The 113668-nt window shown below is 69.6% G+C and carries 105 protein-coding genes and 1 pseudogene (1 of these 106 cut by a window edge); 50 read left to right on the forward strand and 56 right to left on the reverse strand.

What is annotated here, in order from left to right:
• Nucleotides 1-6: 6 nt before the first annotated feature.
• On the forward strand, nt 7-819 hold the full coding sequence (locus OHA03_RS08155) for an enoyl-CoA hydratase/isomerase family protein (protein ID WP_267002192.1): 813 nt from the start codon (nt 7-9) through the stop codon (nt 817-819).
• A 7-nt stretch (nt 820-826) separates the two neighbouring features.
• On the opposite strand, the gene OHA03_RS08160 is transcribed toward OHA03_RS08155, so the two are convergent.
• Nucleotides 827-1417: a DNA-3-methyladenine glycosylase I gene (locus tag OHA03_RS08160; protein ID WP_267002194.1), complete on the reverse strand. Its 591-nt coding sequence runs from the start codon at nt 1415-1417 to the stop codon at nt 827-829.
• Entirely contained in the window at nt 1414-1911 is a 498-nt protein-coding gene (locus tag OHA03_RS08165) for a hypothetical protein (RefSeq protein ID WP_267002196.1), read from the reverse strand. Before OHA03_RS08165 ends, OHA03_RS08160 begins: the two co-directional genes overlap by 4 nt.
• Nucleotides 1912-2021: 110 nt before the next feature.
• Between OHA03_RS08165 and folP the strand changes: the two genes are divergently transcribed.
• Nucleotides 2022-2894, forward strand: a complete 873-nt coding sequence (folP, locus tag OHA03_RS08170) for a dihydropteroate synthase (RefSeq protein ID WP_267002198.1) — start codon at nt 2022-2024, stop codon at nt 2892-2894.
• Nucleotides 2895-3030: 136 nt separating this feature from the next.
• On the opposite strand, the gene OHA03_RS08175 is transcribed toward folP, so the two are convergent.
• Together OHA03_RS08175 and dapE are read right to left on the reverse strand one after the other, a co-directional pair.
• A complete protein-coding gene (locus tag OHA03_RS08175) occupies nt 3031-3780 on the reverse strand; it encodes a TIGR00730 family Rossman fold protein (protein ID WP_267002200.1) in 750 nt (249 codons plus the stop codon).
• 85 nt (nt 3781-3865) lie between these two features.
• On the reverse strand, nt 3866-4945 hold the full coding sequence (gene dapE, locus OHA03_RS08180) for a succinyl-diaminopimelate desuccinylase (protein ID WP_267002202.1): 1080 nt from the start codon (nt 4943-4945) through the stop codon (nt 3866-3868).
• 61 nt (nt 4946-5006) lie between these two features.
• On the opposite strand from dapE, the gene OHA03_RS08185 reads away from it, so the two are divergent.
• Nucleotides 5007-5963 carry a hypothetical protein gene (locus OHA03_RS08185; protein WP_267002204.1) on the forward strand — a complete coding sequence of 319 codons (957 nt, stop codon included), beginning with the start codon at nt 5007-5009 and terminating at the stop codon, nt 5961-5963.
• Nucleotides 5964-6248: 285 nt separating this feature from the next.
• The gene (locus OHA03_RS08190) at nt 6249-6752 is read left to right on the forward strand and encodes an ATP-binding protein (protein ID WP_267002206.1); all 504 of its coding nucleotides are present in this window, start codon (nt 6249-6251) and stop codon (nt 6750-6752) included.
• Between the two features lie 114 nt (nt 6753-6866).
• On the opposite strand, the gene dapC is transcribed toward OHA03_RS08190, so the two are convergent.
• Nucleotides 6867-7964, reverse strand: coding sequence for a succinyldiaminopimelate transaminase (gene dapC, locus OHA03_RS08195; protein WP_267002208.1), 1098 nt, complete (start codon nt 7962-7964; stop codon nt 6867-6869).
• A 141-nt stretch (nt 7965-8105) separates the two neighbouring features.
• Complete coding sequence (gene fdxA / locus OHA03_RS08200) at nt 8106-8426, reverse strand: ferredoxin (protein WP_018956287.1); 321 nt, start codon at nt 8424-8426, stop codon at nt 8106-8108.
• A 117-nt stretch (nt 8427-8543) separates the two neighbouring features.
• Between fdxA and OHA03_RS08205 the strand changes: the two genes are divergently transcribed.
• Both OHA03_RS08205 and OHA03_RS08210 read left to right on the forward strand, forming a co-directional pair.
• Complete coding sequence (locus OHA03_RS08205; RefSeq protein ID WP_267002210.1) at nt 8544-9545, forward strand: GNAT family N-acetyltransferase; 1002 nt, start codon at nt 8544-8546, stop codon at nt 9543-9545.
• Nucleotides 9546-9571: 26 nt separating this feature from the next.
• A complete protein-coding gene (locus OHA03_RS08210; RefSeq protein WP_267002212.1) occupies nt 9572-10456 on the forward strand; it encodes a transglutaminase-like domain-containing protein in 885 nt (294 codons plus the stop codon).
• 265 nt (nt 10457-10721) lie between these two features.
• Here the strand turns inward: OHA03_RS08210 and OHA03_RS08215 are convergent, their stop codons facing one another.
• Nucleotides 10722-10847 (reverse strand): hypothetical protein, encoded by a 126-nt coding sequence (locus tag OHA03_RS08215; RefSeq protein WP_267002214.1) that lies wholly within the window; start codon nt 10845-10847, stop codon nt 10722-10724.
• Nucleotides 10848-10951: 104 nt separating this feature from the next.
• Here OHA03_RS08215 and OHA03_RS08220 point away from each other — a divergent pair, with 104 nt between their 5' ends.
• The 10 genes from OHA03_RS08220 (at nt 10952) to OHA03_RS08265 (ending at nt 21132) form a co-directional block, all read left to right on the forward strand.
• On the forward strand, nt 10952-11221 hold the full coding sequence (locus OHA03_RS08220) for a hypothetical protein (protein WP_267002216.1): 270 nt from the start codon (nt 10952-10954) through the stop codon (nt 11219-11221).
• 161 nt (nt 11222-11382) lie between these two features.
• On the forward strand, nt 11383-12147 hold the full coding sequence (locus OHA03_RS08225; RefSeq protein ID WP_267002218.1) for a CoA transferase subunit A: 765 nt from the start codon (nt 11383-11385) through the stop codon (nt 12145-12147).
• Nucleotides 12147-12803: a CoA transferase subunit B gene (locus OHA03_RS08230; protein ID WP_267002220.1), complete on the forward strand. Its 657-nt coding sequence runs from the start codon at nt 12147-12149 to the stop codon at nt 12801-12803. The genes OHA03_RS08225 and OHA03_RS08230 overlap by 1 nt, the downstream gene beginning before the upstream one ends.
• On the forward strand, nt 12800-13990 hold the full coding sequence (locus OHA03_RS08235) for a thiolase family protein (RefSeq protein ID WP_267002222.1): 1191 nt from the start codon (nt 12800-12802) through the stop codon (nt 13988-13990). The genes OHA03_RS08230 and OHA03_RS08235 overlap by 4 nt, the downstream gene beginning before the upstream one ends.
• A gap of 10 nt (nt 13991-14000) precedes the next feature.
• The gene (gene pcaH, locus OHA03_RS08240; RefSeq protein WP_267002224.1) at nt 14001-14771 is read left to right on the forward strand and encodes a protocatechuate 3,4-dioxygenase subunit beta; all 771 of its coding nucleotides are present in this window, start codon (nt 14001-14003) and stop codon (nt 14769-14771) included.
• Nucleotides 14771-15337 carry a protocatechuate 3,4-dioxygenase subunit alpha gene (gene pcaG / locus OHA03_RS08245; protein ID WP_267002226.1) on the forward strand — a complete coding sequence of 189 codons (567 nt, stop codon included), beginning with the start codon at nt 14771-14773 and terminating at the stop codon, nt 15335-15337. The genes pcaH and pcaG overlap by 1 nt, the downstream gene beginning before the upstream one ends.
• Nucleotides 15324-16742 carry a 3-carboxy-cis,cis-muconate cycloisomerase gene (gene pcaB, locus OHA03_RS08250; RefSeq protein ID WP_267002228.1) on the forward strand — a complete coding sequence of 473 codons (1419 nt, stop codon included), beginning with the start codon at nt 15324-15326 and terminating at the stop codon, nt 16740-16742. The genes pcaG and pcaB overlap by 14 nt, the downstream gene beginning before the upstream one ends.
• 151 nt (nt 16743-16893) lie before the next feature.
• Entirely contained in the window at nt 16894-18066 is a 1173-nt protein-coding gene (pcaD, locus tag OHA03_RS08255) for a 3-oxoadipate enol-lactonase (protein WP_267002230.1), read from the forward strand.
• Between the two features lie 5 nt (nt 18067-18071).
• Nucleotides 18072-19250, forward strand: coding sequence for a 4-hydroxybenzoate 3-monooxygenase (locus tag OHA03_RS08260; protein WP_267002232.1), 1179 nt, complete (start codon nt 18072-18074; stop codon nt 19248-19250).
• A 187-nt stretch (nt 19251-19437) separates the two neighbouring features.
• Nucleotides 19438-21132 carry an IclR family transcriptional regulator C-terminal domain-containing protein gene (locus OHA03_RS08265; protein ID WP_267002234.1) on the forward strand — a complete coding sequence of 565 codons (1695 nt, stop codon included), beginning with the start codon at nt 19438-19440 and terminating at the stop codon, nt 21130-21132.
• Between the two features lie 19 nt (nt 21133-21151).
• On the opposite strand, the gene OHA03_RS08270 is transcribed toward OHA03_RS08265, so the two are convergent.
• The gene (locus OHA03_RS08270; RefSeq protein ID WP_267002236.1) at nt 21152-23530 is read right to left on the reverse strand and encodes an ATP-binding domain-containing protein; all 2379 of its coding nucleotides are present in this window, start codon (nt 23528-23530) and stop codon (nt 21152-21154) included.
• A 125-nt stretch (nt 23531-23655) separates the two neighbouring features.
• The gene (locus OHA03_RS08275) at nt 23656-25707 is read right to left on the reverse strand and encodes a translation factor GTPase family protein (protein ID WP_267002239.1); all 2052 of its coding nucleotides are present in this window, start codon (nt 25705-25707) and stop codon (nt 23656-23658) included.
• A 580-nt stretch (nt 25708-26287) separates the two neighbouring features.
• Between OHA03_RS08275 and OHA03_RS08280 the strand changes: the two genes are divergently transcribed.
• Both OHA03_RS08280 and OHA03_RS08285 read left to right on the forward strand, forming a co-directional pair.
• A complete protein-coding gene (locus OHA03_RS08280; protein WP_267002241.1) occupies nt 26288-27397 on the forward strand; it encodes a hypothetical protein in 1110 nt (369 codons plus the stop codon).
• A 161-nt stretch (nt 27398-27558) separates the two neighbouring features.
• A complete protein-coding gene (locus tag OHA03_RS08285; protein WP_267002243.1) occupies nt 27559-28269 on the forward strand; it encodes a class F sortase in 711 nt (236 codons plus the stop codon).
• On the opposite strand, the gene OHA03_RS08290 is transcribed toward OHA03_RS08285, so the two are convergent.
• Both OHA03_RS08290 and bla read right to left on the reverse strand, forming a co-directional pair.
• Nucleotides 28256-28717, reverse strand: coding sequence for a GNAT family N-acetyltransferase (locus tag OHA03_RS08290; RefSeq protein WP_267002245.1), 462 nt, complete (start codon nt 28715-28717; stop codon nt 28256-28258). The two genes, OHA03_RS08285 and OHA03_RS08290, sit on opposite strands and share 14 nt — an antisense overlap.
• 53 nt (nt 28718-28770) lie before the next feature.
• Nucleotides 28771-29757, reverse strand: a complete 987-nt coding sequence (gene bla, locus OHA03_RS08295; protein WP_267002248.1) for a class A beta-lactamase — start codon at nt 29755-29757, stop codon at nt 28771-28773.
• 249 nt (nt 29758-30006) lie between these two features.
• Between bla and OHA03_RS08300 the strand changes: the two genes are divergently transcribed.
• Nucleotides 30007-30657, forward strand: a complete 651-nt coding sequence (locus tag OHA03_RS08300) for an MOSC domain-containing protein (protein ID WP_267002250.1) — start codon at nt 30007-30009, stop codon at nt 30655-30657.
• Between the two features lie 144 nt (nt 30658-30801).
• Here OHA03_RS08300 and OHA03_RS08305 read toward each other — a convergent pair whose 3' ends face one another.
• A complete protein-coding gene (locus tag OHA03_RS08305; protein WP_267002252.1) occupies nt 30802-31185 on the reverse strand; it encodes a hypothetical protein in 384 nt (127 codons plus the stop codon).
• 188 nt (nt 31186-31373) lie between these two features.
• Between OHA03_RS08305 and OHA03_RS08310 the strand changes: the two genes are divergently transcribed.
• Both OHA03_RS08310 and OHA03_RS08315 read left to right on the forward strand, forming a co-directional pair.
• Nucleotides 31374-32645, forward strand: coding sequence for an XRE family transcriptional regulator (locus OHA03_RS08310; protein WP_267002255.1), 1272 nt, complete (start codon nt 31374-31376; stop codon nt 32643-32645).
• On the forward strand, nt 32642-33190 hold the full coding sequence (locus OHA03_RS08315) for an N-acetyltransferase (RefSeq protein ID WP_267002257.1): 549 nt from the start codon (nt 32642-32644) through the stop codon (nt 33188-33190). Before OHA03_RS08310 ends, OHA03_RS08315 begins: the two co-directional genes overlap by 4 nt.
• Here OHA03_RS08315 and OHA03_RS08320 read toward each other — a convergent pair.
• The 10 genes from OHA03_RS08320 to OHA03_RS08365 form a co-directional block, all read right to left on the reverse strand.
• The gene (locus OHA03_RS08320; protein WP_267002260.1) at nt 33187-33699 is read right to left on the reverse strand and encodes a DUF664 domain-containing protein; all 513 of its coding nucleotides are present in this window, start codon (nt 33697-33699) and stop codon (nt 33187-33189) included. The two genes, OHA03_RS08315 and OHA03_RS08320, sit on opposite strands and share 4 nt — an antisense overlap.
• A complete protein-coding gene (locus tag OHA03_RS08325; protein ID WP_267002262.1) occupies nt 33696-34097 on the reverse strand; it encodes a VOC family protein in 402 nt (133 codons plus the stop codon). Before OHA03_RS08325 ends, OHA03_RS08320 begins: the two co-directional genes overlap by 4 nt.
• 94 nt (nt 34098-34191) lie before the next feature.
• The gene (locus OHA03_RS08330) at nt 34192-34803 is read right to left on the reverse strand and encodes a response regulator transcription factor (RefSeq protein ID WP_030915281.1); all 612 of its coding nucleotides are present in this window, start codon (nt 34801-34803) and stop codon (nt 34192-34194) included.
• Entirely contained in the window at nt 34800-35978 is a 1179-nt protein-coding gene (locus OHA03_RS08335; RefSeq protein WP_267002265.1) for a sensor histidine kinase, read from the reverse strand. Before OHA03_RS08335 ends, OHA03_RS08330 begins: the two co-directional genes overlap by 4 nt.
• Nucleotides 35975-36727 (reverse strand): ABC transporter permease, encoded by a 753-nt coding sequence (locus OHA03_RS08340; RefSeq protein ID WP_267007974.1) that lies wholly within the window; start codon nt 36725-36727, stop codon nt 35975-35977. The genes OHA03_RS08335 and OHA03_RS08340 overlap by 4 nt, the downstream gene beginning before the upstream one ends.
• Nucleotides 36727-37662, reverse strand: coding sequence for an ABC transporter ATP-binding protein (locus OHA03_RS08345; RefSeq protein WP_267002267.1), 936 nt, complete (start codon nt 37660-37662; stop codon nt 36727-36729). The genes OHA03_RS08340 and OHA03_RS08345 overlap by 1 nt, the downstream gene beginning before the upstream one ends.
• Before the next feature lie 185 nt (nt 37663-37847).
• Nucleotides 37848-39704: a hypothetical protein gene (locus tag OHA03_RS08350; protein WP_267002269.1), complete on the reverse strand. Its 1857-nt coding sequence runs from the start codon at nt 39702-39704 to the stop codon at nt 37848-37850.
• A gap of 430 nt (nt 39705-40134) precedes the next feature.
• Entirely contained in the window at nt 40135-40581 is a 447-nt protein-coding gene (locus tag OHA03_RS08355) for a DUF6113 family protein (RefSeq protein ID WP_267002271.1), read from the reverse strand.
• A complete protein-coding gene (mshB, locus tag OHA03_RS08360; protein ID WP_267002273.1) occupies nt 40578-41531 on the reverse strand; it encodes an N-acetyl-1-D-myo-inositol-2-amino-2-deoxy-alpha-D-glucopyranoside deacetylase in 954 nt (317 codons plus the stop codon). Before mshB ends, OHA03_RS08355 begins: the two co-directional genes overlap by 4 nt.
• Before the next feature lie 63 nt (nt 41532-41594).
• Nucleotides 41595-41789, reverse strand: a complete 195-nt coding sequence (locus OHA03_RS08365; protein WP_030915260.1) for a hypothetical protein — start codon at nt 41787-41789, stop codon at nt 41595-41597.
• Between the two features lie 203 nt (nt 41790-41992).
• Here OHA03_RS08365 and OHA03_RS08370 point away from each other — a divergent pair, with 203 nt between their 5' ends.
• The gene (locus tag OHA03_RS08370) at nt 41993-44125 is read left to right on the forward strand and encodes a prolyl oligopeptidase family serine peptidase (RefSeq protein WP_267002276.1); all 2133 of its coding nucleotides are present in this window, start codon (nt 41993-41995) and stop codon (nt 44123-44125) included.
• Between the two features lie 160 nt (nt 44126-44285).
• On the opposite strand, the gene OHA03_RS08375 is transcribed toward OHA03_RS08370, so the two are convergent.
• The 5 genes from OHA03_RS08375 to OHA03_RS08395 all read right to left on the reverse strand — a co-directional run bounded on the left by OHA03_RS08375 (nt 44286) and on the right by OHA03_RS08395 (nt 50029).
• Entirely contained in the window at nt 44286-45422 is a 1137-nt protein-coding gene (locus tag OHA03_RS08375) for an ABC transporter ATP-binding protein (protein WP_267002278.1), read from the reverse strand.
• The gene (locus OHA03_RS08380) at nt 45412-46389 is read right to left on the reverse strand and encodes an ABC transporter ATP-binding protein (protein WP_267002281.1); all 978 of its coding nucleotides are present in this window, start codon (nt 46387-46389) and stop codon (nt 45412-45414) included. Before OHA03_RS08380 ends, OHA03_RS08375 begins: the two co-directional genes overlap by 11 nt.
• 13 nt (nt 46390-46402) lie before the next feature.
• Complete coding sequence (locus OHA03_RS08385; RefSeq protein ID WP_267002283.1) at nt 46403-47377, reverse strand: ABC transporter permease; 975 nt, start codon at nt 47375-47377, stop codon at nt 46403-46405.
• The gene (locus OHA03_RS08390; protein WP_267002285.1) at nt 47370-48293 is read right to left on the reverse strand and encodes an ABC transporter permease; all 924 of its coding nucleotides are present in this window, start codon (nt 48291-48293) and stop codon (nt 47370-47372) included. The genes OHA03_RS08385 and OHA03_RS08390 overlap by 8 nt, the downstream gene beginning before the upstream one ends.
• Nucleotides 48294-48388: 95 nt before the next feature.
• Nucleotides 48389-50029, reverse strand: coding sequence for an ABC transporter substrate-binding protein (locus OHA03_RS08395; RefSeq protein WP_267002287.1), 1641 nt, complete (start codon nt 50027-50029; stop codon nt 48389-48391).
• Between the two features lie 440 nt (nt 50030-50469).
• On the opposite strand from OHA03_RS08395, the gene OHA03_RS08400 reads away from it, so the two are divergent.
• The 5 genes from OHA03_RS08400 (at nt 50470) to OHA03_RS08420 (ending at nt 56577) form a co-directional block, all read left to right on the forward strand.
• The gene (locus OHA03_RS08400) at nt 50470-51498 is read left to right on the forward strand and encodes an ABC transporter permease (protein ID WP_267002289.1); all 1029 of its coding nucleotides are present in this window, start codon (nt 50470-50472) and stop codon (nt 51496-51498) included.
• A 74-nt stretch (nt 51499-51572) separates the two neighbouring features.
• Complete coding sequence (locus tag OHA03_RS08405) at nt 51573-53357, forward strand: ABC transporter substrate-binding protein (RefSeq protein ID WP_267002291.1); 1785 nt, start codon at nt 51573-51575, stop codon at nt 53355-53357.
• A gap of 87 nt (nt 53358-53444) precedes the next feature.
• Nucleotides 53445-54425 (forward strand): ABC transporter permease, encoded by a 981-nt coding sequence (locus tag OHA03_RS08410; protein WP_267002293.1) that lies wholly within the window; start codon nt 53445-53447, stop codon nt 54423-54425.
• Between the two features lie 11 nt (nt 54426-54436).
• Nucleotides 54437-55462: an ABC transporter ATP-binding protein gene (locus OHA03_RS08415; RefSeq protein WP_267002295.1), complete on the forward strand. Its 1026-nt coding sequence runs from the start codon at nt 54437-54439 to the stop codon at nt 55460-55462.
• Nucleotides 55463-55488: 26 nt separating this feature from the next.
• Complete coding sequence (locus tag OHA03_RS08420) at nt 55489-56577, forward strand: ABC transporter ATP-binding protein (protein ID WP_267002298.1); 1089 nt, start codon at nt 55489-55491, stop codon at nt 56575-56577.
• Nucleotides 56578-56776: 199 nt separating this feature from the next.
• Here OHA03_RS08420 and OHA03_RS08425 read toward each other — a convergent pair whose 3' ends face one another.
• From OHA03_RS08425 to OHA03_RS08460, 8 genes are all read right to left on the reverse strand, one after another.
• Complete coding sequence (locus tag OHA03_RS08425; RefSeq protein ID WP_267002300.1) at nt 56777-57919, reverse strand: ABC transporter ATP-binding protein; 1143 nt, start codon at nt 57917-57919, stop codon at nt 56777-56779.
• The gene (locus tag OHA03_RS08430) at nt 57912-58970 is read right to left on the reverse strand and encodes an ABC transporter ATP-binding protein (RefSeq protein ID WP_267002302.1); all 1059 of its coding nucleotides are present in this window, start codon (nt 58968-58970) and stop codon (nt 57912-57914) included. The genes OHA03_RS08425 and OHA03_RS08430 overlap by 8 nt, the downstream gene beginning before the upstream one ends.
• A gap of 11 nt (nt 58971-58981) precedes the next feature.
• Nucleotides 58982-59926 (reverse strand): ABC transporter permease, encoded by a 945-nt coding sequence (locus tag OHA03_RS08435; protein WP_267002304.1) that lies wholly within the window; start codon nt 59924-59926, stop codon nt 58982-58984.
• Nucleotides 59919-60851 (reverse strand): ABC transporter permease, encoded by a 933-nt coding sequence (locus OHA03_RS08440; RefSeq protein ID WP_267002306.1) that lies wholly within the window; start codon nt 60849-60851, stop codon nt 59919-59921. The genes OHA03_RS08435 and OHA03_RS08440 overlap by 8 nt, the downstream gene beginning before the upstream one ends.
• 167 nt (nt 60852-61018) lie before the next feature.
• On the reverse strand, nt 61019-62662 hold the full coding sequence (locus tag OHA03_RS08445; RefSeq protein ID WP_267002308.1) for an ABC transporter substrate-binding protein: 1644 nt from the start codon (nt 62660-62662) through the stop codon (nt 61019-61021).
• Nucleotides 62663-63068: 406 nt separating this feature from the next.
• Nucleotides 63069-64940 carry a translational GTPase TypA gene (typA, locus tag OHA03_RS08450; RefSeq protein WP_267002310.1) on the reverse strand — a complete coding sequence of 624 codons (1872 nt, stop codon included), beginning with the start codon at nt 64938-64940 and terminating at the stop codon, nt 63069-63071.
• A 138-nt stretch (nt 64941-65078) separates the two neighbouring features.
• Nucleotides 65079-65549 carry a hypothetical protein gene (locus OHA03_RS08455; protein ID WP_267002312.1) on the reverse strand — a complete coding sequence of 157 codons (471 nt, stop codon included), beginning with the start codon at nt 65547-65549 and terminating at the stop codon, nt 65079-65081.
• Nucleotides 65550-66054: 505 nt separating this feature from the next.
• The gene (locus OHA03_RS08460) at nt 66055-68394 is read right to left on the reverse strand and encodes an ABC transporter family substrate-binding protein (protein WP_267002314.1); all 2340 of its coding nucleotides are present in this window, start codon (nt 68392-68394) and stop codon (nt 66055-66057) included.
• A gap of 283 nt (nt 68395-68677) precedes the next feature.
• On the opposite strand from OHA03_RS08460, the gene OHA03_RS08465 reads away from it, so the two are divergent.
• From OHA03_RS08465 to OHA03_RS08480, 4 genes are read left to right on the forward strand one after another with little or no spacing between them, the layout of a single operon-like run.
• Nucleotides 68678-68944: a hypothetical protein gene (locus OHA03_RS08465; RefSeq protein ID WP_267002316.1), complete on the forward strand. Its 267-nt coding sequence runs from the start codon at nt 68678-68680 to the stop codon at nt 68942-68944.
• 9 nt (nt 68945-68953) lie between these two features.
• The gene (locus tag OHA03_RS08470; RefSeq protein WP_267002318.1) at nt 68954-69832 is read left to right on the forward strand and encodes a hypothetical protein; all 879 of its coding nucleotides are present in this window, start codon (nt 68954-68956) and stop codon (nt 69830-69832) included.
• On the forward strand, nt 69833-71746 hold the full coding sequence (locus OHA03_RS08475) for a fumarate reductase/succinate dehydrogenase flavoprotein subunit (protein WP_267002320.1): 1914 nt from the start codon (nt 69833-69835) through the stop codon (nt 71744-71746).
• Nucleotides 71743-72519 (forward strand): succinate dehydrogenase/fumarate reductase iron-sulfur subunit, encoded by a 777-nt coding sequence (locus OHA03_RS08480; RefSeq protein ID WP_267002322.1) that lies wholly within the window; start codon nt 71743-71745, stop codon nt 72517-72519. Before OHA03_RS08475 ends, OHA03_RS08480 begins: the two co-directional genes overlap by 4 nt.
• A 36-nt stretch (nt 72520-72555) precedes the next feature.
• Here OHA03_RS08480 and OHA03_RS08485 read toward each other — a convergent pair whose 3' ends face one another.
• From OHA03_RS08485 to OHA03_RS08495, 3 genes are read right to left on the reverse strand one after another with little or no spacing between them, the layout of a single operon-like run.
• Entirely contained in the window at nt 72556-73107 is a 552-nt protein-coding gene (locus tag OHA03_RS08485; protein ID WP_267002324.1) for an isochorismatase family protein, read from the reverse strand.
• Nucleotides 73108-73148: 41 nt separating this feature from the next.
• On the reverse strand, nt 73149-74609 hold the full coding sequence (locus OHA03_RS08490) for an MFS transporter (RefSeq protein WP_267002326.1): 1461 nt from the start codon (nt 74607-74609) through the stop codon (nt 73149-73151).
• A 56-nt stretch (nt 74610-74665) separates the two neighbouring features.
• On the reverse strand, nt 74666-75136 hold the full coding sequence (locus OHA03_RS08495) for a MarR family winged helix-turn-helix transcriptional regulator (RefSeq protein ID WP_267002328.1): 471 nt from the start codon (nt 75134-75136) through the stop codon (nt 74666-74668).
• Between the two features lie 148 nt (nt 75137-75284).
• Here OHA03_RS08495 and OHA03_RS08500 point away from each other — a divergent pair, with 148 nt between their 5' ends.
• Nucleotides 75285-76355, forward strand: a complete 1071-nt coding sequence (locus tag OHA03_RS08500; RefSeq protein WP_267002330.1) for a LacI family DNA-binding transcriptional regulator — start codon at nt 75285-75287, stop codon at nt 76353-76355.
• Between the two features lie 149 nt (nt 76356-76504).
• Here the strand turns inward: OHA03_RS08500 and OHA03_RS08505 are convergent, their stop codons facing one another.
• Complete coding sequence (locus tag OHA03_RS08505; RefSeq protein ID WP_267002332.1) at nt 76505-77497, reverse strand: acetylxylan esterase; 993 nt, start codon at nt 77495-77497, stop codon at nt 76505-76507.
• A gap of 234 nt (nt 77498-77731) precedes the next feature.
• Here OHA03_RS08505 and OHA03_RS08510 point away from each other — a divergent pair, with 234 nt between their 5' ends.
• The 5 genes from OHA03_RS08510 (at nt 77732) to OHA03_RS08530 (ending at nt 83940) form a co-directional block, all read left to right on the forward strand.
• Nucleotides 77732-78973 (forward strand): sugar ABC transporter substrate-binding protein, encoded by a 1242-nt coding sequence (locus OHA03_RS08510; RefSeq protein ID WP_267002334.1) that lies wholly within the window; start codon nt 77732-77734, stop codon nt 78971-78973.
• A gap of 5 nt (nt 78974-78978) precedes the next feature.
• Entirely contained in the window at nt 78979-79971 is a 993-nt protein-coding gene (locus tag OHA03_RS08515) for a carbohydrate ABC transporter permease (RefSeq protein WP_267002336.1), read from the forward strand.
• Nucleotides 79968-80870, forward strand: coding sequence for a carbohydrate ABC transporter permease (locus OHA03_RS08520; RefSeq protein WP_267002338.1), 903 nt, complete (start codon nt 79968-79970; stop codon nt 80868-80870). Before OHA03_RS08515 ends, OHA03_RS08520 begins: the two co-directional genes overlap by 4 nt.
• A 79-nt stretch (nt 80871-80949) precedes the next feature.
• On the forward strand, nt 80950-82152 hold the full coding sequence (locus OHA03_RS08525; RefSeq protein WP_267002340.1) for a glycoside hydrolase family 1 protein: 1203 nt from the start codon (nt 80950-80952) through the stop codon (nt 82150-82152).
• A gap of 249 nt (nt 82153-82401) precedes the next feature.
• Complete coding sequence (locus OHA03_RS08530; RefSeq protein ID WP_267002342.1) at nt 82402-83940, forward strand: glucoamylase family protein; 1539 nt, start codon at nt 82402-82404, stop codon at nt 83938-83940.
• A gap of 34 nt (nt 83941-83974) precedes the next feature.
• On the opposite strand, the gene OHA03_RS08535 is transcribed toward OHA03_RS08530, so the two are convergent.
• On the reverse strand, nt 83975-85024 hold the full coding sequence (locus tag OHA03_RS08535; RefSeq protein ID WP_267007975.1) for a glycoside hydrolase family 18 protein: 1050 nt from the start codon (nt 85022-85024) through the stop codon (nt 83975-83977).
• 333 nt (nt 85025-85357) lie between these two features.
• Between OHA03_RS08535 and OHA03_RS08540 the strand changes: the two genes are divergently transcribed.
• The 3 genes from OHA03_RS08540 to OHA03_RS08550 all read left to right on the forward strand — a co-directional run bounded on the left by OHA03_RS08540 (nt 85358) and on the right by OHA03_RS08550 (nt 88592).
• A complete protein-coding gene (locus OHA03_RS08540; protein WP_267002344.1) occupies nt 85358-85591 on the forward strand; it encodes a hypothetical protein in 234 nt (77 codons plus the stop codon).
• 88 nt (nt 85592-85679) lie between these two features.
• Complete coding sequence (locus tag OHA03_RS08545; RefSeq protein WP_267007976.1) at nt 85680-87800, forward strand: TPM domain-containing protein; 2121 nt, start codon at nt 85680-85682, stop codon at nt 87798-87800.
• A 78-nt stretch (nt 87801-87878) separates the two neighbouring features.
• Nucleotides 87879-88592 (forward strand): PspA/IM30 family protein, encoded by a 714-nt coding sequence (locus tag OHA03_RS08550; RefSeq protein WP_267002346.1) that lies wholly within the window; start codon nt 87879-87881, stop codon nt 88590-88592.
• Between the two features lie 45 nt (nt 88593-88637).
• Here OHA03_RS08550 and OHA03_RS08555 read toward each other — a convergent pair whose 3' ends face one another.
• The 6 genes from OHA03_RS08555 to OHA03_RS08580 form a co-directional block, all read right to left on the reverse strand.
• On the reverse strand, nt 88638-91187 hold the full coding sequence (locus tag OHA03_RS08555) for a SpoIIE family protein phosphatase (protein WP_267007977.1): 2550 nt from the start codon (nt 91185-91187) through the stop codon (nt 88638-88640).
• 202 nt (nt 91188-91389) lie between these two features.
• Nucleotides 91390-91818, reverse strand: coding sequence for an ATP-binding protein (locus OHA03_RS08560; RefSeq protein ID WP_267002348.1), 429 nt, complete (start codon nt 91816-91818; stop codon nt 91390-91392).
• A 233-nt stretch (nt 91819-92051) separates the two neighbouring features.
• Nucleotides 92052-92471 (reverse strand): (deoxy)nucleoside triphosphate pyrophosphohydrolase, encoded by a 420-nt coding sequence (locus tag OHA03_RS08565; protein WP_267002350.1) that lies wholly within the window; start codon nt 92469-92471, stop codon nt 92052-92054.
• A gap of 119 nt (nt 92472-92590) precedes the next feature.
• Complete coding sequence (locus OHA03_RS08570) at nt 92591-92773, reverse strand: SPOR domain-containing protein (protein ID WP_267002352.1); 183 nt, start codon at nt 92771-92773, stop codon at nt 92591-92593.
• A gap of 211 nt (nt 92774-92984) precedes the next feature.
• Complete coding sequence (locus tag OHA03_RS08575; protein WP_267002354.1) at nt 92985-94805, reverse strand: cytosine permease; 1821 nt, start codon at nt 94803-94805, stop codon at nt 92985-92987.
• A gap of 213 nt (nt 94806-95018) precedes the next feature.
• Nucleotides 95019-95771, reverse strand: coding sequence for a GntR family transcriptional regulator (locus OHA03_RS08580; protein WP_267002356.1), 753 nt, complete (start codon nt 95769-95771; stop codon nt 95019-95021).
• 282 nt (nt 95772-96053) lie between these two features.
• Here OHA03_RS08580 and OHA03_RS08585 point away from each other — a divergent pair, with 282 nt between their 5' ends.
• The gene (locus OHA03_RS08585) at nt 96054-97427 is read left to right on the forward strand and encodes a glycoside hydrolase family 18 protein (protein WP_267002358.1); all 1374 of its coding nucleotides are present in this window, start codon (nt 96054-96056) and stop codon (nt 97425-97427) included.
• A gap of 113 nt (nt 97428-97540) precedes the next feature.
• Here OHA03_RS08585 and OHA03_RS08590 read toward each other — a convergent pair.
• Nucleotides 97541-97987, reverse strand: a pseudogene (locus OHA03_RS08590) (proprotein convertase P-domain-containing protein); the annotation flags it as partial.
• 80 nt (nt 97988-98067) lie between these two features.
• Between OHA03_RS08590 and OHA03_RS08595 the strand changes: the two are divergent.
• The gene (locus tag OHA03_RS08595) at nt 98068-99165 is read left to right on the forward strand and encodes a threonine synthase (RefSeq protein WP_267002360.1); all 1098 of its coding nucleotides are present in this window, start codon (nt 98068-98070) and stop codon (nt 99163-99165) included.
• A gap of 57 nt (nt 99166-99222) precedes the next feature.
• On the opposite strand, the gene OHA03_RS08600 is transcribed toward OHA03_RS08595, so the two are convergent.
• Nucleotides 99223-99705: a cupin domain-containing protein gene (locus tag OHA03_RS08600; RefSeq protein ID WP_267002362.1), complete on the reverse strand. Its 483-nt coding sequence runs from the start codon at nt 99703-99705 to the stop codon at nt 99223-99225.
• A 150-nt stretch (nt 99706-99855) separates the two neighbouring features.
• Complete coding sequence (locus tag OHA03_RS08605) at nt 99856-100356, reverse strand: levansucrase (RefSeq protein ID WP_267002364.1); 501 nt, start codon at nt 100354-100356, stop codon at nt 99856-99858.
• A gap of 420 nt (nt 100357-100776) precedes the next feature.
• On the opposite strand from OHA03_RS08605, the gene OHA03_RS08610 reads away from it, so the two are divergent.
• Entirely contained in the window at nt 100777-101529 is a 753-nt protein-coding gene (locus OHA03_RS08610) for a carbonic anhydrase (RefSeq protein ID WP_267002366.1), read from the forward strand.
• Between the two features lie 134 nt (nt 101530-101663).
• Here the strand turns inward: OHA03_RS08610 and OHA03_RS08615 are convergent, their stop codons facing one another.
• Both OHA03_RS08615 and ychF read right to left on the reverse strand, forming a co-directional pair.
• The gene (locus OHA03_RS08615; RefSeq protein ID WP_267002368.1) at nt 101664-102068 is read right to left on the reverse strand and encodes a hypothetical protein; all 405 of its coding nucleotides are present in this window, start codon (nt 102066-102068) and stop codon (nt 101664-101666) included.
• Between the two features lie 261 nt (nt 102069-102329).
• Nucleotides 102330-103418, reverse strand: coding sequence for a redox-regulated ATPase YchF (gene ychF / locus OHA03_RS08620; RefSeq protein ID WP_267002370.1), 1089 nt, complete (start codon nt 103416-103418; stop codon nt 102330-102332).
• 300 nt (nt 103419-103718) lie between these two features.
• On the opposite strand from ychF, the gene OHA03_RS08625 reads away from it, so the two are divergent.
• Complete coding sequence (locus OHA03_RS08625; protein WP_267007978.1) at nt 103719-104210, forward strand: DUF6542 domain-containing protein; 492 nt, start codon at nt 103719-103721, stop codon at nt 104208-104210.
• Nucleotides 104211-104264: 54 nt separating this feature from the next.
• Here OHA03_RS08625 and ppgK read toward each other — a convergent pair whose 3' ends face one another.
• Both ppgK and OHA03_RS08635 read right to left on the reverse strand, forming a co-directional pair.
• A complete protein-coding gene (gene ppgK / locus OHA03_RS08630; protein ID WP_267002373.1) occupies nt 104265-105002 on the reverse strand; it encodes a polyphosphate--glucose phosphotransferase in 738 nt (245 codons plus the stop codon).
• Between the two features lie 82 nt (nt 105003-105084).
• The gene (locus OHA03_RS08635) at nt 105085-106116 is read right to left on the reverse strand and encodes a 4-hydroxy-3-methylbut-2-enyl diphosphate reductase (protein ID WP_267002375.1); all 1032 of its coding nucleotides are present in this window, start codon (nt 106114-106116) and stop codon (nt 105085-105087) included.
• Between the two features lie 145 nt (nt 106117-106261).
• Between OHA03_RS08635 and OHA03_RS08640 the strand changes: the two genes are divergently transcribed.
• From OHA03_RS08640 to OHA03_RS08655, 4 genes are all read left to right on the forward strand, one after another.
• Entirely contained in the window at nt 106262-107611 is a 1350-nt protein-coding gene (locus OHA03_RS08640) for an APC family permease (RefSeq protein ID WP_267002377.1), read from the forward strand.
• A gap of 40 nt (nt 107612-107651) precedes the next feature.
• On the forward strand, nt 107652-108863 hold the full coding sequence (gene xseA / locus OHA03_RS08645) for an exodeoxyribonuclease VII large subunit (protein WP_267002379.1): 1212 nt from the start codon (nt 107652-107654) through the stop codon (nt 108861-108863).
• Nucleotides 108864-108959: 96 nt separating this feature from the next.
• The gene (locus tag OHA03_RS08650; RefSeq protein ID WP_267002381.1) at nt 108960-109208 is read left to right on the forward strand and encodes an exodeoxyribonuclease VII small subunit; all 249 of its coding nucleotides are present in this window, start codon (nt 108960-108962) and stop codon (nt 109206-109208) included.
• A 229-nt stretch (nt 109209-109437) separates the two neighbouring features.
• Nucleotides 109438-110028 carry a malonic semialdehyde reductase gene (locus tag OHA03_RS08655; RefSeq protein WP_267002383.1) on the forward strand — a complete coding sequence of 197 codons (591 nt, stop codon included), beginning with the start codon at nt 109438-109440 and terminating at the stop codon, nt 110026-110028.
• Between the two features lie 74 nt (nt 110029-110102).
• Here OHA03_RS08655 and OHA03_RS08660 read toward each other — a convergent pair whose 3' ends face one another.
• Nucleotides 110103-110621 carry a DUF4245 domain-containing protein gene (locus OHA03_RS08660; protein WP_267002385.1) on the reverse strand — a complete coding sequence of 173 codons (519 nt, stop codon included), beginning with the start codon at nt 110619-110621 and terminating at the stop codon, nt 110103-110105.
• Between the two features lie 167 nt (nt 110622-110788).
• Here OHA03_RS08660 and glpX point away from each other — a divergent pair, with 167 nt between their 5' ends.
• Nucleotides 110789-111820, forward strand: coding sequence for a class II fructose-bisphosphatase (glpX, locus tag OHA03_RS08665; RefSeq protein ID WP_030915070.1), 1032 nt, complete (start codon nt 110789-110791; stop codon nt 111818-111820).
• Between the two features lie 199 nt (nt 111821-112019).
• On the opposite strand, the gene OHA03_RS08670 is transcribed toward glpX, so the two are convergent.
• Together OHA03_RS08670 and OHA03_RS08675 are read right to left on the reverse strand one after the other, a co-directional pair.
• Nucleotides 112020-112391, reverse strand: coding sequence for a WhiB family transcriptional regulator (locus tag OHA03_RS08670; protein WP_030915067.1), 372 nt, complete (start codon nt 112389-112391; stop codon nt 112020-112022).
• Nucleotides 112392-112560: 169 nt separating this feature from the next.
• Entirely contained in the window at nt 112561-113235 is a 675-nt protein-coding gene (locus OHA03_RS08675; protein ID WP_267002391.1) for a DUF1707 domain-containing protein, read from the reverse strand.
• A 203-nt stretch (nt 113236-113438) separates the two neighbouring features.
• On the opposite strand from OHA03_RS08675, the gene OHA03_RS08680 reads away from it, so the two are divergent.
• A protein-coding gene (locus OHA03_RS08680; protein WP_267002393.1) for a fumarate hydratase crosses the window boundary here: on the forward strand, nt 113439-113668 show its 5' end (the start). The gene runs 1438 nt beyond the window's last position; 230 of the gene's 1668 nt are visible here — the first part of the coding sequence; the start codon lies at nt 113439-113441; its stop codon lies off the right edge, out of view.

Genomic DNA, 113668 nt, shown 5'->3' on the forward strand with positions numbered 1-113668 from the left:
CAGCAAATGGCGGACAACGTGGCCGACACGGTGCTCTACGAAGTGACTGACGGTCTCGCGACGATCACGATCAACCGGCCCGGCGCGATGAACGCCATGAACACGGCGGCCAAAGTCGCGCTCCGTGACGCACTGCAGTCGGCTGCCGCCGACACCGCCGTACGGGCCGTTCTGCTCACCGCGACCGGGCGCGCCTTCTGCGTCGGCCAGGACCTCAAGGAACACGTCGCCACACTCACCGCCACCCGCGAGTCCGGCACGGGCAATGCGCTGAGCACCGTGCAGGAGCACTACAACCCCGTCGTACGCGCCATCACCGGGATGGAGAAGCCGGTCGTCGCCGGGGTCAACGGTGTCGCGGCCGGTGCCGGCTTCGGGTTCGCGCTCGCGTGCGACTACCGGGTGGTGGCCGACAGCGCGTCCTTCAACACCTCGTTCGCCGGGGTCGCCCTGACCGCCGACTCGGGCGTCTCGTGGACGCTGCCCCGGCTGATCGGGCAGAGCCGCGCGGCCGATCTGCTGCTCTTCCCGCGTTCGATCTCCGCACAGGACGCCTACGAGCTGGGCATCGCGAACAAGGTGGTGCCCGCCGACGACCTCGCCGCGGAGGCCCTGGCGGTGGCCCGCAGGCTGGCGGACGGTCCGACGGTGGCGTACGCCGCGCTCAAGGCATCCCTGGCGTACGGCGCCGGCCACACGCTGAGCGAGACGCTGGAGAAGGAGGACGAGCTCCAGACGAAGGCGGGCGCGTCGGAGGACCACACGATCGCGGTGCAGGCCTTCCTGGACAAGGCGAAGCCGAAGTACCTGGGGAAGTAGCTCTCCGCTACGCCGCGGTACCCCGGGCCACGCAGTCCGCCAAGTGGTCGTCGACCAGGCCGCACGCCTGCATCAGGGCGTAGGCCGTCGTGGGGCCGATGAAGCGCAGGCCGCGCTTCTTGAGGTCCTTGGCGAGGGCCGTGGACTCCGGGGTGACCGCCGGGACGTCGCCGAGGGTGCGCGGGGCGGGGCGGGTGGCCGGGTCGGGGGCGTACGACCAGATCAGTGCCTCCAGCTCGCCGTCCGGCCAGTCGGCCAGCACCTTGGCGTTGGCAAGGGTCGCCTCGATCTTCGCGCGGTTGCGGATGATCCCGGCGTCGGCGAGGAGACGTTCCTTGTCGGCGTCGGTGAACTCGGCGACCGCGGGGATCTTGAACCCGGCGAAGGCGCTGCGGAACCCTTCCCGGCGGCGCAGGATCGTCAGCCAGGACAGTCCGGACTGGAACGCCTCCAGGCAGAGCCGTTCGAACAGGGCGTCGTCGCCGTGGACGGGGCGGCCCCATTCGGTGTCGTGGTAGACGAGGTAGTCGTCGGTGGACAGTGCCCAGGAGCAGCGCAGCCTGCCGTCGGTCGCGGCTTCGACGCCGGCGCCGCTCATCGCTGCGGCTCCTCGCCGGGCCGGGACCCGGACTGCGGCCCGGAAGGTCCGGGCGGGGGGCCGGACGGCGACGGCGGGTGCGGCGGCTCCCACGGGGACCGCTCGGGGCGCGGCGGGTGCGGCGGTTCCCACGGGGACCGCTCGAGGCGCGGCGGGCGCGGCGGTTCCTTGAAGAGCCCCTTGCCGCCCGCTGCGGTCGCCTGCGCGCCGGCGAGCGCCGACTCCAGCTCGGCGATCCGCGCGTCCCGTTCGGCGAGCTCGGCGCCGAGCCGGCCGAGGGCGTCGTCAACGTCCGTCATCCGGTAGCCGCGGGCCACCACGGGCAGTCGCATCGCTTCTATGTCCGCGCGGCCGACCGGCCGGTTCACGGGCAGCGGGTCGGTCAGCTGCTCGGGCGCCACGTCCTGCAGGACGGCACTCTTCCCTCCGCCGACCACCGCGAGGGTGACCGCGGCCACGACCACCACCATCGACAGCAGCAAGAACCAGAACACGCGCATCTCCCCGGGAGCGAAAACCTGTCCGGCTCCGATCGTGCCATGCGGTGCCGACAGTTAGGGTCGCAGGCGACCCACGGGGCGATCTACCAGAGGAGAAACACGGGATGCGAAGCGGTGCGCTCAGGCTGGGGCGGCGCGAATTCGGGGCGCACGAGCCGGTGATCATGGCGATCGTGAACCGTACTCCGGACTCCTTCTACGACCAGGGCGCGACCTTCCGCGACGAGCCCGCGCTCGCCAGGGTCGAGCAGGCCGTCGCGGACGGCGCCGCAATCATCGACATCGGCGGGGTGAAGGCCGGTCCCGGCGAGGAGGTGACGGCCCACGAGGAGGCCCGACGCACGGTCGGGTTCGTCGCCGAGGTGCGGCGCCGCCACCCGGATGTCGTCATCAGCGTCGACACCTGGCGCCACGATGTCGGCGAGGCGGTCTGCGAGGCCGGTGCGGATGTACTGAACGACGCGTGGGGCGGTGTCGACCCGAAGCTCGCGGAGGTCGCCGCGCGGTACGGGGCGGGGCTGGTGTGCACGCACGCGGGCGGCGCCGAACCGCGGACCCGGCCGCACCGGGTCGTGTACGACGACGTGATGGCGGACATCCTGCGGGTGACGGAGGGGCTGGCCGAGCGGGCCGTGGAGCTCGGGGTCAGGCCGGACGGCATCATGATCGACCCCGGCCATGACTTCGGGAAGAACACCCGGCACTCGCTGGAGGCGACGCGTCGGCTCGGTGAGATGACGGAGACCGGCTGGCCCGTCCTCGTATCGCTGTCCAACAAGGACTTCGTCGGGGAGACGCTCGACCGGCCCGTGAAGGAACGCCTGGTCGGGACGTTGGCGACGACCGCGGTGTCGGCCTGGCTGGGGGCGCGGGTGTATCGGGTGCACGAGGTGGCGGAGACGCGGCAGGTGCTGGACATGGTGGCGTCGATCGCCGGGCATCGGGCGCCGGCGGTGGCGCGGAGGGGGCTGGCGTAGCCGGGGCATGAGGTGGCGGGGGGCCTGCGGCAGGCCCCCCGCCCGTCCCTTCCCGAAACCGGGGCTCCGGCCCCGGACCCCGCACCTCGATCGCCGGAGGGGCTCGAACAAGCCCGTCCGGCGCCGGCGTGCCGTCCTACCGGCCGACTTCCTTCGTCACCAGGCTTACCGCCTCTTCCACGCTGTCCGTGACGTGGAAGAGCAGCAGATCCCGCTCGGACGCCTTCCCCTGCGCCACCACCGTGTCCCGCAGCCAGTCGACGAGCCCGGACCAGTACGCGGTGCCGAAGAGCACGATCGGGAAGCGTGTCACCTTGCCCGTCTGGACGAGGGTGAGCGCCTCGAAGAGTTCGTCCAGGGTGCCGAGGCCGCCGGGCAGGACGACGAAGCCCTGCGCGTACTTCACGAACATCGTCTTGCGGACGAAGAAGTAGCGGAAGTTGACGCCGATGTCGACGTGCGGGTTGAGGCCGGACTCGAAGGGCAGCTCGATGCCGAGGCCGACCGAGACACCCTTCGCCTCCCGTGCCCCCTTGTTCGCCGCTTCCATCGCTCCGGGCCCGCCCCCGGTGATCACCGCGAAGCCCGCCTCGACCAGCGCCTTGCCGATCTGTACGCCTGCCTCGTAGTCCGGTCCGCCGGCCGGACTGCGGGCCGAGCCGAAGACGCTGATGGCGCTGGGCAACTCGGCGAGGGCGCCGAATCCTTCGACGAACTCCGACTGGATGCGCATCACCCGCCATGGGTCGGTGTGCACCCACTCGGAGTCGCCCTCGGTGTCCAGCAGCCGCTGATCGGTGGTGCCGGGCTGTACCTGTTCCCTGCGGCGCAGTACCGGTCCGAGCCGCTGCTCCTCGGGGACGTGCGCTTCCTCGGGGTTGCCCATGACCTGCTCCCTCCGACGACATGCCGACGTTGTGTGTCAGGTCAGGGTAGATCTACGGAGGTTACGCACAGGGGAATGCTGCGGGTCAGCCGGTGAGCCAGGAGCGGAGCCGCTCCTCGCAGTGGGTGATCCGGTCGACGGCCACGTGCTCGTTGCGCTTGTGCGCGAGGAGTGCGTCGCCGGGTCCGTAGTTCACCGCGGGGACGCCGAGCGCGCCGAAGCGGGAGACGTCCGTCCAGCCGAACTTGGGCTGGGCGGTGCCGCCGACCGCCGCCATGAACGCCTTGGCCGCCGGGTGGGAGAGGCCGGGCATTGCTGCTCCGGAGTGGTCGTCGACGGTGAACTCGACGACGCCGCAGTCCGCGAAGACCTCGTGGACGTGGGCCAGGGCCTCTTCGGCGCTGCGGTCGGGGGCGTACCGGTAGTTGACGACGACGGTGCAGGCGTCCGGGATGACGTTGTTGGCGACGCCCGCCTCGATCCGTACGGCGTTGAGGCCCTCGCGGTACTCCAGCCCGTCGATGACCGGCCGGCGCGGTTCGTACGCGGCGAGGCGGCCGAGGATCGGGGCCGCGGCGTGGATGGCGTTGGACCCCATCCAGCTGCGTGCGGAGTGCGCTCGCTCCCCTTCGGTACGGAGAAAAACCCGCAGGGTGCCCTGACAACCGCCCTCGACCTGGCCGTCGGACGGTTCGAGGAGGACGGCGAAGTCGCCCTCCAGCCAGTCCGGGTGGGCGTCGGCGACATGGCCGAGCCCGTTGAGGTGTGCGGCGACTTCTTCGTTGTCGTAGAAGACGAAGGTCAGGTCGCGGTTGGGCTCGGGCACGGTGGCGGCGATCCGCAGCTGGACGGCGACGCCGGACTTCATGTCGGAGGTGCCGCATCCCCAGAGCACGCCGTTCTCGTCGAGCCGGGACGGAACGTTGTCGGCGATCGGGACGGTGTCGATGTGTCCGGCGAGCACCACGCGTTCGGCGCGGCCCAGCTGCGTCCTGGCCACGACGTTGTTGCCGTACCGGTCGACGGCCAGGTGCGGGAGGGCGCGCAGAGCCGTCTCGATCGCGTCGGCCAGCTCCTTCTCGTCCCCGCTGACCGACGGGAAGTCGACGAGCCGAGCGGTGAGCGCGGGGCCGTCCAGGGTGAGGTCAAGCGTGCTTTCGGGCATGGAACCGACCCTAAGGGACTTCGGTCTCGGGCCCGCTCGGCCCCTCCAGTACGGTGGGGCCGTGCCCCGGACCGCCTCCTCCACCCGCCGACACACCCGCCGCAGCCGCCCCTTCCGTATCGGGGCAGCCCTTGTCGTGCTGCTCGCCGTGGCCGGCTACCTGACCGTGCAGTACGTCACCGGCAACAAGGGTGGCGAGCGGTGCACGGTGCAGTCCGCCGACGGTTCGGCGGCCCGGGGGCGTACGTACCGGATGAGCCCGGAGCAGGCCGCGAACGCCGCGACGATCTCCGCGGTCGGCACCTCCCGCGGGATGCCGGAGCGTGCGGTGACGATCGCGTTGGCGACGGCGTTGCAGGAATCCGGGCTGCGCAATATCCAGCACGGTGACCGTGACTCGCTCGGGCTGTTCCAGCAGCGTCCCTCGCAGGGCTGGGGCACCGAGAAGCAGATCCTGGACCCGGTCTACTCGGCCGGGGAGTTCTATCAGCATCTGGCCGAGGTCCCCGGCTATTCGCGGCTGCCGCTGACCGTCGCGGCGCAGCGCGTGCAGCGCAGTGGCTACCCGCAGGCGTACGCGAAGCACGAGCCGGATGCCGCGCTGCTGGCCGCCGCGCTGACCGGCCGTACGCCCACGGCGCTGAACTGCACGCCGACGCGGACGACGGTCGCAGTAGCCGACGCGACGAAGGTGCGCGCGGAACTGGTGCGGACCTTCGGCAAGGGCGTGCTGCCCGCCGCGGGCGCGGCGAAGGATGTGGCGTCGGCGGGCGGGACGTCCGGCGGGGCGTCGGCGGCGGGCACGGTCTCGGTGCCGGTGAAGTCCACCCGGACCACCGGGGACGGCGGCACGGTACAGCGCGGCTGGGAGCTGGCGCACTGGGCGGTGGCGCAGGCCGAGGCGCTGGACATCGACGAGGTCGCGTATGCGGGCCGGGTGTGGAAGGCCGGGTCGGGCTGGCGGACGGAGCGTGCGGAATCGGGCACCGCAGAGGTCCGTATACGGCTCGTTCGCTAGTACGGAAGGTCCCTCGTACGGGCCATCCGGCCTTTCCGGAACCGGTGGTCACCACACCCTTTCGACACCTCTCCCTTCGTTGCCCAAATCCCTTGGGAACAAAGAGAAGTGACGGTTCATCGAACACTCGGCGAATGCAATGTTTGCCCGGGTTCCTCCGTTGCCGATTATGTGACGCATTACCGACTCTTTACCTCGGCACACCGCAACCTCTCCCTCCCCCACGGCGGTTGTCACTGCGTCCGGTCAACGGATAGACAGAATCCACACCGTCGAAGGAGCATCATGTCCCTCCCCCTGACCCGTCGGATCGCCCGTGCCGCGCTGCTGATCGCGGCGGGTGCAGCCCCCGTGGTCGGTGCGGCCGGCGCCGCAGGTGCCGCGGAGCTCCCGCAGACCCCCGAGCTCGGCGGTCTGACCACGGTCGACGGCGCAGGCCTCGGCAAGGCCCTCGACGGCGCGTCGCAGCAGGGCACCAAGGCCGCGGGCTCCACCGGTGGCAAGATCGCCGGGACGTCCCTTCCGGCCGCGGGCAAGACCGTCACCAAGACGAGCCGCACGGTCGCCCCCGCCGCACAGAAGGCCGCCGGTGAGGCCACGGGCAGCGCCGGTGAACTGGTCGGTGGGGCCACCGGTACCGCGACCAAGGGCGGTCTGCCCACGGACAGCCTCGTCGGCGGCGGCCTGCCGACGCAGGGCCTTCCCACCCACGGGCTTCCGACGCAGGGCCTGCCCACCCACGGGCTTCCGACGCAGGGCCTGCCCACCCAGGGCCTGCCGATCGGCTGATCCAGCCGCCACGGCACATGCGAGAGGGCCTCGGGGTGCGCACTCCCGAGGCCCTCTCGCGTGTCGTTCGGATCATGCGGTGCAGATCACGCGGTGCCGGCCCTGTCGTCCGGTTCAGGACAGGCGCTTGACCGCTGCCTCGACGCGCTCGTCCGTCGCCGTGAACGCCACGCGTACGAAGCGGTCGCCCGCCGGTCCGTAGAAGTCGCCCGGGGCCACCAGGATGCCGAGCTCCGCGAGGTACGCCACGGTCTCCCAGCACGGTTCGTCGCGCGTCGCCCACAGGTAGAGGCTTGCCTCGCTGTGCTCGATCCGGAAGCCGTGGGCCTCCAGCGCCGCCCGCAGTGCCGCGCGCCGGTCCGCGTACCGGGTCCGCTGCTCGGCGACGTGCGTGTCGTCTCCGAGTGCCGCGACGGTGGCCGCCTGGACCGGGGCGGGCGTCATCATTCCGCCGTGCTTGCGGATCAGCAGCAGCTCGCCGAGGACGGCCGCGTCGCCCGCGATGAAGGCCGCGCGGTATCCGGCGAGGTTGGAGCGCTTGGAGAGCGAGTGGACGGCGACGATGCCCTCGTACCTACCGCCGCAGACGTCGGGGTGGAGCACGGAGACCGGTTCGGCCTCCCAGCCCAGCTCCAGGTAGCACTCGTCGCTGAAGACCAGCACGTCGTGCTCGCGCGCCCAGGCGACGATCCGGGTCAGCTCGTCCTTGGACAGGACGCGGCCGGTCGGGTTGGACGGCGAATTGAGCCAGAGCAGCCTGAGGCCGGCCGGGTCGAGCTCGGTCGGGTCGTCGTAGACGACGGGCTCGGCGCCGCAGAGCCGGGCGCCCACCTCGTACGTCGGGTAGGCGAGCCGCGGGTACGCCACCTTGTCGCCCGCGCCGAGGCCCAGCTGGGTCGGCAGCCAGGCCACGAGCTCCTTGGAGCCGACGACCGGCAGCACGTTCTCGTGCGCCACGGAGATCGCGCCGAGGCGCCGTTCCACCCAGCCGGTGAGTGCGTCGCGGAGTTCTGCCGTTCCCCACACCGTCGGATAGCCCGGGCTGTCCGCAGCGGCGACGAGCGCCTGCTGGATCAGATCGGGCACGGGGTCGACGGGGGTGCCGACGGACAGGTCGACGATGCCGTCCGGGTGGGCCGCAGCGGTCGACTTGTAGGGCGCGAGCTTGTCCCAGGGGAAGACCGGGAGGCGGGAGGAGACTGCTGCGGACACGGATCTCTGCTTTCTCGTACGAGGGTTACGAGGGTGATGCGGGTGTTTCGGGGACTACCGGTGGCCCGGGCCGGAAAACACCTCGGCCCCGCACGGTGACGAGCCGTACGGGACCGGGGCGGCGCACGTGCCGGTCGCCGCTTACTGGTTCTGCGGCGGCAGTGCTGCGATGAACGCGTGGTCGCGCTCGATCAGGCCCAGCTTGGAGGCACCACCGGGCGACCCGAGGTCGTCGAAGAACTCGACGTTCGCCTTGTAGTAGTCCTTCCACTCCTCCGGGGTGTCGTCCTCGTAGAAGATCGCCTCGACCGGGCATACCGGCTCACAGGCTCCACAGTCGACGCATTCGTCCGGGTGGATGTACAAGGACCGCTGGCCCTCGTAGATGCAGTCGACGGGGCACTCTTCGATGCAGGCCTTGTCCTTTACGTCGACACAAGGCTGCGCGATGACGTAGGTCACGCTGTCGTTCCTCCTCGGTAGGGCGTTGGCTCTCGCGCGGGAGCGCGGCGTCGTCGATGCCCACCCCTAGTATCTCCGTTCCTGGGCACGAACCGAACAGGAGGGGCGGACAGAGCTGTGGAATTCACCATGGGCGGACGGCTTGAGGTCCGAATCACACCAGCTGACGTGGGCAAACGGGTATCAGTCCGACGCCACTCCGAGGGCGACGCGACAGGGTCGAAGTTCACCGACACGGTAGGTGTTCTCACATCGTGGGACGCCGGTGTGCTGTCGATCACACCGAAGAGCGGTGAGTCCGTCCATATCGCGGAGTCGTCGCTGGTGGCGGGCAAGGTCGTGCCGTCCGCACCGGCCCGGCGCCGGGGTCCGGCGGCAACATTCGCGGAGCTCACCCCCGTCTGCGCCCGCGCCTGGCAGCCCGTGGAGAGCGAACCGCTCGGTGGCTGGCAGCTGCGCTCCGCGGCCGGCTTCACCCGGCGCGCCAATTCCGTACTGCCGCTCGGCGCCCCGGGGATCCCGCTCGACGAGGCGCTCGCACAGGTGAAGCAGTGGTACGCCGACCGGGGGCTGCCCGCGTACATCCAGACCGCGACCGGCGCCGAGGGCACACAGGAGGAGCTGTGCGCCGAGCTGGAGCGCCACGGGTGGCGGCGCGAGGTGACGGCGCAGGTACGGATCGCGGCGCTGGCCCCGATCGGCGATCTGGACGCGGACATCGCGCCGGTGCGGCTGAGCCGGGAGATCGACGAGGCGTGGCTCTCGCGCTACCAGCGGTTCGACACCCCCGGCCCTCATGTGCTGAAGGTGCTGAGCAGCGGACCCTCGGTGTGGTTCGCGACCGTGCCGGGTGACTCGGAGGGCGAGGCGCCCGCGGCGATCGGGCGGTGTGTGGTGGACGGGCGCTGGGCGGGCTTCATGGCCGTCGAGGTCGGTGCCGCGTACCGCCGCCGGGGTCTCGCCACCGCCGTGATGACCGCCCTGGCCCGCCAGGCGCTGGACGAGGGCGCGTCGGCGGCCTGGCTGCAGGTGGAGGAGGACAACGAGGGGGCGCGAGCGCTCTACGACCGGATGGGGTTCGAGACGCATCACCTCTATCACCACTTCCGGTCGGCGTAACCGGGGAAGGTACATACGTGTCCCCCATGAACCCGCCGAACCCGCCGAACCCCCCGGATCCGCCGGACCCCGAGAACCCGTCGGACTCCGGGCGGGACGAGATCCGACGGCAGTTCGCCGAGGAGGCGCGCGCCGAACGGCCGGACCTGGCGCTGCTCTGCCTGCTGCTGGCCGCGGAGGCCGACCCGGCACTGGACGCGGACGGGATCGACGCGGCGCAGATCGAGCTGGACCGGCTGGCGGGCCTGCTTCCGTACGGGGTACGGGGCGGGCATGCCTGGGCCTCGGCGCTGGCCGAACTGCTCGGCGAACGGTGCGGGTTCGCGGGCTCCTCGGCGGACTACCAGCGACTGGAGTCGTCACTGCTGCACCATGTGCTGCGGCGCCGGCGTGGACTGCCGATCCTGCTGTCGGTGGTGTGGATCGAGGTGGCGCGGCGGGCGGGCGCCCCGGTGTACGGGGTGGCGCTGCCGGGTCATTTCGTCGTCGGGTTCGGCGATCCGGCCGAACGGGTGCTGGCCGATCCGTTCGCCGGCGGCCGGCCGATGACCGGGCAGGACGCGGAGCTGCTGGTGACGGGGGCGACCGGAGCGCCGCTGGAACCGTCGATGCTGGTGCCGGCCCGCCCGCTGGAGATCGTGCTGCGGATCCTGAACAACATCAGGGCGTGGGCGGCGGTCCGCCCGGAGAGCACGCGGGTGGCGCTCTGGGCGGTGGAACTGTCGCTGCTGCTGCCGTCCCATCCGGCGAGGCTGCGGTACGAGCGGGCTCAACTGCTCGTACAGAGCGGGGAGTTCCTTCGCGGGGCGGCCGAGATGGAGGAGTACGCGGAGTTGGTCGGGGTGGTGGAGCCGACAGCTGCGGAGGCGATCAGAGGACGGGCGCGCGCGGCGAGGGCGTTGCTGAACTAGGCGCAGAGGGCGGCGGCGGCACCGGGCCGTCCCGACTGCGGCGAGCAGGGCCCGGACGACGGCCCGCACGCAGGCCGCCGCATCCACCGCCGGCTTCCGGCAGGCCGAGGCCACCCCGGCGCGACGCCAGGTTGAGCGCCGCCGGACAGCGTGCGAGCGCGGCGGCCTTCACACCCCCGGTCCCGGAGGATCCCCTACGGGCTCCTCGCGCGCCCTCATCCGGCGCGGCACATTCGGTGTCCGAACCACTGATGCGGGCCTCCGGCTACTCCCTCTCCTCCTCCGTCACCTTCCTGATGATCATCAACGCGGGCGGCATCGTCGGCATGCTCCTGGCCGGCCGCGCCGCCGACCGCTTCGGCGCCGTGCGCGTCTCCGCGATCTGGTTCATCCTGACCGCCTGCGGCACCTTTCCTGCTCGGGGCCCACCTGCCGCTCGGCGTCGCCTGCACGGTCGTCCTCATCACCGGCATCTGGCTCTTCAGCGCCCAGGCCATGGTGTATTCGGCCACCTCCACCGTGTACGCGCCCGCCCAGCGGGCCACCGGCCTGGGCTGGGTCACCGGCATCGGCCGCACCGGTGCGGTCGTCGGCCCCTGGCTCGGCGGCGCCGTCATCGAGGACGGCAACGCCGGCCTCGGATTCACCACCTTCGCCGCCGCCGTGCTGGGCGCGGCCGCGATCTGCCGGGTGCCGCCGGCCCGCCGCGCCCGGCGTGGTCCGGCTGCGCAGCAGACCTCGGCGCCGGCCGGTGCGACCGACTGACGCCCCGCCCTGCCCCGCCCCGCGAGCGTCCGTTCGATGCGGCGAGTGCAACCGGAAAGCCTGCCGCCCCGAGTCGTTGACGAACCGGGCGTCTTGGGATCAGAATCAGGGAGCAATATGAACTTAAGTTCATCTGGCGAACACGATGGATAGGCGGGCGCATGGACAAGGTGGTCGCCTCGGCCGCGCAGGCCGTGGCAGATGTCCACGAAGGTGCGTCGTTCGCAGTCGGTGGCTTCGGCCTCAGTGGCGTACCGAACACGCTGATCCAGGCGGTGTACGACACCGGAGTCGGCGGACTGGGCGTGGTCTCCAACAACTGCGGCGCGATGGACTCCGGTCTCGCGGTCCTTCTCTCGGCGGGCCGGATCGCCCGGGTCACGGGCAGCTACATCGGCGCGAACAAGGAGTTCGCCCGGCAGTACCTCGCCGGTGAGCTGGAGGTCGAGCTCATCCCCCAGGGCACCCTGGCCGAGCGGCTGCGCGCCGGCGGTTGCGGCATCCCCGCCTTCTTCACACCGGCCGGCGTCGGCACGCAGGTCGCCGACGGCGGACTGCCTTGGCGCTATGACGGCGCGGGCGGGGTCTCGGTGGCATCGCCGCGCAAGGAGACCCGCGAGTTCGACGGTGTCGAGTACGTGCTGGAGCGGGGTATCACCACCGACTTCGCACTGGTCCGGGCCGCCAGGGGGGACCGGCACGGCAACCTCGTCTTCAACAAGTCGGCCCGCAACTTCAATCCGCTGGCAGCCATGGCGGGCCGGATAACGATCGCCGAGGTCGAGGAGCTGGTCGAACCGGGCGAGATCGACCCGGACCAGGTCCATCTGCCGGGCATCTTCGTCCAGCGGGTGGTGGCGCTCGCTCCCGAGCAGGCCGTGGACAAGAAGATCGAGAAGCGCACGACCAGGGAGGTGTCGGCCTGATGGCCTGGACGCGAGACGAGATGGCCGCCCGCGCGGCCCGCGAGCTGGGCGACGGTGAGTACGTGAACCTCGGCATCGGGCTGCCCACACTGATCCCCAACCACCTCCCCGACGGCGTCCAGGTCGTCCTGGAGTCGGAGAACGGCATCCTCGGCACCGGCCCGTTCCCCCGCGAGGACGAGGTCGACCCGGACCTGATCAACGCCGGCAAGGAGACCGTCACCGTCCTGCCCGGCGCCTCCTTCTTCGACTCGGCGCTCTCCTTCGGGATGATCCGCGGCGGCCACATCGACACCGCCGTGCTGGGCGCCATGCAGGTCTCCGCCCGTGGCGACCTCGCCAACTGGGCCGTTCCCGGCAAGCTGGTCACCGGCATCGGCGGGGCCATGGACCTGGTGCACGGGGCCCGGCGGGTCATCGTGACGATGACTCACACCGCCAAGGACGGCAGCCCGAAGATCGTCGAGGAGTGCACACTGCCGCTCACCGGCCGGACCTGTGTCGACCGCATCATCACCGACCTCGGCGTCCTGGATGTCACCGCCGACGGCCTCGTCCTGGTGGAGAGTGCCCCGGGCGTCACCGCCGAGGAGGTCCAGCGCCTGACCGCCGCCCCGGTCCGGATCGCCGCGGCCGTCGAAGGAAGCGCGCGATGACACGTCAGCTGCGCGACGTCTACATCGTCGACGCCGTCCGCACCCCGGTCGGCAAGTACGGGGGCGCCCTGTCCGGGGTGCGCCCCGACGACCTCGCCGCCGGAGTGCTGCGGTCCCTGCTGACCCGTACACCGGACCTCGACCCGGCTCGGATCGACGACGTCCTCTTCGGCAACGCCAACGGCGCCGGCGAGGAGAACCGCAACGTCGCCCGGATGGCCGTGCTGCTCGCCGGACTGCCCGTCACCGTCCCCGGCAGCACCGTCAACCGGTTGTGCGCCTCCGGCCTCGAAGCCGTCGTCCAGGCCGCCCGCGCCATCGCGGTCGGCGACGCCTCCGTCGCCGTCGCGGGCGGCGTGGAGTCGATGAGCCGCGCCCCCTGGGTGCTGCCCAAACCCTCGCGTGCCTTCCCGGCCGGCAACCAGGAGCTTTTCTCCACCACGATCGGCTGGCGCATGGTCAACAAGCGCCTGGAGCCGCAGTGGACCGTCCCGCTCGGCGAGGGCGCCGAACTGATCGCCGACCGGTACGGCGTCACCCGCGAGCAGCAGGACGCCTTCGCCGTGGCAAGCCATGAGAAGGCCGCCCGCGCCTGGAAGAACGGCCTGTACGACGGCGAGGTCGTGCCCGTCGAGGGCGTCGGCCTCACCCGCGACGAAACCATTCGGGACAACACCTCGCCACAGTCGCTGGCCGGGCTGAAGCCCGTCTTCCGCCCGGACGGCACGGTCACCGCCGGCAACGCCTCTCCGCTCAACGACGGTGCCGCCGCGCTGCTGCTCGTGGACGAGGAGGGCCTGAAGGCCACCGGTCGTGAGCCGCTGGCACGCGTCCGCGCCTCGGCCGTCACCGCCGTCGAGCCGCAGTACTTCGGCCTCGGCCCCGTCGAGGCCGTCAGGAAGGCTCTGACCAGGGCCGGCCGCGGCTTCGGCGACCTGACCACGTTCGAACTCAACGAGGCCTTCGCCGCCCAGTCCCTGGGCTGCCTGGCCGAATGGCCCGGCCTCGACCCCGCGGTCGTCAACCCGCGCGGCGGAGCCATCGCCATCGGCCACCCGCTCGGCGCCTCCGGTGCCCGTATCGCCGGAGCCGTCGCCCACCAGCTCGCCGCAGCGGGCTCCGGAACCGGCCTCGCCGCCCTGTGCATCGGCGTCGGACAGGGCCTCGCCCTGGTCCTGGAAAGGTAGGAAACACCGTATGACCACCCCTCTGACCCAAGCTCGGATCTCCGAGGAGATAGCCGAGCAGCGCGAGGCCTACGCCAAGGCCGTGGCCGCCGGCGCTCCCGGGAGGAGCCATCCCGACCGCGGTTACGCCCCCTACCGCAGCAGCGTCCTGCGCCACCCCGGCAAGCCGCTGGTCGCCCTGCACGACCCCGAGGCCGTGGAGCTCTCCGGCCCGGTCTTCGGCGTCACCGATGTCACCGCCCTCGACCACGACCTGACCCGCCGGCACCGGGGCGAGCCGCTCGGCGAGCGGATCAGGGTCACCGGCCGGGTGCTGGACCGCGACGGCCGCCCGGTGCGCGGCCAGCTGGTCGAGGTCTGGCAGGCCAACGCCTCGGGCCGCTACGCCCACCAGCGCGACGAACACCCCGCCCCGCTCGACCCCAACTTCACCGGCGTGGGCCGCTGCCTGACCGACGATCAGGGCGCGTACGAGTTCGTCACCGTCAAGCCGGGCGCCTACCCCTGGCGCAACCACGTCAACGCCTGGCGTCCAGCCCATATCCACTTCTCGCTCTTCGGCAACGCCTTCACCCAGCGTCTGATCACCCAGATGTACTTTCCGGGGGACCCGCTCTTCGCCTACGACCCCATCCTCCAGTCCGTCACCGACGACTCCGCGCGCCGGCGGCTCGTCGCGACGTACGACCACGACCTGTCCACCCCCGAATGGTCGCTCGGCTACCGCTGGGACATCGTCCTCGACGGTCCGGCCGCCACCTGGATCGAGGAGGGCCGCTGATGTCCACCACCCCGTCGCAGACCGTGGGCCCGTTCTACGGCTACGCGCTGCCGTTCGCCAAGGGAGGCGAGATCGCCCCCGCCGGACACCCCGACGCCCTCACCGTCCACGGCCATGTCTACGACGGCGCCGGGGCTCCCGTCCCCGACGCCCTCATCGAGATCTGGCAGCCCGCACCCGACGGCTCACGCCGCGGCGCGCCCGGCTCGCTGCGCCGCGACCCCGTCACCGGAGAGGTCATCGGCCGGAGCGACGTCGGCTTCACCGGCTTCGGCCGCGTCGGGACCGACGCCGACGGCCACTACGAGCTGCGTACGCTGCCGCCCGGCGGCGTCCCCTACCTCTCGGTGATCGTCTTCGCCCGTGGCCTGCTGCACCATCTGCACACCCGGATCTACCTGCCCGGCCTTACCGACACCGCGGCCGACCCGCTGCTGGCCGGCCTGGAGCCCGAGCGCCGCGCCACGCTCCTCGCCGTCACGCACGGAGAACGGCTGCACCGCTTCGACATCCGGCTGCAGGGTGACGGTGAGCACGAGGAGACGGTCTTCCTTGCCTTCGACTGACCGCGCCGAGGACCTCGGCCTGCTCTCCCCGGGGCAGGCCGGGTCACCGGTCGAGGCCGCCACCGGCGACGCCGCGTACGTCCGCGCGATGCTGGATGCCGAAGCCGCGCTGACCCGCGCGCAGGCCGCGCTGGGCCTCGCCCCCGTCGCGGCGGCGCGGGCCGTCACGGCGGCGGCCGCCGACACCGCCCGCTACGACGTCCGGGATCTCGCGTTGCGTGCCCGCTCCGGCGGCAACCCCGTCATCCCGCTCGTCGCCGACCTGACCGCGGCCGTCGCCGAGCACGACCGGCAGGCCGCCGCCCATGTGCACCGCGGCGCCACCAGCCAGGACATCCTGGACACGGCCGCCATGCTGGTCGCCGCCCGCGCTCTGGAACCCGTCCTCGCCGACCTCGGACGCGCGGCCGACGCCCTGGCGCGGCTCGCCGCCGAGCACCGCGACACACCGATCGCCGGACGCACGCTCACCCAGCACGCCGTGCCCACCACCTTCGGCCTCAAGGCCGCCGGCTGGCGCTCGCTGGTGCTCGACGCCCACGAACGCCTCGCGGCCGTCCGGGCTGCGCTGCCCGCACAACTCGGCGGAGCGGCGGGCACCCTGGCGGCCTTTCACGCCTTCGCCGAGGCCCACGACCCGGCCGCCGACCCTGATCTCCGCCCGGACCTGGGCCTGCGGCTGCTCGCCGGCTACGCCGCCGAGACCGGACTGGCCGAGCCCGCGCTGCCCTGGCACACCCTGCGCACCCCCGTCGCCGACCTGGCCGGCGCCCTCGCCTTCACCGCCGGAGCACTGGGCAAACTCGCGGCGGACGTCCTGCTGCTGTCCCGTACGGAGATCGGCGAACTCGGCGAGGGCAGCGGCGGCGGCTCCTCCACCATGCCGCACAAGGCCAACCCGGTCCGCGCCACGCTGATCGCCGCCGCGGCCCGACAGGTCCCCGCCCTCGCGTCCGTGCTCTACGCCGGGCTCGCCGCCGAGGACGAGCGTCCGGCCGGCGCCTGGCACGCCGAGTGGCAGCCCCTGCGCCAGGCCCTGCGCCTGGTCGGCGGAGCCGCCCGCGACGCCGCCGAACTGGCCGAGGGCCTGCGCGTCCACCCGCACCGGATGCGGGACAACCTCGACGCCACCGGCGGCCTGATCATCAGCGAGCGGCTCGCCGCGGTGCTGGCAGCCCTGATCGGCCGCGGCGAGGCCAGGCAGGCGCTGTCCCGGGCCTCCCGCCGCGCCGTCGAGCAGGGCATGGAACTCGACGAGGCCCTCCGGGAGGAGCCCGGCATCGCCGGCGTCCTCCCGCAGGACCGGCTGCGCGAACTGACCGACCCGACGCGGTACGCGGGCTCCGCGGGCGCCCTCGTGGACCGCGCCCTGCGCCGCACCGGCGCCGCCCGGAACCCGACCTGACGCCGCACCGGCGTTGCCCAGGACCCGATCTGACGCGGTGTCGGGCATCGACGGCGCCGGGCAGCCACCCGATGCGCCGACCGGCGGCCGCGAGCCGTCCGCGACCCACCGCCCGCCGGGCGGCCCCGCACCACCAGCACGAGGAGACCGCATGAGCACTTCTGCCCCCGCGCAGCATCTGCTGCACCACCGCGTGGACGGCCGGGACTCCGCCCCGCCGCTGATCCTGGGCCCTTCGCTCGGCACCTCGCTAGCCGTGTGGGACCCCCAGATCCCGTCGCTGGCCCGGACCCACCGAGTGGTGCGCTGGGACCTGCCCGGCCACGGCGGCTCCCCGGCCGGCCTGCTGCCCGACGGCGGCACCGTCGCCGACCTCGGACAGCTGGTCCTCGGCCTCGCCGAAGCGCTCGGCATCGAGGAGTTCGGCTACGCCGGCATCTCGCTCGGCGGCGCTGTCGGCACCTGGCTCGCGGTGCACCACCCCGAGCGGGTCACCTCACTCGCGATCCTCTGCTCCTCGGCGCGCTTCGGCCCGCCGGAGGGCTGGTCCGACCGCGCGGCGCTGGTGCGCGCCGAGGGCACCGGCCCGGTCGCGGAGACCGCCCCCGCCCGCTGGTTCACCCCGTCCTTCTCCGCCACCCCGGCCGCCCGGGCGATGGTCGACGACTTGTCCGCGGCCGATCCCGGGGCCTACGCCGGGCTCTGCGACGCACTCGCCGGCCTCGACCTGCGGGCCGAGCTGCCTCGAATCACCGCGCCGACCCTGGTCGTTGCGGGCCGCGAGGACCCGGCGACGCCCGTCGCGCACGCCCGCGAGCTGGCCGACGGCATCCCCGGCGCGGCCCTGACCGAGGTGGCGCACGCCGCGCACCTCGCCAACATCGAGCGTCCGGTGCCCGTACTGGCCGCACTGCTGGGACACTTCGCGGCCGATGCCGCACCGCCTGCCGACGACGCCTCCCGGCACGACGCCGGTATGGCCGTGCGCCGTGCCGTGCTCGGCGACGAGCACGTCGACCGGGCGATCACCCGCACCACCGACTTCACCGCCGGTTTCCAGGACTTCATCACCCGCTACGCATGGGGCGAGATCTGGACCCGGCCCGGACTGAGCCGCAGGACCCGCAGCTGCATCACCCTCACCGCCCTGGTGGCCCGCGGCCACCATGAGGAACTGGCGATGCATGTGCGGGCCGCGCGGCGCAACGGTCTCACCGCGGAGGAGATCCAGGAAGTCCTGCTCCAGTCGGCCGTCTACTGCGGCGTGCCCGCGGCGAACGCCGCTTTCGCCATCGCGAACCGCATTCTCGAAGAGGAGAACTGACCGCCATGGACCACACCACCGTCGGCATCATCGGCGGCGGCCCCGCGGGGCTGCTGCTCGCCCGGCTCCTGCACAACTCCGGCATCGACTGCGTCGTTCTGGAGAGCCGGGACCGCACCTACGTCGAGCAGCGCCAGCGCGCAGGCATCCTCGAGCAGAGCACGGTCGACGTGCTGCGGGAGTCCGGTGCGGGCCAGCGACTGGACCGCGAGGGTCTGGTCCACGACGGCATCGAGCTGCGCTGGAACCGCCGGGCACAGCGCATCGACTTCCCGTCGCTCACCGGCGGCCGCAAGGTGTGGGTGTACGCCCAGACCGAGGTCGTCAAGGACCTGATCGCCCTTCAGGTGGCGGACGGCGCCCCGCTGCTGTTCGAGGCCCAGGTGAATGAGGTCGTCGGAGCCGACACGGACCGGCCCGTCATCCACTACACCCACCGGGGCCGGGACCGGACTCTCGGGTGCGACTACGTCGTGGGCTGCGACGGGTTCCACGGCGTGACCCGCAGGGCGGTCCCGGACAGCGTCATGAGCACCTTCGAGCGGGTCTACCCCTACTCGTGGTTCGGCATCCTGGCCGACGTCCCGCCGTCCTGCGACGAGCTGATCTACGCCCACTCGCCGCGCGGCTTCGCCCTGCACAGCATGCGCTCCACCACCGTCAGCCGGCTCTACCTGCAGGTCCCGAACGGCACCGACCCGGCCGACTGGCCTGACGACCGGATATGGGACGAGCTCGACGCCCGTTTCGCGACCGACGGCGACTGGCGGCTCGAACGCGGCCCGATCACCTCCAAGGCCGTGCTGCCGATGCGCAGCTTCGTCACCGAGCCCATGCGCTGGGGCCGGGTCTTCCTGGCCGGCGACGCCGCGCACATCGTGCCGCCCACCGGTGCCAAGGGGCTCAACCTCGCGGTCTCCGACGTCGTCGTGCTCGCCCGGGCCTTTGCCCACCTGAAGGACAGCGGCTCCGCCGAGCTGCTCGACGAGTACTCGGACACCTGTCTGCGCCGGGTGTGGCGCGCGGAGCACTTCTCGTACTTCATGACGACGACCCTGCACACCGACCCGGGCCAGAGCGAATTCGAGACCCGGCTCCAGGTCTCCCAGCTGGACCGCGTGTCGTCGTCCCGGCACGCGGCCGCGGAGCTCGCCGAGAACTACGCGGGCCTGCACATCGGCTGAGCTCCTGCTGACGCAGCGGCAGTGCGGGGCCGAAGAGGGCCGCGCACCGCAGGCGTTGCCGGGGCGGGCGCCGATCACCCCGTCGGCGCAGGTGGAGCGGGTGCGCAGGGCCCGGCCGCCCCGCGCGGCCGCAGGGTCCGACGGGTACGGTTTCCGCACACCCCGGAGGCTCGACGAGGAGGACCGCATGCCGCATGCCGCGACCGCATCCGAGGTGGACGCCGCAGCACCCGGCGGCGAGCCGGTCGGACCGCTGGAGCGCGGTCTGGCCGTGCTGCGCGCCCTGGCCGCGCACCCCGGACCGCGGATGCGTCCCGCCGATCTCGTCCGCGCCACCGGCCTGGCACGCTCCACCGTCGATCGCATCGTCACCACCCTCACCCACCTGGGATATCTGCGCATCGAGGACGACCGCGACGTGTTGCTCGCGCCGCGCCTGATGGAGCTGGGCAATGCCTACCTCACCTGCTGCGGTCTCCCCGACGCCCTGGAACCGCTCGCCGTCGCGTTGGCCGACGAGCTGGACGAGTCGGTCTCCCTCGCGGTGCCGGACGGCGCCGGGGTGCGGTTCATCAGCCAGTCCACCCGACGGCGCACCATGGCTCTGGCCTTCCAGATCGGCGACCTGCTGCCCGCGGAGCGGTGCGCCCCGGGCGCCCTCTTCGCCTCCGACTGGAGCCCCGAGCAGCAAGCTGCCTGGCGCACCCGGCTGCGCGACGACCCCCGTGACGCCGGCTTCCCCGCCGTTCCGCCCCGCCCGGCACCACCGGCCCCCGCCGAGGTGGAGTCGGTCTTCCGGCAGCGGGTTGCCGACGCCCGTAGCGCCGGCTGGGCCGCCGACGACCAGCTGATCGAGCCCGGTCTGGTCGCCGTCGCGGTCCCCGTGCACGCCCCCGACGGCCGCACGGTGTGCGCGCTCAGCGTGGCCAGTCACACCAGCAGGCACAGCGCCCGGTCGCTGGCCGAGCACGCCCTGCCCCGGCTGCGGGAGTACGGAGCGCGGATGGAGGCGGCACTGGCCTCCCCCGCACCGGCGGCCACGCCGCCCGCGCCCGGCGGCCCGGACACCTCGCGCGCCACCAAGGCGGAGCTGGGTCCGGAATTCCTGCAGTCGCTGACCCGGGGGCTGGCCGTGCTCACCGCCCTGGGATCAGCGCCCGGTGGGCTCACCCTGTCCGGCGCCGCGGAGGTCACCGGCCTGGCCCGCGCCACCGCCCGCCGGGCGCTGCTCTCCCTGCAGCAGCTGGGGTACGCGGCCCCTGCCGGTGAAGGACGCCGTTTCACGCTGCTGCCCACGGTGCTGGAACTGGGCTATGCCCGGCTCTCCCGGCTGACCTTCGCGGAGATCGCGCAGCCCCATCTGGCCCGGCTGGTGGAGCAGGTGCACGACTCGGCGTCCGTCGCGGTGCTGGCCGACGACGACATCATGTACGTCGCCCGGGTGCACACCGTACGCATCATGAGTGTCAACATCACGGTCGGCACCCGCTTCCCGGCGTACGCCACCTCCATGGGCCGGGTGCTGCTTGCCGGTCTGCCCGAGCAGGAGGCGGCCGAGCGGCTGGCCCGCGCCTCGGTGCGGCCGCTGACACCGTTCACCCGGGTCGACGCCGCAGATCTCGCCGAGGCCGTGGCGCAGGCGCGACGGGACGGTCACGCCCTGGTCGACCAGGAGCTGGAGGAGGGCCTGCGGTCGATCGCGGTGCCGGTGTACGACCGCACCGGCCGGGTGGTCGCCGCCGTGAATGTCTCCGCCCATGCCAGCCGGGGCACCCTGGACGACGTGCGTCAGGCGGTGCTGCCCGCGCTCACGGCGGCGGCGGCCGCGATCGAGGAGGACCTGGCGGTCGTGACGGAACGGGTCCGGCTCGCGATCCCCTGACGGGCTCTGTCGCCCACCGTCAGGTGAGTTCCGTGACCGTTCGCTCCAGCACCGCGGGGGCCGGACCCCCATGGATGATCCCGAGGCGTTGTGTCGCCCGGGTCAGCGCCACGTACAGGTCGTTCGGACCGCGTGTCGACCGGGCCAGGATCTCCGTCGGATCGGCGATGAGCACCGCGTCGAACTCCAGGCCCTTCGCCTGGCGCACCCCCAGCACCACCACCCGGCTCTCCAGGTCGGGCTCGTCCCCGTACACCGCGCCCGGGACCGACTCGGCGACCGCGGCGCCCAGTTCGTCACGGCGGGTGTCAGGAACGAGTACCGCGAGCCGGCCGTCCTCCAGCGCGGCGGCCTCCTTCGCCGCCCGGTCGGCGAGGGTGCGGGCCAGCAGGCCGGGCTCGGTGCGCATGCGCCACGGCTCCACCCCCGTCTCCCGTACCGAGCGCGGCAGCTGGAGCCCCGGGCCGAGCGCCGCGAGAACCTCCGTGGTGGATGCCATGATCTCGGCGGGGGTGCGGTAGTTGACGGTGAGGGACACCTGCCGCCACCGGTCGCCGACATGCGGGGCGAGCGCGGACGCCCACGAACTGGCACCCGCCGCGTCGCCGGTCTGCGCGACGTCGCCGACCAGGGTCATGGAGCGGGTCGGGCAGCGTCGCATCAGCAGCCGCCAGGCCATCTGGGACAGCTCCTGCGCCTCGTCGACGATGATGTGCCCGAAGACCCAGTCCCGGTCGGCGAAGGCGCGTTCGGCAACGGTCCGGACCATGCGTTCCTCGTGACGGTCGGCGAGCGTCTCGGCGTCGAGCATGCCCGTGAGGCGCTCCTCGTCCTCACCGTCCTCACCGTCGCCTGCCGCGAGGTCGAGGACGCCCTGCGCGTACGCGACACCCTCCGCCCGTTCGGCCGCGGCGGCGGCCTCGGCCGCACGGTTGTCCTGACCGAGCAGTTCGGCGGCCTCGTCGAGCAGCGGCACGTCGGCGGCGGTCCAGCCGTCCCCCGCCGCGCGGTACAACAACTCCCTTTCCGCATCGGTCAGTTCATGTGCTGCCGAAGCGAGCCGCGCACGGTCGCCGTACAGGTCGGTCAGCAGCTGCTGTGCGGTGAGCGGCGGCCACAGGGCGTCGAGCGCGGCCCGCACGTCGGCGTCGGTGGCGAGCATCCGCCGTACGTCGGCGATGTCCTGCGCCTCGGTCCGTTCCTGGGCAGCGGCCGAGTCGTCCTCGCCGAGCAGCCCCGGCAGGGCGTCCAGGTCGGCGCGTACGGCACGGTCGAGATCGGCCTCGGCGAGCACCTCGGCGATGTCCGCCTCCAGCCGGTCGGCGAGGTGGCGGGTGTCCTCGACGGACCGCCGGGCCAGCGCGGCGACGATCTCACGCCGGAAGACGGGGGCGGCCCTGTTGTGCGGCAGTCTGGTTGCGCGGGCCGCGTCGGCGGCGCGTACGCACTCCTCGTGGTCGAGGCGGACGACATCGCCGTCGAACTCGACCTCCAGCCCGGTGCCCGCCGGCACCTGCCGGTCCCGGACCGCCGCCGCGATCACGGCCGCCATCTCCGTACGCCCCTTGAGCTCGGCGGTCTCCGACGGTTCGGTCCGGTCGGCGCGGACGCCCGGGAACAGCTCGCCGACGGTGGACAGCAGCACGCTGTTCTCGCCGAGACCGGGCAGCACCTGACCGATGTACCCGATGAAGGTGGGGTTCGGTCCGACGACCAGCACGCCCCGGGAGGCCAGTTGCCGGTGCGTGTAGAGGAGATACGCGGCCCGGTGGAGCGCGACCGCGGTCTTGCCGGTGCCGGGGCCGCCCTGCACCACCAGGACCCCGCGGTGGTCGGAGCGGATGATCGCGTCCTGCTCGGCCTGGAGCGTGGCAACGATGTCGTGCATGCGGCCGGTGCGTCCGGCGTCGAGCGAGGCGAGCAGCGCGGCCTCGCCGGTCAGCTCGCCGACCGGCACCCCGTCGCGGTCGAGCACCTCGTCGTCGAGCCGCACGACCCGGTCCCCGCGGGTGGTGATGTGGCGGCGCTTGCGGACGCCGTGCGGGGCGGCGGGCGTGGCGACGTAGAAGGGGCGGGCGGCGGGTGCGCGCCAGTCCAGCAGCAGCGGATCGTCGTCGGCGGACTCGGCGGGCAGTCCGACGCGCCCGATGTAGTGCCGATCGCCGTCCCGCAGATCGAGCCGCCCGAAGCAGAGCCCGTTCTCGGCAGCGTCGTACCGCGCGACCTGCCCGGCGTACCGGGCGGCGGACGCCTCGCGCTCCAGCCACCCCTGCCGGGTCCCGCCGGTCTCCCGGAGGACGCCGGTCAGCTGGTTCCGGGCATGGTCGCGGAGGGCTTCCACGCGGGCGTGGAGCATGTCGAGATGGTCCTGCTCGTGTGCGATCTCAGCTGTGGACAACGGTGCACTGGCTCCCTGCGGGCGGCGGTGGGCGGCAGCCAAGGGTGCCCTACATCGGGTCGGAAGGGGAGCCGCGCAGGTCCGGGGGTACGCCGGACTCGGATCCCCTCCCGCCCTGGCACCGGCTACCGGGGATCCCCCTGCCCGGCGATCCTGCGCACCGTGTGCAGCAGGTACTCCTTGCGGTTGAGCGGGTTGTGGTCGGTACGCGGACGGTCCGGGACCGTACCGACCACCGCCCGGTACGAGTCGAAGGCCGTCTCCAGGACGCCTTCGCCGCGCGTGAGCGCCGGAAGCCGTTGGTGCAGCTCATGGACCCGCGCCGCCGGCATCTCACCCTGCAGTACGCACGACGCGCCCTGCACCGCCGGGGTCCGCGGCACGGCGCGCAGGCGGGCGAGTACGGGCAGGGCCGGGCCGAGCGTGTCCGCCGGAAGCTCCAGCCGGAACCGGTGCATCGGCTCGTACACCGTGGTGCCGGCCTGTTGCAACGCGGCCATCAGGACGAGCGGTGTCAGATTGCGGAAATCCCCGGCCGTGCTCGACATGGATTTGTCGAATACGGCATGAGAATGGCTCTGCCGGGGCCAGTAGCCGGAATGCGTCATCGTGACAATGCAATCGGTGACCTGCCAGCCGTGAATTCCCTGCCGCAGCGCCGAACGGACCGTTTCCTCGACCGCCCTCATCAATGAGAACGGCATGGATCCGAGCTCCACCTCCAGCCGGTATTCCACTCCGCTGCCGATCGGGGCGGGATCGACACGCAGTCCGATGGTCGCCAGGAAAGGGGTGTGCTCCGTGTCCCCGACCTCGAAAGCGGACCCGCTGCCGATCGGCCGTTCCACACAGATGGTGGTGGTCTCCCGGAAGGTGACGTCGATCCCGAATTCGTCGGCCAGCGTCGCCTGAATGACTTCCTTCTGCACCTCACCGTAGAGCGATACGGACACTTCCTTCCGGATGTCGTCCTGACGCAGATTGATCAGCGGGTCCTGTTCGGCGAGCTGGGCGAGTGCGAGATGGAGTTCGCCCCGGCCGGCCGGGGCGCGGGGCACGACGACCGATTCGAGCGTCGGCGGGGCGAAGAAGTGACCGGTCGTGGCGGTGCCCGGGACGCCGACCGAATCGCCGATCCGAATGTCGCCGAGCCCCCGGAGCTTCCCGATCTGCCCCGCGCGGACCGACGAGGCACGGACGGTGGAGCCCTCGTCGAAGACGCTGATGGCGGTGACCTTGCCGTCGCGGCGCCCGCCTCGCTCGTCCGGCGCGTCATTGTCACCGTGTCCGCCGTCCCGGCCGAACGGCAGCCGGTCGCGGGTCCGTACCGTTCCCGAGAGCATCCGGACATACGCGATCTTCTCGCCGCTCGAACCGCGCTCGACCTTGAACACGGTGCCCGAGACCGGCCCGTCGACGTCGCCCTCGGCCGCGGGCAGCAGCTCCCTGATCCCACCGATCAGAGCGTCCACACCCGTCCCGGTGATGGCCGATCCGAAGAAGACCGGATGGACGAGCGCCTCCCCGGTCTGCGCGACCAGAGCGCTGCGGAGCGTGCTGTACGGGAGCGACGCGCCGCCGTCGACGTACGCGGCGAGGAGAGCGTCGTCGCCGTCGGCGAGCAGCTCGGTCAGCCGGGAGGTGAAGCCGGGGTCGGAGTCCGTGTGCGGCGTGCAGCGGGCGCTCCGCGTCCCCAGCCCGTCGACCGACCCCATCGCGACCACGTCCGGGGTCAGCTTCTCTGAGACGGTCCGCAGAACGGACGCGTACTGTGCACCGCCGCGGTCGATCTTGTTCACGAAGATGAGCGTGGGAATGCGCAGCCGCTGCAGGGTCCGCATCAGCACGCGGGTCTGCGCCTGCACACCCTCCACGGCGGAGACGACCAGCACCGCGCCGTCGAGCACGCTCAAAACCCGCTCCACCTCGGCGATGAAGTCCGGGTGACCGGGTGTGTCGATCAGATTGACCGTGATGTCGTCGATGGGGAACGAGACGACGGCCGACTTGATCGTAATGCCGCGCTGTCGTTCGAGCGCGAGGGAATCGGTCTGGGTGTTCCCGTCGTCGACGCTGCCGATCTCGTCGATGACCCCGGCGGCGTGGAGCAGCCGCTCGGTCAGGCTTGTCTTACCGGCGTCGACATGCGCCAGAATTCCCAGGTTCAGCATGTGCACGAAGCTTCATGTCCTCAAGATCGGTGACAATTTCCGTCTGAATGAACATGGGAGTTCCGCGCATGATCGTCTCCTGGGTATCGATTGACCGACGACCGGTCGGCTGATGCCGGGAGTACAGCAGGAAGCCACCCCGGCGGACAACTCATTTATGACCGGATTTCCAGCCGGAACCGTCGAACGCCCCCGATTTTCTGCGCGGATCGCAAAGCCGGAAGCCGGGGCGACGGTCCGGCCAGGGGCCGAGTCGGAGTCAGGTACCCCCAACTCGGCGCGGAATCAGGCAAGTTCGAGTGCTCCGCACGGGCGCCACCAGCTCCAGCGAACGACCCGTCACCATGGGGTGCAGTCAGCAAACGAGTGGGCCGACGAGCCCCAAACCTCGGCGCGGCGTTGCATACAGTCCAATGGGTGATTATTCGCTTTTCACCACCCGAAGAGACCACGCATTAGCTCCGGCGCGGAGCTGCCTAATGGCGCTGAGTCGCTTTTCGATTGACGGTGGAACATGTCGCTACTGCGTCACACCGAGTCGACAGCCAGTCACTCACCGCAGTTGCGCCGAAAGGAACGTGTTCAGATGCGCTCTGCCCGCACCTTGTTCGCTTCGGCCGCCATCAGTGCGGTCCTGGCGATCACGACACCAGCTGCCTTCGCGATGACCGTGGCCGACCGGGACGGTGAAGGCTCCTCCCACAGCAGCCACGAGCACGGCAACCGGGGCGAAGACGGCGCCCGTGGCAGCGACGAAGGCGGCCGTGGCAGCGACGAAGGCGGCCGTGGCAGCGACGAAGGCGGCCGTGGCAGCGACGAAGGCGGCCGCGGCGGCGACGAAGACGCCAGTGGCAGCGACGAAAGCGGCCGCGGCGGCGACGAAGACGCCAGTGGCAGCGACGAAAGCGGCCGCGGCGGCGACGAAGGTGGCGATCGCCAGGACGGAGACAGGCCCAGCGGTGGCGTCCGCACCGGTGGTGGTGCCCTGGCCATGAAGGCGGCCGGTGAAGATGACCACGGCCACAAGTCCGACCACGGCGGGAAGTCCGACCACGGCGGGAAGGGAGGCTACGGCAACGAGGACGGCAGTGGCGACAGCGAGGACGCCGGCACCGGATTCGTCGACGAGGACAGCAGTGGCTACCTCGACAAGCACGGCGACGAGGCCGGCGACGAGGACGGCAGCGAGGACGGCAGCGAGGACGGCAGCGACTACGGCAGCGAGGAGGGCAGCGGCTACCTCGAGAAGCACGGCGGTGACAAGAAGAAGGGCAGCGGCTACCTCGAGAAGCACGGCGACAAGGGCAGCCGCGGTAACGGCAGCAAGCCCAGCGGTGGCGTCCGCACCGGTGGCGGCGCCATGGCCATGGTCGTGTCCGACGACGGCCACGGCGACAAGGGCGGCCACGGCGACAAGGGCGGCCGTGGGGACGGCGGCAGCCGTGGGGACGAGGGCGGCTACGGCGACGACGGTGGTTACGGCGACGACGGTGGTTACGGCGACGACGGTGGCGAAGAGAGCGGCAGGGGCGGCGACAGCGACCGGCCGAGCGGCGGAGTCCGCACCGGTGGTGGCGGGACGGCCGTGACCGCCGGCAGCGGTCTGGCCGCCGGTTCGGCACTGCTGATCGGTGGGCTCGGCGTCGGTGCGTACAAGATGCGCCGCCGTCAGGCCACGGGCGGTGCGGTGGCCTGAACGAACTGACCTGGACGAACTGAACGGCCAGCGGGTTGCCGCATCTGTCGCGGTCGCCGTCCCTCGGGGCGGCGGCCGCGGCGGCTGCGTTTCCCGCCCCCACCGGCTGACCGACCCACCGCCCGACCGACTGATGACGCACGGAAGAAAGGCACGCTCCCATGGCCGCCCCGCAGTCGTCCGATTCGAACCCCTCTCCATCCGGCACCGGCTCTTCCACCTTCGGCCGCACCCTGCTCTGGCCCGCAGCAGCAGCCGGACTGGGCCTGCTCATGATCTTCAACTCGTTCGGCACTGCGGAGGACAACAAGCCGCTGACCGCCCCCTCGGTGGCAGCTCCCGCCCCCGCCGCCGCCCCTCCCGCTCCGTCGGCCGCCGCCTCCCCCAGCCCGACGGGGCTGTTCATGCCGCGTTCCAACCCGACGAAGCTTCAGATCCCGTCGATCGCGGTCAACGCACCCTTCACACCGCTGACCCTCGGCGCGAAGAGGCAGCTCAACGCCCCGCCGCCGAACGACACCAACCTGGTCGGCTGGTACAAGGGCGGAGTGACGCCCGGTGAGCGCGGCTCGGCGATCGTCGCCGGTCACGTCGACACGAAGACCGGACCGGCGGTGTTCCTTCAGCTCCAGTTCGTGAAGCAAGGCGCCACAGTCGACATCACCAGGGCGGACGGCAGCGTCGCCACGTTCAAGGTCGACTCCGTCGAGAAGTTCAGCAAGGCGAACTTCCCCAACGAGCTGGTGTACGCCGACACTCCGAACGCGCAGCTGCGGCTGATCACATGCGGCGGCACCTACGACAGGAAGGCCAAGGACTACAAGGACAACGTCGTGGTGTTCGCCCATCTCGACTCGGCTAAGCGCCCCTGAAGGTCTCCGTCCGCCCCAACTCCTTGAAGAAATGATGACGGGTGTGGCCGCCCGGGATCCCTCCGCCGCTGCCGGTCTCCCGATAGCCCTGCCGACGGTAGAAGCCGGGCGCCTGGAAGGACATCGACGAGACGATCATCGACGTGCAGCCGCGCGCCACGGCCTCGTCCTCGGCGGCGCGCACCAGGCGGGCCCCCCAACCTTCGTGGCGCCGGTCGGCCCGCACCCACACTTCCGATATCCCGGCACAACCGCCCCAGGTCCAGCCGACCAGCCCGGCCACCAGTTCGCCCGCCTCATCGGTGACCCGAACGGAGAGGCCGCGGTCGTCGTGGGCGCCGGTCGCATCGTTGTTGAACGCGGTCAGCTCTTCGCTCAGCCGGGTGGAGAGCACCGGGTCCTCCGCACCGACGCACAGGGTCGTGTCCGCGCTGTGTCCAGTCGTCATGACGCATGAGTGTGCCAGCACCACGGATCACGCGAAACCGAAATCCGTGCTGGTCAGGCCGGTGGCATGGGCCACCTCCCCGGTGCAGCCGTCGGTGGTCGACTCAGGGCCGCAGCCAGAACGCCGGCCGTTCCGGCGACCAGGGCGTTGTCGGCGGGAGCGTCCCGATCGGGCTTGGTGGTCATCACGGCCAGGACGACCGGCGGGCGGCCGGGGGGCCAGGCGATGCCGGCGTTGTTGTTGCCGCCGTAGCTGCCGCCGGCGGTCTTGTCGGCGACGGTCCAGTCGGCGGGAAGCCCGGCGCGGAGGCGTTCACCGCTGGTGGTGTTGGCGAGCAGCCAGCCGGTGAGCAGCCGGCGGTCGCAGGCAACGAGTGCGTCTCCCAGGACGAGGCGCGCGTAGGTGCGTCCGACGGCACGAGGCGTGGTGGTGTCGGTCTCGCGCCATGGCTCCGCCGAGTTCAGCTCGGGCTCCCAGCGGTCGAGGCGGGTGACCGGGTCGCCGATGGAGCGGCAGAAGCGGGTGACGGCGCCGGGGCCGCCCAGTTCTCGGAGGAGGAGGTTGGCCGCGGTGTTGTCGCTGTGCGTGATGGAGTACGCGCACAGGTCGGCGACCGTCATCCCGTGGGAGAGATTCTCGGCCCTGCCGGTGATCGGCGAGTTGCCCGAGGCCTCGACGTACTGCGCGGTGTAGCGGATGCGGCGGGCCAGGAACTCGCCGTCGCGGTCCAGATCACGAAGGACCGCCGCCGCGCCGATGGTCTTGAACAAGGAGCACATCGGGAAGCGCTCGTCCGGTCGGTACACCACTGTGCGGCCCGTGGCGGTGTCATGGGCGTAGGCGCCGAGCCGGGCGGAGTGCTCCCGCTCCAGGGCGCGTAACTGCCGGGCGGCCCGGGCCGCCGCGCCGGACGCTGTCGGGGAAGTGTGCGCGGTCGAGGCGGCGTTCGCGGGGGGCGACAGGGACACGGCGGCCAGGGCCGCCCCGGCCCCGGTGGCCAGGATCGTCCGGCGGGTCGCGCGGGCTCCGATGGATCGCACAGTCGTGTGCCTTTCCTTCGTACGGCAGGACGTCTGACAGGACATCACTTCCCACCCCACTGGTTGCGATGACCGGATCAGCCGCACCCAGGGCCGTCAACCGTTTGAAGCAGCGCCGCTCCGTCGCCACCCGCTACGACGGACCGCCGAGTCCTGCAAAGCGAACGCCGCCCTCGTATCACCACTCGGTTCCGAGGGCGGCGGCCAAATATGTCGCCCCGGCCGGCAGAGGACCGTAGCCTCGCCCGCATGAAGCTGCTCTCCGTCAATGTCGGCAGGCCTCGGCCCAACCCGTGGAAGGGCCTCAGCGCGACCGGGATCGACAAGCGGCCGGTTCAGGGTCCCGTCTCCGTCATCGCCCCCGGCCCGAAGGGCACCGGCACGGTCGGTCTCGTGGGCGACCGCGTGTATGACGTGAAGCACCACGGTGGTTCCGACCAGGCCGTCTACGCCTATGCCCGCGAGGACCTCGACGGGTGGCAGGCCGAGCTGGGCAGGCCGCTCGCCGGCGGCGCCTTCGGCGAGAACCTCACGACACTCGGCCTCGACGTCAACGGCGCCCTGATCGGTGAGCGCTGGCGCATCGGGTCCCACGTGGTCCTGGAGGTGTCGTGCGCACGGATCCCGTGCGCCACGTTCCAAGGCTGGCTGGAGCGCGAGGGCTGGATCAAACGGTTCACGCAGGCCGCACTGCCGGGCGCCTATCTGCGCGTGATCGAGCCGGGAGAGATCCGGGCCGGCGACCCGGTGGAGATCGTGCACCGGCCCGGCCACGATGTGAGCGTGGCACTGGCCTTCCGCGCGATGACGCTCGAACCGGAACTGTTGCCGCGGCTGCTGGTCGCCGACGCGCTGCCCGAGGAGAGCAGAGAACTGGCCCGCAGGCGCACGACCACGTAGACCCCCAACGGCACCGCGCGGAGGCGGAGTTGAACTCGCCCGCGACTGCGTCTCACGTCACGGTGGACGATCAGCTGCCCGATTCGCCGCAGCTCACTCCCCGGCGGCCGGCCGCGGGGATCACGTCGCGGCGGCCGGACCGGATCAGGGTGTCGGTTCCTCCGGCAGGGCCGCGTACAGGTCGCGAAACGCCGCGGTCAGGCTCGCGATCATCCGCCAGTACGTGAAGGCAACGGCGTCGGACGTGGCACCGTCCGGCCGTACGGCGACATCGAGGTTCCGGTACGCGACACGGAACAGCGCCCGGACGCCGCCACGGCCCTCCTGGTCGTAGCCGTAGTCCTCGACGGCCATCAAGGTCCGCAGATGTCCGATCAGTTCCTTGGTCCCCGTGTCGATGACGTCGCGTCGGGGACGTGTCGGGCGTTTCGCCAGCGCATGGTCGACGGCCCGGGCGATCGCGTCGATATCGATGCCGTTGCCGGCGGCCGCGTGCTGTGGAGCGGCATGAGGTTCGGTCCCGGTCACGGGTCCTCCTACCGGCGGCCGGGAGCACACCCGATTGCCTTCAGATCTCCGAGGAATGGTGCTCCAAGGAGATCCCCATATGAACCTCCGCAGAAGGCAATTCGGGTTGCGGTCCGCTTACGGACGACCGGAAATTTCTTGCGCCCGATCGCCCCACTGCCGGTGCCGGTTGTCGCTACCGTGAGTTCATGACGGGAAAGACCGGCAACGCCGTACTGGCCGATCGTATGAATGCTGCGGGTCTGATGCAGCACGAACTCGCAGCCCGGCTCAATGAGCACATCGAGCGGCTGACCGGCCGGCCCGGAACCCTTCAGGACCGGCATATCCGGAACTACCTGACCGGAAGAACCCGTTGGCCGCACAGCCGTCAACGGCAGGCTCTGGAGGCTGAATTCGGCTGCACGGCCGAGGAGCTCGGCTTCGTCCCCCGGCAGGGCTCCTCCTCGGCCGCCGTCCGAGCGACACCGGAGGATTCCGTGGAGCGACGAGCCTTCACCACCAGGGCTGCGGTGGCCGCCGCAGGCGCTGTCCTGCCCGCAGCGCGGAACAGCATCGGCTTCAGCGACGTCCGACGCATCGACCAGGCCCTGGACGCTCTGTATCAGGAAGAGAACAAGCTCGGCGGCACCAGTCGTATCGAAGCCCAATTCCTGGGCTGGATGAACCATTCCCTGTCCCTGCTCAACAGCGGCCGCGCCTCGGCCCGGGTACGTTCCCTGCTCTATGCCACGGCCGCGAACGCGGCGAGCACCGCAGCCTGGGCCGCTCTCGACTCGCACCACCAGCAGCGGGCCGCGCAGCATCTGGAGCGTGCTGTCACCTTGGCCGGCCTGTCCGGAGATCCCGAAGCCGTTCACCGGGCGTGGAACAACGTCGCCATGCTTGCGGGGCAACGCGGACGCCCCATCGAGGCCCTTCATGCCGCGCAGGCGGTGCGGGACTCGGGCATGGCGCGGCGCGATCCTCTGTACGCGTCCCACGCCCACGTCCGGATCGCCCTGTCCCACGCGCGTATCCGTGACAAACAGGCCGCACTCCGTGCCCTGGGCCATGCAGAGGACGCGCTCGCCCGCACCGATCCGGCCCGTCGCCCCACCTGGCTCGCCTATTACGACAGGGCGGAACTGCACGGCCTGGCCGGGATCGTTCACCAGCGGCTCGGCCGGCCCGAGCAGGCCGAGGCCCGCACCCATCAGGCACTTGCGCAGCTCAGCCCCGAGCTCACCCGGAACCGGGTCTACTACACCGCCCAACTCGCCCTCGCGCAGCTCAATCAGGACGACATCGAGGCGGCGTGCGCGACCGCCGATCGCGCCCTCACCACAGCCGGAACAGCGCCCGGAAGCCACCGCATCAGCAGCCTCCTCGACGACTTCCGCCGTCGGCTGACCACGCACCCCTCCTCCCTCGCACGCGAATGGCTGCAGCACACGACCGTGAAGGAGACCGCCGAATGACTCTCGATCTGCGGCACTGCACGGACAGCGAGCTGCCGGGCATCCGCCACGTCCTCCTGGACGTGTATGCGGAGGTGTACGCCGGTCAACTGCATGTGCCGTTCACCAGTCTTGAGCGTTTCGATCAACGACTGACGAATCACTCCAGAGGCACCGGCTGGGAAGCGGTGATCGGCTATGCCGGTTCCGAACCCGTCGGCTACGCCTACGCCGCACCGCTGCCCGAGGACGCCCGCTGGTGGACACACATGACCACCCCCCTGCCCGAAGGTTTCACGAAAGAGACCGGGTCACGCACGCTCGCCCTGTTCGAGTTGATGGTGCGCAAGCCGTGGCGGGACACGGGCGCCGCGCACGCCATTCATGAGGAACTGCTCAGCCGCCGCACGGAGCAACGGGTCACGCTGCTGTGCGAGCGGGAACACCCCCGGGTCAAGGCGCTCTACGAGACGTGGGGATACGCCCACATAGGAGATCAGCGGCCGTTTCCCGACAGCCCTCTGTTCGCCGTCATGGTGCGCGCCCTCCGCCAGGACGGCCCTTAGGTCAGCACCATCCAGCGTCGGCCGTCGATGAGTTCCCGTGCCGCGTCGAGGTGGCCTGCGTGGCACGCGGTTTCGGTGATGACGTGCAGCAGAACGTCCCGAAGGTTGTGCAGGTGCGGTTCGCCGAAGAGGTGGTGCGGCCACCAGGCCAGGGGGGTGTCCGCAGCTGTGGCGGCGATGACGGCGTCTGCCAGGTCCGTCTCGTGGCGGTACCGTCCGAGGACGTCGGCGGCCGACAGACCGGGACCCACCTGCCAGGCGTCGTCGCTGTCGTCCAGGGCCCCGATGACGTCCTTCTCACCGGCGACGACGGCACGGAACCAGAACCGTTCGACGTCCAGCGCAAGGTGCTGCACAAGTCCCAGGCAGTTCCATCCGGACGGCAGCACGGCTTGCCGCAGCGCATCCGCGTCCAGCCCGTCGAGGATTCCCGTGATGTGGCGTCGCTGCCCCTCCAGGGCTCTGAGCAGCGCCCTGATCTCGCCGTTCGGTGGTGCTTCCCCGGTCACTTCGCGATCTCCCAGATGTGGCCACCGGGGTCACGGAAGCTGGCGGTCCGGATTCCCCAGGGGCGGTCCATCGGCCCGTTCAGCAGCGTCACGCCTCGTGCGGCCAGCTCCTCGCACATCGCGTCCACGTCATCCACGGCAAGGGTGAGCTGGAAGCGGGATCCGGCGTCGGGGGCCGCGACGCGCGCGGGCTCGATCAGCTCGTGCGCCTCGGTGGTCCTCAGCAGGTTGATGAGGGTGTCCCCGAAGCCGAATACGGCCGAGTTGTCGTCCTCGAAGATCACCGGCAGCCCGAAGACCTCCCGGTAGAAACGTTCTGTGGTGTCCAGGTCCTCGACGAACAGGGTGAGGGCGCTGATTCCCCTGGGCCACGCAGGATCGCTTGTCTTGTCGGTCACGGTTACAGAGGATCTCCGAATCGGCGGTGCCGTGTACAGGGGGCGGTCGGCCCGGACCGCCTGGTCCCGTCCCGCGGGGCCTGACTCCGGGCAGCTACAGCCAGCCCTTCTCGCTCGCGATCCGTACCGCCTCCGCCCTGTTCCGCGCCGCCATCTTCTGGATCGCCGTGGACAGGTAGTTGCGGACCGTGCCCTGCGAGAGATGGAGCGCGGTGGCGATCTCCGCGTTGGTGGAGCCGTCGGCCGCCGTGCGCAGGACATCGCGTTCGCGTTCGGTCAGTGGGCTCGCCCCGTCGGCGAGCGCGGCCGCCGCCAGCGTCGGGTCGATGACGCGTTCTCCGGCGAGCACCTTGCGTACCGCTTCGGCGAGTTGGGCGGCGGGGGCGTCCTTCACCAGGAAGGCGTCCGCGCCCGACTCCATCGCGCGGCGCAGATAGCCGGGGCGGCCGAACGTCGTGACGACGACGACCTTCACGGCCGGGAGTTCGCTCCGCAGCAGTCCCGCCGCTTCGATGCCCGTCATGCCCGGCATCTCGATGTCGAGGAGCGCGACATCGACGGCGTGCTCGCGGGCCGCGGCGAGCACCTCGTCACCTCGGGCGACCTGGGCCACTACCTCGATGTCGGGTTCCAGACCGAGCAGCGCCGCGAGGGCCTCGCGCACCATGGACTGGTCCTCGGCGAGGAGGAGTCTGATCATGCTCATTCCCCGGATCCTAGGTCGGATCCGAGCGGAACACCGAGGGTGAGGGTAAAGCCTTTACCGGAAGCGGAGCCGGTGGGCCGGGTGGTCATCGTGCCGTCGACCGTGGCGAGGCGCTCGGTGATACCGGTGAGGCCGTTGCCCGGCTTCGTACCGGAGCCGCCCCGGCCGTCGTCCGCCACCGTGAGTTCCAGGATCCGGCCGCCGAGCGTCTGGCGTGGGGCGAGGGTGACGGTGCAGCGGCGGGCGCCGCTGTGGCGTACGACATTGGTGACGGCTTCCCGCAGCGCCCAGGCGAGGACTTCCTCCGGCTTGTCGGGGAGGTCGTCGGGGGGATCGGTCGGGACGTCGGCTGTGATGCCGGCGGCGGCGAGTGCGGTACGGGCTCCGGCCAGCTCACCGGGGAGCGTCGGCCGCCGGTAGCCGGTGACAGCACTGCGTACGTCCACCAGGGCCTGACGGCTGACCTGTTCGATGTCGGCGACCTGGAGCGCCGCCTGGTCGGGGTGGTCGGGGAGCATCCGTCCGGCCAGCTCGCTCTTGAGCGTGATCAGCGAGAGCGAGTGGCCGAGCAGGTCGTGCAGATCGCGGGCGAGCCGCAGCCGCTCCTCGTTGGCGGCGAGCTGGGCGACGGTGGCGCGGGCCTCGCGCAGCTCGATCGTCGTACGGATCATCTGCCGTACGCCGGTCATCGCGAACCCGCCGAGAAGTGCGGGGACGACCAGGGCGGTGATGATCTCGCGCGGGTGGTCGCCGGTCAGGCCGATACCGACGAGTACGGCGGTGACGGCGGGGATCAGCCACCCGGCCGTCCGCAGGGGCAGGGTGGCCCCGACGGTGACGGAGACGTACACGAAGAGGACCAGCCACGGGGTGCCCAGCGTCAGGGAGAGCGCGACGGCCAGGGCGCCGAGGAATGCGATGGTCGTCCCGACCCGGCGACGGTCCAGCGCCTTCGACGTGTGGCGGAAGACGAGGACCAGGTACGTCCCGACGAAGACCACCAGGCCGAGGGTGCCCAGCGCGGTGGCCCACGGCGAGTGGTCGCCGTCGACGAGGTCCTTGACCGGGGCGCTCATGAACGCGAGCCAGATGCCGATCCAGAGCAGTTTGATGCCCACCTGGCGGCGGTTGGTCGGCGGGCGCCCGATCCCTACGAACGTCGCGTCGTCGTTCACGCCTTGAGGGTGTCCTTCCGGTAGAGCCAGGCCGCGCCGCCCGCGAAGAGCAGGAAGTAGACGCAGAGGATGCCGACGTCCTTGGCGTGCGGCGAGCCGCCCATCTCGACGGCCTGGCCGAGAGAAGCGTACGCGTGGGTGGGCAGCCACTCGGAGATGTTCTGGAGCCACTGCGGGAAGGTCGCGCTGGGCATCCACAGGCCGCCGAGGATCGACAGCGCAAAGTAGATGATCATGGTGATCGGGCGGACCGCGTCGCCGCTGGCGAGGTAGCCGATGGCGACCCCGAGTGCGGCGAAGACCAGCGAGCCGGCCCAGATCACCCCGACCAGCGCGAACCACTGCCAGGCGTCCATCCGCACGTGCTTGACGGCAGCGGCGACCAGGAAGACGACCACGATGCACGGCAGGGTGACCATCGCGGCGCTGGCGATCTTCGCCAGGACGTAGCCGCGGCTGGGCAGTGCGGTCAGGCGCAGCTGGCGGACCCAGCCCTTCTCGCGCTCCTTGGCGATGCGCTCGCTGTTGCCCATCAGTACGGCGGTCAGCGCGCCGAACGAGGCCATCGAGACCATGAAGAAGGCCTGCAGCGTCAGGTCGGTGTGCGGGACCTTGTCGGTGGTGTTCTGCGTGCCGGAGATCAGCAGGTAGATCACCGACGGGTAGATGATCGAGAAGAACATGAACTTCTTGTTCCGCAGGGTGCGGGTCACTTCGAGCCTGATGAGTGTCCACGAGAAGAAATTCATCATGCGGTCCTGGCCTCCTCGGCCTCGGTGATGGCGACGAAGGCCTGCTCCAGGCCGAGTCCTGCGACTTCGAGTTCGCGCGGGTAGAGGCCGAGCGCGTAGACCGCGTGGACGGTCGCGTCGGCGTTGTGCGACTGGATACGGACCCTGTTGCCGCTGATGTCGAGCGTGGACAGGAACGGCAGGCCGCGCAGGGCCGCTTCGTCGATCGGGCCCTTCAGCTCGAACGAGATCCGGCGGGCCCCGGCCTTCGCCTTGATCTCGGCCGCGGTGCCGTCGGCGAGGAGCCGGCCCTTGTGGAGGACGAGGACGCGGTCCGCGATCGCGTCGGCCTCTTCGAGGTAGTGCGTGGCGAACAGGACGGTACGGCCCTGCTCGGCCTGCTCGCGCATGGTGGCCCAGAAGGCCTGACGGGCGGTGACATCCATGCCGGTGGTCGGCTCGTCGAGGACGATCAGGTCGTTGGCCCCGGCGGTGGCGAGCGCGAACCGCACCCGCTGCTCCTGGCCGCCGGAGAGCTTGTTGACCATCCGGTCGGCGATCGACGCGATGCCTGCACGGGCCAGGACGTCGGAGACCGGGTACGGGCGGGGGTGCAGATGGCAGACGAGCCGGACGATCTCCTCGACCGTGACGTCCTCCATCAGGCCGCCACTCTGCAGCATCGCGCCGACCCGGCCCCGGGCGATCGCCTCCTGCGGGGACGTGCCGAAGAGCCGGACCGTGCCGGAGTCCGCGGTGCGCAGGCCGAGGAGCAGATCGAGGGTGGAGGACTTTCCGGCGCCGTTGGGGCCGAGGAGCGCCACGGTCTCGCCGGGGTGCAGGTCGAGGGAGAGCCCGTCGACGGCGCGCACGTCCCCGTATGCCTTGCTGACCTGGTCGAAGCTGACCACGGCCGCTTGCGCGGTGGTGGCTTCGGTGGCTGTCGTTGTCATGCGCCCAGCCTGGCGGAGCGGGGTGTCCGCCCGGCAGGGTCACGGGTCGTGAATCGGGGATGACAGATGTCATGCCGGACGCGTGACACCGCCCGTGCGCCGCCGCCGCAGCACGCACGGCACCGCCCCCGGCCGGAGGTCCGGGCGGGGGCGGTGCCGTGCGTGCTGCGGCGGTACGGGTGGTGCTATCCGTTGCCGTCGAGGGCGATCGTGGCGGTGCGCTCGGCGGGGGTCCTGCCGAGCAGCGCGGTCTGCATGGCGTGCGCCACGTCGTCCGCACTGAGCTGGTGCTTCTTGCCGTCACCCTTGGTGATCATGATGCCGTCGAAGACACCGTCGCAGAGGGTGTCGATCGCCGTCTTGTTGTAGTACTCGACCAGTCGGCCGTCGACCGCCCTCATGGACAGGATCTGCGGCAGCGACTTCGCGGGGCCGAACTGGATCTGCTTGGGTCCGGCCTTGATGGTGATCAGGCCGGACATCGCGGGCTTCGCGAATTCCTTCATCGCCCGGTCCAGTTCGGCCTGGTCGATGGTGGGCTCGCGGGTGGCGACCGGCAGTTCGACCGTGGCCGGCTTGCCCGTCTGCACCTGGGCGCGGTACGCGTCCCGGACCGAGATCATCGACCGGTCGACGTCCAGCGCCTTGCCCACCTTGCCGGGAACCTCGACGGCCTTGCCCGGCTCGAACTTGATCGTGCCGTCGCTGGCGGAGCCGGAGGCGCCCGCCAGATCGGTCAGCGCGACGCCGAGCTTCTCCTTGTCGACCGGGATCACCGGGTCGGCCTTCCGCTCGCCGCCGAAGAGGGAGCCGATCACCGACACCGGGTTGTAGTCGCTGCCCGCGGCACCGCGCACGGTCTCCTGGCTGTCCAGCGAGAGACCGGCCTTGTCCGGGGCCAGCTGCGTGTTCTTGCCGTCCACGGACAGCTGGAGGGGGGCCTTGGCGCGCTCGCCGAGCTCCGCGTCCAGCTTGGCGACGGCCTGCTCCTTCGTGCCGCCGCCGATGTCGACGCCGAGGACGGTGGTGCCCTTGGGAACCTCGGAGTGGTTCATCAGCAGGCCCGCACCGTACGCGACTCCGGCCAGACCCACGACTCCCGCGCAGAGCAGGACCAGCTTGGAGCGGCCCTTCTTCACGGGGGCCGGGACAGGGCGGGTGGCGGCGGGCGACGGAGCGACGGGGCGACCCGGTCCACCCGGCCCACCCGGTCCGGTGCCCATCGGGCTGTCCGGGAGAGGGGGCGTCAGGCCGGGACCCGGCACGCCGGGACCGCCGGGACCACCCGGTCGCGTGAACGTCGACGGGGCGGACGGCGCGCGGTGCTCCGGCGGGACGACCGGGATGCCACTGGTGAGCGTGTCCCCGGAGACATTGCCCCCGGGACCGGAGGCGGGCGCCGCGAACTGCGGCGTCAGGACGGCCGTGTCGTCGGACATCCGCGGAGGTACGCCACCGGGAGCACCGGGGCCGGACGGACCACCGGGGCGGCCGGCGAATCCGTCCGCCCCACCGAAGTTCGGGGTGAGCGGCGACTTGCCGGTGACCGGACCGGTGGTGGCACCGGACGGGCCCGGCGTACGCATACCGAGGTTCGGCGTGGCGCGCGGCCCGGGAATCTCGTCCCCGCCGAACTCGTCACGGGCACCGGGGCGGGGCGCCCCCTGGTCGCCCCCGCGCTGCGGACCCTCCGAGAAGTACGGAAGGTCGGCGCGCGGCGGGGTCGGTCCGGCGGACCCGGCAGATCTACCGGCATCCATGTCCGTACCGGCACCCGTGCCCACGCCCGGGCCACCGCCGGCCGGTGCGCCCGCGCCGCCGACCACCGACGTGTTCGTCGGAGCCTTGCGCGGGGCGAACCAGTCGCTGCCGCTCTTCTCTCTGGACGGCTTGTCGGCAGCCGGTTCCGCGGTCGCCGATCCGTCCCGCGCCTCATCGGCCGGTTCACCCTGTGCACCCGGTGCGCCGTTGGATGCGGGCCCGCCCGGACGCGGCGTGCTGCCTGTGCGCTCACGCGAGGCATCCGCCTCGGCCTCGCTCATCGGCGTACGCATGACGACCGGCGGGATGGGACGCGAGCCCGGGATATTGATCCGGATACGCGTCGTCAGTGTCGTCTCGGTCCTCGGCTCTTCCGGCTGAGGCGCATCCGCAGACTCCGGGGACTCCTCAGGGGCGTCCTGCGAAGGGTGCAGCGACGGATACTGGCGTGATCCGTACGGCGGCGTACCCGACGGGTACGCGGCTCCCCCGCGCCCCTGGGGCCCGGAGGACGAACTGTCAGTTTCACGACTCAAAGCAGGTTCTCCCGATTGGCTCCGCCGCCCGTACTTCCCCCATGCCGCAGGCCAGGGGACGGCTCGGCGCGCGAACCACCATACTGGCCGCCGCCGCCGGACACCCCGCGACCGGGGGAGACGGCGACGCACCCCCCGGGCGAACAGGGGGCATTACGGGATCGGACGTGGCACATTACTTGCCAGGTCGACCGCTGTCGGCGCCTTGTCGGGGCGACCGCGACATGGTGGCACACATCACAGCGATCGCCATCCCGCCCAGCATGAAGAGGGTGAGGCCCAGTTCGTCGCCGAAGACGTAGTCGCCCTCCGGCCGTCCCCCGAGCAGAACGACGACCGAAATCAGCCAGCCCGCGGCGGGTGCCAGGGCGCCGATCTGGGTCCGGGTGAGCAGCCGGCCGCCGTAGAACAGTCCGGCGCAGGCCACCAGGGCGAGCAGCAAACCGCCGGGGAACCAGGCGGCTTGGACGAACGCTCCGGCGAGCCCGACGAGCACTCCGAGGACCGCGAGGCCCAGGTAGGCGCCGATGCGGCCGGGGTTCAAGGGCGCGGCAAGGCCGGTGGGCACGGGCTCTCCGGGCGGGGCGTCGGTGCGGGGCGGGCGCTGCTTGCCGTTGCTCATGGACGTGCTCCCGACTGTGCTTCCGGTACGCCCGGTGCGCCCGGCACGCCCGCGAAGAGATCGTGTTCCCGTACGCCCTCGGGTGCTCCGGAGGCTCCGCGTACCAACTCGTAGTACTCGGTGGTGAAGACGGGCTGTCCCAGATCGTTCGAAAGGGCGAAGAATGGACCGTCCACGGCGATCTGGGTGCTATGTGCCCGCATCGCCGCCGTCTTGGCCGCCGCATGGGCCGCGCCGTCGATCTCCGCGGTGATCTGCGTGTCGTTCACCACACCCGGTACGTCGTCGATCGCGGCGATCTCCGGGAAGGCGTCGGGGGCCGTGGCGCGCAGCCGTGCGAAGGCCTGCTCGGCGACGGAGCGCGGCACCCGGTTCCAGTAGATCTTGTCGATGGTGTGCGGCGAGGTGTCCGGGGATGCCTGCGGGGCGTCGGGGCCGGCGCGGTAGGCGGGATCGGCCGCGAGATCCGCGGCGCGCATCGCGACGCGGTGCGCCTGGATGTGGTCGGGGTGCCCGTAGCCGCCGTCGGGGTCGTACGTGACGAGGACCTGCGGGCGTACCGAGCGGATCACCTCCACGAGGTACGCCGCGGCGTCGTCGACGTCCGTGTTCCAGAAGGCGCCGGGCCGGTGGTTCTGCTCGGCGCCCATCATTCCGGAGTCACGGAACCGGCCGGGTCCGCCGAGGAACCGGTGGTCGGTGACCCCGAGCTCCTTCATCGCGGCGGCGAGTTCACCGATGCGATGGGCGCCCAGGGTGTCGTCCCGGTCGGCCGCGAGGTGCGCGAGCTCGGGCGGGATGACCTCGCCCTCCTCGCCGAGCGTGCAGGTCACCAGGGTGACCTGGGCGCCCTGGGCCGCGTACAGGGCCATGGTGGCGCCGTTGTTGATCGACTCGTCGTCGGGGTGCGCGTGCACCAGGAGCAGACGACGGGCGGGAAGGTCCGTCATGGGACCCACCCTACGAGCCGGCCGGCCCACGGTCCGACCGTGGACGGCGGCCCGGACCCCGGGTCAGAACTTGATGCCCCCGATCATGCCGGCCACATTCGTGGTCAGTTCCGAGATGGTGGGCGCAATGGACGAACTGGCGAGATAGAAACCGAGCAGCATGCAGACCACCGCATGTCCGCCCTTCAGTCCGGATTTCCGGATCAGCAGGAAGACGACGATCGCCAGCAGCACCACCGCCGAAATCGAGAGTGCCACGGGGGTTCACCTCCATCGGTACGGTCGGGACGGGCAGCACGCATGGAGCCGGCAGGTTCTTACCCACCGAGCGCTACGGATCATAACTATCCGTGGCACCGCATTGATCGGGGCACAGCAGCACGAGGGGCGCACGACCGGGTGGTCGGGTGCTCTGTCGGGTCCGGGGACCGACGCCGCATCAGGCCCTAGGGTTCGGGGTTATGACCTTGCAAAAGCTTTCGTTTCCCCGACAGCACGCCAGGACTCAGCGGTTCACCCTCGGCGCTCCCCGTGCGTTCACCGTCTCGCCGGACGGGGAGCGGGTGATCTTCCTGCGGTCGGCCTCCGGCACGGACCGGTCCAACAAGCTCTGGGTGCTGGACCTGGCGGCCGACGGCACGCCGAAGGCGCGGGTCGTCGCCGACCCCGGGACGCTGCTGGGCGGTTCGGCGGAGAAGCTGTCGGCGCAGGAGCGGGCGCGGCGCGAGCGCAGCCGTGAGGGGTCCTCGGGGATCGTCGGCTACGCGGTTGACTCGGCGGCCGAGTTGGCGGCGTTCGCGCTCTCCGGGAAGGTGTACGTCGCCGAGTTGCGGGCCGGTTCGACGCGCGCGCTGCCGGTCCCCGGCCCGGTGCTCGACCCCCGGCCGTCGCCCGACGGGCGCCATGTCGCCTACGTGTCGAAAGGCGCACTGCGGGTCGTGGCGGCGGAGGGCGACGGGGACCGGGCGCTCGCGGAGCCGGAGGACGCGCACATCTCGTACGGTCTCGCGGAGTTCATCGCGGCCGAGGAGATGCAGCGCTCGCGCGGCTTCTGGTGGTCGCCGGAGTCGGACCGGCTGCTCGTCGCCCGGGTCGACGACAGCGCGGTGAAGCGATGGTGGATCGCCGACCCGGCACACCCGGACCGCAAGCCCGCCGAGGTGGCGTACCCGGCGGCGGGGACGCCCAACGCCGACGTGCGGCTCCTGGTGCTGGGACTGGACGGCACCCGTACCGAAGTGGTGTGGGACCGGTCGCGCTATCCGTATCTGGCGCAGGTGCACTGGTCGTCCCACGGTGCCCCGCTGATCCTCGTCCAGGCCCGTGACCAGCGCAGTCAGCTCTTCCTCGCGGTGGACCCGGAGAGCGGTACGACGCGGACGGTCCATGTCGACGAGGACCCCGTGTGGCTGGACCTCTTCGCCGGGGTGCCCGCGTGGGCGCCGGACGGGCGGCTGGTGCGGATCGTGGACGAGGGCGGGGCGCGGGTGCTCTCGGTCGGCGACCGGCCGCTGACCGGGGCGCAGTTGCAGATCCTGGCGGTCCTGGACATCGGTGAATCGGATGTCCTGGTGGCGGCGTCGGCGGGCGAGGAGGCCGCGGAGCCGGAGATCGGCGAGAGCCATGTGTACCGGGTCAACGAGCTGGGCGTGGAGCGGGTCTCCGAGGGGGCGGGGGTGCACTCGGCGGTCCGGGCGGGCGGGGTGACCGTACTGGTCTCCACCTCGCTGGAGCGGCCCGGCGCCGCGGTGCGGGTGCTGCGGGACGGCAAGCATATCGCCACGGTCGCGACATATGCGGAGGAGCCGGTTCTGTCGCCGCGGGTGCAGCTCACCGAGGGGGGCGCACACCGGATTCCGTGCGCCGTGCTGCTCCCCACCGACTATCAGGAGTCGGACGGTCCGCTTCCGGTCCTGATGGATCCGTACGGTGGACCGCACGGCCGGCGGGTCGTCGCCGCGCACAATCCGCACCTCACCTCGCAGTGGTTCGCCGACCAGGGCTTCGCGGTGGTCGTCGCGGACGGCCGCGGCTCTCCGGGGCGCTCCCCCGCCTGGGAGAAGGCGATCAAGAACAACCTGGTCCTCACCCTGGACGACCAGGTGGAGGCGGTGCACGCGCTCGCCGAAAGGTTCCCGCTGGATCTCACCAAGGTGGCCATCCGCGGCTGGTCGTACGGCGGATACCTCGCGGGCATGGCCGTACTGCGGCGGCCCGACGTCTTCCACGCGGCGGTCGTGGGTGCTCCGGTGACCGACCAGCGGCTGTACGACACCCACTACACCGAGCGCTATCTCGGTGACCCGACGACACAGCCCGAGGTGTACGCGCACAACTCGCTGCTCACCGACGAGGGGTTGTCCGAGGCCGCGGACCAGGTCCGGCCGATGATGATCGTCCATGGTCTGGCGGACGACAATGTGGTGGTCGCGCACTCCCTGCGGCTGTCGTCGGCGCTGCTCTCGGCCGGGCGGCCGCATGAGGTGCTGCCGCTCAGCGGGGTGACGCACATGACTCCGCAGGAGCAGGTGGCGGAGAATCTGCTCCTGCTGCAGGTGGACTTCCTGAAGCGGTCGCTGGGGCTGAGCGAGTAGCTCCGGCCGACCGGCCCGACTCTGCAGGCCGTGGTCAACAAGCAACCGGCCGGGAGGACTTGAAAGCCCTCCCGGCCGGTTCACGGCACCCGCACGGCCGTACGCCGTTCATGCTGGCGCGTTCGTATATCGGACGTGCGACGGCCGAGTTGCCCGTGCGTTAACGAATGCGGGGGCCGGTGCCCGGCTCCCCCGGCTCTTCGGGCTCTTCCCCCGGCCCCTCCGGCTCCTCCGGCTCCTCGCCGGGCGGCACCACCTGCTTCTCCTCCGCGAAGTGGCATGCCGAGTCGTGATGGGCCGGGGTGTCCGTCAGCCGGAAGACCGCGGGGACCGCGAGCAGCGGCACCTCCAGTTCGCACCGCTCCTGGGCCTTCCAGCAGCGGGTGCGGAAGCGGCAGCCGGACGGCGGGTTGGCCGGGGACGGCACATCGCCGTGCAGGATGATCCGCTCCCGGTGCTCGCGCGCCATCGGGTCCGGCACCGGCACCGCCGACAGGAGCGCCTGCGTGTACGGGTGCGTGGGGTGGTCGTAGATCTGCTCGTCCGTACCGATCTCGGCGAATCGGCCCAGATACATCACGCCGACCCGGTCGGAGATGTGCCGGACGATCGACAGGTCGTGCGCGATGAAGACGTAGCTCAGGTTGAACTCCGTCTGCAGCCGGTCGAGCAGGTTGATGACCTGGGCCTGCACGGAGACGTCGAGAGCCGAGACCGGTTCGTCGGCGACGATGATCTCCGGGTTGAGGGCCAGGCCGCGGGCGATGCCGATGCGCTGGCGCTGACCGCCGGAGAACTGGTGCGGATAACGGTTGATGTACTCCGGGTTGAGACCCACGACATCCAGCAGGTCCTGCACCTTGCGGCGCCGGTCGCCCTTGGGTGCCACCTCGGGGTGGATCTCGTAGGGCTCCCCGATGATGTCGCCGACCGTCATCCGGGGGTTGAGCGAGGTGTACGGATCCTGGAACACCATCTGGATGTTCCGGCGTACGGCCTTCAGCGCGCGGCCGGACAGCCTGGTGACGTCCTCGCCCTTGTACGTGATCGAGCCGGCCGTCGGCTGTTCCAGGTGGACGAGCATCCTGGCGACGGTCGACTTGCCGCAGCCGGACTCCCCCACGATGCCGAGGGTCTCGCCCGCGGCCAGTTGGAAGGAGACGCCGTCGACCGCCTTGACCGAACCGACCTGCTTCTTGAACAGGATGCCCTGGGTCAGCGGATAGTGCTTGACGAGGTCGCGGACCTCCAGAATGGGTTCGCCGCCCGCGCGGGTGCTCCCCTGCTCAGCGTGCATCGAGCGTCTCCTTCCAGAAGTAGCAGGCGCTCTCGCGGTGCTGGGCCACCTCGAACAGCGGCGGCACCTCACCACGGCAGATGTCCTGGGCCAGCGGGCAGCGCGGGTTGAAGGCGCAGCCGGGCGGGATGTGCAGCAGGTTGGGCGGCAGCCCCTTGATCGCGTACAGCTCCTGGCCCTTCTGGTCCAGCCGTGGGATCGACTGGAGGAGGCCCTTGGTGTACGGGTGGGCGGGGGCCTTGTAGATCTCGTGGACGGGGGCCGACTCCACGATCCGGCCCGCGTACATCACGGCGATGTAGTCGGCGACGTCGGCGACCACGCCCAGGTCGTGGGTGATCAGGATGAGTCCCATGTTGAGCTCGCGCTGGAGCTCGGCGAGCAGGTCCATCACCTGGGCCTGGACGGTCACATCGAGGGCGGTGGTGGGTTCGTCCGCGATGATCAGCGAGGGTTCCAGCGCCATCGCCATGGCGATCATGATGCGCTGGCGCATGCCGCCGGAGAACTGGTGCGGGTAGTTCCCGACGCGCTCCTTCGCGGCCGGGATGCGGACCCGGTCCATCAGCTCGATGGCCTTCTTCCGGGCGTCCTTGCGGGACATCCCCCGGTGCACGACGAACATCTCGCCGAGCTGGTCCCCCACGCTGAGCACGGGGTTGAGGGACGACAGTGCGTCCTGGAAGATCATGGCCATCTCCTGGCCGCGGATCTTCCGGCGCTCCTCGGCCTTGAGCTTCAGCAGATCGCGGCCCTTGAAGATGATCTCGCCGCTGCTGATCTTCCCCGGCGGCATGTCGAGAATGCCCATGATCGCCTGTGCGGTGACCGACTTGCCGGAGCCGGACTCGCCGAGGACCGCGAGCGTCTCGCCCTCGGCCACCGAGTAGTTGACCCCGTTGACGGCTTTGGCCACCCCGTCCCGGGTGTGGAACTCCACGTGCAGATCGCGCACTTCGAGCAACATGGTAACGGGCTCCTCAGCGCAGCTTGGGGTCGAGGGCGTCGCGCACCGCGTCGCCGAGCATGATGAACGCGAGCACGGTGATCGCCAGCGCTCCGGCGGGCCAGAGCAGCATGTGCGGGGCGTTGCGGATGTACTGGGAGGCGGCCGAGATGTCGATGCCCCAGGAGACGGCCGGCGGCTTCAGACCGACGCCGAGGAACGAGAGGGTCGCCTCCAGAGAGATGTACGTACCCAGGGCGATGGTCGCGACGACGATCACGGGGGCGACCGCGTTGGGAGCGATGTGGCGGAGCATCATCCGGGAGTTGGAGGCGCCGAGCGCGCGGGCCGCCTGGACGTAGTCGTTCTGCTTGGCGGTGATGACCGAGCCACGGGCGATACGGGCGATCTGCGGCCAGCCCAGCAGCACGATGAATCCGATCACCGGCCAGACGGTCGAGCTGGTCACCACGGAGAGGAAGACCAGGCCGCCGAGGACGACCGGGATGCCGAAGAAGATGTCGGTGATACGGGAGAGGAACGAGTCCCACCAGCCGCCGAAGAAGCCGGCCAGCCCGCCCAGGATGCCGCCGAGGATCGAGACTCCGACGGTGGCGCAGACGCCTACGGTGACCGATGTCCTGGCCCCGTAGACGGTACGGGTGTAGACGTCGCAGCCCTGGCCGTCGAAGCCGAACGGGTGGCCGGGCTGGGAGCCCTCCTGGGCCTTGCCCAGGTCGCAGTTGAGAGGGTCCTGGTCCGCGATCAGCGACGGCCAGATCGCGATGATCACCAGGAAGAGGATGATCAGGGCGGAGATGATGAAGACCGGGTTGCGGCGCAGGTCGCGCCAGGCGTCGGACCAGAGGCTGCGGGGCTTCTCGGCCGGTCCGGTGCCCTCGGGGCCGCCCGGTGTCTTCTCCAGCGTCTCCCCTTCCGCCAGGGCGAGATCCATGGCTGCTCCCGCCCCGCCCGGGGAGATCGCTTCGTCCGGCGTCTGCTCAGGCATAGCGGATCCTCGGGTCGAGTACGGCGTACAAGAGGTCGACGATCAGGTTGGCCGCCAGGAAGACGAGGACCAGGACGGTGACGAACCCGACGACGGTCTGGGAGTTCTGGCGCAGGATGCCCTGGTAGAGCTGGTAGCCGACGCCATGGATGTTGAAGATGCGCTCCGTGACGATCGCCCCGCCCATCAGGGCGCCCACGTCCGTACCGATGAACGTGACGACGGGGATCAGCGAGTTGCGCAGCAGATGCCGGAGGACGACCCGGCGCCTGGGGAGGCCCTTGGCGGTGGCGGTACGGACGTAGTCGGCGCTGGCGTTCTCGGCGATCGAGGTCCGGGTGAGCCGGGTGACGTACGCCAGGGAGACCGAGGCGAGGACGAGTCCGGGGACGAGGAGTTCGTTGAACGGCGCCTCCGGGGAGACGGACGGTTTGATGACGCCCCACTCCACGCCGAGGAGGAGCTGGAGCAGCAGACCCGTGACGAAGGTCGGGATGGAGATGACGACCAGGGTCAGGATCAGCACCGTGGTGTCGACGGGCCGGCCGCGGCGCAGGCCGGTGACGACGCCGAGGGTGATGCCGATGACGACCTCGAAGACGATCGCGACGATGGTGAGCCGGATGGTGATGGGGAAGGCGGTGCCCATCAGCTCGGTGACCTTCTGGCCGTTGAACGCGGTGCCGAAGTCGCCGGTGAAGACATTGCCCATGTAGGTGGCGTACTGCTGCCAGACCGGCTTATCGAGGCCGAATTCCGAGCGGAGCTGGGCGGCGGTCGCCGGATCGCACTGGCGATCGCCGCAGAGACCCGCGATGGGGTCGCCCATCACGTTCACCATGAGGAAGATCAGCAGCGTGGTGCCGAAGAAGACCGGGATCATCTGCAGCAGCCGCCGGATCACATAACGTCCCATGAAGACTCCGGAGGTCGCGGGGGGTCGGTGGCGCGGGGATGAGGAAGCCGGATGGCCGGTGCGGCACAGCGCACCGGCCATCCGGCCCTGCGGGGTTACTTGACCTTGATCTGCTCGTACACCGGGACGCTGAACTGGTTCAGCGCGACGTTGGTGATCTTCTCCGAGTAGCCGGCGCTGCCGTTCTGGTACCAGAGCGGGATGACGGGCATCTGCTCGGCAAGGACCTTCTCCGCGTCCTGGAAGGTGGAGACGGCCTTGGCCTTGTCGGACTCGGCGTTGGCCTTGTCGACCAGGGAATCGAACTTCTTGTTGCTCCACTTGCCGTCGTTGGACGAGGCGTTGGTGTAGTAGAGGGGCTGCAGGAAGTTCTGGATCAGCGGGTAGTCCATCTGCCAGCCCGCGCGCCAGGCGCCGGTGAGCTTCTGCTGGGAGACCTGGCTGCGGAAGTCGGCGAAGGTGCCGACCGGGGAGCCGACGCAGGCCTTGTTGTTCCCCATCGCCTTGTTGATGCTGTTGCAGACGGCATCGACCCACTCCTTGTGCGAGCCGGTGTCCGCGTTGTACGAGATCTTCAGCTGGCCGCCGGGGATGCCGCCGCCCTCCTGGATCAGCTTCTTGGCGTTCGCCGCGTTGTATTCGCACGGCGCCCCGCACAGCCCCTCCTTGAAGCCGCCGTCCACGCCGAGGACCGGGGAGGTCCAGTCGGAGGCGGGGGTGCGGGTCTTCTGGAAGATCTGGTCGGTGATCTGGTCGCGGTTGATCGCCATCGACAGGCCCTGTCGGACCTTGATGCCGCCGGGGGTGTCCCACTTCTTGTCGTAGAAGGGGAAGGCGAGGGTCTGGATGATGCCGGCCGGGGTGTTAATGTACCGGTCGCCGAGGTCCGCCTTGACGTTCTTCAGCTGCGAGGCCGGTACGTCGTCGACGAGGTCGAGGTTGCCCGCGATCAGGTCGGTGTAGGCGGTGTTGTTGTCGGTGTAGACCTTGAGGTCGATGCCGCCGTTCTGCGCCTTGTCGTCACCGGGGTACTTGTCCCACTTGCGCAGGCTCATCGAGGAGCCCTTGGTGTACTTCTCGATGCTGTACGGGCCGTTGCCGACGGGCTTGGCGAGCCAGCCTGCATGGTCGGTGAAGAAGCTCTGCGGCAGCGGGGCGAACGCCGGGTAGCCGAGGGTGTCCGGCCAGAGGGAGAACTTCTGCGTCAGCTTCACCGAGAATGTCATCGGGTCGACGACCTTGAGGCCGGCAAGCTTCGTCGCGCTGGCACTGCCGGTGTCGGGGTGGACCTTGTCGTAACCGTCGATGTATCCGAAGAAGTAGGCGTTCTTCTGATTGTTCTTCAGCAGGGCGCCGTAGTTCCAGGCGTCCACGAACGACTTCGCGGTGATCTTCTCGCCGTTGCTGAAGGTCCAGCCGTCCTTCACCGTGATGGTGAAGTTCTGCGAGTCGGTGGTGTCGATCTTCTCGGCGAGCATGTTCGTCGCCGCACCGGTCTTCGGGTCGTACTTCTTCAGCCCCCGGAAGACCATGTCGAGGACCTTGCCGCCCTGCACCTCGTTGGTGTTGGCGGGCTCCAGCGGGTTCTGCGGGTCACCCCAGGAGGAGCTGACGATCCCATTGGCGCCGCCCCCGCCACCGCCGCCGCCCCCGCCGCCGCCGCCACCGCAGGCCGTCGCCACCAGGACGACGGTCACGGCACATGCGGCCCACTTGGCCTGTGTGGCTCCGCGCATGGAATGCCTCCTCATCGAGCTCCGTCTCACGTGGAGTCAAATATCACCTGATCGATCACCTTCTGCACATTTACACCCCCCATCCGAGCGCAGCAGGTGCGCCGCGGGCGCATTCCGGTGAGCAGCGGAGTGATAACGGCCGCGCATCGAACGCGCATCGTCCACGCATCCGATTGGCCGGATGTACGAATTCCGAGACAGTGCCGCCCGCATATCGGACTCATTGCCGGTTTCCTCCTCGCATGCAACGAACATCCTTTCGATTGAGTCAAGGGGCGGCAAACCGGAGGGCAATCGTTGGTCATGCATCTGTCAAGGCCCCAAAGAGCGCCTCAAGTCAACCGGACATTCATTGACCCTCCGTGAATTGCGTTGAAAAAGTCCGAGTAGCCCGTAGGTGTTGCCCTGCGGAGTCCTTCGACCCTCGGGCCAGGAGCACCATGACGATTCCAACCCCGCACACGACCGCTCCTCTTGAGGTAGTGGATGCGAAGGCGCTGCCGACACCGGATCCTTCGGCTCCCAAGGGCGGCGAGGGCCGTTCGCCGGGAAAGTTGGCCTGGCGGCGCTTCAAGCGCGATCCCACCGGCATGATTTCGGCCTACGTGGTCATCGCCTTCTTCGTGGTGGCCCTCTGCGCCCCGCTGATCGCCAAGCTGTACGGCAAGGATCCGTACACGACGTACGGTCAGAACGACACAAGCCTGCTCGACGACTTCGGCTCCCCGGTCCTGCCCAACGGCGGTATCAGCGGCGACTTCTGGTTTGGCATCGAGCCCGGACTCGGCCGGGACGTCTTCACGTTCCTGCTCTACGCCATCCGCAATTCGCTGCTCATCGCGGCGGCCACCACACTGCTGGTGACGGCGATCGGCATCGCCATCGGCATCACGGCCGGCTATCTCGGCGGGAAGACCGATTACCTCATCGGACGGGTCATCGACATCCTGCTGGCCTTCCCCCAGACGCTGTTCTTCATCGCCTTCTGGCCGGTGATGATCTCGATCCTGGTCTCTCCGGAGGAGAACACCCCGGTCTGGCTGACCGTAGTGAGCCTCATCTCGGTGATGACCGCCTTCGGCTGGGCCTCCATCGCCCGGCTGCTTCGCGGCGAGGTACTCGCTCTGCGCGAACGCGAGTTCATCGAGGCGGCCAAGGTGACCGGTGCCTCGCCGGCCCGGATCATCTTCAAGGAACTGCTGCCCAACCTCTGGACGCCGATCCTCATCCAGGCCACGCTCGCGCTGCCTCTGTACGTCACCGCCGAGGCGGGCCTCGCCTTCCTCGGCGTCGGGCTCACGTCCCCGACGCCCGACTGGGGCGTGATGATCCAGCGCGGATCGGACGTGTACCAGAGCGACATCACCTTCATGCTCTTCCCCGGCGTGACGATGGTGATCTTCGTCATCGCCTTCAACCTGCTGGGTGACTCGGTGCGTGACGCACTGGACCCGAAGACCAAGCGCTGAACCGTTTCCCCTCCGACCGGGCGACGGGGCCCGCCGGATCCATCGTTTCTCTCCCTCGACCAGAGCAGGAAGCCATGTCCCTTTCCCGCAGAAACTTCGTCATCGCCACGTCGGTCGCGGCCGGTGGCTCGATGGTCCTCTCCGCCTGCAGCAGCGGAAGCACGGCCGGCAAGGGCAACAAGGGCGGCGGGCACGGCGGCGCCGACAAGTACACCGGCGCGGTCGTCGTCGGCACCAAGGAGGACTCCACCGGTCCCGCACCCGAGATCGCGGGCGCGAAGAAGGGCGGCACGGTCCGCGGCATCGCCCCGGACGACTTCTCCCACCTCGACCCGCAGCGCATCTACTTCTCGTGGAACTCCGCGGTCGGCGACCTCTTCATCCGTTGCCTGACCGGATACAAGATCGCGCAGGACGGCTCGATGAAGCTGGTCGGTGACCTCGCCACCGACGCGGGCGCCATGACCGACGGCGGCAAGACCTGGACCTTCACGCTGAAGGACGGTCTCAAGTGGGAAGACGGCAAGGAACTCACCGTCGAGGACGTGCGCCACGGCATCGAGCGCGGCTTCGCCAGTTTCACCACCGAGGGGGCCGGCTACACCCAGTCCGCGCTGGTCGGCACCTCCGACTTCCGGTCGAAGTACAAGGGCCCGTTCAGCGGCAAGCACCTCGACACCATCGTGACGGACACGGCCAAGAAGACCATCACCTTCAACCTGGTCGACGCCCGCCCGGACCTCAACTTCACGCTGGCGATGACCTCCTACGGCGCCGTTCCGGTCAAGGGTGACACCAAGGAGAAGTACGACAAGGACCCGGTCTCGGCCGGTCCGTACCGCATCAAGTCGCACGCCGTCGACAAGTCGCTGGTGATGGTGCGCAACGAGCACTGGGACCCGGCCACCGACTCGATCCGTAACGCCTACCCGGACAGCTTCGCCTTCGAGTTCGGCCCCGAGACCCTCGCCTTGGCGGACCGTCTGATCGCCGACGACGGTGACGACCAGTACGCGTTCATGGCGTACAACGGTGTCCCCGCCGAGCGCATCCAGAAGGTCCTGACCGACCCCGAGCTGAAGAAGCGCACCTTCAACGGTCTGCTGAGCGGTCTGTACTACTACGCCATCAACACCAAGCGCATCACCGACCTGAAGGTTCGTCAGGCACTCATCCACGCCTGGCCGCTGGAGCAGATCCGCAAGATCTACGGTGGCCCGTCGGCCGGTGACTACGCGACCAGTATCCTCAGCCCCGACATCCTGGGCTACGCCCACGACGACGTCTACGGCAAGCTGAAGAAGCCTCAGGGCGACCCCGAGGCGGCGAAGAAGCTGCTGAAGGAGGCTGGCAAGACCGGCCAGAAGATCGTCTACGCGTTCCCGCAGACCCCCACGTACGACAAGACCAAAATCGTCATCGAGAACGCCCTGAAGGCGGCCGGCTTCGACCCGGTCATCAAGCCGCTGGACTCCACCAGCTACTACGACCAGATCCAGCAGATCGACAACAAGTTCGACGTGATGTGGTTCGGCTGGTCCCCGGACTGGCCGACCGGCTACACGCTGGTCCAGCCGCTGTTCGACGGCGGTACGGTCGCCAACGGCTCCAACAACATCTCGCAGCTGAAGGTCGACTGGGTCGACGAAGCGATCAAGAAGAACGCTGTGATCGCCGACCCGAAGGCGGCCGGCAAGGCCTGGGCCGAGCTGGACAAGCGGATCATGACGGAGGAGGCGCCGATCATCCCTGAGACGTTCCAGCGCCGCTTCTACCTGTTCGGTTCGAAGGTCGGCAACGCGATCTTCGACCCGCTGTGGTCCTCGGCCGTCTTCTACAAGCTGTACGTGAAGGCCTGACGCCGACACTCCTGAGGCGGGGCGCCCCCGTGGCGCCCCGCCCGCTCCACTCCCCCTCGTCGGCGTCTGCCAGGGAAACCCATCGCCATGTTCCGCTTCCTTTTCCGCCGGGCTATCGGCGCACTGGTCATCCTGCTGATCATCAGTGCCTTCACGTTCGTCCTCTTCTACGTCGCACCCCGTGACCCAGCCCGTGTGGCCTGCGGCAAGATCTGCACGCCCGAGACGCTGAAACTGGTCAAGCAGAACCTGGGGATCTCCGACCCGCTTCCCGTGCAGTACTGGCACTGGCTCCAGGCCGTGTTCGTGGGCCGTGACTACGCCTCGTTCGGGCACTGTCCGGCGCCGTGTCTCGGCTACTCGTTCCACAACCGTGAGCCGGTCCTCGGCACCATCCTGGACCGCTTCCCGACCACGCTCTCCCTGTCCATCGGCAGCGCGGTCGTGTTCCTGATCTTCGGTGTCGGCACGGGCATGATCGCCGCGGTCAAGCAGGGCCGGGCGATGGACAAGATCGCCTCGTCGGCGTCGCTGATCGGCTCCTCGCTGCAGATCTACATCGTCGGCGTGGTCGCCATGTACTACCTGTCGGACCAGTGGCACATCCTCAGCCGCCCCAAGGACGTCCCGATCACCGAGGACCCGGCCGGCTGGTTCCAGGGACTACTGCTGCCGTGGTTCGTGCTGGCGCTGATCTTCACCGCCAACTACACGCGCATGGCCCGCTCCCAGCTCGTCGAGACGCTGAGTGAGGACTACGTCCGTACCGCGCGCGCCAAGGGACTCTCCCGGCGGACGGTGTTCTTCAGCTTCGCCTGGCGCGGTGCGATGGGCCCGATCGTGACGATCTTCGGTCTCGACATAGGTGTTCTCCTCGGGGGCGCGATCATCACGGAGAAGACCTTCGGGCTGCACGGCATCGGCGCACTCTCGGTCAAGGCCGTGTACGACAACGACCTGCCGCTGCTGCTCGGTGTCGTCCTGGTCGCGGCAGCAGCGATCGTCGTCTTCAACATCATCGTCGACGCCGTATACGCCCTCATCGATCCACGCGTCCGCCTCGCCTAGGGAGAGATCCAATGAGCACCCCCTTCCTCTCCGTACGCGATCTGCGCGTGCACTTCTCCACCGATGACGGCATGGTCAAGGCCGTCGACGGGCTGTCGTTCGACGTCGAACGGGGCCGCACGCTAGGCATCGTCGGCGAGTCCGGTTCCGGGAAGTCCGTGACCAACCTGACGATCCTCGGCCTGCACCACCCCGACCACACCGAGATCGAGGGGGAGATCCTGCTCGAGGGGCAGGACCTGCTCACCGCCTCGGAGCGGGAACTGGAGCGGCTGCGCGGCAACAAGATGGCCATGATCTTCCAGGACGCGCTGGCCTCCCTCTCGCCGTACCACACCATCGGGAAACAGATCTCCGAGACGTATCGCAAGCACACCGGCGCCTCCAAGCGGGAGAGCCGGGCCCGGGCGATCGAAATGCTCACCAAGGTGGGCATCCCGCAGCCCGATCTGCGGGTCGACGACTATCCGCACCAGTTCTCCGGCGGTATGCGCCAGCGCGCGATGATCGCTATGGCGCTGGTCTGCAACCCGGAGCTGCTGATCGCCGACGAGCCGACCACCGCGCTGGACGTCACCGTGCAGGCCCAGATCATCGACCTGCTCAAGGAGCTCCAGCAGGAGACCGGCACCTCGATCATCTTCATCACCCACGACCTCGGTGTCATCGCCGACATCGCGGACGACGTGCTGGTGATGTACGGCGGGCGGTGCGTGGAGCGCGGCACCAAGAAGGAGGTGCTGCGGGCGCCCCAGCACCCCTACACCTGGGGCCTGCTGGGGTCGATGCCGACTCTCGAGGGACCGGTCGACGTACCGCTGTCGCCGATCCCGGGCACCCCTCCGAGCCTCCTCAACCCGCCGACCGGCTGCCGGTTCCACCCGCGGTGCTCGTTCACCGAACGGGTCGGCGGCGCGCGCTGCGCGACCGACCAGCCGCCGCTGGAGCTGGTGGCCGGACGCGGGGCCGCCTGCCACCTCACCGCGGAGCAGCGCACCGAGTTCTTCGCCGACTTCGCCGGCACCCGGCCCAACTGACGTACAAGAGACGGGACTTCCCCACTATGAGCAGCACCGATCCCCTCCTGGACGTCGCCGGACTCACCAAGCACTTCCCGATCAGGGGCGGCTTCCCGATCCGGCGGACCGTCGGCGCGGTGCAGGCCGTGGACGGACTGGACTTCACGGTCTCCGAGGGCGAGAGCCTGGGCCTGGTCGGCGAGTCCGGGTGCGGCAAGTCGACGACAGGCCGGCTGATCACCCGGCTGCTGGAGCCGACCGGCGGCAAGATCTCGTACCGCGGGCAGGACATCACCCATGCCTCGCGGCGCGAGCTGGCGCCGGTCCGCTCCGAGATTCAGATGATCTTCCAGGACCCGTACGCCTCGCTGAACCCGCGGCAGACCGTCGGCAAGATCGTCGCCGGACCGATGGAGATCAACGGCATCAACCCGGCGGGCGGTCGCGAGGCGCGCGTACGCGAGCTGCTGGAGACGGTGGGGCTCAACCCGGAGCACTACAACCGCTTCCCGCACGAGTTCTCCGGCGGTCAGCGCCAGCGCATCGGGGTGGCCCGGGCGCTGGCCCTGGAGCCGAAGCTGATCGTCGCCGACGAGCCGGTCTCGGCGCTGGACGTGTCGATCCAGGCGCAGGTGGTGAACCTGCTCCAGAAGCTGCAGAAGGAACTGGGCATCGCGTTCCTGTTCATCGCGCACGACCTCGCCGTCGTACGTCACTTCTCGCAGCGCGTCGCGGTGATGTATCTCGGCCGGATCGTGGAGATCGCCGACCGGGACGATCTGTACGGCAACCCGCGCCACCCGTACACGAAGGCGCTGCTCTCCGCCGTGCCGGAGGCGACCGCCGACGACGTGCCGGCCCGTGAGCGGATCCGGCTGACCGGCGATGTGCCGTCTCCGGTCGACCCGCCGTCGGGCTGCCGGTTCCGCACCCGCTGCTGGAAGGCGACGGAGAAGTGCGCGAGCGAGACGCCGCCGCTGGTACGCATCGAGGGCAGCCGGGACGGCCATCTGACGGCCTGCCACCACCCGGAAGGACCCGGGACCGTGTCGTCCGTCCCGCGGGCGCGTACGGGCCAGGACGCGCCGGGCCCGGCCGAGCAGAACACCGAGAACCCCAAGGCCGGGGGCTGACACCCCTGCCCTCGCCCCGGAGACGGCCGGGCGGAGACGGATCCGATCGGTCCGCGATCCACCCGGCCCTCCGGCCCGGGGAACCGAGCACGTCGGCCCATTGACCCGAGCCACCTGCGAGCCCGGTTCCCGGGACATGGGAAAGGCGCCCGGAACCGATCGGTTCCGGGCGCCTTCGTTCCTGCGCCCTCGAGCAGAACTACGCCGCGTGCACGACGTCCTTCTCCTCGGCGAAGTGGCACGCCGACTCGTGCGCGGCCGGGGTGTCCGAGGACTTGAAGCGCTCGGGGATCGCCAGCAGCGGCACCTCCGTCGCGCACTTGTCCTGGGCCTTCCAGCAGCGGGTGCGGAAGCGGCAGCCCGACGGCGGGTTGGCCGGCGACGGGACGTCACCGGTGAGGATGATCCGCTCGCGGCCCTCGCGGGCCTCCGGGTCCGGAACCGGGACCGCCGACAGCAGCGCCTGGGTGTAGGGGTGCGTCGGGTGGTCGTAGATCTGCGTGTCCGTACCGATCTCGGCCATCTTGCCGAGGTACATGACGCCGACCCGGTCCGAGATGTGCCGGACGATCGACAGGTCGTGCGCGATGAAGAGGTAGGAGAGGTTGAACTCGTCCTGCAGCTTCTCCATCAGGTTGATGACCTGCGCCTGCACCGACACGTCGAGCGCGGAGACCGGCTCGTCGCAGATGATGATCTCCGGGTTGAGCGCGAGGCCGCGGGCGATGCCGATGCGCTGGCGCTGACCGCCGGAGAACTGGTGCGGATAACGGTTGATGTACTCCGGGTTGAGACCCACGACATCCAGGAGGTCCTGCACCTTGCGGCGCCGGTCGCCCTTGGGGGCCGCCTCGGGGTGGATCTCGAAGGTCTCCCCGATGATGTCGCCGACCGTCATCCTAGGGTTGAGCGAGGTGTACGGGTCCTGGAACACCATCTGGATGTTCCGCCGTACGGCCTTCAGCGCGCGGCCGGACAGCTTGGTGATGTCCTGGCCCTTGTAGAAGACCTCACCGGCGGTGGCCCGTTCCAGCGTCATCAGGAGCTTGGCGACCGTGGACTTGCCACAGCCGGACTCACCCACGATGCCGAGCGTCTCGCCCTGGTACAGGTCGAACGAGATGCCGTCCACGGCCTTGACCGCACCGACCTGCTTCTTGAACAGGATGCCCTGGGTCAGCGGGAAGTGCTTGACCAGGTTGCGGACCTGGAGGATCGGCTCGCCCTGCGACACCGGCGCCTCGATGGCGGCAACGGCCTCCGCCTCGGTGGCCGCGTCGACCGTCGCCACTTCGGTGACGTTCGGGGTGGCGTCCACGGGCTCCTTGTCGATGTCAGCCATGGATCGTCTCCTTCCAGAAGTGGCAGGCGCTGCCGCGGCCGACCAGCTCGGTGCCGTCCTGTTCGGTCACCGGGCGCAGGGCCGGGATGTCCGTACGGCAGATGTCCTGTGCCATCGTGCAGCGCGGGTTGAAGGCACAACCCGTGGGCACGTGGAGCAGGTTGGGCGGCAGCCCCTTGATCGCGAAGAGCTCCTGGCCCTTCTGGTCCAGCCGCGGGATCGACTCCAGCAGACCCTTGGTGTACGGGTGTGCCGGGCGCTTGTAGATCTCGTGGACCGGGGAGGTCTCGACGATCCGGCCCGCGTACATCACGGCGATCTTGTCCGCGACGTCGGCGACGACACCGAGGTCGTGGGTGATCAGGATGAGACCCATGTTGTACTCGCGCTGGAGCTCCGCGAGGAGGTCCATCACCTGGGCCTGCACGGTCACGTCGAGCGCGGTGGTCGGCTCGTCCGCGATGATCAGGTCCGGCTCCAGGGCCAGCGCCATGGCGATCATGATGCGCTGACGCATACCGCCGGAGAACTGGTGCGGGTAGTCCGAGACCCGGGCCCTGGCAGCCGGGATCTTGACCTGGTCCATCAGGTCGATGGCCTTGGCCTGCGCGTCCTTCTTGGACATGCCCTGGTGGACCCGGAACATCTCGCCGAGCTGGTAGCCGACGGTGAGCACCGGGTTCAGCGAGGAGAGCGCGTCCTGGAAGATCATCGCGATCTTCTGGCCACGGATCTGCCGACGCTCCTCGTAGGACATCTTCAGCATGTCCTGGCCGCGGAAGAGGATCTCCCCCTGGGGGATCTTGCCTGGCGGCATGTCGAGGATGCCCATGATGGCCTGCGCCGTCACGGACTTGCCGGAGCCGGACTCACCGAGAACGGCGAGCGTCTCCCCTGCGTCCACGCTGTAGTTCACGCCGTTGACGGCCTTGACCACGCCGTCCCGGGTGTGGAACTCCACGTGCAGGTCACGGACTTCGAGCAGCGGGCCGACGTGGTCGTCACCCGAGCGCGGGGACGGGACTTCGGCGGTCTTGTCGATGGTAGTCACGTACGCCCTCCTTATCGCGACTTCGGATCGAGGGCGTTGCGGACGGCTTCGCCGAGCATGATGAACGCCAGAACGGTGATGCTGAGCAGGATCGACGGGTACAGCAGGATGTGCGGCGCGACCCGGATCTGGCTGGCGCCGGCGGAGATGTCGCCACCCCATGAGATCGCCGGATCGGCGAGGCCCAGACCCAGGTAGGACAGAGTTGCCTCGGCCGAGATGTACACACCCAGCGAGATGGTCGCGACGACGATCACCGGGGCCATGGCGTTCGGCAGGATGTGCTTGAACAGGATCCGGGACGTGCTCGCGCCCAGAGCCCTGGCCGCCTGGACGTAGTCCGCCTGCTTGATGGTGATCACGGCACCGCGCATGACACGCGCGATCTGCGTCCAGCCGAGGAACGCGAGAGCGAGGGTCACGCTCCAGACGGTGCGGTCGGTGAACGCCTGCAGGACCACCATGGCGCCGAGCAGGAAGGGCAGTCCGAGGAAGATGTTGGTGAACCCGGACAGGAGCGCGTCGATCCAGCCGCCGAAGTAGCCGCCCACCATGCCGATCAGGCCGCCGAACACGGTCACCAGCAAGGTGACGGAGATGCCGACGGTCACCGAGGCCCGGGCGCCGTAGATTACACGCGCGTAGACACTGCGGCCCTGACCGTCGTAACCCAGCCACTCGGCCGAACCGACCTTGCCGATCTCGGGCTTGCCGAGGAAGTGGTGCGCCAAGTCGCTGAAGGTGGGCGAGGCACTGGTGAACAGCCCCGGGAACACCGTCATCACGAGCAGGATCACGATGAGGACGGACGAGATGACGAAGTACCAGTTGGTGCGCAGGTCGACCCACGCGTCGCCCCAGAGGCTGCGGGCCTTCTCGGCCTTCACGGCCACCGGCTCCGCCACTGCGGTCTTCGGGTCTTCGGTCGCGGGTGCGGTCTTGATCACGTCAGGCATAACGGATCCTCGGGTCCAGGACCGCGTACAGCAGGTCGACGAGCAGGCTCATGAAGAGGTAGACGAGCACCAGTACGGTGACCAGGCCCACCAGGGTGGTGCCCTCGCGCCGGACGATCGACTCGTAGATGGTGCCGCCGATGCCCTTCACGTTGAACAGGCCTTCGGTCACGACCGCGCCACCCATCAGGGCACCCAGGTCCGTGCCGAGGAAGGTGACGACGGGGATCAGCGAGTTGCGCATCAGGTGCACACCGACGATGCGGCGCTTGGGAAGTCCCTTGGCCACGGCGGTACGCATGTAGTCCGACCGCAGGTTCTCGGCCATCGTCGTACGCGTCAGCCTGGCCACGTAGGCGAGGGAGAGCGATCCCAGCACGACGGCCGGGGCGATCAACTCGTCCCACTTGGCCTCGCCGGACACGTTCGGTTCGATCCAGCCGAGCTGGAACGCGAACACCGACTTGACGATGAAGCCGAGGACGAAGACCGGGATCGAGATGATCAGCAGGGTGACGACCAGGACCGCGTTGTCCGCGAGACGGCCCGCACGCAGCCCGGCGACCATGCCGAGGCCGATACCGAGAACGATCTCGATGAGGAACGCCATGGCGGCCAGTCGCAGGGTGACGGGGAACGCGTCACCGAGTACGTCCGTCACCGGACGACCGCTGGCTATCTGATTCCCGAAATCAAAATGCAGGACGATGCCTGTCATGTAATTCCAGTACTGATGCGGCCACGACAGGTCCAGACCCAGCTGGTGCCGCATCGCGGCCAGGGTGGCAGGGTCAGCACCCTTGTCCCCGAAGAGTCCCCGCACGGGGTCGCCGGGCAGGGAGTAGACCATCAGGAAGATGAGCAGGGTTGTCCCGATGAAGACCGGGATCATCTGGAGCAGTCGTCGTGCGACATAGCGCCCCATGGTGCCTCCATGTAAATAGGCAAGCGGCAGCCGACGGGCCCTCCCCCGTCACCGACCCCCTGTGGGGTCGTCGGTGACGCGAAAGGGCCCCCCGGCCACGGCGTGCAGGCTGGTCCAGGACCGATGTCAGTGTCGGTCCCGCACCGGCCCGCGGACTACGTCGGTGGTTACTTCTTGACCTGAACCTGAGTCAGGATCGGGTCGCCGTCCTGCGCGTACTGGACGTTCTGGACCTTCTCCGAGTAACCGGCGTTGACCTTGTAGTACCAGAGCGGGATGGTCGGCATGTAGTTGACCAGCTCCTTCTCGATCTCCTGGTACCCCTTGACCGACTCGTCGAGCGTGGCGGCGGAGTCCGCAGCCGCGATCTTCTTGTCGAGGTCCTTGTTGGAGAAGAAGCCGTTGTTGCCGGCCGCACCCGTACGGAACAGGTCGCTGATGAAGTTCGCGTTCACCGGGTAGTCGAGCACCCAGCCGCCGCGGTAGAACGACTTGACCTGCTTGGCGTCACGGGCGTTCAGGTCGGCCTGGAAGTCGGCCTTCGAGTCACCGGCGCACGCGACGCCGGTCGCCTGGGTGATGCTGTTGCAGACAGCCTCGACCCATTCCTTGTGACCGCCGTCGGCGTTGAACTGGATGTAGATCTTGTTACCCGGAACACCGCCGCCCTCCTTGATGAGAGCCTTGGCCTTCGTCGGGTTGTACGTGGTGACGTCACCCGCGACGTTCGGCTGGTAGCCGAGAACACCCTTGGCGACCCAGCCCGTGGCCGGCTCGCGGGTGCCCTGGAGCACCGTCTTGGTGATGGTGTCGCGGTCGATCGCCATCGACAGGCCCTGCAGGACCTTCGGGTCGGTGTTCTTCCACTGCTTGGTGTACATGGCGACACCGAGCGTCTGGATCGCGGAGTACGGCTTGTCCACCGCGCGGTCACCGAGGTCGGACCGGTAGACCGGGAGGTCCTTCGGCGCGATCTGGCGCAGCACGTCGACGTTGCCGGACTTCAGGTCCTCGTAGGCGGTCTCGAGGGTGGTGTAGTTCTTGAAGATCACACCACCGTTCTTCGCCTTGTCGGGACCCTTGTAGTCGTCGTTGCGGACGACCTTGATCTGCTTCTTGTGGTCCCAGCTGACGAACTTGTACGCGCCGTTGCCGACCGGCTTCTCACCGGCGGCCTTCGGGTCCGCGTAGAAGGACTCCGGCAGCGGCGAGAAGACCGTGTAGCCGAGCTTGTACGCGAAGTACGGCAGCGGGTTGTTGAGCTCGATGGTGAAGGTGTAGTCGTCGACGACCTTCAGACCCGACATGGCGTCTTTCTTCGGCTTGGCCTTCTCGTCCTCGGGGTGGACGTCGGCGAAGCCCTTGATGTCGGCGAACCAGGACGCGTTGGTCTGGGCGTTCTTGATGTTCGCGGCCCAGTTCCACGCCTTGACGTAGGACTCGGCGGTGACCGGCGTTCCGTCGTGGAACTTCCAGTCCTTCTTGAGCTTGACCGTCCAGAGCTTGCTGTCCTTGGTGTCGACAGACTCGGCGTTCACCATCACGAGCTTGCCGGCCGGGTCGTAGTCGACCAGCTGCGAGAAGATCGCGTCGGTGACGATGCTGCCGTTCGACTCCATCGTGTTCGCCGGCTGCAGCGGGTTCTGCGGCTCGCCGACCTCGACGGAGAAGATGCCGTTGGCGTTGACAGCACCCTTGCCGCTGTCGCCCCCCTTGCCCTTGCCTTCGTCACTGCCGCCACCACAAGCGGTCGCAGCCAGGGCGATGATGGCCGCTCCCGCGACCCACTTGGCGCTCTTGGCACCACGCATGGGTTTCCTCCTCATGAGTCCACTTTTGACTACAAGAAAGGCACTGGCTTGATACACCGACACCCCTGACGGTGATCGTTTCAGTGCCTCGAGTGTGCTCGTGAGTCGGCACTCCCCACAGTGCGTGACCCATTGACCCGAGCTCAATGGAGCCAACTATTAAGTACGCCCGGGCTGTAAACCACACTTAAAGGGTCTCGGTTTGACAACATCGACCAGGCATGGTTGACCGAAATCCGGACAAAGCGATCCCAGACAGACACCCGCGAAACGGACCGTTAACACATGTTCCGGAGAGCGACGCCCGATATCCGGACACCTCGGGCAGGAAAACGAGTTGACGAAAAACCCGGGCCCCCACAGTGTCTGCGGGGGCCCGGGCCCTGTGTCAATGGGTCGTACGGGGTCAGCGCTTGGCGCGCGACGCGGAGCGGCCGCGCTCCTTCTGGTCCAGGACGACCTTGCGGATACGGACCGTCTCCGGGGTCACCTCGATGCACTCGTCGTCGCGGCAGAACTCCAGCGACTGCTCGAGCGACAGCTTGCGGGCGGGCACCACGTTCTCCGTGGTGTCCGCGGAAGCCGCACGCATGTTGGTGAGCTTCTTCTCCTTGGTGATGTTCACGTCCATGTCGTCGGCGCGCGAGTTCTCGCCGATGATCATGCCCTCGTAGACCTCGGTGCCGGCCTCGGTGAAGATGACACCGCGCTCCTGCAGGTTGACCATCGCGAACGGGGTCACCGAACCCGAGCGGTCCGCGACCAGAGAACCGTTGTGACGGGTGCGCAGCTCGCCGAACCACGGCTCGTGGCCCTCGAAGAGGGAGTGCGCGATGCCTGTACCGCGGGTCTGCGTCAGGAACTCCGTACGGAAACCGATCAGGCCGCGGGACGGGACGATCCACTCCATGCGGACCCAGCCCGAACCGTGGTTCGTCATCGTCTCCATGCGGCCCTTGCGGGTCGCCATCAACTGCGTGATCGCACCGAGGTGCTCCTCGGGGGAGTCGATCGTCATGCGCTCGATCGGCTCGTGCGTCTTGCCGTCGACCTGCTTGGTGACGACCTCCGGCTTGCCGACCGTGAGCTCGAAGCCCTCACGGCGCATCTGCTCGACGAGGATGGCCAGCGCGAGCTCACCACGGCCCTGGACCTCCCAGGCGTCGGGGCGCTCGGTCTCCAGGACACGGAGCGAGACGTTACCGACCAGCTCCCGGTCCAGACGGTCCTTGATCTGCCGGGCAGTGACCTTGTGGCCCTTGCCGCCCTTGCCGACCAGCGGCGAGGTGTTCGCACCGATGGTCATCGAGATGGCCGGCTCGTCGACCGTGATCAGCGGCAGCGCGATCGGGTTCTCGGGGTCGGCCAGGGTCTCGCCGATCATGATGTCCGGGATACCGGCGATCGCGCAGATGTCGCCCGGACCGGCCTTCTCGGCGGGCTTACGGGTGAGCGCCTCGGTCATCAGGAGCTCGGTGATGCGGACGTTGGACATCGAGCCGTCACGCTTGATCCACGCGACGGTCTGGCCCTTGCGCAGCTCGCCCTGCTCGACACGGCACAGCGCGATACGGCCGAGGAAGTTGTCGGCGTCCAGGTTGGTGACGTGGGCCTGGAGGGGCGCGTCGTCGTCGTACTCCGGGGCCGGGACCGCGGAGAGGATCGTGCTGAAGAACGGCTCCAGGCTGTCGCTGTCCGGCGGGACGGTACCGTCCTCGGGCTTGGTCAGCGAGGCGACGCCGTCACGGGCACAGGCGTAGACGATCGGGAACTCGATCTGGTCCTCGTCGGCGTCCAGGTCCAGGAAGAGGTCGTACGTCTCGTCGATGACCTCGGCGATCCGGGAGTCCGGACGGTCCGTCTTGTTGATGCAGAGGATGACCGGCAGCTTGGCCGTCAGCGCCTTGCGGAGCACGAAGCGGGTCTGCGGGAGCGGGCCCTCCGACGCGTCGACCAGCAGGACGACCGCGTCCACCATCGACAGGCCGCGCTCGACCTCGCCACCGAAGTCGGCGTGGCCGGGGGTGTCGATGATGTTGATGGTGATGACGTCGCCGCCATCCTTCGGGTGGTACTTGACGGCCGTGTTCTTGGCCAGGATCGTGATGCCCTTCTCACGCTCCAGGTCGTTCGAGTCCATCATGCGGTCGTCGAGGTGCTCGGCGGCGTGCGCGGCGAAGGCGCCCGCCTGCTTGAGCATGGCGTCGACCAGCGTGGTCTTGCCGTGGTCGACGTGGGCGACGATGGCTACGTTACGGATGTCGTGGCGCGTGGGCATGGGTGGCTTGCGCTTCTCTCGGATCGTGGGATCAGGCGTCTTAGTCGGTCTCAAGTCCTGGTACGCCCGCCGGGCGGACGCGCCACGGCTACCCCCCATGGTACGGGGCTGGCGCCGTAGCGGCTTCCCGGGCAGGTGTTACCAGTGACAGGAGAGGCGCACCGCTTCACGGGCCGCTGCCGATGCGTGCTTGGTCAGCGGCGTTTCACACCTGATGTCTCCGCCGCCCGAAGAGGTCCGGTTCACCACGTGCCCGACGGCCTCTTCCCTCTGCTTTCCAGGACCGCAGGAGTGGCGGAAATCGGTCTCGATCAGCTGTACCGAGCTGAACTCCACAAGGTGTCCGGCAGCGCCGCTGAATTCACCGCCGGCGTTGTCGACAGGCGCATATTCTCCCGGTTCGCCCAGCCCCGACGTCTCGTCCCGCTTCTCCGCCAGACCGAGGTGAACGCCGAGCGCGAGCAGCACGGCGTCGTTGTCCGGCGAGGTCCCGTCGGTTCCTTCGGTCCGTACGGACGCCATGTCCGTACGCAGGCGGCGCATCGGCTGGGTGAACCCGGCGCCCTTGGCGCCGGTGAGGTGCTGGGGCTCGGTGACCCCGTTGAGCACCCACCGATGCCGGGCGTCAAACCAGGTGCAAGTGCCACCTTTGCCGGGCCGGGGCCGTGATTCCGTAACGGGAACGTTGCCCTTGCCGGTCCTGGCGGCCGTCGGCGAACCGTCCGACCGCGGCTGCTCGCGGGTGGTTCCGTCACTCGACGTACAGGCGCTCACGCCCGTCGCCATGACGGCAGCGACCGCTACGGCTGCCGGTGTCCTCTTCATGTTTCCGCCCCCGTGGTCATGTCTTCCGGTGAATTTCACCGGTGGTCATGGCCATGGTCCCCGGGGCGGGACGGCTGCATTCGGGACTTGAGCAGCTTCAGAGGTGGGGCTCCGAAGCTGCGGGACTCTGAGGTGCGGGCTAGGAGTTGGGGCTCCGGGGTGGGGGCTCTCAGAGGTGGGGAGATGGAGCGGCTACCCGGGTCAACAGGTGCTCATGACCTTGCCCGCCGGGACCGCGGCGGGCAAGAGACTTGAGCCAGTTCTGAGCTTCAGTTGAGGTTCTGACCTGCTACTTCTTACGATTCGCGGGGGAACCGGCCGCTTGCTGCTTCTTGAAACCGATGTCCTGGTAGTGGGGCACTCCGAAGCCGAAGGCGCCGACGTTCACGAGCTTCCTGTCGGTGGCCACCAGCTGCGGACGCTGATAGAGCGGAATCGACGCTGCGGCGGCCCAGATGCGGGCGTCGGCCTGCTTCATCAGATCCTGGGCGGCGCCTTCGTCGAGCTCGGAGAGCGCCTGGTCGAAGAGCTGGTCGATGTGGTCCGTACCGACGCGGGTGTAGTTCTGCTCGACGAGCAGCGAGCCGTCGGTGGCGGGCACGGGCTTGGCGAAGATCGGCCGGTCGTCGGTGGCCGGGTAGGCGGTGGCGGGCCAGGAGTACAGCGCCAGGTCGTAGGCGCCCGAGGCGACATGGTCCTTGAAGTAGCCGGCGTCCGCCACCTTGATGATCTCCGTGCGGATGCCGATCGAATCGAGCATGGCCGAAATCTTCTCCCCGACGGTCCGCAGAGACTCCGAGCCGGGACCGGACGGCAGGACGAAACGCAAGGTCAGCGGCTTGCCGTCCTTGCCCAGCGTGTCGCGGACGGAGTCGGCGGCCTTGGCCGGAGCCGCGGGGGCCGCGGTGCCCATGGGGGCATAGGCGCCGGCGGCACCTCCCGGCCCGCGGTTCTGTCCGGTGACCTTGCCGCGGGAGCTCTCGGCGGTGCTGGTGTCGGCGACGGCAACGGCGGACGTGAAGGCGTCCGCCTGGCGCAGCAGGGCGGCGCTCTGGACGGCGGCGGCCGGGGCGGGGGCGAGGACGTGGCCGGGGCTGGTGTCCTCGTCCACGCGCGGCTTGTTGTCGTCGCCGGGCTTGTTGTCGTCGCTCTTGTCGGCCTTCGTGGCCTTGTCGGCCGTCTCCGCCTTGCCGTGCTCGCCTCCCTTCACCTTCTCGCCCTTGCTGCCCGCCTTCGTACCGTCGGACTTCTTCTTCGTCGCACCGCCCGGCGTCCAGCCGGCTTCGGCCAGCAGCGCCTGCGCCTTCTTGGTGTCCTGCTCGCCGAGTGCGGCGCTGTTGTCCTGATATCCGGGCTGCCCGGCCAGCGCCAGGTGGCTGCCGAGCGGCGCGGCGGGCAGGCCGAGCGGCCCCAGTACGGTGTCGACGAGCTCCTGACGGTTGAGGGCGCGGGCCACCGCGCGGCGTACCCGTTCGTCGGCGAGCGGCCCGGACTCACCGTTCAGCGCGAGCTGCGTGTAGGCGGGCTCCAACGACTTGCGTACGACATAGGCGCGCAGCCCGTCCTGCTCGGTGGCGTACACCTCCGCCGCTTTCCGGGTCTTCTCCCGACTCGCCCGGGCGGCCGCCGCGGCCTTCTCGTCGGAGCCGTGCGCCAGGGCCCAGGAGCGCAGTGCGGCGGCGGGGCCGATCTCGGAGCCGGGGCCGTGGGTGAGCGGCTGGCCGTTCTCTCCCTTGTCACGCGCCGCGGCCACGATCCGGTGCGCCGCTGCGGCGTCGATGTCGGCGATGTCGACCTTGCCGCCGACCAGTGCCTGGACTCGGTCCTGCGGCTTGACCGCCCGGAAGACCAGCGAGTCGAGCTTGGCCGGGCTGCCCCACCAGTGCGGGTTGCGGGTCAGGGTGACGGCGCCCGCGCTCTTGTTCACGCTGCGCAGCCGAAACGGTCCTGAGGTGGCCGCGAGGGTGGTGCGCGCCCGGTCGTTGAAGGCGGTCGGGGAGCTGGTGACCTGCTTCGGGTACAGCGGGGAGAAAAGGGAGCGCCAGTCCCCGTACGGCTTGGCAAAGGTGACCCGGACCTCCAGGTCGGTCTTGCCGCGCTCGATCCGCTCGATCCGGTCGTAGCCGGCGTTGCGGGCGGTCCAGAACGCCGAGTCCTTGCCGCTCAGCGCGCGCCACTGGGCGACGAAGTCGGGGGCCCCGATCTCCCGGCCGTCGCTCCAGACGGCCTGCTGGTTGAGCCGGTAGAGCACGACCTGCTTGGGCTCGCGCTCGATGACCTTCGCCGATTCCAGATAGTCGGAGTTCATGTGGGGGGTGCCCTTGGTGTCCAGCGGGAAGAGCGTCGGCAGCAGGGCCCCGGTGATGCGCGTGGTCGTGGCGTCGGCGTCCGCCTGGAAGGCGTTGAAGGTGGTGGGCATCGCATCGATCGCCCAGTTGACCGTTCCTCCGTCGGCGACCAGGTCCCGGCCGGCGGGGGCGACATCCTGCGGCACCACGATGGCGACGGTGGTCACTCTGTCCGAACTGGTGCACCCGGCCAGCGCGGGGATCGTGAGCACACCCGTCGCGAGGAGCGCGAGCGAGCGGCGCTTTCGGACTGTCCCGCGCGGGACGCCGACGTGGGACATGGCTGATACCTCCGGGGCCGGCCCGGCCCACCCGCAGACGGATGGGCCGGATTGTGCTTTTTAGTGGCATTTGCAGTTGATCACACTGGTTCCGCTCATCCACTGAAGGTGCCCACGCGCGAGAGTCGGCGCCGACACGGCGCACCGGCCCCGAACCTCACCCGGGCGGCGGAGCGTCCGATCAAGACGGAACGGCCCGCTCTCTTCCCAAAGGAGATGTGACGCGCGACACTCGCATGCGCATGAGCATTGCCACCCGCGACTGCGGAAGTGAGAGCAAGTCATGTCACTGAAAGACGAGTTGACAGCTGTTCAGCACTGTCTCGACGACCTGGCCCGCACCGTCGGACGGCTGGAGCGGAGCCTTGCGCAGCTGCGCACGGCCGAAGCCGGTCCGCGGCCGCCCGGCGCCGCCGGTGGCACCGACCCCGCCGACGGCGCCGTCACGGTCACCGACGTCATCACGATCACCGAGGCGCCGTACGACGCCACCCTGTGGACGGACTCGGACGACGAGGGTCTGGGCGTCCGCGGCAGGCACGCCCCCTAGGAGAGTTCCTTGGCCACCGGAACGGAACCAAGTGCGGAACCAGGTACGGAACCACCACAACTGAAGGGGCCGGCCCGGCGCGGCGCACGCGCCCGGCCGTCCGGTGTGCACGGCGCCTCGCGGGCCGCCATCGCCGCCCGCCACCTGCGGACGGACCGCTGGTGGCTGGCGCCCGCGGTGACCGCGGGCGGGCTCCTCGCCTTCATCGTCTACTCGACGTGGCGGGCCTTCTCGAACGCGGACTACTACGCCGCCCCTTATGTGTCGCCGTTCTACTCGCCCTGCCTGGCGGAGAACTGCGCCCCTATGCGGCACGGCCCGAACTGGGAGATCTTCGGCAGTTGGTGGGGCCTCTCCCCCGCTCTGCTGATCCTGATCTTCCCGCTCGGCTTCCGGCTGACCTGCTACTACTACCGCAAGGCCTACTACCGGGGCTTCTGGGCCTCGCCCCCGGCCTGCGCGGTCGCCGAGCCGCACACGACGTACACCGGCGAGACCCGCTTCCCGCTGATCATGCAGAACATCCACCGGTACTTCTTCTACGCCGCACTGCCGGTCGCCGGGATCCTCACGTACGACACCGTGCTCTCCTTCCGCGACGAGCACTACGCCTGGGGCCACATGGGCCTCGGCTCCCTGATCTTCCTCGTCAACATCGTGCTGATCTGGGCGTACACCCTGTCCTGCCACTCCTGCCGGCACATCATCGGCGGCCGGCTGCGGCACTTCTCCAAGCACCCCGTGCGCTACCGGCTGTGGGGCTGGGTGGGCCGGCTCAACGCCCGGCACATGCTGCTGGCCTGGTCCTCCCTGATCAGCGTGGCGCTCGCCGACTTCTACGTGTATCTCGTCGCCTCCGGCGCCTTCGACGATCCGAGGTTTTTCTGAATGACAGAGCTCGAACGGCAGCAGTGGGACGTCGTCGTGGTCGGTGCCGGAGGCGCCGGGCTGCGCGCCGCCATCGAGGCACGGGAGCGCGGCGCCCGTACTGCGGTGATCTGCAAATCGCTCTTCGGCAAGGCGCACACCGTCATGGCGGAGGGCGGAATCGCCGCCTCGATGGGCAACGTGAACTCCGGGGACAACTGGCAGGTGCACTTCCGCGACACCATGCGCGGCGGGAAGTTCCTCAACCAGTGGCGGATGGCGGAGCTGCACGCCAAGGAGGCACCGGATCGGGTCTGGGAGCTGGAGACCTGGGGTGCGCTCTTCGACCGTACGCCGGACGGAAAGATCTCCCAGCGCAACTTCGGCGGCCATGAGTACCCGCGGCTCGCACACGTCGGGGACCGTACCGGCCTCGAACTGATCCGCACCCTCCAGCAGAAGATCGTCTCGCTGCAGCAGGAGGACTATCGCGAACACGGTGACTACGAAGCCCGGTTGAAGGTCTTCCAGGAGTGCACCGTCACCCGGGTGCTGAAGGACGGCGAGAGGGTCAGCGGTACCTTCTGCTACGAGCGGGAGTCCGGTCGCTTCTTCGTCCTCGAAGCCCCCGCGGTCGTCCTCGCCACCGGCGGCATCGGCAAGTCCTTCAAGGTGACGTCGAACTCCTGGGAGTACACCGGCGACGGCCACGCCCTCGCGCTGCTGGCGGGCGCACCCCTGCTGAACATGGAGTTCGTGCAGTTCCACCCGACCGGCATGGTCTGGCCCCCGTCGGTGAAGGGCATCCTCGTCACCGAGTCGGTGCGCGGCGACGGCGGCGTACTGCGCAACTCCGAGGGCAAGCGGTTCATGTTCGACTACGTCCCCGATGTGTTCAAGGAGAAGTACGCGCAGTCGGAGGAGGAGGGCGACCGCTGGTACGAGGATCCGGACCACAACCGCCGCCCGCCCGAGCTGCTGCCGCGCGACGAGGTCGCCCGCGCCATCAACTCCGAGGTGAAGGCGGGCCGCGGCTCTCCGCACGGTGGAGTGTTCCTGGATGTGTCGACCCGGATGCCCGCAGAGACGATCCGGCGGCGGCTGCCCTCGATGTACCACCAGTTCAAGGAGCTGGCGGATGTCGACATCACGGCGGAGGCGATGGAGGTCGGCCCGACCTGCCACTACGTGATGGGCGGGATCGCCGTCGACTCGGACACTGCGGCGGCCGTCGCCGTGCCCGGTCTGTTCGCCGCGGGCGAGGTCGCGGGCGGCATGCACGGCTCCAACCGGCTCGGCGGGAATTCCCTCTCCGACCTGCTGGTCTTCGGCCGGCGGGCCGGACTGCACGCCGCCGAGTACGCGGCCGGACTGTCCGCCACCCCCGAGGTGGATGACGAGCAGATCGACGAGGCAGCGGCGGAGGCCTTGCGCCCGTTCAGCGCGGAGGGCCTGGAGGACGGGGCGACGGCAGAGAATCCGTACACCCTCCACCAGGAACTCCAGCAGACGATGAACGACCTGGTCGGCATCATCCGGCGGGCACCCGAGATGGAACAGGCCCTGGAGAAGCTGGCCGCCCTGCGGGTACGGGCGCACCGCGCCGGAGTCGAGGGGCACCGGCAGTTCAACCCCGGCTGGCACCTCTCGCTGGACCTGCGGAACATGCTGCTGGTCAGCGAGTGCATCGCCCGGGCGGCCCTGGAGCGCACGGAGAGCCGCGGCGGTCACACCCGCGAGGACTGTCCGACGATGGAGCGCTCCTGGCGGCCGGCCAATCTGCTGTGCCGGCTGTCCGACGACGCCGTCATGAAACCGGGCGGCCAGATCGAACTCGTCCGGAGGACGACCGAACCCATCCGCCCGGATCTGCTCTCCCTCTTCGAGAAGGAGGAGCTGGTCAAGTACCTCGCCGAAGAGGAGCTGTACGAGTGAGCAGCTACGACGCACGGTTCAGGGTGTGGCGCGGGGACCCCGACGGCGGCGGCCTGGAGGACTTCACGGTCGAGGTGAACGACGGGGAGGTCGTCCTCGACATCATCCACCGGATCCAGGCCACCCAGGCGGGCGATCTGGCGGTGCGCTGGAACTGCAAGGCGGGCAAGTGCGGCTCGTGCAGCGCGGAGATCAACGGGCGGCCGCGGCTGATGTGCATGACCCGCATGTCGGTGTTCGGCCGGGAGGAGACGATCACCGTCACTCCGCTGCGGGCGTTCCCGGTGGTCCGCGATCTGGTGACGGACGTGACGTTCAACTACACCAAGGCGCGGGAAGTGCCCGCCTTCGTACCGCCGAAGGGCGTGAAGGCGGGCGACTACCGGATGCAGCAGGTCGATGTGGACCGCTCGCAGGAGTTCCGCAAGTGCATCGAGTGCTTCCTGTGCCAGGACACCTGCCATGTGGTCCGCGACCACGAGGAGAACAAGACGGCGTTCGCCGGACCGCGCTTCCTGATGCGGGTCGCCGAACTGGACATGCACCCCCTGGACGCCGCTGCCGAGTCGGGACTCGACCGGAAGGCGACGGCGCAGGAGGAACACGGGCTGGGCTACTGCAACATCACCAAGTGCTGTACGGAGGTGTGTCCCGAGCACATCAAGATCACGGACAATGCGCTGATCCCTCTGAAGGAGCGGGCGGTGGACCGCAAGTACGACCCGCTGGTCTGGCTGGGGAACAAGATCGGCCGACGCCGGGACGCTCCGTGACCGGGCTCGGGCCGAGCCCGTCCGGCTCGACGGGGCTCAGCCGAGCAGCTTGACGATCGCCTCGGTGGTGTCCGTCTCGCCGAGCCGCGGGAAGATCTTCTCGATGCTGTTGTCGTGGGCGCCGCCGTCCATGTCGGTGACCGCGTCCGTGACGACGGTGACGTTGTAGCCGTGCTCGTTCGCGGCCCGGGCGGTGGACTCCACGCCGATGCTGGTGGCGATGCCTGTCAGTACGACCTGCGTGACACCGCGGCGGCGCAGCTGAAGGTCGAGGTCGGTGCCGTAGAAGGCGCCCCACTGCTGCTTGGTGACCACGATGTCGCCGTCGCGCGGGCCGAGCTCGGGGACGATGTCGGCCCAATCGGCAGCCGGCTGCCCGGAACGGGGGGCGCCCTCGGTGCGGCCGGGGGCGCCGCCGGTGACGCGGACCAGGACGACCGGGAGACCCTTGGCGCGGAACGCGTCGGCGAGGGTCGCGGAGTTCGCGACGATGTCGGCGGCGGGGTGGGCGGTGGGGAGGTCGACGATGCCCTTCTGAAGATCGACGACGACCAGGGCGGTCTTCTGGTCGAGGGTGGTGGCGGTCATGATGGCGCTCCTCTTGGGGGGACGGGTGGTGCCGGTGGTGGTCAGGTGCGGGTGCGCAGGGCGCGGTCGGTGAGGGTCAGGACGATCAGCAGCAGGCCGAGTACGACGGAGACCGCTGCCATGAGATGGAGCCCGCCGTCGCTCGCCGACCGACCGTAGGCGAGGGCGATCAGGCTGGACGCGGCGATCGCCCCGATGTACTGGGCGGTGCGCTGGAGTCCGGCGGCTGACCCGATGCTCTCGGGCGGCGCGTACGCCTGGACGGCGGCCTGGTTGCTCGTACCGATCAGCCCCTGCGGGATGCCGAAGCAGGCGCCGGCGAGCAGCAGTACGGCGAGCGGCGTGGAACCGGAGAGGAACGCCAGCATCGCGGCCCCGACGGTGAGCAGCACACAGGCCAGTGCGAGCGGGCCGCGGATGTCCTTCGTCCGGGCTCCGAGCAGCGAACAGGCCAGTGCGGCGAGTGACATCGGCAGCATCAGCAGTCCGGTGTGGCCGGAGGAGTAGCCACGTACCTCCTCCAGCCACTGCGTATAGCCGTACATCACGCAGTAGATCAACAGGTAGCTCAGTCCGTGCCGCAGATACGTGCGGGCGAGCGCTGCGTTGCTCGCGAGCATCCGCAGGTCGATGACGGGCCGCGGGCGGCGCAGCTGCCACCACACCAGCACACCGGTCAACACGGCGAAGGGCGCGAGCAGCCACCACATCGGGTGGGCGAGATCGAGCAGGAAGAAGACCAGCACGGTCAGGACGGTGGAGAAGAGGCCGATGCCGAGCGGATCCAGGTCGAGCCGGGGCGCACGACCGTCGGCTCCACGCGTGCGCGGCGGATCCGCCGGGATCCAGAGCAGCGCGAAGCCGAACGCGATGAGGGCGACGGGCACATTGACGGCGAAGATGCCCCGCCAGCCGACGACCATGACGAGCAGCCCGCCGAGCGTGGGCCCGACGGCGGCGCTGCCGAGCGCGGCGAAGGAGAGCCGGGCCAGGACGGGACGTGGGGTGGCGCGGCCGACCCGCCGGGACTCGTCGCGCAGCACCGCCATGGCGGCCGGGTAGGCGGCCGACGTACCGATGCCGAGCAGCAGCCGGGATGCGATCAGCCAGCCGAAACTCGGCGCGAACGTCCCGACGAGGCCGGAGGCGATCACGACGACCAGACCGGCGAGGAAGACGCGGCGGGGGCCGATGACGTCGGCGAGCTTGCCGAGAACGGGCTGGGCGACGGCGCTGGCGAGGTAGAGGACCGAGATGAGCCAGGCGGTGTCGGCGGCACCGATGCCGAAGGTGTGGGCGATCGCCACCAGGGCGGTGGAGATCATGGTGGTGTTGAGCGGGTTGAGCAGGGAGCCGAGGAGCAGCGGTGCGGTGAGGCGCGCACTGAAACCGGGGCAGGCGGCTGCGGGGTGCCCGGAGGAAGTGGCCGCAAGACGGCCGAGGCCGGTAGAGGTGGCCGTCGCGGTCGCTTGCGGGGCCGGCCGGTCGCTTGTCACTTTCACTTCGACTTTCACCGTGTCCGCCTCCGCCGCCGGTGTCGGCATCGGCTCCGGGGCGGTCACTGCTCGACCAGGCGGTCCAGGAGGGCCGTGGCCTCGGCGACGGTACGGCGCTCGGCCCCGTCGAGCTCGGCAGCGATCGCTTCGGCGAGCCAGTTGTGCTTGGCGGCGCGGACCGCGTCGAGCGTGGTCCGGCCGACATCTGTGATGGACATGACCGACTTCCGGCCGTCGACAGGATCCGGCGCCCGCTCGACGAGCCCCTGACTCTCCAGCGCCCCGAGGGTCAGCCGCATGGACTGGGGCCGTACGTACTCGGCGCGGGCCAGCGCGGCCGTGGTGGCCGGGCCCTCCCGGCCGAGGCGGGAGAGCACCGCGCGCTGGGTCGGGGTGAGCAGGCTGTCCGACGATGTGGTGCGCAGTCGACGCAGCAGGCGGCTGACGACGGACGCCAGCTGCGTCGCGACCTGCTCCGCGCTGGGCTCGCCGCCCGGCTCGGCGGTGGTGGCTTCGGACGATGGTTCCCGCATGAGTCCATCGTAAAAGATGCACAGGCCATCTTGCAAGGTTGCCTGTCCATTTTCCATGCGGCCTTGCTCGCGGCGTGGCGTGCGATCTAGGGTGAATGCGCTTTCAAAGTGTGTAGGTACGGGAAGAAGAAGCGGACGGTCGGTTCGGGTGAGTGCCCCAACGGTGTACGACGTCGCAGAGCGGTCGGGCGTCTCGATTGCGACGGTCTCGCGGGTCTACCGCAACCCCGACTCCGTGCGCGCCCAGACCCGCGAGCGGGTCCTCGATGCGGCCCGCGAGCTCGGGTACGTACCCAGCGGGAACGCGCGAGGCCTGGCCAGCCGCACCACCGGGGTGCTCGGGCTCTGCTTCCCCGACTACGCCGACCCGGACGCCGAGGCCGACGCGGAGGCGGACAGCGACGCCGACGACGCGGTGATGCTCTACTCCGACCAGATCATCCGCGGCATGGAACGCGCGGCACGGCGACACGGGTACGCGCTGCTGATCGCCGCGTCACTGGAGGGCGGGCCCGAGAGCCTTGTCGCGAAGGTGGCCGGCCGGGTCGACGGCTTCGCGGTGCTTGCACAGACCGTGCCGACCGAGGATCTCGAAGTGATCTCGCGCCGGCTGCCGGTGGTGATGCTCGCCGGGCCGCGCGAGATCGACCACCTCGACCACATCGTCGTGGCCAACGCCGACGGCGAACGCGAACTGGCCCGTCACCTGATCGATGACCACGGGCTGCGCAGACTCGCCTTCATCGGGGGCGAGGTGGCGTCACCGGACGCCGAGGCGCGGTTCCGCGGCTTCCAGGAGGCCTGCCGCGACGCCGGACTCCCGGTGCCGGACGCACCGGACATGCGGGCCGAGATGATGACGCAGGCCGAAGGCGCCCGGACGGCGGAAGCCATGCTCGACCGGTACGCAGGCCTGAGTGACACCGAACGTCCGCAGGCCATGCTGTTCGCCAACGACCAGATGGCGGTGGGCGCGCTGCGCGCGCTGGAACGGCGCGGGGTGCGGGTGCCCGAGGACCTCGCCGTGACCGGGTTCGACGGGATCCCGCTGAGCCGGATCGTACGACCGCCGCTGACGACCGTACGACAGCCGATCCGGCAGCTGGGCGAGCAGGCGGTGGAACTGCTCGTGCAGCGCCTGGGCGACCGGGAACGCGAGCCGGTATCCCTGATGCTCCAGGTATCCCTGGCCCGCCGGGCGAGCTGCGGCTGCGTCTGAGCCCGCCGAACGGGCTGCGGCTGCCTCATGCGCCGGACGAGCCGCGAAGCCCGGACCGTCCGGCGCATGAGGCCGAGCCGACCCGGCAGTTGTGCGTGCCTGGACGCGCGAGCCCGGCCCGACCGGCCCGACGCCCCCTCCGGACACCCCTAGCCCATATGCGCCCCGAAGAACCGCTCCCGGTTCCCCCGCAGCTGGGCCACCTCCCCGACGAGCCCCTCGTACTCGAAATGCCCCGCGCTCAGCACCTGCAGTTCACGCGGTCCGGCGAGCGCATTGTGTACGGCGAACTGGCCGGGCGGCGGCACCGAGGGATCGAACAGCGCTGCCGCCACCAGCGTCGGCAGCTCCAGCTGCGCGGCGGCCGTCGCAGCGTCGAAGTACCGCAGCACTTCGGTGACTTCGGGATGGTCCCGGTGGTACGCGCGCAACGACTCACCGCTGCCGACGCACCGCAGCGTGAGCCGCAACGGGTGGTTGCCGAACGTGGGCACCGTCAGCTGCGCGGCGCCGAACCGGTCGTCCCACGGCAGGGCCAGCGCACCGAGCCCGCCGCCGAAGCTCTCCCCGAGATAGCCGAGCCGGGGAGCCCCCGGACCACCCCCGGGGGCCAGCTCCGGAACGAGTTCGTGCAGCGCCGACGCGGCACACCACAGATCCGCCACGCACTCGCCGATGACATACGTGTCACGCGACCCGATGCCGTGACGGACATGCGCGTCGGCCACATCGGGGATTCCCGGCCACAGACCGCGGCTGCCCATGCCGCGCACACAGGGCAGGATCGCGGCGGACCGGGGCAGGGGCAGCGGCAGATCGGGCCCCGGCTCCTGCCGGCCCCCGTACCCGTGGCCGATGACGAATCCGTGCTCCGCGACACCCTCGACGGGCAGGGCGAGCCAGCCGCCGATCCGGACCCCGCCCACGGAGGTGAACGTCACACCGTGGATCCGCAGTCCGTCCCGCTCGTCCTCCAGCCGTCCGATCTCCGGTTCCGCGGCGACCTTGCGGGCCTTGTCGTGGCGGGCTCGCCAGAAGGCCGCGAAATCGTCCGGGGCGGCGGGCGCGGGGACGCTCAGCAGCTCGTCCCGCGTGTACCCGTAGGACGTATCGAACGGGAAATCATGCGCAAACGAAGACATGATCACGACAATATCGCCCAACCTCGGGCGGCGCGGTGCCCTACAAAATGGGTCACATCCTCTTCATATTCGCAAACACACCGCCTACCGTTCCAAAGTTGAACATTTAGATGACGAGCACGTTGCACGAGTGTGACCTAGCACCCCCTTGCGCATCTCCGAACCCGTGTCGCAGAGTGATGTATGCGCTTACAGGCAGCGCATACATCCGGATTGCTCGAGGAGGAGCCCTCCATGTCCCGCACCGCCAGAACCGCCTCGGTCGGTATCGCAGTCGCGCTCGCATTCGGTATCACTGCATGTGGCAGTTCCGGTGCCGACGTCGCCGCGGACAAGAAGCAGACGCTCACCGTCTGGGCCATGGGGGCCGAGGGCGAGAGGCTCGCGGATGTGGCAAAGGTCTACGAGAAGTCGCACCCGAACATCACCGTCAAGGTGACCCCGGTCGGCTGGGACGTCGCCCACCAGAAGCTCGTCTCCGCGGCCGCCGCCGGCACCATGCCGGACGTCGCGCAGATGGGCGGCAGCTACATGGGCGAGTTCTCCGAGCTCGGTGTCCTGGAACCGGTGGACACCAAGACCTTCGACAAGAAGGACTTCTTCCCGTCCGGCTGGAACCAGGGCGAGGTGGACGGCACCGCGTACGGCGTGCCGTGGTACGTCGACACCCGCGTCCTCTACTACCGCACCGATCTGGCCGAGAAGGCCGGCATCGACAAGGCTCCGACCAACTGGAAGGAGATGCAGGATCTCGCCACCGCGTACCAGAAGAAGGCCGGTACCAAGTGGGGCCTGTCCATCCAGCCCAGCGGCCTGGACACCGTGCAGAACTTCTACTCCTTCCTGTACTCGGCCGGCGGCGAGATCGTCAATGACAAGGGCGAAGCCGTCATCGACAGCCCCGAGGCCGTCAAGGCGCTCAAGGAGTACGGCTCGTACTTCGACAAGGGACTCTCCAACAAGTCCGTGGCGCCCGGCTACGACGTGGTGAAGGACTTCGGCAACGGCCGCGTCCCGATGTTCTTCGGCGGCCCCTGGCACGTCACCCTGCTGAACGAGGGCCAGCCGCAGATCAAGGGCAAGTGGGCGGTGGCCAACGTCCCCGCCGACAAGTCCTCCGTCTCCATGGCGGGCGGCTCCTCGCTGGTGGTTTCCAAGGACAGTGAGCACAAGGCCGCTGCCACGGAGTTCATCAAGTACCTGACCGACGCCAAGGGCCAGGCCGACTGGTACGAGCGCACCAAGGACCTGCCCGCCAACACCGCGGCCTGGACCTCCGGAGCACTCGCCGACGACGCCAACCTCCAGGTCTTCAAGAAGCAGATGGACACCGCCAAGGCCGCTCCCTCGCTCGCCAAGTGGACCGAGATCACCGACAAGGTCGACCAGGCCATCGCGAAGGTCACCCAGGGCAAGGCTTCCGCCCAGGACGCGCTGAAGACGGCGCAGTCCCAGATCGAAGGCCTCGTGAAGTAGGAGCCATGAGCACCATGACCGGAAAGGCCGCACAGCCGGCCAAGGTGCAGGCCGGGCCGGGGACCTCCCAGTCCCCGGCCGCCGGGCCCCAGGAGCGCCGGGGTCGCAAGAGGCCGTCGATGGGTGTGCAGAACGCGGCCGGCTGGCTGTTCTCCACCCCCTTCCTCGTCCTCTTCACCGTCTTCATGGCGTTCCCGATCCTCGCCACTCTGCTGATGAGCTTCACCGACTTCGGGCTGCGCAATGTCACGCACCCGCTGGACGCGAATTTCATCGGCTTCGAGAACTACGCCAATCTGTTCGGCGACGAGAAGTTCCTCAAGTCGCTCTTCAACACGGCGTACTTCGTGGTCATCGGCGTCCCCCTGACGATCTTCCTCGGACTGGTCGTCGCGGTGCTGCTGAACAACGGCATCGACCGGGCCCGGACCTTCTTCCGGGTCGGCTTCTACGCCCCGGTGGTCACCACCATCGTCGCCGTCGCCGTGGTCTGGCGGTTCGTCCTGGACCCGAGCGACGGACTGATCGCGGGCCTCTTCACCGAAGTGGGTCTCACCCCGCCGGACTTCCTCGGCTCCGAGACGCTGGCGATGCCCTCGATGATCGCTATGGCGGTATGGCGCAACCTCGGCACGGTCATGGTGCTTTTCATCGCCGGACTGCAGGCCATTCCCACCGAGGTACGGGAAGCCGCGAAGCTCGACGGCGCCGGTGTCTGGCACGAGTTCCGCAGGATCACCGTGCCCCTGCTCCGGCCGACGCTGCTCTACGCCACGGTCATCACCACCATTGGCTACCTCAACGTCTTCGAGGAACCATTCGTGATGACGCAGGGCGGACCCTCGGACTCCACCCTCACCGTCTCGCTGAACATGTACCGCGAGGGCTTCAACTTCTTCCACATGGGCTACGCGAGCGCCATGGCGTATGTCCTCTTCGTAGTGATCATGGGCATCACTGTGCTCCAGCTCCGACTGCTGAAGGACAACACGAAATGAGCGCCACCCGTGCACCCGGCGCCGTCCCGGCGGCGCCGTCGAAGGAGCCGATCAGGCCCCAGGGCGTGAAGAGGACCCGGAACCCGAAGCGGCTGCTGATCTACATCCTGCTCGCGGTCGGCCTGTTGGTCATGTCCGCCCCGTTCCTCTGGATGGCATTCTCGGCCTTCAAGACGTCGAGCGAACTGTCGGCCAGCCCGCCCGTGTGGATCCCCACCGAGTGGACCCTGGACAACTTCCGGGACCTGCTCGACAAGCTCGATCTGCCGCTGTACTTCATGAACTCCGTCATCGTGGCGGTGCTGGTCACCGTCTCGAACCTGGTGTTCTGCTCGATGCTCGGCTACGCCCTGGCCAAGCTGAACTTCGTCGGGCGCAACAAGATCTTCGGGCTGGTCCTGGGCGCCCTGATGGTGCCCGGCAACCTGATGCTGCTGCCGCTCTTCGTGCTGATGAGCAAGCTCCAACTGATCGACAGCTACGCGGGTCTCGTACTGCCCTTCGCCGCGGGAGCCTTCGGTGTCTTCCTGATGCGGCAGTTCATGCAGTCGATCCCGGACGAGCTGCTGGAAGCAGCCCGGATGGACGGCGCCGGCGAGTGGTACATCTTCTGGCGGATCGTGATGCCGCTGGTGAAGCCCGCCCTCGCAACGCTCTCGATCTTCGCCTTCCTCGGTTCCTGGAACAACTTCGTCTGGCCGCTGATCGCGACCAACGACCCGGACAAATACACGCTTCCGGTCGCGCTCGCGACGTTCGCCACGGACCCCAACAAGGCCGGTGGCTCCAACGGCATGCTGATGGCCGGAGCGTTCCTGGTCGTGCTGCCCGTACTGATCCTGTTCATCGCACTGCAGCGGCACTTCACCCAGGGCATCGCCACGGCGGGCATGAAGTAGCCCGCCCCACCGACTCGTACGAGGCCGCACCCCGCACCCCCGCCGGCCCCCCCTTCACGCACCAGAAAGACATTTTGCGATGACTCACACCCAGGTCCCGTTCCCCGAAGGCTTCCTGTGGGGTGCCTCCACGGCCGCCCACCAGATCGAGGGCAACAACACCAACAGCGACTGGTGGGTCAAGGAACACGCCGCGGGCACCCACATCCAGGAGCCCAGCCTGGACGCCTGCGACAGCTACCACCGCTGGCACGAGGACATGGACGTGCTCGCCGGACTGGGCTTCACCGACTACCGGTTCTCCATCGAGTGGGCGCGCATCGAGCCGGCCGAGGGCCGGTTCTCCCGGGCCGAGCTCGCCCACTACCGCCGCATGGTCGAAGGCGCCGTTTCGCGCGGCCTGCGTCCGATGATCACGCTGCACCACTTCACCGTGCCGCAGTGGTTCGAGGCGCGCGGCGGCTGGACCGCCGAGGGTGCCACCGAGCTCTTCGCCCGCTACGTCGCCGCCTGCGCACCGGTGATCGGCCAGGACGTCAGCCACGTGTGCACCATCAACGAGCCCAACATGATCGCCGTGATGGCCGGCCAGGCCAAGCGTGGCGACAACAGCTTCCCGCCGGCGGGTCTGCCGACCCCGGACGACGAGACCACCCAGGCCGTCATCGCCGCCCACCACGCGGCCGTCAAGGAGGTCAAGGCGATCAACGCCGACATCCAGGTCGGCTGGACCATCGCCAACCAGGTCTACCAGGCCCTGCCCGGCGCCGAGGACGTCACCGCCGCGTACCGCCACCCGCGCGAGGACATCTTCATCGAGGCCGCCCGCGGCGACGACTGGATCGGCGTCCAGTCCTACACCCGTACCAAGATCGGCGCAGATGGCCCGATCCCGACGGCCGACGGCGTCGAGCGCACTCTTACCCAGTGGGAGTACTACCCGTCCGCGGTGGGCTACGCGCTGCGCCACACCGCCGAGGTCGTCGGCCGCGACGTACCGCTGATCGTGACCGAGAACGGCATCGCGACCGATGACGACAGCCGTCGCGTCGACTACTACACCGGGGCGCTGAACGAGGTCGCCGCCGCGCTGCAGGACGGCCTCAACATCACGGGCTACCTGGCGTGGAGCGCCCTCGACAACTACGAGTGGGGCTCCTACAAGCCCACCTTCGGCCTGATCGGCTGGGACCCGGAGACTTTCGAACGGCTGCCGAAGCCGTCCGCCGTCTGGCTGGGCGAGATGGGCCGCACCCGCACGCTGCCGCGCATCGCCGACTGACGGCAACCCACAGACCGGGAGCCACCTGACGGCCCCGTTCAGTACGGGAGCCGACGGAACCTGACGGCCGCCGGTCCCCGTGCTGCTCCGTTCAGCGCGGCCGAAGCCCCACGGCTTCGGCCGCGCCGACGGACACACCCGAAAACGGCGCCACCGCCGCAGCCACACCCGCGGCAGTTTCTCCACCGCCGCGTCGAGCACGCCACGAAATTCCCCCTTCCCCCTTCTGCCACTGGGAGCTGGATCTTCATGGACCGTCGCACATTCGTCACCGCCGCCGGGACCGGGGCTGCCGCCCTGTCCCTGGGGGCCATATCCGCGTCCTCCGCGAGCGCCGCGCAGTCCGTGGCCGCCTCGCCGGGCGCTCGTTCCGTTCCATCCGCGCATGCCGCGCAACCTGTTCATGCTCTTGATACACCGCTGCTGCTGCGCTGGTTCCGCGATACGTATCACTCGATCGAGGCCATGACGACCGACCTCGGTCTGGCCACGGACAAGATCGATGTCAGCGGCTCCGGCGGCCCCGTCCAGTCCCGCCAGACGTCGCCCACCAATATCGGCTGCGGCCTCTGGTCGACCGTCGCCGCCGCCGGTCTCGGCGTGATCAGCGAAGCCACGATGCACCGCAGGCTGGAGCGCACCGTCCGGACCGTGGAGAAGCTGGAGCGCCACCACGGCTTCTGGCTCAACTGGTACGACGCGCACGACGGTTCGGTGCTGACCGAGTGGCCCGGCACCGGGGACCCGGTCCGTCCGTTCCTCTCCTCCGTCGACAACGCCTGGCTGATCACCGGCCTGCGCATCGCCGCCGACGCCTCAGCCGCGCTGCGCCCCCGCGTCGCCCGGATCCTGGCGACCGCCGACTGGTCCTACTACTACACGCCCTACGACGCTGCCGACCCGGTCGCCGGCCCCGGTCAGCTGCGCGGCGGCTTCTGGCCCGACACCGAGGAGCCCACCGGGCACCACTACGGCGCGCTCAACACCGAGCCCCGCATGGCCAGTTATCTGGGAATCGCGGACGGCTCGCTGCCCGCCGACCACTACTGGCACCTGCTGCGCACGATGCTCCCCGAGCACGAGCACGAGCAGGAGCAGGAGCAGCATCCGCAGGGTGCGTACGTCGCCATGGACGGCGTCCGGGTGTGGCAGGGCCACTACACGCACCGCGGCCGGAAGATCGTTCCCAGCTGGGGCGGTTCGATGTTCGAGGCGCTCATGGTGCCGCTGTTCGTGCCGGAGGCGGAGTGGTCGCCGCGGTCCTGGGGTCTCACCCACCAGCGTTACGTCCGCAGCCAGATCGAACACGGTATGAAGGAAGCAGAGTACGGGTACTGGGGCTTCTCCCCCGCCAACATCCCCGAGGGCGGGTACCAGGAGTACGGCGTCGACGCCATCGGCATGCAGGTCGGCGGCTATGCCTCCAACACCGATCGCACGTACACCGCGGACGGCGCTCCGCTGCCGCCCGCGTCGGCCTTCACCAATGGTGTGGTCACCCCGCACGCCTCGTTCCTCGCCCTGCCGTACGCACCGGGCGAGGCGGTCGCCAACCTGCGGGCGCTCGACCGCGACTTCGGGGCCTACCACGAGGGCTACGGCTTCCGGGATTCCGTCAATGTCCGCACGGGACGGGTCAGCGACTACATGCTCGCCCTCGACCAGGGCATGATCGCCGCCGCGCTGGCCCAGGCAATCCGCCCCGGGCTGCTGCAACGGCCGTTCCGGACCAGTGGGTTCCGGTCGAAGGTGCGTCCTCTGCTCGCCAAGGAGCAGTTCTCCATCTGACCTGCGGCGGCGTGAAGCAAGGGCGGTTCCGGGGTCAGTTCCATCCCTCGCGGTAAGCCGCCCAGTCGCCCTCCCGCGCCGCGAAGTCGACATAGAGCGCGACTCCGAACCGTTCCCGGCCGCGGTCCGTACGCGCCAGACCCAGTCTGGTGCCTCGGACCGCAGCCGCGACCGTCTCCGCCGCCTCATGGTGTCCGAGATCGTCCTCGTGGAAGAAGGGCAGACCCATCAGGAGATCGGTTCCCGGGGGTGTCACCTCCAGGGCGAGCGCGGTCTGCTCGGCGACGTAACCGCCGTACATGCCCTCCAGCGGCATCCAGGTGTCGTACGACATGACGGCGATCTGGTCGACGCGCCGCGCCACCTGCCCGAAGAACTTCTGCGACCACCACTTGGGACTGCCGCTGAGTGTGCCCACGACACTGTGCGCGGCGGGCAGCGGGTCGATCTGGTGAGCGGCGACGGAGAGCGGGGCCCTGCGGGCCTTCGTGAGGGCGTGCAGGTCGTCGAGGAGCGAGAGGTAGTGCCGGTCGCCGGAGTGCAGAGGTTCGAGGTCGAAGTGCACACCGTCGAAACCGGCATCGAGGATCTGCCTCGCGGAGTCGACCACGGCGGTGCGGGAAGCACCCCGTTCAAGGTGCAGACCAGTGGGTCCCTCCGTGGCGAGTACGTCCCCGAGCCAGGCCTGCACCCGGATGCCGGGCAGGGTGCGATGCACGGCATCGACCAGCCACCGAACCTTCGGGTAGCGGGTCGCGGGCAGTGTGCCGTTGTGCTCCAGAGGCCCCGCATGCACGTACAGGTCCTTGATCCCCGTCCCACGGATCCGGTCGGCGAACGCGGCCAGGTCCCTGCCGTTCTTGCGCCCGTCGACCCAGGCGTGCCCGAGCCAGACGGCATCACGGCCGCGGGTACGGGTGCCGGCGCCCGGGTCGCCGGAGTAGTTGAGCCGCAGGGTGACACCCGCGGTGAGCAGCGGAACCACGATCACCAGGACGAGTCCCGGCGCGATCCGCCGCGGCCAGGTCCGCCACAACCGATTCCAGCGGAACCGGGCCGCCCAGTTCCGCACAGCGCCGGCCATGCCCTTCATGTGCGAACGCACTCCGGTTACCCCCTGATTGTCGGTGTGCCGTGGCAGTATGACCGGCATGATGTCCCACCGCCGAAAGGCCGATGCCGCGTAAGCGGCCCGGCGCGCTGCACACCGCCCTGCGGAGGACACCCGGATGACTGTCCGACCCGGGCAGAATTCATCGGCTCTCCCTCCTCACCGGCGCCGCGATCCGTCGCGTGGAGCGTGAGAGCGATCTGTACGGGATCTTCCCGGGGTGAACCGCAGCGGCCCTGCACCACAACTGCTCCCTCTTCTGCCTCCCCCGGCCGCACGCTGTGTCCCTCGCCGGCTGACCCTGCCATGGCTTCCCGCTCGAACGTGACCCGTGCCCGGGACGTGCTGGGCGACATCCTGTCCGCATTCGCACCACGGCCGCAGGCCGAGCTGGGACGTCGGATCACCCGGCTCGACGCGCAACTACTGCGCCGGCCCCCGGCCGATCCGCGCGCGCCCGGTCATCCGTGGCGCCCCGAGGCGGGGTGGGGGATGCGCCTGAACGACGGGGTCGTCGATCCCGCACGGCGTCTGCGGTAGGACCGTCGGCGGGTCCGGCCTCGTGACGGTCCCCCGGTGGATCGCCGGGTCGCGGGTGACTGAGGGTGGACATAGCCTCACACATGTGATGCAGCTCGTGAGCCGTACCCGGATTCTCATACCGGGCCGGGCCCTCGTCGCCGTGCTGATGGCGGTGTGCTGGCTGGCCCTTCCCGCTGCGCCGGCCGCTCGTGCCGACGACCCCGTCACGTTGTCCCGGGACGGGCAGATCACCGACAAGGTGGGTGCGCTCGGCGACCGCCGGGGCCAGGTGGTCGCCGCACTCGACCGTCTCTACGCAGACCGGCGCATCCAGCTCTTCGTCGTGTATGTACGGGACTTCTCCGGCCGTTCCGCGCAGAACTGGGCCGATGCGACGGCCGACAAGAACGGTCTCGGTCTCGACGACGTGCTGCTCGCCGTCGCCACGCACGACCGGCAGTACGCGTACACCGTGGACCCGGGCTCCCGCCTCACCGACGCCCAGCTGCGGGACGTGGCGAGCACGGCCATCGAGCCGGCCCTCAAGCAGAACGACTGGGCGGGCGCCGCGATCGGGGCGGCCAACGGCTATGCCGCCGTAGTGGCCGGGAAGCCTGTGCCCACCCCTACCATCACACCCGGCATCGCCGATCCCGGAACAGGCAGTTCCGGCGGGACGAGCACCGGGGACCTGATCCTTCCCGTGGTCCTCATCGGCGGGGCGGGAGCGGTCGCCGCCTATGCGTACACCCGCCGGAAACGACGCACCACGACCCGCACCACACCCGGATCGGCCGCCTGGGGACACGGCGCCGCACCGTCGGGTGGGCCGCCCCGGCCACCGACTCCGCTGCCGGGGCTCGATGCCCGTGCCAAACAGGCGCTGGTCGAGACGGATGACGCGGTCCGCACCAGTGAGGAGGAACTCGGTTTTGCCACCGCGCAGTTCGGGGAAGAGGCCGCCACCCCGTTCACCGAGGCCGTCACGTTCGCCAAAGGCGAGCTGACTGCCGCGTTCCGGTTGCGTCAGCAGCTGGACGATGCAGTCCCGGAGGACGATGCGAAGCGTCGCCGGATGCTGGACGAGATCACCAACCGCTGCACGGGGGCCAATGCCCGTCTCGATACCGTCTCCGAGGACTTCGACCGGCTGCGCGCGCTGGAACGCAACGCTCCACAGGCGCTTGCGACAGCCGAGACCGCGTTCCGTGCACTCGCGGTCCGGGCTTCGGCGGCCGAGACCGCCCTCGCCTCGATGCGCAGCCGGTACGCGGATTCGGCCTCCTCCTCCGTCGCGGACGACATCGAGCAGGCGAAGGACCGCCTCGTCTTCACGACCTCCAGCCTGAACCAGGCGAGGCAGGCGGTGGACAAGGGAAACAACGCGGCAGCGGCGGTGTATGTACGGGCGGCCGAGGGTGCGGTCGACCAGGCGACCACGCTCGTCGACGCCGTGGACCGGCGTGCCCGGGAGCTCGCGGAGGCAGCGGCGGCACTGCCGGCCGCACTCACCGAGACGGAGACCGATCTGGCCGATGCGGGCGGGCTGCTGGAAGGCACCTCGGAGGGGGTGTCGACCGCGGATCTGCGCGGCCGGATCGCCCGCGCACAGTCGGTACTGGGCGACGTGAGCAGGGAGATGCAGGCCGGCCGCTACGACCCGATCGATGTGCTGCGCAGGGTGGAGGAGGCCGATGCCGCGCTGGACGAGGCGCTGGCCGGGGCCCGCGAACGGGAGCAGGGTGACCGTCGGGCCCGGTCCCTGCTCGACCAGGCGATGCTCACCACGCGCTCGGCAATCGCTGCCGCTGCGGACTACATCACAACGAATCGGGGGGCCGTCGGCAGCCAGGCCCGGACCCGGCTCGCGGAGGCCCAGCGGCGGCTGGAGCGGGCCCGGGAGCTGGCAGGCACGGACGATCCACAGGGTGCGCTGGCCGAGGCTCATCAGGCCGACTCACTGGCCGGACAGGCGCGGAGCCTGGCCGAAGAGGATGTGCGGGCGTACGGGAACCGGAACGGCCCGGGCGGTGTACAAGGAGGGGGCGGCGGGGTTGGCGGCGCGGTCCTCGGCGGGATCATCCTCGGCGGACTCCTGGGCGGCGGGGGCGGCAGTGGTTACGGAGGGGGGTTCGGCGGCGGATTCGGCGGGGGCGGAGGCGGCGGCCCCGGCAGCTTCGGCGGCGGGGGCACTCGCGGCCGGCGGGGCGGCGGCGGCCGCTTCTGAACCATCGGCAGAGCATGCGCGGGGAGCGTTCCCACGGTCCGTAACGGCGTTCGTAGTGTCATACAAAGGAGAGGTGCCATGACCAAGCAGACCATCCTCGGCCGCGTCACTCAGCTGGCGAAAGCCAATATCAACGCCCTGCTGGATCAGGCGGAGGATCCGCAGAAGATGCTGGACCAGCTGATCCGCGACTACACGGCGAACATCTCGGAGGCCGAGCAGGCGGTGGCGGCGACCATCGGCAATCTGCGGCTCATGGAACAGGACCACCGCGAGGATGTCGACGCGGCCAAGGAATGGGGCGACAAGGCCCTCGCCGCCAGTCGCAAGGCGGACGAGCTACGGGCCGCCGGATCAGGGGCGGAGGCCGACAAGTTCGACAACCTGGCCAAGGTCGCGCTCGGCCGGCAGCTCCAGTCGGAGAAGGAGGCGAAGACCGCGGAGCCGACGATCGCGTCGCAGACGGTGGTGGTGGACAAGCTCAAATCCGGCCTGGATCAGATGAAGTCGAAGCTGAAGGAGCTGAAGTCCAAGCGGGACGAGCTGGTCGCGCGCGCCAAGTCGGCCCAGGCACAGAATCAGATGATGGACTCCGTCAAGAACATCAATGTTCTCGACCCGACCAGTGAGCTCAGCCGATTCGAGGACAAGGTCCGGCGGGAGGAGGCGAAAGCGATGGGCAAGCAGGAGCTCGCCGCATCGTCCCTGGACGCCCAGTTCGAGCAGCTGGACAGCGTGGGCGACAGTGCGGAGGTCGAGGCCAGGCTCGCCGCCCTGAAAACGTCCTCATGACCACCGCACCCGGAGCGCTCACCGCACTCGCACCACGTCCGGGTGTCAGAACATACTCAGCAGCTGCTCGACCGTGCGCTCGGCGGCCGGCTGCCCGTCGGGCAGCGGCAGTTCGAACCAGACGGTCTTGCCGCGCGGTGTCCGCCTCGAACCCCAGGCCGCGCTCAACAGCCCCACCAGCTGCAGCCCTCGACCGCCCTCGTCCGTGTCGCGCGCCCGGCGTCGTCGTGGCTGGACGAGACCCGCGTCCCATACCTCGCACACGAGCGTACGGTCACGCAGCAGCCTGAGCCGAATCTCGCCCTCGCCGTACCGCAGGGCGTTGGTCACCAGCTCGCTGACGAGGAGTTCGGTGGTGTCCACCAGGTCGTCGAGGTCCCAGGCGATCAGTTGGCTGCGGGCCAGTTCGCGGGCGCGACCGACGGAGCGGGGTTCGCTCGGCAGCCGCCAGTCGCCGACCGCGTCGGCCGGCAGGCCCTGGATGCGGGCCATCAGCAGGGCGATGTCGTCCTCGCCGTGCCGGGTGTCGAGGGTGGTCAGGACGTGGTCACAGACGTCCTCCAGGGGGAGTTCGGGTTCGACGAGGGCGTCGCGCAGAGCCTGCAGTCCTTCGTCGAGCGGGTGATCGCGGGATTCGACGAGTCCATCGGTGTAGAGGGCGAGGAGGGCGCCCTCCTTGAGTTCGACCTCGACTTCCTCGAAGGGTTCGCCGCCGACGCCGAGCGGCATCCCGGGCGGGACGTCGAGCAGCAGGGCCGGTTCGCCCGGCTCGACCACAACAGGGGGAAGGTGACCGGCGTTGGCGAAGGTGCACCGCCGGGTGACCGAGTCGTAGACGGCATAGACACATGTCGCCAGGTAGACCTCGGACAGGTCAGCGTCGCGGGACTTGTGGGAGGCCCTCGAGGGCCACTGGGCGCCACCGCCGAAGCCGTCGGAGGCCGTGCTGCCACCGGGGGTGCCGAGGCCGCGGGCGACCTCATCGAGCGCGGAGAGCACTTCGGCGGGTTCCAGATCGAGGAGGGCCAGGGTCCTTACGGCAGTGCGCAGTTCACCCATGGCGACGGCGGCCCGCAGCCCGCGACCCATGACGTCGCCGACGACCAGGGCGGTGCGATGCCCGGGGAGTTCGATCACATCGAACCAGTCGCCACCCACCTCGGTCGCCGCGTTGCCGGGCAGATAGCGGCAGGCGATGTCGAGGCCCGCGGCCTCGGGGTCACCGGGTGGCAGCAGGCTGCGCTGGAGGATGAGTGCGCGTTCGTGCTCGCGCCGGTAGAGGCGGGCGTTGTCGATACAGACGGCGGCGCGGGCGGCCAGTTCGGTGGCGAGGGCACGGTCGCGCTCGCCGAAGGGTTCGCTGCCCTTCGTACGGGAGAACTGGACGAGGCCGACGACGGTGTCATGGGCGACCATCGGCACGGCGAGGGTGGACTGGACGAAGCCACGGTCGTCCCCGGGGACGTTCTTGACCCGGCCGGTGCGCAGAGCCTTGGCGCAGGGGGAGTTGAAGGGGTAGCGGTGGACGGCGCCCAGTACCGGCGGGTCGGTGTCCCCGTCGGTCGCGGTGCTGTCCGGGACGGCGTCCGAGACGGCGCTGGCGAAGCCGACGCGGCGCAGTTCGGCGGAGCCGCCGACGGGCTCCTGGCGGAGCGAGCCCCAGCTGCCGGGCGGTGCCTCGTCGCCGGTGAGCAGCCCCTGGTAGAGGTCGACGGAGGCGAGGTCGCAGAAGCCGGGTACGGCCACGTCGAGGAGTTCGCGGGCGGTGGTCTCCAGGTCGAGCGAGTTGCCGATGCGGGCGCTGGCCTCGTTGAGGAGGGCGAGGTTACGGCGGGCGCTGGCGGCCTCGCGGGCGGCAATATGGCGGCGGGTGACATCGGTGGCCAGTCCGGCGATGCCGATGGGCCGGCCTGCTCCGCTGTGCACGCGGTAGAGGTTCATCGACCAGTGACGGCTCTCCGCGTCGCCGGGTGCGGTGCCGACGAGCTGGAGATCGGTGACGGAGTCTCCGGTCTCCAGGACCCGCTTGAGGGTGGCGGTGAGCCGCTCGGCCTCGGGGCGGGCGAGATAGTCGTCGACCGTGCGGCCGCGGTGGTCGTCGGCCTGGCCGCCGAAGACGGTGGCGAAGCGCTGGTTGGCTCGTACGACCGTGAAGTCCGTGCCGAACAACACGAAACCGAAGGGAGATTGGCCGAAAATGGCCTGCGAAGCCGCCAGGTCCGTCTCGATACGGCGCAGGGCGCGGACATCCACGACGATGCAGAGCGCGGCCCGTTCCCCGCTCCCCGTCTCACTGGGCATCACATAGAGCTCGGCGAGCCCGTGGACGGCATTTTCGCCCGGGATGCGGAAGGGGACGAGGCCCGTCCACTCCTTGCCGTCGAGTATCTCGCCGACCCGGCGATGGCCGTCGGTGCGCAGCTCGGAGGGCATGAAGGCCTCGACCGGATCCCTGCCCACCGCTTCGTCTGCGGCAATGCCGAAGAGACCGGCGGCCCGGCGGCTCCACTGCTCGATCAGCCCGTCGGGGCCGATCGAGAAGGAGGCGACCCTGATGTAGTCATAGATCGAGCCAGGCGGGCTGCTCTGCCACACGACGTTGCCCGCTGTCCCAGGTATTTCGCTCACGCGACCGTCCCCTCCAGCTCACACACCGGACCGGTCCTGCCCGCAGTATTCAGCACTACGGCGCTTACCGACACGGCGTTCACGATCACAGCACGGTCTCAGTCCCTTTCAGCCAGGGACTGACAGGCACTGCCCGAGCTTTGTGATCGCTGTGCGTCCCACCCCACTCCTAACCAGGGAGGGCCAGCTCGAACCACACCGTCTTGCCACTATTTCCGTGCCGCGTCCCCCAGCGGCGAGCAGAACGGGCCACGAGCTGCAACCCTCGGCCCCCTTCGTCATCGGGTCCGGCAGCGCGTTCGGTGGGCGGATCCGGAAGCGGATCGGAGACTTCCACAAGCAGTCCGGGGCGGGTGTCCGGACCTTCGCCGTTGGGTTGGGGCCGCACGAGTCGTACGCCGATGGGGCCTGAGGTGTAGCGCATGGAATTGGTCACCAGCTCACTGACCAGCAGAACGGTCACATCACCGACCGTCGCGTCGAGCCCCCAGCCGCGCAGTGCCTCGTGGACCGCATGCCGAGCGGTGCGCACGGCCCCCGGCACAGCCGGAAAGGTCCACTCGGCGCAGTCGCCTTCGGTATCGATCACGCCGATCACTTCCCAAGACGAGCAAACAGGGAACGTCTGTTTAAGGGGACTAATCAGCCCATACCCGATATTTGGGGTGGACTATCGCTGGAATCGACATGTGGGGCGTACGGGTGTAGGGCGGCGTGCGCGCACGGAGGGGGCGCACGCTCACTGGCGCGCGCAGTCCGACAGAGGCCCGGTCGGGGCGTCCCGATCAGGGGCGGTTCCGGTCGGAGGCGGCTCCGGTCGGGGCGTCCCGATCAGAGGCGGTTCCGGTCGGATGCGGCTCCGGTCGGCAGGCGGCGCATGGCCTCGGCCACAGCGGGCCGGTCCTGGTCGAGCCAGTCGACCACGTCGCTCTCACCCGGTCCGAGCCATCTCAGTTCGTCATGGTCCTGGAGCGGGGCGGGCACACCGGACACCAGCCGCGCCGTCCATACCCGGAGCACATAGCCGGGCGCCAGTGGCCACTCGCCGGGGATGCGCTCCAGCGGCTCCGTCTCCACACCGAGTTCCTCGCGGAGTTCACGCACGAGCGCCTGCTCGCCGGTCTCCCCCGGCTCCAGCTTCCCGCCGGGCAGCTCCCACCGCCCCGCCAGCTCAGGCGGGGCGCTACGGCGCGCGGCCAGCAGGCGCCCCTGGTCGTAAACGGCTCCGGCCACCACCACGCGATCGTTCATACGCCGGAGCGTAACCCCCGGCCCACGACGCTCCGGCCCACCCACCGCGACCACTCCGACCCGCCCGCTCGCGCGCCACCGGCCGGCCCGCTCCCCGAGGCGGCGGTCGAGGAAGGCGGTCAGGGACGGGCGCTCTGCCCCAGACGCTCGACCCAATAGAGCTGCTTGTGGCCGCGGCTGTCGAGCTTGTCGGCGATCTTCTGCGCCTCGGCCTGCGTGGCATACCTGCCGACGCGGTACCTGTTGCCGTTGTCGTCCTGCCTTATCACCAGCCAAGGGAGCACGGCCCCGCCGTCGCTCATCGTGTCCCTCCCGAGCATTGCGCCCCTCCCCTGAACGGCCTGCACGACTCTAAGGATCCCCAGGAAACCGCAGTACGCATATGCCCGAGCGTACGCCTGACCTTCACGCAACGGATACGTAATTACACAAAGAGGCACCGATCCGGCCAGCACAAAGGGGGCGCACTCATCCTGATGCGCCCCCCTGTGCCACACGGATCACTTGCGTCGCCTACGCCTCCACCTCCGTCGACGCCGCTGCCGCTGCCGTTGCCGTTGCCCTTGCCGTTGCCGTTGCCGTTGCCGTTGCCGTCCGGATCGTCGGCATCGGCATGAGGACCGGACCGGCCGCCGGTTCCTTGCGGCAGACGTCCCCGCACTCCGCGTCCAACGAGCAGCACAGCGAGCAGATCGGCCCCGACCGGACCGGGCAGTCGGCGATGTCCGGGAGTTCGTAGGCGGTGTCGCAGACCGAGCAGGTATGGGTGGCCGTGATGTCCTCGATCTCGACGTCCGGGCCGTTCACCGGATTGGGGCGGGCCAGGTAGTACTTCCCCTTCGTCGCCCAGGCGATCAACGGGCAGAGGGTCAGGGAGAGTCCGGCCGCGATGAAGGTCGAGAAGGCCTCCGCGTAGGCACCGAACAGCCCGAAGAACGCGAGGATCGAGACGGTTGAGGCGATCACCATCGCGCCGAATCCTGCCGGGTTCACCGCGTACAGATAAGCGCGTTTGAACTCGATGTACCGCGGGCTCAGCCCGATCCGCTTGTTGATGACCAGGTCGGCGGCGACGGCCGCGATCCAGGCGATGCCCACGTTCGAGTAGAAGCCCAGCAGTTTGTTGAGGGCGGCGAACATGTTCATCTCCATCAGCGTCAGCGCGATGGCGAGGTTGAGGAAGATGTACCAGACCCGGCCCGGGTGTTTGTGGGTGATCCGCGAGAAGAAGTTCGACCAGGACAGCGAGCCGCTGTAGGCGTTGGTCACATTGATCTTGATCTGCGAGACGATCACGAACAGAGCGGCAGCCGGGAGGGCGAATGAGCCGAGCCACGGCTTCAGCGCCTCGATCTGCGGTGCGATCGGCTCCAGTGCGTGCGTCTTGCCGACCGCCTCCAGAGCCACGAACGCCAGCAGCGCGCCGCCGAGCTGCTTTGCCGCCCCGATAACGACCCAGCCGGGCCCGGCGGCGAGCACCGCGAGATTCCAGCGCCGCTTGTTGGACTCGGTCTTCGCGGGCATGAAGCGCAGATAGTCGGCCTGCTCGCCGATCTGGGCGATGAGCGAGAGCGCGACGCCCGTACCGAGCCCGAAACCGATCCAGGAGAAACCGGATCCCGCACCCTCCGTACCGCCGAAGGAGCCGAACGCACCCCAGGCGTCTGGGGCTTCGAAGGCGAGCACGACGAACGGCAGGACCATGCCGACGATCCAGATCGGCTGGGTCCACGCCTGCACCTTGGCGAGCGCCCCCATGCCACGGAAGACGATGGGGATGACGATCAACGTGGTCAGCAGATAGCCGACCTCGACCGGCAGCCCGACGGCCTGATGCATGGCCTGCGCCATGATCGAGCCTTCGAGGGCGAAGAAGATGAACGTGAAGGACGCGTAGATCAACGAGGTCAGCGTCGAACCGAAGTAGCCGAAGCCGGCGCCGCGCGTGACCAGGTCCATGTCCAGGCCGTACTTCGCGCAGGCCCGGGCGATCGGTATGCCGGTGAGGAAGATGATCGTCGCGGCGGTCAGGATCGAGGCGAAACCGCTGGTGAAGCCGTAAGTGAAGACGATCGAGGCGCCGATCGCGAAGTCGGCGAGATAGGCGATGCCACCGAGTGCAGTGCCCGCGACCATCGAGGGCGACCAGCGCCGGAAGGAGTGCGGCGCGTAGCGAAGTGAGTAGTCCTCGCGGCTTTCGTCGGCGGCGAGCTTTGCGTAACTGCGCCTGGGGGGCGGCGACTCGGCGGGCCCGGTCTCCGTTGCTTCCGGGACCCCGGCGGGCTTCACCTCCGGGGCCTCGGTCGTCGTCGTGGGGCCGGCAGTGTCCGTCATCGGTGACTTCCCGTTCGTCAGTCCGGCGTGCGGGTACGAACGGGAAGGTAAGAGCAGGACATGACAAGCCGTTACGGCCAGTGATTGCCCATCGGTTACGAGAACTGAGTGGGCGTTAACTCGTCATCACGGGCGCCGGACTGGCCGTCCGAGTATCGGTCATCCGACAGGAACTCGACGCACCGGTCGCCCGGCAGGAGCAAGACGTACCGGTCACCTGACGGGAAGGTGGTAGGAGATCCGGTAGCGGTCGCCGGGCACCACCACGTCCGCCGTCTCGACCGGCCGACCCGATGCGTAGTACGTACGCCCGATCACCATCACCACATGGCCCGGCACACCACCGAGCGCCAGGAGCTCCTCCGCAAGCCCCGGGCGCGCGCCGACCTGCTCGACCACGTTGTCCACGACGACGTCGATCGCGGCCATCCGCTCGACCACCCCACAACCGCCCAGCGGGCCTTCCTCCGGCAGCATCACCGGCGTGCGTCCCGTGATCGCGAGGGGTTCCCAGGAGGTGGAGAGCATCATCGGCTCCCCCGCTTCCCGGAAGATGTATCTGGTGCGCATCACCCGGTCCCCCGGGTCGATATCAAGGCGGTCGGCGATCTCCGGGCCCGCCTCCTCCTGTTCGCTGCGGGACTCCCAAGTCCCTCGCACCCCTTCCGCCGCCTGCTCCTGGCGGAACGGGCTGGCTCCCGCGTCCGGCCGGTAGCCGGAGCGGGCGATGCGACGCGGGACCGGGCGTGCACGCACATACGTACCGGAGCCGGAGCGTCCCTCGACCAGACCTTCTGCCATCAGCACCTTGCGCGCCTCCAGCGCGACGGTGTCCGAGACCCCGTACTCCTCGCGGATACGGGCCTGCGACGGCAGGCGCGTGTGCGGCGGCAGCGAACCATTGACGATCTTCTCTCGCAGATCGCTCGCAACGCGCAGATAGGCGGGCTGCTCACCGAATGTCACAGGCCACTCCCAACAGGTTGACAGTCTGCAACAGACTGGCAACCGTCGGTCGTGAACCGCAAGCACAGGCCAAAGTTTCACCCGAAGTGATGACTTGGCGCCGCCCTGCGCATATCGAGGCCCCGGCCACCACAGCAATCTCGGTCACGCTCGGCCCGGTACGGCGCCATGAAGCCCCTCGATCACCCCCAACCCCTTGACCCGTTTTGGTCCAGACCAATAGTTTCCTCACCACACAGCACGGCTCTCGCACCTCTCAGCGCACCCACAGGAACGGGCCCCATGCGTCGAAGAACCCTGTCCAGACTGGCCATTGCCGCCTGCGCCCTCTCACTGGCGGCCGGGATCGCACCCGCCGCCTCCGCCTCCGGAGGCTCCGCCTCCCCCGCCCACGCCTCCGGTTCCGCCGCCTACAAGCGCGTCGGCTACTTCACCCAATGGGGCGTCTACGGACGCGACTTCCAGGTCGAGGACCTGGACACGAGCGGCACCGCGGCCAAGCTCACCCACATCAACTACGCCTTCGGCAACGTCAGCGCCGACGGCAAGTGCTTCACCGGCAATGTGCCGGGAGAGGCCGACGCCTGGGCGGACTACGTCCGTCCGCTGGACGCCGCAGGGTCGGTCGACGGCGTCGCGGACACCGACACCCAGCCTCTCGCGGGCAACTTCAATCAGCTGCGCGAGCTGAAGGCCAAGCACCCCGGCCTCAAGGTGATGATCTCCCTGGGTGGCTGGAGCTGGTCCACCCACTTCTCGGACGCGGCCCGCACCGCCGCCTCCCGCAAGGCGTTCGTCTCCTCCTGCATCGACCTGTACATCAAGGGCAATCTGCCGGTGGACGGGGCGCGCGGCGGCGAGGGCGCGGCGGCCGGTCTCTTCGACGGCGTGGACATCGACTGGGAGTGGCCCGGCTCCGCCGGCGACACGGACACGGTCTACCGCCCCGAGGACAAGCGGCACTTCACCGCTCTGGTGCACGAATTCCGCACCCAGCTCGACGCGTACGCGAAGAGCACCGCCAAGGAGGGCAAGGGCCACGGGCACAACAGCAAGCCCAAGCACTACGAGCTGACGGCGTTCGTCCCCACCGCTCCGGTCAAGATCGACGCAGGCTTCGACGTTCGTCGCATCATGCGGGACTTCGACTTCGTGAACCTGCAGGGTTACGACTTCCATGTGTCCGGCGAGACGACCACGGCGCAGCAGTCCGCGCTGTACGCGAAGAACGACTTCAGCGTCGACCAGACCGTGCGCGAATGGATCGGGCGCGGCGCCCCCGCCCGCAAGCTGGTCATGGGCATGCCGTTCTACGGTCAGGGCTGGACCGGCGTGACGGGCGGCGGCGACGGTCTCGGCCGGCCCGCCGCGGCCCCCGCACCCGCCACCTGGGCTGCAGGCTACGAGGACTACAAGGCCCTCAAGAAGCTGGCCGAATCCGGTACGTACAAGATCCATCGGGATCTCAGGAACGGCCACGCATGGCTGTTCGACGGCACGACCCTGTGGACGTACGACGACCCACAGGTGCTGCGCACCAAGACGTCGTACATCCGTCAGCACGGTCTGGGCGGCGCGATGTTCTGGTCGCTGGACGGGGACACGGGCGATGGCGAGCTGATGACCGCCGTCGACCAGGGCCTCGGTCGGCGCTAGGGGGGGTAACCCGCAGACGCCCCCAGGGCACGGTCAGCGAGGGTGTGGGGGTGACCGCCGATGCGGTCGCCCCCACACTTTCAGCAAGTCGCGAATGCCCTACGGACGCGGCATCAGAACTGCAGTGCCCAGGAGTTGATCCTCCCGGTGTCGGCCGCCGCGTTGTCGCTGACCCGCAGCTTCCAGGTGCCGTTCGCCACCTCCGACGAGGCGTTCACCGTGTAGGTGGTGATCACGTTGTCGCTGCTGCCGCCCGTTCCGTACGCCTTCAGGTTGTAGACCGAACCGTCGGGCGCGACCAGGTCGATCCTCAGGTCGCCGATGTACGTGTGCGTGATGTCGACGGGCACGCTCAGCGCCGCCGGCGCGTTGCCGGTGACGCCGGTGACGGTGACCGGCGACTCGACGGTGGAGTTGTCGCTGATGGTGTAACTCGTCGTGTTCTCGAACTTCGGTCCCGGCGGAGTCGTGGTGCCGGTGCCGACATTCAGCAGCCGGTTCGGCGAACCCGTGCCCGGGCTGGTCACGACTCCGGTGGCGGCCGCGGCGACCAGTCCGGCCATAGGAATCCCACAAGGGCCCCGTGGGCTGTGCCATACCTTCGCCATTCGCCCGCCACACGCCTGACATGCTGGCGGTCATGGCCACCTATCTCTGCCCGCAGGACGGCACCCGCGCCGAGACCACCAGCCTGACCTGGCGCTGCCCGGTCTGCAGCGGCCCTTGGGACCTCGACTTCGAAGTCGCCGGGCGGCTCTCACTCAACTCCCTGGCCGGACGCGTCAATTCACTGTGGCGTTACGCGGAGGCACTACCCCTCTCCTCACCCGCCACCAGCCTCGGGGAGGGCCGCACGCCGCTCGTGCCGCTCACTCGCGCGGTCTCGGCCAAGCTCGACTTCCTGATGCCGACGCTCTCCTTCAAGGACCGAGGCGCCGTGATGCTCGCCGAACTGGCCCGCCGCCTCTCCCCCGAGCGCGTCGTCGCGGACAGCAGCGGCAACGCGGGAACAGCCGTCGCCGCCTACTGTGCGCGGGCCGGACTGCCCTGCACGGTGTACGTCCCCGAGGGCACCTCCCCGAAGAAGACCGAACAGATCCGGGCCCACGGCGCCCGCCTGGAGATCGTCCCCGGCGACCGCGAGGCCGCCGCACTCGCTGCCCGGGCCGCCGCCGACTCCCCCGGCACCTTCTACGCCTCGCACGTCTTCAACCCGTACTTCCTGCACGGCACGAAGACATACGTCTACGAGATGTGGGAAGACCTCGGCGGCCGGCTCCCCGACGCCATCGCCGTACCGGTCGGCAACGGCACGTTGCTCCTCGGCGCGGCCCTGGCCACCGCGGAACTCCACGCCCAGGGCCTGATCGACGAACGGCCGGCGCTGATCGCCGTACAGGCCGAGGCCGTCTCACCGTTGGCCGCCGCCTTCCACGCGGGTACGGACGGCCTGCTCGACGAGTCCGGCCGGGCGGCCGCCCCCACACTCGCCGAAGGCATCGCCATCCCCCGCCCGCCGCGCGCACGCCAGATCCTGACGGCGGTGAGGGAGTCCGGCGGCACATTCCTCACGGTGACGGAGGATCAGATCCGCAAGGCGCAGCTGGATCTGGCGGCCCGCGGCTTCTACGTCGAGACGACCGGCGTCGCCTGCTGGGCGGCGGTCGGCGACTGGACGGACCGCAGCGTCGTCGTACCGCTGTGCGGCGCGGGACTCAAGACGGGCCTGGCGCGCTGACCTCGCATGCGGTCACCTGCACGCCATGACCGGCATGCAGGTGACCCGCCATGCCGATCAGTCCGTCCAGTACGTGTCGTGCTTGATGAAGAACTCGACCCGCTCCTCCTGTGACCACTCGGCGGCCTGAGCGACCTTCTCGAAGTACTCCTCGCGCGGCGCACCCGGCGTGAACAGCAGCAGCATCGACGCCGGCGCGTCGGAGTCGTTCCGGAATGCATGCAGCCCGCCCTGCGGTACGTACACGAAGTCGCCCTGCTTGGTGTCGATCCATCGCTCACCGTTGTAGATCCGCACCGCCCCGTCGAGGATGAAGAACGATTCCGAGATCGACCGGTGGAAGTGCGTGGCCGGGCCGCCCGCTCTGGGCGCCATGTCCATCCGGTACAGCCCGAACTCGCCGTGCGTGGTGTGCGTGGTCGCCAGATAGTGGGTGGCGCTGCCGGTGCGGGACTGCAGGTTCGGCACCGTGTCCGCCGGCCTGTACGTGGCGCTGATCTCTCCCTTGCCGTCCCCGTAGATCGGCTCCGGATACGACATGCCGTTCTCCTCTCGATGCTGCCGGTGCTCTCGGTAGGGTCGGTGCTCTCGATGCTGCCGGTGCTCGGTGCGGCAGCATCGGGTGACGATCGAGGCCGCTGATGTGTCGAAGCCGGGCGGTGGTACCCGGCCTCTCGTCGGATCCGCGGCTCAGCCCTGTGGCTGGAAGTAGCGAACACCCTTCTCGATGCGGCGCCCGGCATAGGCGCGCCCGATGGCCGGCTTCCCCCGGTACATCCCCACGTACCCCTGGGCACTGTCGACGACGACCGGTCGGGCGAAACAGGCGAACCGATTGCGCTGCTTCTCCTCCGCCCAGGCCATCGCGGCCGGGTCGATCCGGTCGCTGACCAGCACGGGGAAGCAGGCGACGCCGGTCTGCATGCCGACGGGCAGCCCGCCCTTGTTCTTCTTGGCGTACGTGAGCACCTGTGTGGTGAACGTGTCGACGACCGGGACGGTGATCTCGGGCACGGCGGCGGCCACGGTGAACAGATGAAGATTGGTGGCCGCCCAGCGCATCCGGAAGTCGGCCCTTCGGCCGACGAGCACAGGCGCGCCCGCCCAGTCCTCCCAGCGCGGCCCGCAGCCGTCGCCCGCCAGTCGGCTCTCGACCGATGCCAGGTAATTCCGTATCGACTCTTGGCTCATGGCCGCGATTGTCCACGGGCCGGGCACGGTCCGGAAGCCGACACCGGCTGCCGAAGCCGCGCAGGGCCGACTCGGGCAGCACGGGCTCCATGACGGACTCGCGGAACGCGGAGCCGGCGAAGCGCACACTGCCGGGAATCGTGGTGCCGGGCGGGTGGCGGACGTCTCGGCCGACGGCCTGACGGTACGTCGGGAGGGAGGGGCCCGGGCTGCGGTGCAGGAGAGCCCCGAGGAGTGGTGCCACTCGGGCCCACCTCGCGCATCAGGCGCTCAAGCAACTGCCCGAAGCCGGCCCTGTGGGCCGTCGGTGGCAAAGCAGCCCATGTCCTCGTGCGCCTGCCGTCGGGTTCCCACGCCGCGCTGAACAATCGCCCTGGTCAAGACGTAGGACGTGGCTCAGCGGACCGAGGGGAACGACCGATGGACAGAACGGCACATCCGGATCGCAGAGCTCTGCTCACCGGCGGACTTGCGGTCGCCACGGTTGCGCTTGCGGGGTGCTCGTCGACGAGCGCCACCCCGTCGACGAACAGCGCTCCGTCGGCGAGCAGCGCTTCGCCGGAGGCGCGGCCGGCCACGCCCGCCGCAGCATTCGCGAGACTGATGGACGGCAACAAGCGCTGGGTGAGCGGAGATCTGCAACATCCCGACCGGGATCCGGACCGGCGCCAGCTCGTGGCCCAGACGCAGGAGCCTTTCGGGTCGATCCTTGCGTGCATCGACTCCCGGGTACCGCCTGAACTCCTCTTCGATACCGGGCTGGGCGACCTTTACGTGATGCGCACCGGCGGAGAGGCCGTCGGCCCGGTGGTCACGGGTTCCGTGGAGTACGGCCCCATGACGAGTGGCACTCCGCTCATCGTGGTCCTCGGGCATCAGCGCTGCGGCGCCATCGAGGCGGCGTACAAGTCCATCCGCGACGGCAAACCGCTGCCAGGAAACCTGGAGGCGATCGCCAAGGCTCTACGGCCGGCGTACGAGCTGGCAGTCCGCGAAGGCGGTGCCGATCCGGTGGAGACCATGGCCCGCGCCCAGGTCAGGCTGACCGCGGCCGACCTGCGCTCCAACCAGGACCTGGCCCCACTCGTGGCAAAGGGCGCCCTTGCCGTGGTCGGCGCCTACTACTCGCTCGACACCGGCAAGGTGGAAGTCCTGGCCGGCGCGCCTTCCTGACCTGGCCGGACCGGACGGATGCGCGTGGTCAGGGGCGGTGCGGATGAACGGGACCGCCCCTTGGAGGCGCCTCGAAACAGCCGAAAGCACCTTGCGGCGGACCGCCGGACCGGGAGTTTCGTCGGACGACGCGGCTACGCCAGATCCTCGAAGGAGTCCTCGCCCGGACGCCAGACCGTCCAGTCTGCAAAGTCCTGGGTCCGGTACGACGCGATCTCCGGGCCGACGAGCTCGTCCCATTCCGGATGCAGGACGACGGTGCCGGACGGCAGCCGGATCCGCAGGCCGATGCCCGTGGCCTCGGCAGTGTCGACGACCTCCTCGCCGGCCAGGGCACGCAGGGCGTCGGCGTAACCGAGCCGACCGTCACGGTAGACCTCACCGTCGGGTGTCTCGACGCACGGCATCACGAAGTACGTGAGGATCTGCTCGTCCGGCGAGCCGAAGTGGAGCTCCAGGTGGTCCAGAACGAAATGCACCGCGTCCAGCCGGCACCCGACGAGCCTCGACAGCAGCTCGTTCGGCACATACGCCGCCATTGCATTGCTCCCCTACACCCGTCGCCCCAGGATCCGCACAGCGGCATCCGGGTGCCGCAAGCCCTCGGGGCGTACCAACAAACACCCCCTGACCTGCAAAAATAATCCAGAGGACGCCTTGCGCGGACACAAGCCGGCTGCGGGTCCTGCCGGGGGTGCACCGACTCCGCAAGTGACGAAGGACTACGCAAAGGGCTCGCCTGCTCAGGCGAGCCCTTTGCGAAATTCCGCTCCACCGGAAGCGGGTAATTCAAGTCTCAATTAAACGTTGAAGCGGAACTCCACCACGTCGCCGTCCTGCATCACGTACTCCTTGCCCTCCATGCGGGCCTTGCCCTTCGCGCGGGCCTCGGCGACCGAGCCCATCGTCACCAGGTCGTCGAAGGAGACGATCTCCGCCTTGATGAAGCCCTTCTGGAAGTCGGTGTGGATGACACCGGCCGCCTCGGGGGCCGTGGCGCCCTTCTTGATCGTCCAGGCGCGGGCTTCCTTCGGGCCTGCCGTGAGGTAGGTCTGCAGCCCCAGCGTGTCGAAGCCGACGCGGCCGAGGGTGGCCAGGCCGGGTTCCTCCTGGCCCATGGACTGCAGGAGTTCGAGGGCCTCGTCGTCGTCGAGTTCGATCAGCTCGGACTCGATCTTGGCGTTGAGGAAGATTGCCTCGGCGGGAGCGACCAGGGCACGCTGTTCGTTCTTGAAGTCCTCGTCGACCAGCTCGTCCTCGTCGACGTTGAAGACGTAGAGGAAGGGCTTGGTGGTGAGGAGGTGCAGCTCGTGGAGGAGCTTGCCCTTCTCCGTGCCTGCGGTGATGCCCGCGGCGAAGAGCGTCTCGCCGGACTCCAGGATCTGCTGGGCCTCCTCGACCGCGGCGAGGACCGCGACCTTCTCCTTCTGGAGGCGGGACTCCTTCGTGAGGCGCGGGACGGCCTTCTCGATGGACTGGAGGTCGGCGAGGATCAACTCGGTGTTGATCGTCTCGATGTCGTCCTTGGGCGAGACCTTGCCGTCGACGTGGACGACGTTCTCGTCCTTGAAGGCCCGGATGACCTGGCAGATCGCGTCCGACTCGCGAATGTTCGCGAGGAACTTGTTGCCCAGGCCCTCGCCCTCGCTCGCGCCGCGGACGATGCCCGCGATGTCGACGAAGTCGACGGTGGCCGGGAGCAGGCGCTGCGAGCCGAAGATCTCGGCCAGCTTGTTCAGGCGGGCGTCCGGGACCCCGACGACGCCGACGTTCGGCTCGATCGTGGCGAACGGGTAGTTGGCCGCCAGCACGTCGTTCTTGGTCAGGGCGTTGAACAGGGTCGACTTGCCGACATTCGGCAGACCGACGATTCCGATCGTGAGCGACACGTTGGCGACTTCCTGGAGTAAGGACGGGTGGGCCGATTCTCCAGTTTACGGGCGGGGGCGAGCGGGTAGTCACGCGTCCGGTCGGGGGCCGATGCGGTTCCCGTTCGACCATGTGGCATCGAACTCACCGCCAAGGTCACCCAAAGGGCGTGTCCAACGCCTCCTCCCTCCCGCCTCGCGACCTACGTTGTCCCGGTGGAGCAGCCCAGAACACGTCCCCCTCAGCGCCAGCAGTCGTCGCAGCAGGCCCCACTGTCCCCGCAGAGCACCATCGACGAGGCCACCACCGTCTACCGGGTGGTGGCCACGCCCGACGGGCGGGCACGACGGGTGCCGCCCGCCCTGCTCGCGCTGCGCAGGCTGCCCAATCCGCGACTGACCGGCATCGGTGCGGGGCTGTTCGCCGCCGCCGTCATGTTCGCGCTGGCCTGCCTCGACTGGCTGCTGTTCGATGGATCGTCGATCCTGTACGGGGTGCTGTTCCTGCCGGTCAGCGCGCTGACCGCGCTCTGGGTGCGGCCCGCCGATCTGGTGACCGCACCGATCAGTGTGCCGATCGCGTTCGCCGTCGGTGTGATTCCGATCGCCGGTGGCACGGGCGGCTTCGGCGGACAGACCATGGCGGTGGTCACGGCGCTCGCCGTCCACGCCGGTTGGCTGTACGGCGGCACGCTCATCGCCGGGCTCATCGCCACCGTGCGCAAGGTCCGGCTGATGCGTCAGCGGCGGCGGATGCGGTCGGCCACGAAGGCGGCGCGCCCCGCCCGGCGTCCCCGGCGTCCAAGGCCCTGAGGCCGTGGCAGGGGCAAGGGCAGGGGCAGGGGCAGGGGCAGGGGCACAAAAGGGCTATCTGCCTGCCGCCGCCATCGCCGCGCCCACGATGCCCGCGTTGTTCTGCAGCTCGGCCGGCACCATCTCGGCCCGCACGTGCTCGATCAGCGGCAGGAACTTGTCGGCCTTCCGGCTGACTCCGCCGCCGATGATGAAGAGCTCGGGCGTGAACAGCATCTCCAGATGGGCCAGGTACTTCTGCACCCGGTGCGCCCAGTGGTGCCAGCTCAGCTCCTCGTCCTCCTTGGCCTTCGTGGAGGCGTGCTTCTCCGCTTCGTGGCCGCCCAGCTCCAGATGCCCGAGCTCGGTGTTGGGTACGAGCTGCCCGTCGGTGAAGACCGCGCTGCCGATCCCCGTACCGAGCGTCAGCATGATCACGGTCCCCTTGCGGCCGCGCCCCGCGCCGAAGGTCATTTCGGCGATTCCCGCCGCGTCGGCATCGTTGAGGACGGTCACCGGAAGGCCCAGCTTCTCGCCGAGCAGCGTCCGGGCGTCATGGTCGATCCAGCTCTTGTCGACATTGGCCGCGGTGCGGGTGACACCGCCGGTGACGACGCCCGGGAAGGTGACGCCGACCGGGCCCGACCAGTCGAAGTGGCCGACCACCTCGGCCACGGAGTCGGCCACGTCCTTGGGCGTGGCCGGCTGCGGTGTCAGTACTTTGTGGCGCTCCTGCGCCAGGTCTCCGCGGTCCAGGTCCACGGGAGCGCCCTTGATCCCGGATCCGCCGATGTCCACGCCGAAGATCTGCATGCGATCCACCGTACGGGCTGGCGCCGTACCCCGCTCACCTTCCCGGAGCACGGGCCACTCCCCCCGGGGAGGACGGAAGGCGTCACTCGGCGGTGAGTGCCGCCGCCTCTGCGCGCAGGTCCCGGCGGAGCTCCTTGGGCAGCGAGAAGGTGATCGACTCGTCGGCCGTCTTCACCGTCTCCACGTCTCCGTAGCCGCGCTCGGCCAGCCACTCCAGTACGCCGTCCACCAGCACGTCGGGAACCGAGGCGCCGGAGGTGAGGCCGACCGTGGTGACACCTTCCAGCCAGGCCTCGTCGATCTCGCTCGCGAAGTCCACCAGGTGCGCAGCGGGGGCGCCCGCGTCGAGGGCGACCTCGACCATGCGGATCGAGTTCGAGGAGTTCTTGGAGCCGACGACGATGACCAGTTCGGCGTCCTCGGCGAGCTTCTTCACCGCGATCTGACGGTTCTGCGTGGCGTAGCAGATGTCGTCGCTGGGCGGCGAGACCAGCTGCGGGAACTTCTCCTTCAGCGCGTCCACCGTCTCCATCGTCTCGTCGACCGAGAGCGTGGTCTGGGAGAGCCAGACGACCTTCGACTCGTCGCGCACGGAGACACTGGCGACGTCCTCGGGGCCGTCGACCAGCGTGATGTGGTCGGGCGCCTCACCGCTCGTGCCGATGACTTCCTCGTGGCCCTCGTGGCCGATCAGGAGAATGTCGTAGTCCTCCTTGGCGAACCGGACGGCTTCCTTGTGGACCTTGGTCACCAGCGGGCACGTCGCGTCGATCGTGGCGAGCTTGCGCTCGGCGGCCTCGGCGTGCACGGTCGGCGCCACGCCGTGCGCGGAGAACATCACGATGGAGCCCTCGGGCACCTCCGCCGTGACGTCGACGAAGATCGCGCCCTTCTTCTCCAGGGTCTGCACGACGTACTTGTTGTGCACGATCTCGTGGCGGACATAGATCGGGGCCCCGTACTGCTCCAGGGCCTTCTCGACGGCGATCACGGCACGGTCCACGCCCGCGCAGTAGCCGCGGGGCGCGGCAAGCAGGACACGGCGGGTGTCACTGCGGCGCGAGGTGCCCGCACTCGGGGCGGCGGCGGGTGACGGGCTGGGCGTAGCAGTCATGCGTCCCATCGTAAGGCCGTACCGAACAGGCGCGGGATCGGCCGTGTCGGGAGACTGAGCCGTACGCGACGTTCGCCACGTGTACGCCCTGCAATGCCACGTATGCCACGTACGCGACCGTGTCCGTGCGACCGACGGAGGGTTCATGGCGGGCAGCAGTACGGCGGACCGGGCGACCTTGCGGCGGACACTCGGGTTCCGGGATCTGGTCGTCTACGGGCTGCTGTTCATCGCCCCCATGGCTCCCGTCGGCGTCTTCGGCACGCTCGACGCGAAATCGGACGGCGCGGTCGCGCTGGTGTACGTCGCGGCGACCGTGGTCATGGGCTTCACCGCGTTCAGTTATGCGCAGATGGTGCGCGTCGCCCCACTGGCGGGTTCGGTCTTCACGTATGCGCGCAAGGGGCTCGGGGAAGGGCCCGGGTTCATCGCCGGGTGGATGGCGATGCTCGACTATCTGCTGATCCCGGCGGTCGCCTATCTCTTCTCCGGGATCGCGATGAACTCGCTGGTCCCGGAGGTGTCGCGATGGGTGTGGACGGCGCTCGCGGTGGTCATCACCACGCTGCTCAACCTCTGGGGTGTACGGGCTGCGGCGCGGGTCGGCTTCGCGGTGCTCGCGATGGAGATCGCGGTGCTGCTGGTCTTCCTGGTGTCGGCGGTGGTGGTTCTCGTGCGGGACGGGGCACAGCGCGGCTGGTGGACGCCGCTCACCGGTGACTCCGGCTTCTCCGTGAACGCGGTACTGGCTGCGGTGTCGGTGGCCGTGCTCTCGTATCTGGGCTTCGACGCCATCGCCTCGTTCGCGGAGGAGGCCACCGGCGGCTCGGAGAAGGTCGCGCGGGCGCTGCTGTTCTGTCTGGTCCTCGCGGGGGTGCTGTTCGTTGCGCAGGGCTATCTGGCGTCGCTGCTGGAGCCGATGACGTCGGCGGATCTGGCCGCCGAACCGGCCAGGCAGGGGTCGGCGTTCTACGACACGGTCGACTTCGCGGTGGGCAGGTGGCTGCACGACCTGGTGGCGGTCAGCAAGGCGATCGGGGCGGCGTTCGCGGCGCTGGCCGGGCAGGCGGCCGCAGGGCGGCTGCTCTTCGCCATGTCCAGGGAGCAGCGGCTGCCCTCGCTGCTGGCCCGGGTCGACCCGCGGTCCGGAGTGCCGCGGGCCGCGATCCTGATCGCCGCGGCCGTGACGCTGGTGGCGGCGGTCTGGGCGGCCCGCCGCGACGACGGTCTCGACCATCTGGTGTCGGTGGTCGACATCGGCGCGCTGACGGCGTTCGTGCTGCTGCACGCGTCGGTGGTCGGCTGGTTCGCCGTACGCCGGATGGACGGGCCGCCGAGCTGGTGGCGGCATGTGCTGGTGCCGGTGGTGGGTGCGGGGGTGCTGATCGCGGTGATCCTCAGCGCGGCGACGAGCGCTCAGGTGGTGGGGGTCTGCTGGCTGGGGGTGGGGCTGGTGGTGCTGGCGATGCAGTGGGGGCGGAGTCCGGCTGTGTAGGGCTGCCTCGTTGTCCGTGGTGGCGGATACGCTCGCTCGCATGGCTCTCAATACCTCCGCGGAAGCCCCGCTGCCCGTCGGCGAGGTGTCACGGCTCATCGGCGGATGGATCGACCGGCTCGGGGCCGTCTGGGTCGAGGGGCAGATCACCCAGCTGTCGCGGCGGCCTGGCGCCGGGGTGGTGTTCCTGACCCTGCGCGACCCGTCGCACGACATCTCGGTGAGCGTGACCTGCTTCCGGCAGGTCTTCGACCGGATCGCGGACGTGGTGACGGAGGGCGCCCGCGTCGTCGTCCTCGCCAAGCCCGAGTGGTACGCGCCCCGTGGCCAGCTGTCCCTGCGGGCCACGGAGATACGGCCGGTCGGCATCGGTGAGCTGCTGGTCCGGCTGGAGCTCCTCAAGAAGTCCCTGGCCGCCGAGGGGCTCTTCGCCCTGGACCGGAAGAAGCCGCTGCCGTTCCTGCCGCAGCTGATCGGCCTGGTCTGCGGGCGGGCGTCGGCGGCCGAGCGCGATGTGCTGGAGAACGCGCGGCGCCGCTGGCCCGCGGTGCGCTTCGAGGTGCGCAATACGGCGGTGCAGGGCGTGCACGCGGTGAACCAGGTGGTCCAGGCGGTGAAGGAGCTGGACGACCTGCCGGACGTCGACGTGATCATCGTGGCGCGCGGCGGCGGCAGTGTGGAGGACCTGCTGCCGTTCTCGGACGAGCAGCTGATCCGTACCGTCGCCGAGTGCCGTACGCCGGTGGTGTCCGCGATCGGACACGAGCCGGACTCCCCGCTTCTCGATCTGGTCGCCGATCTGCGGGCGTCCACACCCACGGACGCGGCGAAGAAGGTCGTGCCGGACGTGGGAGAGGAGCTGGACCGGGTGCAGCAGCTGCGGGACCGGGCGCTGCGGACGGTACAGGGGCTGCTCGACCGGGAGGAGCGGGGGCTGGCGCACGCGCTGGGCCGGCCCTCCATGCAGCAGCCGCTGCGGATGGTGGACGAGCGCGCGGCGGAGGTCGACGCGCTGATCGGGCGCAGCCGCCGGGTGCTGGGGCACCTGCTGGACCGGGCGGACTCGGAGCTCGCCCACACCCGGGCGCGGGTCGTCGCGCTGTCGCCCGCGGCGACGCTGGAGCGCGGGTACGCGGTGCTGCAGCGGCCGGACGGCCATGTGGTCCGCTCCCCCGCCGACGCCGGGGCACCGGGCGACGAGCTGCGGGCGCGGGTGTCCGAGGGCGAGTTCACCGTGCGGGTGGCCGAGTGAGCCGGTGCGGCGCCCCTTTTCCTTCGCCCGGACCCCGGCGCAGCCGCGGACGCGGTTCGGACCTGGCTGTCGTAGCTCACACATAGGGTGGATCACATGACGGACGACGCGACAACGGCAGCTGCCGCCACGGACACGCTCGGCTACGAGCAGGCGCGCGACGAGCTGATCGAGGTTGTACGGCGCCTGGAGGCGGGCGGCACGACGCTGGAGGAGTCCCTCGCGCTGTGGGAGCGGGGCGAGGAGCTGGCCAAGGTCTGCCGGCGCTGGCTGGAGGGGGCCCGGGCCCGCCTGGACGAGGCCCTGGCCCGGCCCGGGAAGGACCAGCAGGACGACGCCGGGTGACTCCCGAGCCGTAAGGATCCGGGGCGAGCCGGTCCGCCCCGGCCCGGAATGGATCCGAGCGCGCGGCGGTTGTGAGCCTCGTCGGAAATCGGGGCGGCCCGGCCGGTCATCCACGCACACGTTTGTGGAGTGGATCACCCAGGTCAGCTTTTAGTTGAAAGTTAACCTATCCCTCGGTTACGGTCGCCGTATCGCTTGATCCCCATCCGCCCGGAAGGTAATCCGCAAGATGTCCCTCGCTCTTGACCCCGCCGCCCAGGACCTCCTCTTCCGTGAGGCCCGCACCGCCAACACCTTCACCGACGAGCCGGTCTCCGAGGAGCAGGTCCAGGCGATATACGACCTGGTCAAGTACGGCCCCACCGCCTTCAACCAGTCGCCGCTGCGCATCGTCCTGGTCCGCTCCGACGACGCCCGCGCGCGCCTCGTGAGCCACATGGCGGAGGGCAACCAGCCGAAGACTTCCACCGCCCCGCTGGTCGCGATCCTGGCCGCCGACAACGAGTTCCACGAGGAGCTCCCGGCGCTGTTCCCGCACTTCCCGCAGGCCAAGGACGCGTTCTTCTCCGAGCGCCCGGTCCGCGAGTCGGCCGCCACCCTGAACGCCGCCCTGCAGGCCGCGTACTTCATCATCGGCGTCCGCGCCGCCGGTCTGGCCGCCGGCCCGATGACCGGCTTCGACGCCGCGGGCATCGAGAAGGAGTTCCTCGACGCCGACCACAGCGTGCTGATGGTCATCAACATCGGCAAGCCGGGCGAGGACGCGTGGTTCCCGCGTTCGCCGCGTCTCGCCTACGACGAGGTCATCAAGACCGTCTGATCCACCCGGTCATACGGAGAAGGCCCCGGAGCACCAAGTGCTCCGGGGCCTTCTCCGTATGCCGTACACCTGGCTCAGGACGTCTTGAGTGCGGCGGCCATCTCCGCCAGCCGCTGCGTCGAGGCCGAGCCCGTGACGACCGTGGTCGCACCGTCGTCGTGGCGCACCAGGGCGTCGTACTTCGGGCCCTTCCAGTGCTGCCACGTCTCGCCCGCGACCTGCTGCGTGCGCCCGGTGTTCCTCGCGTCCTGACTGACCTCTGACACGTACTTCTTCGCCGGGGACGTGGACTGCTCCACCGCGACGTACTTGCCGTCCGGGTCGAGGAAGCCCAGGTGCCAGCCGTTGCCCGACTGGCGCTCGTAGCTGACCGAGGTGGGCTTCCATTCCTTGGACAGACCGGCCGGAGCGGCCACCGGATAGGGCGCCGCACGCCGCGCCGTCAGGAGCTCCACCCGGTAGTCGACCGCCTTGACCGGGTTGGCCTTGTCGTCGTGCGGTACGAAAATGTAGACACCCCCGGCGACGGCGGAGATCACCGCCATCGACAGGAACATGTCCCGCACCGTCTGCTTGCCTCGCTTGCTTGCCACGGGTCCATGTTCGCATTACGCCCGACGGGTCCGACCGAGGGGCGGCCACCCGTGACAACCGGCCGGCGAGGCCGCTCATACGTGACCCGGTCTGCTCATTTTATCGACCTGACGATAGAGTCACAGCACCCTCTTCCGGTCGTCGCCGTACAGAAAGGTGCGTTCCGATGTCCGAACATCACCTACCGTCACAACTAGAGGTCTCCCCGGAGGCCCCCGACCGCAACCTGGCGCTGGAGCTGGTCCGGGTCACCGAGGCCGCCGCCATGGCTGCCGGGCGCTGGGTCGGCCGCGGTGACAAGATCGGTGCCGACGGCGCCGCCGTGAAGGCCATGCGGACCCTCGTCTCCACCGTCTCGATGAACGGCGTCGTCGTCATCGGTGAGGGTGAGAAGGACGAAGCGCCCATGCTCTTCAACGGCGAGCGGGTCGGTGACGGCACCGGCGCCGAGGTCGACATCGCCGTGGACCCGATCGACGGCACGACCCTGAACGCCAAGGGCATGCCGAACGCGATCGCCGTGCTGGCCGCCGCCGACCGCGGCACCATGTTCGACCCGTCCGCGGTCTTCTACATGGACAAGCTGGTGACGGGCCCCGAGGCCGCCGACTTCGTGGACATCAACGCCCCCGTGTCGGTGAACATCCGCCGGGTCGCGAAGGCGAAGAACTCCGCCCCCGAGGACGTCACCGTCGTCATCCTGGACCGCCCGCGCCACGAGGGCATCGTCAAGGAGATCCGGGAGACCGGCGCCCGGATCAAGTTCATCACCGACGGCGACGTCGCCGGCTCGATCATGGCGGCCCGGGAGGGCACCGGCGTCGACCTGCTGATGGGCATCGGCGGCACCCCCGAGGGCATCATCTCGGCCTGCGCCATAAAGTGCCTCGGCGGTGTCATCCAGGGCAAGCTCTGGCCGAAGGACGAGGCGGAGCGGCAGCGCGCACTGGACGCCGGGCACGACCTCGACCGGGTGCTGTCCACCGACGACCTGGTCAGCGGCGACAACGTGTTCTTCGTCGCGACCGGCATCACGGACGGTGAGCTGATGCGCGGCGTGCGGTACCGCAGCGAGACGGCGACCACCGAGTCGATCGTGATGCGGTCCAAGTCCGGCACGATCCGCAAGATCGACTCGACCCACCGGCTGTCGAAGCTGCGCGCCTACAGCGCGATCGACTTCGACCGCGCGAAGTAGACCGCGCGAGGCAGGTGACGCGCGGGCAGGTGACGCGCAGCGGCGACACACGGCACTCCGTGCGGAGCCGACAGAACGCGAAGAGGCGCCCCCCATGTGCGGTGGGGGCGCCTCTTCGCGTCGGTGCGAGGCGTCGGCGCAGGGCTGTCGCGCCGGGTGTCGGTCCGGGGCCGTCTCTTCAGAAGTGCCGTACGGCCGCTCAGCCGGCTGCGGCGATGTGGTCGGCCGAGGCGGCCGCCTTGAGCTCCACCTCGCGCCGCCTGCGGCGGGCGAGCACCACACGGCGCTCGGCAGCCGTGAGGCCGCCCCACACCCCGTACGGTTCGGGCTGCACCAAGGCGTGTTCCCGGCATTCGACCATCACCGGACAGCGCGCGCAGACCCGCTTCGCGGACTCCTCGCGGGACAGTCGGGCAGCAGTCGGCTCCTTCGACGGGGCGAAGAACAGCCCGGCTTCGTCCCGGCGGCACACCGCCTCCGAGTGCCAGGGGCCGGCCTGGTCCTCCCGAGCAGGAGTGCCCTGGGTGGGAACGGCGGCGACCTGCAGGGGCTGATGCGGCAGTTGCAGCACGGTCTACTCCTGACGACGGCTTCGCGAGCGAGAGACGATGCAGCACTCCCTACCCGCTGTGCGTGCGCCTAAGCACTGAGTGGCACTGAGTTCCGGGTGACGGAATTGCGGTCGACCGGAATTTTGGCCGGAACCAGGGCCGTGCGGACCACTGCCGACCGATGCGGGTTCAGTGGCCGAGATGTTTGCGCAGCCGGTTGTGGAGATCCGTGATGAGTTTCCCCCGCTTCGGCTTTGCCTCGACGTTCCCGAAGACGGAATAGCCGTTGACGACGATCACCGGGGCTTCCGGGTCTGCGGATTCCAGTGTGAGGACTTCGAAATTACCGAAGACGCCCGTGCCGCTGCCGCGCAGCGAGATGTTCTCCGGGACCTTGATCTCGACACTGCCGAAGATGGAGGTCGCGTTGATGACGGTGAGTCTCTGGCTGAAAAGCGCCTCGGTCAGATCGATCTCCACGCTGCCGAAGAGCGCGAAGGCGTTCGTACGGCCACCGACTCGCCAGCGGCCCTTGCGGGTGGAGCTGCTGAAGATTGCCACCAGATTGTCGGCCGGGCCCGCGGGGGCCTCGGGGCCGTACGCGTACGGCGTCGCGGACGACGGCCGGGTGGAGCCGCCGGGGGTCGGCAGGTCCCGTACCAGCGGCTCGAGTTCGCCTACGGTCTTGGCGCGGTAGACGGCGTCGACCCGCTCGGCGTGCTCCTCGGCGGTCAGCCGGCCCTCGGCCATGGCCTCCCTCAGGATGTCCGCGATCCGGTCGCGGTCTGCGTCGGAGGCGCGGATACCGGCGGGCGCGGGCGGCGCCGGGGCGGCGGGCTGCTGAGGGTGCTTTTCGAGGTCCACCGGCCCAGCGTACCCAAACGCGATAGATCGCGACTAGGGCCTGTCCGGGGCACACTCCGAGCTGATCCGCGCAGGACGACGAGCACATGCGGTGCTCGAACTGAGCCTTACCTCACAGGTTCGTCCCGCTTGCGGCGTTCTACCCTGGTGGGTGCGCTGCCCAAGGGTGGTCAGCCGCTGTCGCCGAGTGAGGAATGGCCGTAATGCCAGAGTTTGCGTACTCCGATCTGCTCCCGCTGGGAGAGGACACCACGCCGTACCGGCTGGTGACCGCCGAGGGCGTCTCGACCTTCGAGGCCGACGGCCGTACGTTCCTCAAGGTCGAGCCGGAGGCGCTGCGCACCCTGGCCGCCGAGGCGATGCACGACATCTCGCACTACCTGCGCCCCGCACACCTGGCGCAGCTGCGGCGGATCGTCGACGACCCCGAGGC

Origin of the sequence: Streptomyces sp. NBC_00154, assembly GCF_026342835.1 — a bacterium.
Taxonomy (GTDB): domain Bacteria; phylum Actinomycetota; class Actinomycetes; order Streptomycetales; family Streptomycetaceae; genus Streptomyces.

Excerpts from the sequence above, each read along its gene's own strand:
- OHA03_RS08155 (WP_267002192.1), top strand. The coding sequence starts at position 7 with ATGGCGGACAACGTGGCCGACACGGTGCTCTACGAAGTGACTGACGGT.
- OHA03_RS08160 (WP_267002194.1), bottom strand. The coding sequence starts at position 1,417 with ATGAGCGGCGCCGGCGTCGAAGCCGCGACCGACGGCAGGCTGCGCTGC.
- folP (WP_267002198.1), top strand. The coding sequence starts at position 2,022 with ATGCGAAGCGGTGCGCTCAGGCTGGGGCGGCGCGAATTCGGGGCGCAC.
- OHA03_RS08175 (WP_267002200.1), bottom strand. The coding sequence starts at position 3,780 with ATGGGCAACCCCGAGGAAGCGCACGTCCCCGAGGAGCAGCGGCTCGGA.
- dapE (WP_267002202.1), bottom strand. The coding sequence starts at position 4,945 with ATGCCCGAAAGCACGCTTGACCTCACCCTGGACGGCCCCGCGCTCACC.
- OHA03_RS08190 (WP_267002206.1), top strand. The coding sequence starts at position 6,249 with ATGTCCCTCCCCCTGACCCGTCGGATCGCCCGTGCCGCGCTGCTGATC.
- OHA03_RS08210 (WP_267002212.1), top strand. The coding sequence starts at position 9,572 with ATGAACCCGCCGAACCCGCCGAACCCCCCGGATCCGCCGGACCCCGAG.
- OHA03_RS08215 (WP_267002214.1), bottom strand. The coding sequence starts at position 10,847 with ATGAACCAGATCGCGGAGACGCGCACGGCGCCGAAGCGGTCGGCGGCG.
- OHA03_RS08220 (WP_267002216.1), top strand. The coding sequence starts at position 10,952 with ATGGTGTATTCGGCCACCTCCACCGTGTACGCGCCCGCCCAGCGGGCC.
- OHA03_RS08225 (WP_267002218.1), top strand. The coding sequence starts at position 11,383 with ATGGACAAGGTGGTCGCCTCGGCCGCGCAGGCCGTGGCAGATGTCCAC.
- OHA03_RS08230 (WP_267002220.1), top strand. The coding sequence starts at position 12,147 with ATGGCCTGGACGCGAGACGAGATGGCCGCCCGCGCGGCCCGCGAGCTG.
- OHA03_RS08235 (WP_267002222.1), top strand. The coding sequence starts at position 12,800 with ATGACACGTCAGCTGCGCGACGTCTACATCGTCGACGCCGTCCGCACC.
- pcaH (WP_267002224.1), top strand. The coding sequence starts at position 14,001 with ATGACCACCCCTCTGACCCAAGCTCGGATCTCCGAGGAGATAGCCGAG.
- pcaG (WP_267002226.1), top strand. The coding sequence starts at position 14,771 with ATGTCCACCACCCCGTCGCAGACCGTGGGCCCGTTCTACGGCTACGCG.
- pcaD (WP_267002230.1), top strand. The coding sequence starts at position 16,894 with ATGAGCACTTCTGCCCCCGCGCAGCATCTGCTGCACCACCGCGTGGAC.
- OHA03_RS08260 (WP_267002232.1), top strand. The coding sequence starts at position 18,072 with ATGGACCACACCACCGTCGGCATCATCGGCGGCGGCCCCGCGGGGCTG.
- OHA03_RS08265 (WP_267002234.1), top strand. The coding sequence starts at position 19,438 with ATGCCGCATGCCGCGACCGCATCCGAGGTGGACGCCGCAGCACCCGGC.
- OHA03_RS08280 (WP_267002241.1), top strand. The coding sequence starts at position 26,288 with ATGCGCTCTGCCCGCACCTTGTTCGCTTCGGCCGCCATCAGTGCGGTC.
- OHA03_RS08285 (WP_267002243.1), top strand. The coding sequence starts at position 27,559 with ATGGCCGCCCCGCAGTCGTCCGATTCGAACCCCTCTCCATCCGGCACC.
- OHA03_RS08290 (WP_267002245.1), bottom strand. The coding sequence starts at position 28,717 with ATGACGACTGGACACAGCGCGGACACGACCCTGTGCGTCGGTGCGGAG.
- OHA03_RS08300 (WP_267002250.1), top strand. The coding sequence starts at position 30,007 with ATGAAGCTGCTCTCCGTCAATGTCGGCAGGCCTCGGCCCAACCCGTGG.
- OHA03_RS08310 (WP_267002255.1), top strand. The coding sequence starts at position 31,374 with ATGACGGGAAAGACCGGCAACGCCGTACTGGCCGATCGTATGAATGCT.
- OHA03_RS08315 (WP_267002257.1), top strand. The coding sequence starts at position 32,642 with ATGACTCTCGATCTGCGGCACTGCACGGACAGCGAGCTGCCGGGCATC.
- OHA03_RS08330 (WP_030915281.1), bottom strand. The coding sequence starts at position 34,803 with ATGAGCATGATCAGACTCCTCCTCGCCGAGGACCAGTCCATGGTGCGC.
- OHA03_RS08340 (WP_267007974.1), bottom strand. The coding sequence starts at position 36,727 with ATGAATTTCTTCTCGTGGACACTCATCAGGCTCGAAGTGACCCGCACC.
- OHA03_RS08345 (WP_267002267.1), bottom strand. The coding sequence starts at position 37,662 with ATGACAACGACAGCCACCGAAGCCACCACCGCGCAAGCGGCCGTGGTC.
- OHA03_RS08350 (WP_267002269.1), bottom strand. The coding sequence starts at position 39,704 with ATGAGCGAGGCCGAGGCGGATGCCTCGCGTGAGCGCACAGGCAGCACG.
- OHA03_RS08355 (WP_267002271.1), bottom strand. The coding sequence starts at position 40,581 with ATGAGCAACGGCAAGCAGCGCCCGCCCCGCACCGACGCCCCGCCCGGA.
- mshB (WP_267002273.1), bottom strand. The coding sequence starts at position 41,531 with ATGACGGACCTTCCCGCCCGTCGTCTGCTCCTGGTGCACGCGCACCCC.
- OHA03_RS08370 (WP_267002276.1), top strand. The coding sequence starts at position 41,993 with ATGACCTTGCAAAAGCTTTCGTTTCCCCGACAGCACGCCAGGACTCAG.
- OHA03_RS08375 (WP_267002278.1), bottom strand. The coding sequence starts at position 45,422 with ATGCACGCTGAGCAGGGGAGCACCCGCGCGGGCGGCGAACCCATTCTG.
- OHA03_RS08380 (WP_267002281.1), bottom strand. The coding sequence starts at position 46,389 with ATGTTGCTCGAAGTGCGCGATCTGCACGTGGAGTTCCACACCCGGGAC.
- OHA03_RS08385 (WP_267002283.1), bottom strand. The coding sequence starts at position 47,377 with ATGCCTGAGCAGACGCCGGACGAAGCGATCTCCCCGGGCGGGGCGGGA.
- OHA03_RS08390 (WP_267002285.1), bottom strand. The coding sequence starts at position 48,293 with ATGGGACGTTATGTGATCCGGCGGCTGCTGCAGATGATCCCGGTCTTC.
- OHA03_RS08395 (WP_267002287.1), bottom strand. The coding sequence starts at position 50,029 with ATGCGCGGAGCCACACAGGCCAAGTGGGCCGCATGTGCCGTGACCGTC.
- OHA03_RS08400 (WP_267002289.1), top strand. The coding sequence starts at position 50,470 with ATGACGATTCCAACCCCGCACACGACCGCTCCTCTTGAGGTAGTGGAT.
- OHA03_RS08405 (WP_267002291.1), top strand. The coding sequence starts at position 51,573 with ATGTCCCTTTCCCGCAGAAACTTCGTCATCGCCACGTCGGTCGCGGCC.
- OHA03_RS08410 (WP_267002293.1), top strand. The coding sequence starts at position 53,445 with ATGTTCCGCTTCCTTTTCCGCCGGGCTATCGGCGCACTGGTCATCCTG.
- OHA03_RS08415 (WP_267002295.1), top strand. The coding sequence starts at position 54,437 with ATGAGCACCCCCTTCCTCTCCGTACGCGATCTGCGCGTGCACTTCTCC.
- OHA03_RS08420 (WP_267002298.1), top strand. The coding sequence starts at position 55,489 with ATGAGCAGCACCGATCCCCTCCTGGACGTCGCCGGACTCACCAAGCAC.
- OHA03_RS08425 (WP_267002300.1), bottom strand. The coding sequence starts at position 57,919 with ATGGCTGACATCGACAAGGAGCCCGTGGACGCCACCCCGAACGTCACC.
- OHA03_RS08435 (WP_267002304.1), bottom strand. The coding sequence starts at position 59,926 with ATGCCTGACGTGATCAAGACCGCACCCGCGACCGAAGACCCGAAGACC.
- OHA03_RS08440 (WP_267002306.1), bottom strand. The coding sequence starts at position 60,851 with ATGGGGCGCTATGTCGCACGACGACTGCTCCAGATGATCCCGGTCTTC.
- OHA03_RS08445 (WP_267002308.1), bottom strand. The coding sequence starts at position 62,662 with ATGCGTGGTGCCAAGAGCGCCAAGTGGGTCGCGGGAGCGGCCATCATC.
- typA (WP_267002310.1), bottom strand. The coding sequence starts at position 64,940 with ATGCCCACGCGCCACGACATCCGTAACGTAGCCATCGTCGCCCACGTC.
- OHA03_RS08460 (WP_267002314.1), bottom strand. The coding sequence starts at position 68,394 with ATGTCCCACGTCGGCGTCCCGCGCGGGACAGTCCGAAAGCGCCGCTCG.
- OHA03_RS08465 (WP_267002316.1), top strand. The coding sequence starts at position 68,678 with ATGTCACTGAAAGACGAGTTGACAGCTGTTCAGCACTGTCTCGACGAC.
- OHA03_RS08475 (WP_267002320.1), top strand. The coding sequence starts at position 69,833 with ATGACAGAGCTCGAACGGCAGCAGTGGGACGTCGTCGTGGTCGGTGCC.
- OHA03_RS08485 (WP_267002324.1), bottom strand. The coding sequence starts at position 73,107 with ATGACCGCCACCACCCTCGACCAGAAGACCGCCCTGGTCGTCGTCGAT.
- OHA03_RS08495 (WP_267002328.1), bottom strand. The coding sequence starts at position 75,136 with ATGCGGGAACCATCGTCCGAAGCCACCACCGCCGAGCCGGGCGGCGAG.
- OHA03_RS08505 (WP_267002332.1), bottom strand. The coding sequence starts at position 77,497 with ATGTCTTCGTTTGCGCATGATTTCCCGTTCGATACGTCCTACGGGTAC.
- OHA03_RS08510 (WP_267002334.1), top strand. The coding sequence starts at position 77,732 with ATGTCCCGCACCGCCAGAACCGCCTCGGTCGGTATCGCAGTCGCGCTC.
- OHA03_RS08515 (WP_267002336.1), top strand. The coding sequence starts at position 78,979 with ATGAGCACCATGACCGGAAAGGCCGCACAGCCGGCCAAGGTGCAGGCC.
- OHA03_RS08520 (WP_267002338.1), top strand. The coding sequence starts at position 79,968 with ATGAGCGCCACCCGTGCACCCGGCGCCGTCCCGGCGGCGCCGTCGAAG.
- OHA03_RS08525 (WP_267002340.1), top strand. The coding sequence starts at position 80,950 with ATGACTCACACCCAGGTCCCGTTCCCCGAAGGCTTCCTGTGGGGTGCC.
- OHA03_RS08530 (WP_267002342.1), top strand. The coding sequence starts at position 82,402 with ATGGACCGTCGCACATTCGTCACCGCCGCCGGGACCGGGGCTGCCGCC.
- OHA03_RS08535 (WP_267007975.1), bottom strand. The coding sequence starts at position 85,024 with ATGGCCGGCGCTGTGCGGAACTGGGCGGCCCGGTTCCGCTGGAATCGG.
- OHA03_RS08540 (WP_267002344.1), top strand. The coding sequence starts at position 85,358 with ATGGCTTCCCGCTCGAACGTGACCCGTGCCCGGGACGTGCTGGGCGAC.
- OHA03_RS08545 (WP_267007976.1), top strand. The coding sequence starts at position 85,680 with ATGCAGCTCGTGAGCCGTACCCGGATTCTCATACCGGGCCGGGCCCTC.
- OHA03_RS08550 (WP_267002346.1), top strand. The coding sequence starts at position 87,879 with ATGACCAAGCAGACCATCCTCGGCCGCGTCACTCAGCTGGCGAAAGCC.
- OHA03_RS08565 (WP_267002350.1), bottom strand. The coding sequence starts at position 92,471 with ATGAACGATCGCGTGGTGGTGGCCGGAGCCGTTTACGACCAGGGGCGC.
- OHA03_RS08570 (WP_267002352.1), bottom strand. The coding sequence starts at position 92,773 with ATGAGCGACGGCGGGGCCGTGCTCCCTTGGCTGGTGATAAGGCAGGAC.
- OHA03_RS08575 (WP_267002354.1), bottom strand. The coding sequence starts at position 94,805 with ATGACGGACACTGCCGGCCCCACGACGACGACCGAGGCCCCGGAGGTG.
- OHA03_RS08585 (WP_267002358.1), top strand. The coding sequence starts at position 96,054 with ATGCGTCGAAGAACCCTGTCCAGACTGGCCATTGCCGCCTGCGCCCTC.
- OHA03_RS08595 (WP_267002360.1), top strand. The coding sequence starts at position 98,068 with ATGGCCACCTATCTCTGCCCGCAGGACGGCACCCGCGCCGAGACCACC.
- OHA03_RS08600 (WP_267002362.1), bottom strand. The coding sequence starts at position 99,705 with ATGTCGTATCCGGAGCCGATCTACGGGGACGGCAAGGGAGAGATCAGC.
- OHA03_RS08605 (WP_267002364.1), bottom strand. The coding sequence starts at position 100,356 with ATGAGCCAAGAGTCGATACGGAATTACCTGGCATCGGTCGAGAGCCGA.
- OHA03_RS08610 (WP_267002366.1), top strand. The coding sequence starts at position 100,777 with ATGGACAGAACGGCACATCCGGATCGCAGAGCTCTGCTCACCGGCGGA.
- OHA03_RS08615 (WP_267002368.1), bottom strand. The coding sequence starts at position 102,068 with ATGGCGGCGTATGTGCCGAACGAGCTGCTGTCGAGGCTCGTCGGGTGC.
- ppgK (WP_267002373.1), bottom strand. The coding sequence starts at position 105,002 with ATGCAGATCTTCGGCGTGGACATCGGCGGATCCGGGATCAAGGGCGCT.
- OHA03_RS08635 (WP_267002375.1), bottom strand. The coding sequence starts at position 106,116 with ATGACTGCTACGCCCAGCCCGTCACCCGCCGCCGCCCCGAGTGCGGGC.
- OHA03_RS08640 (WP_267002377.1), top strand. The coding sequence starts at position 106,262 with ATGGCGGGCAGCAGTACGGCGGACCGGGCGACCTTGCGGCGGACACTC.
- xseA (WP_267002379.1), top strand. The coding sequence starts at position 107,652 with ATGGCTCTCAATACCTCCGCGGAAGCCCCGCTGCCCGTCGGCGAGGTG.
- OHA03_RS08650 (WP_267002381.1), top strand. The coding sequence starts at position 108,960 with ATGACGGACGACGCGACAACGGCAGCTGCCGCCACGGACACGCTCGGC.
- OHA03_RS08655 (WP_267002383.1), top strand. The coding sequence starts at position 109,438 with ATGTCCCTCGCTCTTGACCCCGCCGCCCAGGACCTCCTCTTCCGTGAG.
- glpX (WP_030915070.1), top strand. The coding sequence starts at position 110,789 with ATGTCCGAACATCACCTACCGTCACAACTAGAGGTCTCCCCGGAGGCC.